The sequence below is a fragment of the Microbispora sp. H10949 genome (assembly GCF_014161435.1).
Classification (GTDB): domain Bacteria; phylum Actinomycetota; class Actinomycetes; order Streptosporangiales; family Streptosporangiaceae; genus Microbispora; species Microbispora triticiradicis.
In genome coordinates, this window is record NZ_JABBWZ010000009.1 from 1 (window position 1) to 113,245 (window position 113,245).

Sequence of the window (113,245 nt, forward strand, 5' to 3'; positions counted from 1 at the left end):
CAAACGCTGGGTGACCCGATGGAAGGCCGCCCTCAACGCCTTCGCCATCACCTTCGAAGGCCGCCTGACCCCAACCGCCCGATAGAACCAATCAAGACCGAGTTACACCGTTGATTGGACAGACCCTGGCCTTCTAGGGGCCGGCGCCGGGGCGGCGGGTCGTGGTACGGCGACGCCGGCGCCTGTTACGGCGCCGGAGCCGGTGAACCTTCGCCGGACAGCGCACTAGCTGGAAGGGGTGCGGATGCAGGCGGTGATGGGGGTGTTGTCGGCGCCGCTGGTGGTGGTGCCCTGGAGGCCGAAGGTGGTGGAGGCGTTGGGGGCCAGCGCTCCGTTGTAGCTCGCGTTCGTGATCGTGTACGGGTTGGCGAAGTCGTTGAGGCTGGCGTTCCAGACCCGGGTGATCTGCTGGCCGCCGGGGAAGGTGAGGGTGACCGTCCAACCGGTGGTCGCGGTGGTGCCGGTGTTGGTCACGACCACCTTCCCCTGGAACGCGCCGGGCCAGTCGCCGGCCGGGCTGTACACGGCCGTACAGCCCCTGGTCGGGCAGGCCGGGACGTAGACGGTGACCGGTGAGGTGAAGGCGGAGTAGTTGCCCGTCGCGTCACGCGCCCGCACCTGGAAGCGGTAGACCCCCACACCGGACTGGGTGAACGACGTGGTCGTCGTGGTGCCGGCCAGGGCGAACGTGCCGCCGGTGGCGCCGGGCGCACGCCAGATCTCGTATCCGATGACGCCCACGTTGTCCGTCGAGGCGGTCCAGATCAGCGTCACCGAGCCGCAGGTGACGGTCGCGGTCGGCGTACCTGGCGTCGTGGGCGGCTGCGGCTCCGGCGTCATCGTCGGGCAGGGGGGCAGCACGACCCGAACCGGCTCGGTGAAGGCGGAGGTGTTGCCGGCCGCGTCGCGTGCCCGCACCTCGTAAAAATACAGCCCCATGATGGGCTGGGTGTACGAGGTCGCCGAGGTCGTCCCGACCGGGACGAACGTGCCGCCGCTGTAGGGCGCGCCGTACACGTCGTAGCCGGTGACCCCCACATTGTCGGTGGAGGCGGTCCAGTTCAGCGTCACCGACAGGGGGTTGCATCCGACCGTGCTGCTCAGCCCGGTGGGAACCGTCGGCGGGGTGGTGTCGGCGAAGCGCGTGATCCGTGCGGGAGCCGTCGCCGCGAACGCGGGCGTGGTCACCACCAGCCCGGCCAGTGCGGTGAGCGCCGCGAGAACGATGGAGATGACTCGCCGTTGCATGGTGACTCCCTGGCGGCCAGGAGGCGGGGCGGGGCCTGCATACCGATCGACGCGCTACACAGACGGTAGAAGTGGGTGTCGCGGCCTGTCGCCAACGCGACCGGGCGGGTCGCGAAGATGCAGGTCGCGGATGCAACTTTCAGCCCGCCGGACCCGGACGGCACCGATCGGCGGGGCCCGCCCGTGCTGCCTGACTCGCACGACACCGGTCTGCGGGCGGCGCATCCACCGGGTGGCGAAATCCCGATCCCGGTCGAGGGTAAGCGGGCCCTGGGGGCTCCGGGGCATGCGCCGCCGCCCAAGTGCAGCACGACGATCGCCATGCAGTGGCCGGCCATCTGACGGGGTTGGGGGGCGATCGAAGGTCCGGGACTTCGTTCCTCAGCCCCGGCCCATCGGATGGCCGGGTTGCGGTAAGCGGCCGTTCCGGGGGTTATGGGTGACAGACGGGACGATCGGACAGATGAAGTAGTGCGAGTATGTCGGCAGAGTTCGCCTTTTTCGCCTACTGTTCGCCCATGCCCCTCAATCAACGAACGCGCCGCCTGCTGACGGGCCAGGTCACCCTCTCAAGGGGCACAGGTCTCGCTCTAATAGGTTTTGCCCTAGTTGTAGGCGGCTTATAGCGATCCACCTACGACTTGGTAGCGTCCGCCTCACGCTTGCCGAGGGACACGCCATGCTGAACGGGCCAGGCGTCAGCGGTTCCTTCCAGGCGGACAACGGTCTGACCGCCCTCGTCCCCGGAGAGTGCCATGGACCGATCGACGGGGCGCCCAGCATGGTCATGTGGCTTCGCTGTCCATAGCGTGCCGATTGTGGAATGCCTTGGCTGTACAGCCAAGGGGCCGGGCGAGAGCGGACTTTGGCGAACGTCTACGGACACTACATCTCCAGGTCTGAGCCGACAGAGCTTGATCGAATCGTTTCTGGTAATCCACAGCGTTCGAGTCCCCGGCGAGACTCCTATTCAGTCTTCACTCTCGTCAGAACCCGCCTGCACGTTGATGTGTCGCAGCGCAGCGCCGGACCGACGAGCATGCAGGTCGGCGTCCTGCAAAAGACCCGTGATCCTCCTCAGACGCTCACCAGCCTCGGCAAGCCGAGCCCCCGGGTCATCCCCGGTGTCATCGCTCAGGACATGCCGCTTCGGCAAGACTGCGACCTCGGCTCGCAGATGATCAGCCACGATGGCGGCCGCTTGGATCACCTTGCTCAGTAACTCTCCCGCCTCGTGTAACGCGGTCACCTCCATGGCGCGCCGTTCAATTGCGGCGTCCACGAGCTCACCGAAGCCGTTCAGGGTTTCTCCCGTCATGGGCATGATTTTGACCTATATCGGTAGCTCGCGCCGTCGGAGTAGCTCCACAGCTGTGACGCCGGGTTGCAGTCCAGGGTGATCCCGAGCCGTTCAGGGTGGATCGCGTATGCCCGTTGACACCCTCGCGCAGAAGCTTGAGTGGGAGGGCGGTGTCGGCGCGTTGATCGGGCCCGAAGTCCCGAAGGGGTCCCGGTAGCAAGGGAGCAGAATCCAACGAACCTGCCCCTGGCCAGGGGGTACTTGGGTTTGCTGGCCAGGGATACTTGGGTTTGGAGGGTGCCTGACAATCTCTGCTGCTGCGGTTCGTACTGGTTTCGGTGCGTTCGTGGAGGTGGGTGGGGGCGCTCGCTTGTTTCCATGCTCAGGCCGAGGGTCAGCTCGCGGGCTTGAGGCCCGGGCAGCCCGCGTCGATCCGGCCCGTCTCGAAGTACTTCACCACCTCGGCGGCGCACTCAGGCACCTTAGTGGTCGAGACGTGCACGTCGTCGGCCACCTTGTAGACGGTGCCACCGATGACGCGGCGGGTTTGCAGCGCCCAGTCGTAGACGGACATGTACTCGTACAGGTGCGCGGCCAGCACCAGCGATCCGCCGTTCCGCTTCAGCGTGGCCTGCCGCACCGGCAGCGGCCAGCCGGAGCACAGCGCGGTCGTGCCCCAAGAGCGGCCGGTCGCCGGAAGGCGCTTCTGGAGCCGCTGGTAGTCATGCCAGGCGGTGTCAAAACTCGGTCGGCTGCCGTCCTCGTTGCACGTGACCGCCCAGTTCATGGTCATGTTCGTCATTTCGGGCGTGCCGGGCAGAGGTGCTCTCATCTGGGCGCCGAGCAGCTCCTTGACGGTGGGCGGGGCGGTAGTGGCATTCGCCGTCCGCAGCTCGGAGAGGGCCTTGCCCGCGCGTGCCCACTCCGTCGAGTTGCGCCCGGCCAGGTTCGCGACGGCCGAGCCATCGATCGGCTGCGGCAGGTCGGTATAGGTCTTGGGATTCTTGTCGTACGTGGTGACGAGCTTCACCACCTGCTCACGCACCTGCGTGGCGGTGGTGCCCAAACCGTAGATCGCCTCACGGCGTGCCAGCCAGGTGGCCATGCGGCCGAAGTTGCGCTCGACCGCCGCCGCGCTCTCCTCGATGTGCCTGTCGAAACGGGTCCACGGCGGCGCTGGGCTGTCCAGGAAGACCCGTCCGGTGTGCATGGGGAACAGGCTCCGGTACGCAGCGCCCAGATAGGTGCCCCAGGAGAAACCGAGCAGGTTGAGCGTGCGGTCGCCCAGTGCGGTCCGTACCCGGTCCAGGTCCCTGGCCACGGTGTCGGTGGTGAGCTGCCGGAGGAAGTCCGGGTCGGAGTTCGCGCACTTCAGGTTGGCCGCGACTTGGGCGTCGTAGATCTTCCTGGCCGACTCCTTGGTCAGCGGGCCCGGCTTGTCCGGGCCTCTCGGGCCGGGCTCGCAGATGACCTTGGTGCTGTACCCGACCCCGCGGGGGTCGAAGCCGATGATGTCGTACCGCTCGTTCAGCTCGGCCATCTCATCGTTTCTGAGCGCGGCCCGCAGGATCGGGTCCAGATATCCACTGCCGCCCGGCCCTCCCGGCAGGATGGCGACAGTGCCCAGCCGGTGGTCCTCGTCCGAGGCGGCCAGCCGGGTCACAGCGATGTCGATCTTCGGCCCACCGGGGTCATCGTGGTTCAGCGGCGCGCTGACCGTCCCGCACTCCAGGCGTTTCATCAGGGTACGGAAGTTCGCGACGTGATCCTGCGTCACGCCCAGGCTCCGAATCACCTCGTCGGAGTAGGTGGGGCAGGACTTCCACGACACGCTTGGGCTGGAGACGGTGGTGGCGCCCGCCGCGGAAGGCTGCGCCCCCAGCGCCGTCAGGGCCAGCGTCAGTGCCGCCAACGATGTTCGGTTCGTCATGCGGACTATCCCTAACGCTGCGGGTGTTCAAAAGGCGTAAGGCCCAGCGCCTCCCCGACGCCGTCCGACACTGCCAAGTCATGGTCAATGCACCGAGGACAGCTACCTCGTTCAGGATGGCAGCCGCTTTGCCAGCCCTTCCAGAACGGATCGTTGTGCTCTGGGGGCACGTCACTACCCCTTCCGGCGCGTCGCGGTGCAGAACCGTGCTGCAGGACGTGCGGGGTTCGCCGGCTGTGTGAGATATCCCTCTCCCAGTGTCGTGGTGCTGGCGGTCTGGGGAGGTGACCATGTGGTGATGACCTCCTCGCCCCGCCCGCCGCACGTCGGCGGCCGACCGGATCTGACAGGCGGGACTACCGCGCCCGGCGGAGAGCCCGCCCGGGGGTACCTGCTGGACAACGCGCGCGCCGAGGCGGGCGAGCGATTCGTTTGGCTGGCCGAGCTGTTCGACGGTGTGACGCGGGGGCACTTCGATCGGCTGGGGGTCGGGGCCGGCTCGCGCTGCTGGGAGGTGGGGGCCGGTGGCCGCAGCATCCCGGAGGCGCTCGCGGCGGCCGTCGGTCCGACCGGGCACGTGCTGGCCACGGACATCGACCCGTCGTGGCTGGAGGCAGGCGACGGGTACGAGGTGCGCCGGCACGACGTCGCCGCTGATCCGCCCCCGGAGCCGGGGACGTTCGATCTGGTGCACGCCCGGCTCGTGCTGGTCCATGTACCCGACCGGGCTCGCGCGTTGGCCAACATGGCGGCGGCACTGCGGCCCGGCGGCTGGCTGCTGGTCGAGGACGCCGACACCGCTCTGCAGCCGCTGGCATGCCTGGACGACAGCGGCCCGGCGCAGCGGCGGGCCAACCGGCTGCGCGACGCGGTCCGGGAACTGCTGACGCGCCGCGGCGCGGACCTGCGTTACGGCCGGACGCTGCCGCGGGCACTGCGTGAGGCCGGCTTGGTGGATGTCGCCGCGGCGGGCTCTTTCCCGGTCGCCGGGCCGGCCTGCGACCGGCTGGAGGCGGCGACCATCCGGCACGTGCGCGGCGAGCTGCTCGCGGCCGGCCTGGCCGACGACGCCGAGATCGACGCGCACTTGGCCGCCATCCACGCGGGAGAACTCGACCTGACACTCGCGCCGCTGATCTCAGCCTGGGGACGCCGCCCAGACGGCCACCCGCCGGCACGCGGTTAGGTGCGGATCCATTCCGACCTGCCCACCGCGCTGTTCGTCGAGGAGATTCTCGGGCCGCAGGAGCAGCCCATACGTGAGACACCCTCGATGGCGGGGCTGATCGGGCACCCCGACCTCGTTCGCTTCGCTCCTACTGCTTGCAATCTGCCACTACCCGGTACTACCGTCGCGGCGAGCGGTTGCAAATCACAAGCGGGAGGGGCCACCGTGCTGAGGCAGGTCGCGGACGGTGTGCTGGTCCACGAGAGCGAGTTCCTCCAGAGCAACGCCGTTGTCGTGCAAGGCCGCACCGGAGTGCTGCTCATCGACCCCGGGGTGCAGGACCACGAACTGGCCTGCCTCGCGAACGACCTGTCCCGTTCGGGCCGGACCGTTGTGGCAGGCTTCTCGACGCATCCTCACTGGGATCACCTGCTCTGGCACGCCCAGTTCGGCACGGCCCCTCGTTACGGCACGGCCCGCTGCGCGGCCGCTGTCCGGAAGCAGCTGTCCGACCCGGATGCGAAGGCGCGCATCACCGCCCACCTGCTCCCGACGGGCATCGCCGAGCGGGTGCCGCTGGACCTGCTCGGCCAGATCACCGCCCTGCCCGCCGGGACGGCGCGGATTCCATGGGACGGCCCTCAGGTCCGGATCATCGAGCATCAAGCGCACGCACCGGGCCATGCGGCGCTTTTCGTCGAAGAACGCGGGGTTCTCGTCGCCGGCGACATGCTCTCTGACGTCCTGATTCCGATGCTCGACTTCGCCGACACCGCCGACCCGATCGAGGACTACCTCGCTGCGCTGCGGCTGCTCGACGGCGTGGCGGGCGACGTCGACGTCCTCGTCCCCGGCCACGGGTCGGTCGGCGATGAGGTACGCGCACGGATCGACCAGGATCGGGCGTACGTGCACGCCTTGCGTGACGCCCATGTTCCCGGCGACCCTCGGGTCGGCCCGTCGGCCAAGCCCGGCTGGGAGTGGGTGAGCGATGTGCACGACGGGCAAGCCGGGCGTCTCGCCAGAAGAAACAAGCGCGACGGGACGCCCGGCTAGCCGTACCGGCTACCAGGCGGTCGCGCCGCCGTCGGCCGCGTAGTTGGCGCCCGTGATGTACGCCGCCCGGTCGGAGGCGAGGAAGGCCGCCAGCTCGACGATCTCCTCCGGCCGGGCGAAGCGCTTGAGGAGCGTCTTGCGGGTTATCGCGTCCCTGGCGGCCTGGTCGTCGCCGAGATCGCGGTCACTCGCCGGGGTGAGGACCGGCCCGGGGCTGATCGCCACCGCGCGGATCCCGTGGCGCGCGCCTTCGAGCGCGAACTGCCGGGTCATGCCGATGACCCCGGCGTTCGCCGCGCTGTGCGCGACCATCGGGGGGACCTCGCCGGCGATCGTGCCGGCCATGGACGCGACGTTGATGATGACGCCGCCGCCCCGCCGGACCAGGTACGGCCAGGCGAACTTCGACACGAAGAAAGGAATGTCGAGTTCGCCGGCGATGGTCGCCCGCCAGTCCTCGACCGAGAAACCGGGCATCGGCCCGAAGCGGGGCATGGCCGCGTTGTTGTAGACGACGTCGAGCCCGCCATAGGCCGCCACGGCCTCGTCGACCAGCCGCCGCGCCTGTTCCGGATCGGTGAGGTCGACGGGCGCGACGCCCGTCATGTCGCCTCCGGCGCGACGGACGAGTTCCACCGTCTCGTTGTTGGCGTCGACCTGGATGTCGCACCCGACGACCTTCGCGCCTTCTCGCGCGAAGACCAGCGACGCGGCCCGGCCCTGACCTCCGGCGGTGCCGGTGATCAGCACCACCTTGCCGTCAAGCGTTCCCATCGAGTTCCTCCTGATCCCCGTGTTCCGTACGAACTCACCGGGCGCGCATCGGCGCGAGCGCCGTGCTCCACGCCACGACCTGGTCCAACATTGCGGTGAGCGACTGAAGCTGGAACTCGTTGGGCGTGAACACGCTGAAATCCTTGAAGTCGGTGAAGAGCGACAGCGCCACCTGGGCCCGTACGTCGGCCATCTGGAGCTCACCGGCGATCAGGCGCAGGTGTTCCACCGCACGGGTGCCGCCGACCGAGCCGTAGCTGACGAAACCGACGGCTTTGTTGTTCCACTCGCCGTACAGGAAGTCGATGGCGTTCTTCAGCGCCCCCGACGTCGAGTGGTTGTATTCCGGCGTCACCATGACGAACCCGTCGAACGAGGCGATCTTGCCGGCCCACGCGATCGTGTGCGGCTGCGTGTACTGGCCCAGCGACGGCGGCAGCGCCTCGTCGAGGTGCGGGAGTTTGTAGTCGAGCAGGTCGACGAGCTCGAACTCCGCGTCGGTCCGCTGCGCGGCGACCTGGTGCACCCAGCGGGCGACGGCCTCCCCGTTGCGGCCGGGGCGGGTGCTGCCGAGGATGATCCCGATTCTGGTCATGACGATCTCCACTTCCAGCGAGAAATACTTGCTTCGCGAAGGAAGAGTATGGGTACTTCGTTCGTGAAGCAAGTAGAATGTGACCATGACTACATCGCGGCCGGTGCGGCCGCTGACCGCCGACGAGGACGCGTTGGTCCGCGCGCTCCCCCGCCTGATCTATGCGCTGCCCCGCGCCATCGACGCCGACATGGTGCGCGAACAGCAGTTGCCGCTCATCGAGTGGACCGCCCTGATGCGGTTGTCGGAGGCGCCGCAGCGGCGGATGAGGATGGGTGAGCTCGCGGTCGCCTGCGAGCTCTCCCTGAGCGGGATGACCCGCATCGTCACCGTCCTGGAGCGGCAGGGCCTGGTCGAACGGGTCAGGTGCGACGACGACGCCCGCGGGTTCAACGCCGTCCTCACCGACGCCGGCCTCGCCCGCCTGGAACAGGCGTGGCCGAGCAACCTGGCCAGCGTGCGCCGGCACTTTCTCGACCACCTCGAAGGCGTCGATCTCGCGCGCCTCGCCAGTGCGATCCAGAACGTCGCGGGTAACGCCTGACGCGGAGCTCGGGCCGCGCCACGTGAGCACCGCGCCTGCGCACGCCGCGCCGTCATGGGCCGCTCCCGGGTTGCGGTACGGGACCGTTGACGCGGCAGAACCGCTCAGTTCGCCGTGTACGCCCTGGCCTGGATGCCGTAGAGATCGGCGTAGCGCCCGCCGAGCGCGAGGAGTTCGGCGTGCGTACCGGCCTCCATGATCCGGCCTGCGCCGAAGACCAGGATCTGGTCCGCTCCGGCGATCGTGGAGAACCGGTGCGAGACGATCACGGTGACGGCTCCCGTCCGCGCGGCCAGCTCCCGCGCGCGGACCATGTACCGCTCCAGGATGGCGCCCTCGCTCGGCGCGTCCAGCGAGGCGGTCGGCTCGTCGAGGACGAACAGCAGGGGGCCCTGACGCATCGACGCGCGCGCGAGCGCGGTCTTCTGCCATTGGCCCCCGGAGAGTTCGACGCCTCCGAAGAGCCGGCCGAGCTGCGTGTCCATCCCGTTCGGCAGGCGCCTGACGAGCCCGTCCGCGTCCGCGGCCGCAACGGCGTCGGCCAGGCGCCCGGCGGCATCGGCGTGGGGCAGGTCGCCGAGCCCGACCGTCTCGGCGAACCGGATGCGGAACCTCCCGAAGTCCTGGAAGGCCGCACTGCACCGCGACCGCCACTCCTCGGTGTCCAGGTCGGACAGATCGGTGCCGTCGACCCGGATCGTGCCGGCGTCCGGGGTGTAGAACTTGGTCAGCAGCTTCACCAGCGACGTCTTGCCGGAGCCGAACTCGCCGACGATCGCCACCACCGAACCGGCCGCGAGGTGGAAGCTCACGTCGTCCAGCACCGGGCGAACCGTGCCCGGGTAGGTGAAGGTCACGCCCTCGAAGGCGATGCCGTCGCGCAGAACAGCGGGCGCCGGCAGCCGCTGCCCGGTCTGCCGGTGCCGCGCGACGTAGTCGCGCAGCCACAGGTATGGCTCGACGTAGGTGCCGGCGTTGAGTGCGACGCCCGCCCGGACCAGCGCCGACTGGACCGAGTCGCGCAGGGCCACCGCGACGGTGAGGGTGAGCACCACGTCGCCCGCGCTCGCCCGACCGGTCGCGGCGAGACGCAAGACGAGGACGAGTCCGGCGGTGAAGCAGAGGCTGAACATGAGCCAGCCGCCCAGTCGCCATCCGGCCGAACGCAGCCGTGCCGCCGTACGGCGGACCACCGCCTCGTCCCACGCGGCTCGCTGCCGCCGGGCGAGCTCTCCGCCGACGCCGGCGACCCAGATCTCCTTGCTCGTGGCAGCCTGCGTGGCCAGCGTGAAGAGGTGCCGCTGCAGCCGGAACGACTCGGCGGTATCGGTCTCCGCCCGGGCCACGCCACGCTGACCGTGCTGGTCGAGCGCCAACGCGACCCCTGCCGCGACGAGCAGCGGCAGCAGGACAGGGCTGACCGTACCGAGCAGCAGCATGAGAAGGAGCAGGCGCAGCCCGGCGAACACGACGTCGATCACGCTCCACAGCCCGTGCGTGAGCTTCCACGACGCGTGGTCGAGCACGGTCACCCGGTCGAGGAAGTCGCTGTGCTCCAGGTGTTCGAGCGTCTCCACCGACGCCAGGAAGCGCTGGATCCTCGGTTCCAGGTGCAGCTGCGCCACGGAATCCGCGACGATCACGGACAGGTGGGTCTCCAGGCTCGGGCCGAGCACCGTCGCCGCGGCCGCGAGGGCGGCGCAGCCGGCCATGACCATGGCCTCCGTCGAGTGCCCGGCGAGAGCCTGGTCGATGACCGCGCGGGTGGACAGCGCCAGCGCGGCGGTGGTGCACGCCGAGACGAGTTTGAGGCCCAGCAGCATGACGACCTGCGGTCGGTCGGCTCGCCACGAGAGGGCGAACAACTCACCCCACAGCCGTACGGAACTCCATCGGCGCGAGCTCACGAGATCTCACCGTCCTCGGCGCAGTCGTTGTAGCCCTGCCGGAATCGCTCCGCCTGGATGTTGAACAGGTTCGCGTAGACCCCGTCGGCCGCCATCAACTGCGCGTGGCTGCCGGACTCGGTGACCCGTCCGCGGTCTATCAGCACGATCCGGTCCGCCTGCCGCACCGTGGAGAGGCGGTGCGAGATGAGCACCACGGCGGCGTCACCCCGGTACGTGGCCAACCGGTCGAAGACCTCGAACTCGGTCTGCACGTCGAGGTGGGCGGTCGGCTCGTCCAGAACCAGGACGCGCGCTCCCGTACGCATGGCGTAGAGGGCGCGGGCGAGCCCCACCTGCTGCCACTGCCCGCCTGACAGGTCCACTCCGCCCCGGCGGGTCCGGGCGAGCGGGGTGTCCCACCCCAGGGGGAGGCGGTCCACCACCGCGTCCAGCCCCGCGGCCAGGCCGGCGGCCTCCACGGCGTGGCGGTCCGGCGGGACACGCGAACTGCCCAGCGCCACGTTGTCCGCGACCGACAGGTGGTAGCGGACGAAGTCCTGGAAGACGACCGACAGATGCCGCCGCCACCTGTCGAGGCCGATGTCGCGGATGTCGGCGCCGTCATAGGTGATCCGGCCGCCGGTCGGCTCGTAGAGGCCGGCCAGGAGTTTGACGAGCGTCGACTTCCCGGCGCCGTTGAGACCGACCACCGCGAGCAGCTCCCCCGGCCGGATCTCCAGGTCCAGTCTGTCGATGACGGCGCGGTCGCTGCCGGGATAGGTGAAGCTGACCTCCTCGAACCGCACCGTGCGAGCCTGCGGCTCCGTGCCCACCCGCTGCGCCGTCCGCCCCGGCGCTCCCGCGTCCGAAGCGCCCGAAGCGCCCGAAGCGCCTGCAGCGTCGGAAGCCGCTGGGGGTACGGAGGCCGGCGGCACGTCAAGCGCCTCGCGCAGGCGGTCGGAGGCGTTGAGCGCGCTGACGGCGCCGAGCACATCCCGCGGGTCACCCCAGAAGGTGCGGTAGATCACCGCGCTCGCCGATATCGCCGCGGTGCCGGCCGCCAGCGACACACGCCCGGTCGCGGCCAGGTACGCCGCCGAGACCATCGCGGCCGCCAGCGGACCGACGACCATCGGCGCCAGCAGCCGGTGCCGGGTCAGCGATGCGCGCTGATGAGCCCAGACCGGCGCGTACTGCTCGCGCGTGTGGTGCAGCTGGCGCCGCACGACGTGCTCGCCGAGGCCGAAGATGCGCACTTCCTTCGCCGGTCCGGCGTCGAGGTTCGCGTCACTCCACACCCGGCGGCGGTGGTACTCGGTCTGACCGCCCCGCCACAGGACGAACCATCGGTCGATGTCACGACTGCTCAGCCACTGCACCGCGATCGCCGGAAGCACGAGCAGCGGGACGAGCCACCACGCGCAGACGGCGAGAACGACGGACGTACTGGCCAGCGTGAGGGCACGGCCGACCATGACCACGAGCGCGACGGCACCCGCGCCTGGGGTCCGTTCCGTCCAGTTGCGCGGATCGGCACGGGCGAGTTCGACGTGACCCTGCACGGACGGCCGTTCCAGCGCGGCGATCGTGCGGCCGGTCGAGACGCGGCGGCTCAACTCGGACCGGTAGGCACCGTCCAGCCGAAACGCCACGAGGTAGTGCAGCGGCTCCTTCGCGGAGTCGATCAGGTTGCCGACGAGCATGACCCCGACCAGCGCCGCGGCCGGGAGCGTCAGCGCGCCGAGGCCGGCGGCACCCTCGCCCAGGGCCGCCACGAGGCGGCCGACCAGGAGCCCGAGAGCCGCGGCGGCGGCCGCGGGCGACAGGCTCTCGACGATCGTGACCACCACGAGGCCCCCGACCGGCAACGGGCCGGCGGCTCGCAGCATCTTCAGCAGACGCAGGCGTACCAGCACCTGCTGCCGCGCGGACCCCCATGTCACAGGCATGTCAATCAATCCTCTCGGCGACACCGCGGGCCACGACCGAGATCCCCGACAGGGTGACTAGCCGGCCAGCTCCTCGCGGATCACTTCGACGAACGCGTCCACGTCGGCCTCGGTCGTGTCGAACGCGGTCATCCAGCGCGCCTCGCCCGGGAGGCGGCCCGAGTCGTAGAACCGCACCCTCTTACGGATGCGGTCCGCCGCCTCCCGGGGCAGGACGGCGAACACGGCGTTGGTCTGCGTCGGCTGGCTGAAGCGGAGTCCGCTGATCTCGCCGGCGGCCAGGCGCTCCTCCAGCGCCGCCCGCAGCCGCGCCGCCATCTCGTTGGCCCGGCTCGCCAGGCGCAGGTGCAGATCGCCGTCGAGCAGCGCGATGAACTGCGCGCTGACGAAACGCATCTTCGAGGCCAGTTGCATGTGCTGCTTGCGCAGGTGAGCGAGCCCGCTCACGGCCCCCGGACTGAGCACGACGACCGCCTCGCCGAAGAGCATGCCGTTCTTGGTGCCCCCGAAGCTGAGGACATCGACCCCCGCATCCGTGGTGAAATCCCGCAACGGGACACCCAGGGCGGCCGCCGCATTGGATACGCGCGCACCGTCCATGTGCACGGTCATGCCCTTGGCATGGGCGTGGTCGGCGATCTCCCGGATCTCCTCGACGCTGTACAGCGTGCCGAGTTCGGTGCTCTGAGCGATGCTCACGGCCAGGGGCTGCGCACGGTGTTCGTTGCCCCAGCCCCACGCCTCGCGGTCGATCGCCTCGACGGTGAGCTTTCCGCCGGGCGCGTCGACGGTCAGCAGCTTGAACCCGCCGACCCGTTCCGGCGCGCCGCTCTCGCTGTTGTGCAGGTGTGCGCTGTCCGCGGCGATGACGGCTCCCCATCGGGGAAGCATGCCGGTCAGAGCCGTGATGTTCGCACCCGTGCCGTTGAAGACGGGGAAGACCTCGGCCTGCTCGCCGAATTGCGCACGCATCACCTCGATCAGGTGCGCGGTGTAGACGTCCTTGCCGTAGGCCCTCTGGTGGCCTCCGTTCGCCTCCACGACGGCGGCGATCACCTCGGGGGGCACGCCCGCGCAGTTGTCGCTGGCGAATCCGCGGTCGTTCTCGTCGTGACGTCTCATGCGCGGACGGTGCCGGCGCGCGCGGCCTCGGACATGTACGCCATGACGGCCCGCGCGCACTCCAGCGACTCGGCACGGCCGGTGTCGACCTCCACGTCGTAGACGACGCCCTCGTGTACGACCTCGGCCTGCGACACCGCCATTCCGATCACCCGGTCTCCGCGTGCGATCTCCCTTTCCGCCGCGATCTCCGGGGCGCAGCGCACGCCGACCCACAGCACGTCGAGGCCTTCGAGGTACCGCCGGGTGCGCTCCTGGGAGACACCGCCCCCGAGGAACACCTCGTCGAGGATGATCCGTGCCCCGGCTTTGGCCATCGCGGCGATGCCGCGCATCCAGGCGTCCTGCAGCCGCATGAACTCGTCGCCGACGTTGACCTCGCCGTTGGGCCCGAAGGTCAGTCCGGACTCCGACTCCAGCATCGAAGGCGGCAGCCGCTCGATCAGGTCGTCGACGCCGAAGCTGATCCACGGGTCCGGCAGGATCTCCTTGAGGCGGCGCACCATCGTGGATTTACCCGCGCTGGATCCACCGTTGAGCACGATGACCTGGGTCGTCACTGGATGGGTTCGCCTTCCAAGAGAATGCGCTCCATCTTTCGTATGTGCGGGCGGTAATCGGATACAGCATAGTGCTGGGCGCGAAGATTGTCCCAGATCGCGACGTCTCCTGCCTCCCACTGGACGCGGCACTGGAATTCCGGCCGCCAGGCCAGCAGGTGCACCATGTCGAGAATGCGCCGGCTCTCCTGCTCCTCCAGGCCCTCGATGCGGATCGCGGAGGATTTGTTGGAGAACAGCACCTTCTCCCCCGAAGACGGATGCGTGAACACGAGCGGGTGCGTCTGCGGTGGATATTTCTGGCGTATCCGGCCGCGTGTCTCGTCGTCGGCGAAGGCGGAGGAATAGATCCGCATCCAGTCGTGGACCACCCGCAACTCGTCCAGTTCCGATCGCAACTCATCGGACAACGATCGGTAGGCCGCGCCCATGTCCGCCCAGCAGGTGTCGCCACCCCACGGCGGGATCTGCACCGCCCGCAGGATCAGGCGGCCCGGAGGCACCCTGCGCCAGTACAGGTCGCTGTGCCAGACGTTGAGATTCCCCGTGTGCTTCTCGTCGTGATAGATGCCGGTGATCTCCGGATATTCGTGATAGGGCTGAAACGGCGAGATCCCATGGACCACCGGATCGTCCTCGGAGATGAACGGATGCGCCTCCGGCCGGCCGATCCGCCTGGCCACTTTCGCGAAGGCGTGCCGGTCGAGGTGCTGCTGCTTGAAAACCACGACCTTGTGCCGCCGGAGCAGCTCGTCCACAAAGGCGCCGAGTTCCGGATCGGCCGGATCCAGCCGGTACCCGTCGACGGCGACGCCCAGATAGGTTCCCAACCGCCTGGTGTTCATGTCAGTCTCCCGTCACGCTGACCGAGTAGGTCGCGGCGATCTTCTTCATGTCGTTCTCCACCGCCGCGGCCGACTCGCCGAGTACGACGAACCTGCCGGCGGTGTTCCACACGTCCGAGGACCCGTCGAGCACGTCGCCCACCGCGGGGACGGCGGACCACGCCACCGAGCCGGGCAGGTCGCCGAGCCCGCGGACCTCGACGACCCGGCATCTCCGGGCCTCGTCCAGCGGCACGAACATCCATCCGGACGCCGGCAGGCCTGGGTGGCGGTGCGTCTCCGGCGGTCCCGCCAGCTCCGACGGCCCGCCGGTGCACGCCAGCACGGCCTCCCGGGGCAGGTCCACGCCGTAGCTGGTGCGGTGGTGGACCGGGACGCCGGCGCCGCCGAACCGGTTGCCGATCTCCAGGAACACGATCTCGTCGTCGGGGGTGTGGAACAGCTCCAGATGGAAGACGCTGTCGGTGAGCCCGAGGGTCCGGAGGACCGTCTCGGCGAAAGTGAACATCCGCGTCGCCAGCGCCCGGTCGTCCAGCACCACCGAGATCATCGGCTTGCGCTCGTGCTGGAACGCGAAGGCGGTGGTGACGTACCTGGACGGGCACAACCAGCGGACCACGCCGTCGCGGACGACACCGTCGAGGTGGAACACCGAGCCCTCGACGAACTCCTCGGCCTCGTACCGCTCGCCGATGCCGCCGGCCTCGGCGAGCGCGAGCAGTTCCCCGGCGCCCTCAAGAATCCGTACGCCGAGGCTCGCGGCCTGGCTCCGCGGCTTCACCACGATCCGGCCGGGCACCTGGCGGGCGAAGCGCGCGAGGTCCTCGCGGGGGGTGTCCGGACCGAGCGGCAGGAAGCGCGGCACCCGCACCCCGGCCTGGGCCAGCACCCGCTTCATCCCCACCTTGTCCCGGCACAGCCGCGCGGTCCGCGGGCTCGTGCCGCCGACGCCGAGGTGCTCGCGCAGGCGCGCCGCGGGCAGCGTGGTGTGTTCGTAGAGCCCGATGACGCCGGCGGGCGGGCCGAACTCGCCGGCCAGTTCGCGGGCGAGTTCGCAGATGCGGCCGGAGGCGCGGTCGTACGCGTCCAGGTCCCGGGAGTCCAGGTCCAGCGGTGCGATCCGCGCGAACCGGCCCGCCACCTCCGCGGGGAGGCGGGCCGCGCTCCCCCTCGACATCACCGCCGTCACGGTGTGGAGGTCGAAGTCCACCGCGTGCGCCTCGGCGGCGTGGAACCCGACGCAGATGACGTGTCCTCCGGTGGTCATGACCGCAACCTGAGCGACTCGCGCAGGTAGAGGTGCTTGGCCGTGCCACCGAGCGCGTTGACGTAGTCGACGAGTTTGCCGCTGTCGACCATCGCGGGGTGGCTTTCGTCGTAGTCCACGCACATCACCGCGCCCAGCCAGGGCTCCTGGCCCATGGCGTACACGTAGACCCTGGACGCCCCCAGCGCGTCGACTATCGCCGCCGCCTGTTCGAAGTTGCTGCCCCGCAACCGCCGCCCCGCGTCGATCCTGCGTTCCAGCCGCTCGGGGAACAGCGGCCCGTAGAGCCAGCTGACCGGGGCGCCGACGCTCTCCATCCCGATGAACACCGTGTCCACCTTGCCCACCGCCGCGGCGACCTGCGGATAGAGCTGCGGCGAGATGTTGGTGGAGTCCGCGGCGAACAGGACCCGGCTGCCGTCGAGGTCCAGCAGCCAGCCGGACTTGGTGCGGATCCTGATGTCGCCGTGCTCGCCGAGGAACGGCAGAGCGGTGATCGTCCCACCGGGCGTCTCCAGCGTTTCGAGGTCGTCCAGCTCGACGACGTCGTGGAAACCCAGCACGCGGAGTATTCGCCGCAGGTCCGGGTCGACGAGGCTCGAATGGGAGGATTTCGCGATGACCACCCGGCCCACCCGGTTCCTGATCCTCAGCAGGGTCTCGAGCAGCATGTGGTCCTGGTGGTTGTGCGTGATCAGCACGTAGTCGATGTGCTCGGGAAGGTCGTCGAAGGTGAACCGGCCCGGCGCGCCCCCCGAGTAGCCGCCGTAGCTGATCACGGGGTCGACCAGGAACGAGACACCTCGATGACGGACGTACACGCACGCGTGGCCGACGTACTCGATGACGTCGCCGGTCGGACGGACCGGCGGCTCCCCGTCCTGCTCGAAGAACGTGCGGAAGACCTCGGCGCGCTCGCCTGCCAGGCCGAGCCCGGCGACGACCCGGTCCAGCTCCTCGGTGGTGAGCCCGCCCCGGAACACCGCGTCGAGCAGCTCGGAGTCCAGCGGGACGGTGACCAGCACCTGCTCCGGGCCGTACTCCAGCACGGGGGTCGTCAGCGCGAACTCCCGGGTGTCCTGGTGGACGACGGAGAACCTGACCTGCTGGTAGCCGCTGTCGAAGTAGCGGGACGAATACAGGAGAGGTTCGATGAACCGGTAGTCCGGGGTGCGGTTGTCCCGTCCGTAGAACATCTCCACACGGCCGGCCAGCGGCTCCGGCAACCGCTGGTAGGCGTCCTCCATCGAGGCACCGGTCTGCGCGGGGAGGATCGTCTTCTCGAATTCGTCGATGGCGGCGGCGAGTTCCGTCAGCGGCGCGTACCGCTCGGCCGCGGCGTCGTACCACCGCTTGATGGCCTCGTACGAGCCGTCCCGTTCGTGGACGAACGGACCGCCTCGGAAGCGGGCCTGCTTCAGCGCCGTCCGGTGTGCCTGCGGGTTGGCCAGGTACGACTCCACCAGCGGCCGGTAGTGGTTCTGCCAGTACTTGGCGAGCGTGTGCGGCGGCAGCAGGTACGACCAGGCGTACCACCCGGCGACCGCGGGCTCCGCGATCACGTTCCCCTTCAAGGACAGCGTCATGTCAGTCTCCGCGCTCGCAGATGTAGTACTGGAACAGGTAGTCGTCGGCCCGCGCGACGGTCTGCGTCACCCGTAGCCCGGCGTCCGCCAGGTCGGCGGCGTCCACCAGAAGAGGACTGTGGCCGAGCAGGACCATCAGCCCGCCCGGCCGCAGGGTGCGGACCAGTCCCGGCAGGATCTCCCGGGCCCGGGCGGTGGAGACGACCTCGGAGTTGAGGAATCGGCTGAACAGGATGTCCACGCTGGCAGGGGCGACCGCGGGCCGCATCGCGTCCTCGTGGAACACGCGCTCGATGTGCTTGCCGGCGAAGTCGACCATCTGCCTGCTCAGATCCTGGCCGACGGTGCGGATGCGGGCCGGGTTCAGGGCCGCGAAGTCGCGCAGGAACCGGCCGGTGGAGCACGCCGGGTCGTAGGCGAGGACGTCCGCGTCCAGACAGGCGAACCGCGGCTCGAAGACCTCCCTGGTGTACCGCCGGATGTGCTGCTCGCCCAGAGCGAGAAACGCGGCGCGTTCGTCGCTGACCAGCCAGCCGTCCGGCGGGCTGGTCTTCTCGCGGCCCGGATCTCGCTGCTTGCCGAACGGATGCACGATTTCGGTCAGCGGGGTGATCAGGTCGAACGCGGTCCGGCGCGCGGCGACGTCGAGCGGCCGGAACACGACCCGCGCGTCCTCGTCGGACACCCGCACGGAGTCGACCAGCCCGACCACGTTGAACCAGTAGATCCGGCTGCAGAACACGCCCGGCATGTTCGCGTCGACGACGTAATCGGAGATGGTCTTGTAGCCCGCATACCATCCGCGGCCTTCGAGCCGGAAAAGGAAAAGCCGCTCAGGATATCCGGTCAATTTCTCCCGCAACTGGCAGCCGCCGGGGCCCTGCCATCGGGAGAAATCACCCCGCATCAGGTCGGCTCTGGCGCCGAGCTCGCGGTCGACGAAGGCCGGGTCCAACGGCTCACCCGGCTTCCAGCTCAGGTCGCGGTCCATCAGTCAATCCCTTGGGAATAGTGGAAATCGTCAGACGGTGGGCCGATCCGTGGTCCACGCCTTTCCCGTGCGCGGCCGGGACGATGTCCGGCCGTCGAAGGCCACCGGCTCAGATACGCACGATCTGGCCGGGGCGCACCGGCGTGGGCCCGGCCGCGTACGCGACACTCAGCCACTCGGGCAGCTGCTCCGTGTCCAGGAACTCCAGCGTCGCGGCCTTGGTGATGGAGCCGGCGAAATGCAGGTGCGCCGCGCCGCTCGGCACTTCGAGACGGGCGAGCAGCTCGTCGCGTTCCCTCTGGTAGGCGTCGCTCTCGACCCCCCGCTCCGCGAAATCGTGCACGTCACGCATCACTTCGCTGTAGACCACGTCGGGGATCACCGGTCCGAAGCACTCGAACATCGCCGCGTCGTGGTCGATGCCGACCATCTCCCGTTCGAGGAGGCTCACCAGGGTCCAGTGGTACTGGTCGCTCCAGCTGAACTGCTCGTGGTACCGGTAACCGTGCGCCTGCAGGTGCACGAGCAGCTCGAACTGGTCCGTCGGGGCCTTCGCGTACTTGACGCACAGGTCGTGGATGTCCCCGGCGGGTCCGATGAGTCCGCCGGTGTTGATGTACGGATACCGGCCGGCCGGCGGGCCCGGGTGCAGCGCCATGCCGACCGGGCCGAGCGGCCAGCTGTTCAGTTCGCCGCTGAAGACGACGGGCTGGTCGTACCGCTCGTAGCCGGCTTCGAGGTGCCGCTGGCCGCGGATGAAAAGGGCGTCGTACGCGTCCGTGACGACGACCAGTTCGTCGCGGGCGGCGACGCGGAGGAGCTGTTCGGCCAGCATCCGCCGCTTGTCGGCGAATTGGTACGCCGACTGTTCGGGGTGCAGGACGACGAGTTCGAGGTCGACCGCCTCGCAGGACGGATTGAGAAGGCGGACGAGAAATGGATGCGTTAAATCGGTTGCTATAGTGATTATCTTCATGATCGAGTCAACATCCTATTCGCCTTGACTGCCAATCGGGCAATTACCTACAACGGGCGGCTCGCCGCGGTGGGATCCCCGACAATTCGCACCACTTCACGGGCGGCGTCGACGCATGTGGATATCTTTCCGGAGAACACGGACGTCACCCGCTCGTTGATTCTGTGGACCAGCGTCGGTCTGGCGTCGGTGTCCTCGACGTGCGGGAGCACCGCCCGGATCGTGAACAGCGATCCCATGTGATCGGCCTCCTCGATTCCGACGAGGAACTCGGACGCGCCGGCCACGAAGAGGGGGAAGTTGGTCGGCGACGGGTTGCGCCGCAGCCCGTTGTCGACCAGGCCGATCAACGGCTCGGGTACCAGCGGCAGCAGACCGACCGTCGAAGCGTGGATGGCGTGCGCGACGTTGCCGAAGAGGAACGTGTCGGTGCCCGCGATGGGGTCGATGCACATGAACGGCCCGTCGAGGATGATCAGGCTGGTGTCCCGGTACTCCGGCGGCAGCTTGACCACCGGCTTCTCGCAGACCTCGAACTTGTACTGCATGGCACGGCCGGGGATCGTGGTCTCGATGTGGTTGAGCGCGGCGTACGTCGCCAGCACCACGTGGTCGAAATCCTCCAGGTCGGACAGCTCGACCGGAGCTCTCAGCCGCACCTCGACCAGACTCCGCCGGAGTTTGCGCCAGCACAGCCCCCTGAGCCGTTCGACGTCGATGCCGGATTCCTCGACCCGCAAGGAGATCTCGACGGATTCGCGGCGCAGGAAGGGAGGGTACTGCTCGTAATACTCCAGGCCCATGTGGTCCAGGAAGCCCAGGAACGTCTCCGCGTCGACCAGGCTCTTCTCCCGCGCGATCGCCACGTACCGCCGGCACGACGACACGACGCTCTCCGGGAACTCGGTGGCGAAGGACCCGACGCCGTCCAGCACCGAGCGTGCCGTGTCGATGCTGCGCGGATAGTGGTAGCCGCGATGCAGGCGCCGCTGATTGGTGCTGCTGGCACCCAGCAGCAGGTCGCTGTTGCGTTCGAACAACACGACGTCGTAGCCTGCGCGGTCAAGATGGAGAGCCGACGTGACGCCGAAGATGCCACCACCGACGACCGCGACTCGTGCACCGGCCTGCACCGTCCACCTCCTGGGCTGATCCTCGTGAATGCGCGGTTGTGCAACGCCCGCTCCTGCTCCTGCCGTCGATCGACCGTCCGCGGCGGTCGGCGGTGCCGCGGACTCCGTGCCTTCGCCTGACGACGGACGCGCCTGACGACGCGCCCGAAGACGACGCGTCTATCGATGGACGCGCCTCGCGCTCGACTCCGCCTCGTGGACCGCGTCCGCCACCGCCGCCTGCTCGGCGGCCGTGATGCCGGGAAACATGGGCAGGGACAGACACTCCCGGGCCAGTGCCTCGGTGACGGCCAGCCGCCGGCTGTGGTCCGCCGGCGCATAGGGGCGCATCGGCGGCAGCAGGTGGACGGGAGTCGGATAGTGCACCGCCGTGGCGATTCCCCGAGCCCGCAGCGCCGCACGCATCCTCGTGCGATCGGCGCCGGAGACGACGTAGAGGTGGTACGCGTGCTCGACGCCGGTGGCCTCGGTGGGCAGATCCAGGTGTGACCGCGCCAGGAGCCGGCCGTACCGGGCCGCCGCCTCGCGCCGCGCCCGGACGCACCCGTCCAGGTGGCGGAGCCTCACCCGCAGCACAGCGGCCTGTACGGCGTCGAGGCGCCAGTTGTACCCCACGCGCACGTGGTCGTCCCGGTCGGCGCGCCGGCCGTGGTCGCGCAGCTCCCTTATCCGGTCGGCGATGTCGGCACGGTCGGTGGTCACCGCGCCCGCGTCGCCCACCGCCCCGAGGTTCTTGGACGGGTAGAAGCTGAACGTCGTGGCGTCGGCCAGGGATCCGACCCGCCGGCCGTGGTACGACGCGCCATGCGCCTGGGCCGCGTCGCAGATGACGGTCAACCCGTGCCGCCGGGCCACCTCCGTGATCGGGCCGATGTCCGACGGCTGGCCGTACAGGTCCACGGCCACGATGGCCCGGGTCCGGGAGGTGACGGCGGGCTCCACCGCGTCGACCCGCATGGTCCGGTGCCGGGGATCGATGTCGACGAACACGGGCACGGCGCCGACGTGGACGATGGCGGCGGTGGTCGCCACGAAGGTGGCGGACACCGTGATGACCTCGTCACCGGGGCCGACCCCGAACGCGAGCAACGCCGCCTGCAACGCGGTCGTACCCGAACTGACGCCGACGCAGTGACCGGCGCCGCAGTATCGCGCGAACTCCCGCTCGAAGGCCGCGACCTCGGGGCCCGAGATGTACCTGCCGTCTTCCAGCACCTCGCGCACGCGGGACCAGACCTCGTCCCGTGGCATCGACCGAGCCAGATCGTTGAACGGAACCTTCATCTGACTCCCGCCACCCCCGGTCCCCCTGGTACCACGATCGTCAGCAGCGCCCGCGGCGGAACGCGCACGGAGATCCCGGACTCGGCCGGGCGAGCCGTGTGCGTCCGGTCCAGCGAGTGGGAGGAATCGGTGAGGTAGGCGGCAGCGCCCGCCCACGACGCGTACGGGCCGGCTGAGACGTCCACGTCGAAGGGCTCGTGGCCGTCGTTGAGCAGCTCGACGACGCGGGACGAGTCGGGGTTCTCGAAGGCGGACACCTTGACGGCGCCATCGCTGACGTGGGCGGAGACCCGCCTGGCGCCCGGACGGATGAACCTGCTGAACGCGGCCACCGCCCCTAGCCGCTTGGAGACGTGGAACCGCTCCCCGTCGATGCGGATCAACGCGCGGGTGTCGGCGTCCGGTGACGCTCCGAACCAGTAGATGTAGGCGCTGACGTCGGCCATCGTCAGGCAGTCGTGGATGTTCCGGGCGACGGCGATGCCGTCGGTCGGGTCGCCGCTGTCCCACCGCGCGTTCCAGCCGTCGCCCAGGACGTCCGGGGACCACTCGGTCATCCAGTTCGGCCGCCGCGTCGGCAACGGGCTGCGCGCCATGCGTTCGTGCTCGTTGGCCCGGCTGCCGTACTGATGGGCGCCGTGGATGGCCACGCTGGCGGCGGCCAGCGGGTCGGCCTCGATCGCGGCGGTGAACTCCGCCTGGAAGTTCCAGCCGAGCGAGTCGCAGCAGACGACGTTGAGCGGCAGCCCCTGGCCCTCGACAGCACGACCCACGACCTTGGCGAGGTCGACCATCTGCTCCGTGTTCAGCTGCATGGTGGCGTACGGCCTGGCGATCTCCGGTTCGTTGGCGAAGCCGAGGTCGGTGATCCGGATCCCCTCACTGGCATAGAACCGGACATACTGCAGGAGGTAGTCGGCGTAGCATTCGCGCCAGTCATCGCCCGCCGGCAGGACCCCCGGCAGGCCACGCAGGGTGCCGCCGTCGGCGTCCGAACCGTTGTCCTTCATGTATCCCGGGGCGCTCCACGCGGAGGCGTAGAACCGGCTGACCCCGTACGCCTGCGCCTGCTTGGCGAGCCACACCTGCCCGCTGTCGTCACCGTCCCAGACGTACCGCGGCGGCGCCGCCGGACCGCCTGGATCCGCGGGCTGGATGGACCTGTGGTTGGGATAGACGCCGTCCGCGGAGGAACCGATGCACAGTCGCAGAATGCTGAGGCCGGCCCCGGTCGCCGGGCTGAGGAGCAGGTCGAGCACTTCCTGACGGGAGGACTTGGGCAACTCCCGGATGACGGCGGCTCGCTGGAAAGCCTGGCAGAAACCGAAGCCGTGAATCTCCTGATGCTTTGTGCCGAAATCTACCCTCGCCTCGAGGGACAATTCATCACCTCCGTCTTCCACAGCCCCGGCCGGGAATCGGCGCCTCACAGGCTGAAGAAGATCATCGAGTTGTAGTCTTCCCAGTGCAACGCGTTGATGCCGAGGCTCTCCCGAAGTGCCGTCAATCCGGCGAAACCCACATCCGGCAGTGCGCGTGCCGCGGTGAAGCACGGAATCCCCTGCTCCGCCAGCCAGCGGCACAGCACGATGCTCTCCTCGCCCCAGCCCCACTCGTCGGGCCACTTGACGATGTCATGCACGCTCACCTCGGCCCGCGGAAACCGCGGCAGAATCTCCGCCAGATACCATTCCGCGAACTGCGCGGAATGATCCGAATCCAGAAACAGATAGTCGGCCGACTCGGGCAACGCCGCCGTCGACTCGCGAACGTCCCCCTGGTGGAAGTGCCAGCGATCCGCCGCGAGATCCGCCGGGACGTTCCGGACGCTGTCGTCGACCAGATCGTAGGAGTGCAACCGGCCCGTCCCGTTGTCGGCGAGCGCCCGCAGTATCCACGAGGTCGACCAGCCGCTGCCGCTGGAGATCTCGACGACGTTCTCCGGGCGCGACTGCCGGATGCGCAGGTACGTCAGCTCCGCCTCGATGTCGCAGACCTGCGGATCCAAACCCTTGGACACCCAATTCGCGTACAGCAGCCGCTGATGCTCTCTGGCCTCTTTCAAATCACGCTCGAAGCGGTGGTAAAGGTCCCGGCTGCGCTCCAGTTCACCATCCGGAAAAGAGACCTTCGCCCATATCTCCTGCTGGTACTCACGGGTGATGTTATGCACGGTCTGCCCCCAATATGAAGATCGAACGGGAAATACGTGACATGGACGGCACCCTGGATCGAACAGCGGCAGGAACCTTCACCGGTCCAGGTGAACGCATATCCGATCAAAATGTCAATCCGGCGGTGCGTCATGACGGCGAAGTCGGAGCCTCGGAATTCGCCGGGCTTGTTTGGTCCGGCCATGCGATTGATACTGGTCCCGATATGCGGCGGGCACGGCCACGAGCGGAACCGCCGCCGGCCGGACTCCTGGACAGGAGGCGGCCGGCGCCGGGTCACCCTGGACGCGTTCCACGCCCGGCGCGGCCATGCCCGCCGCCTCGGGCAGAGCGTTCAACTGGCAACAGCTTTCGGTTGAACGCCGAAAGTTTCGGACTATCAGGCGCCCGGCGCGCTCGACTCCAACTGCTCCGCGAACTGCATCCAGGAGTCGGCGACCTGGCGTGCGTAGTCGGCGACGGCGTGTGCGCAGTGCTTGGGCACCGCCTCGACCTTGTCCTCCCACTCGAGAATGCCGATTCCGAGGCTGGACAACCGGCGCAGCAGGACGCGACCGGAATCGGTGTACCGAAGAGAGGGGTCTTTCATCAGCATCTTCAGGATGTCCGACGCCTCATGAGCCGCACGCCTGCCCTGGGCCCGGCGCCGCGCCGGCGACGACGTGCCACGGGACACGTCCTGCGCCGCCGCTTCCTCCTGGACCGGCGACCCGGCCGGTGGCTCCTCGCACTCGCCGCCCAGGGCGGCCGGCGCGGGGTCCTCTCCGCTCATGAGGCGTCTGCGCACGTCGAACGCGGTGCCAACGGAGATTCCCGCCTCTTTCGCCACCCGCCTGATCGAGGCGTCCGGATCCGCGCGCAGGATCTCACCGGCCAGGATGCGTCCCTCGGTCCCGTCGAGTGGTCTCAGTCTGCCGTCCCGTCCGATCCTGCCCCGCGTTTCGGGGATCCGGTCCGCGAGACGTGCCCGGATCGCGGACACCGTCTTGGTGGCGATGCCGGTCGCCCGCGCGATGGCGCGGTCCGACCACTGCGGATGGGAGCAGACGATGCGTTCGGCAGCGGCTTGACGGTCGGCCCGGGTGAGCGGCAGACCGTGCTTGATGTTCGCCGCCACCGCCAGGACGAACAGGTCGTGGCCCTCCCCGTCCTCGACGAACCGCACTTCGATGGTCTCGGAGCCCCGCAGCACGGCCGCCTGGAGCCGGTGCATACCGTCGATCACCCGCATGCTCGGCCGGTGGACGATGATCGGGGGGAATTCAGCCTCGGATTCAGCGAGCATACGCGTGTGTTCGGCGCTTTCTCCGGCTAATCTGGGTGAATCGGCCGGGAGAAGCGCGGAGATGGGAACCACGAAGGTCGAACAAGCGTCGGAAAGAAGATTCCGGGCCAAGGCGCTCTGTTTCTGCTGGGCTTCCTGTTTTTTAGTGACCACGAGCAGATATACCCCCGCGCAAGACGTGATACTGTCTTTGCATGCCCGCATGAGCGATATGGAGATTTCCCATATTGATCATGCCGCGTCGAAAGCGTAATAAGATCGTTGACCATCCGTCAAGTGACCTGTTTGACGAAGGGGAGAGCGGTTTCATCGCCTCCCGCCGCCACCGTGCGTACGAGAGGCCCCCGGTCGGGCCCTGCGGGCGTCCACAGAGCTTCCCGGTCCTCCGCCGAAGAATTACGCTGGCCTCACGGCCGCGCGGCGCTGCCAGGTGATGCGGGCCGGAGACACGATCGGACGCGTCCTCGTCTCGTCAGTCCGCAGGGCGGGCGCCGTGGTCGACCAGTGCCCAGCGATCACTGATGACCTGGGCGGAGGACGCGGCGGTGAGAGCGCCGAGTTCGGGTTTGAACAAGGGCAGGGCGTCCATCGCCGGCTCCCAGGTGGCGAGCGCCTCGTCCTGCGGAACCTCGATGCGCACCCCCCGTTCGAGGTCGCGCAGGGTTCGCAGAACCAGCCGGATGCCGAGCGGGGCGAGCAGTTCCCGCCACAGGTACTGCGCATCGACGCCCGGCGGCACCAGAACGTGCTCCTGAGCCGCGATGGGGCCGGCATCCGTCCGTTCCGTGAGGTGGTAGACCGTGCCACCGCTCACCCGGTCGCCGTCCCGTATGGTCCACCTGATCGCGTCCCTGCCTCTGTGCAGCGGCAGGAGGCTCGGGTGGTACCCGAGACTGGCCACCCTCGCCCGGGCCCGGGTCGCCCGCCCGATGAACGCGTGCGAATGCGCGGCGAGAACGACGTCCGTGTGCTCCGGAATCTGATGCGCACGGAGTAATGCGGCCGGGACCCACGGAACACGCCGGGGACACGCCCAGGAGCGCAGCCTGTCCCAGGCCAGGGGGTTGTCCTCGTCCCCGTGGCGCGCCTTCAGGGGCGGCGAGGAGACACCGACGATCTGATGCCGATCGGCCTGAAGCGCCTCCGCCATCGCGGTGGCGAACCCTCCCTGCCCGGAAAGGAAGATATTCACGACTCCACCTCCTGCATGACCTGTCACCGAAGAGCTAGGGACGCCGATCGCTTCCTGACGCACATCCGATTCCCGCTTGGACCCGCGCGACGACGTCCTCCAGTACGCCGGATCCGAGAAACCCCTCTTTGTGCTGGACCCGAGCCAGACCATGGCCCGGGGTGCGGTCCACGTAGAATTTCAGGTCGTCATACGTGCGCGCGCTTCTTGTGGGCACCCACTGCCATTCCGTACCCTCCGGACGGAAAAGCGTGGTGTCCGACACGATGACGCGTGGGACCCTGCGCCGCTTGAGTTCCGCGTTGAATCCGGTCAGCTCGCTGGCGTCGAAGCGGCCGGAACTCTCCAGAACCTGTCGCCGGCGGCGCAGGCCGGGCGGTCCGTCGCTCTCCAGTGCGGCCACGTCGACGATGAGCGGTTTGATCTCCACGAACGGCCCCGGCGCGGCGCGGAACGTCCTGTGCGTGTACGGATAGTGGAGCACCACCTGGCTTCCGGCCCACGGCGCCAGCGCCCGGGCGACCGACGCCAGGACCTCGTCGAAGGTCAGGCCGTCCCGGAGCGCGAATTGGCGGGTCCGCGCCCCGGCGATCAGTGGGATCCCGCGGATCCCGGGTGTCGCCACCTCGCCCAGCGCCTTCTCGACCGCATCGAGGTCGGCGCGCGGCAGGTCGTCGAAGCGCCGATGGTATTCCGGCGTCTCAGAGAAGCCTCCGGAGGACATCACGGTCCGGTGGCCGAAGTAACCGCGTATCCCGGCGAAGAGTTCCGCCGCGTCCCGTGCGTCGGTGGAGAGATGATTCAGCTTGCAGAAGAGCAGGGACTTTCCGCCCTCGACGAGCTGGAGCCAGACACGCAGCACCTCGTTGAGGGCCAGCGGATGCGCATTGTGATAGGACGTCGCAGCTTCCGCGATCAGGTCCGGATCGTCCGGCAAAGGGTGCCGGCCGACCTCGAACCCTGTCGTCACCGATTCCTCGGGGATATCCAGTGCATACGCGAGGGCGCGGGTGACACCCGTTCGCCTGATCATGGCGAGGAATTCGAACCGCAGCGCCATGGGATCGCCCCGGACATCACCCAGGTAAGCCGCGCGATGATTGATATCGCATTCGAGGTTCAACTGAGAGGAAAATCGGTGAATCTCCCGAAGGGTGGGAGGCGCACCGCCGCGCAGGGCGTATTCCACTGGCCTTCCCTCATTCTCCAGCCGGACAACTTCACGTGACACTAGGCAGCCGGTTTCGGAGCTGTCAACGCACGCGGGATCCCCGTCGTTCAGCTCTTACGCGTATCGGCCGATCCTGCTACGTTTTCAACACCGCCATGTGAACAATGTTGGAGGCCGGCCCACCCGCGCTTCCGCCTCCACTTCACCCCGACCGGCTCCTCCTGGCTGAACCTGGTCACCGCCCTTCTGCACGTGAAGTGACCAAATTCCTGTGGTCCTGCCGAAAGGCCGAGGCCCGAATACGCATCGATTCAACGGCGACGGCCGGCTCAGGTTGCGGCTCGAACAGGGAGCTTCCGAGGCCACTCAATCTCTCGGATCACCGGACACACATGTGAAAGGCTTGCCAAGTAGATGTTGCGCATGTCTGAGATCATCGAGCAAGCGCTGTGCCGCCATCCTGGCCTTCCTGCTCTGACCAGCGGGAACGTGACCTACGACTACACGGATCTGCACCTGCTGTCCCAGCGCGTCATCGCCCGGTTGAGCCGCAGCGCCCGGCCGGGACAGCGGGCCGTCATCGTGGGAGACCACAGCCTCGCCAGCGTCGTCTGGGCGATCGCCACATTGAGATCCGGGCTGATATACACACCGGTTCATGCTCTTTCCCCCGTCGACCGGCTCAGCCAGGAGATCCGCTGCGCCAAGCCGGCCGTCGTCGTGTGCTTCGACGAGGAGCTCGCCGGCACCCTGCGCCGGCTGACCGACGCCGAGGTGATCGTCGCGGGTCCGCTGGAGCGGATCGCGGCCGACGCGCCTGAGGCGCCCACACTTGAGGACACCCGGGAACCGATCGCCTACTCGATCTTCACCTCGGGCTCCACCGGAGAACCGAAACTGGTCGACGTCGGTCACCGCGGGCTCGAACCGCTCTGCCGGGCCCAGACCGCGGCGTTCGGCCTGCGCCCCGGTCTGCGGGTCCTCCAGTTCTCCTCTCTCGCGTTCGACGCCTCGATCTCGGAACTGGTGGCCACGCTCTACGCGGGGGCCACGATCGTCGTCCCCGACCGTACGGATCGCTCCTGGCTGGGCGCGGTGAACGACTGCCTGCTCGCGCGCCAGTGCGACCTCGCCACGCTGCCCCCTTCGGTGTACGCCAGACTGGCCCCCGAGGCCGTCCGCACGCTCTCCACCGTCGTCTTCGCCGGCGAGGCGCTGACCGAGCCGGAGTGCGAAAGGGCGCTCAAGCACGCCAGGGTGTTGAACGCCTACGGCCCCACCGAGGGGACCGTGTGCTTCTCCATCGCCGAAGTGATCGAGCACGTCGGTGACATCGGTACCCCGATCGACGGGTACGGCCTGCGGATCTTCGACGCGGAGACCGGGCGGTACGCCGATTCCGGCACGGGAGAGCTCGTCATCGTCGGTCCAGGCGTGGCCCTCGGCTACCACGGGGACGGCGAAGCGACGGCGAGCCGGTTCCGCACCATCGACGACGCTCCCGCGTACCACACCGGAGACCTCGTCTCCTACGCGAACGGGCGGCTTTCCTACATCGGCCGTACGGACGACCAGATCAAACGTCTGGGTCACCGGGTCAACCTGACCGGCCTCGAGACCCGTTTCTCCCAGGGACTCGGCTTCCGTGTCGCGGTACTCGTCGCGGGCGGGCGCCTCGTCCTCGCCCATGTCGACGGACCCGGCGAAGCGGAGATCATGGCGCGTCTGCGCCGGCTCGCGCCCATGTGGGAGCTCCCCGATCTCGTCGTGCGGCTTGACGCCATGCCTCTGACGGTGGGTGGAAAGGCAGACAAGAACGCCATAACCTGCTTGATCGGTGACGAGCACGGCCGGAGGCTCTCCCCGGACGTGGTCACCGAACCGGATGTGACCGACTTCGATCGGGTCCGAGGGATCGCCGAAGAGCTGCTCGGACAGGCACTCGATCCCGACGCGTCCGTCTACGACGCGGGCGGCGGGTCTCTGACGCTCGTCTCCCTTCAGGTGCGGCTTGGCGAGTACTACGGCGAGGAGGTCGTTCAGGCGGCGTTGGAAGCGCTTGACTACGACTTCACCGTCAACGGTTTCGTCGCGGCGCTCAACGGAGGCCGGGATCCGGGGAGCGGCACCGTCGCGTCCGTGGTGCGTGCCGCCGAGAAGGAGCTCGACGCCTGGCACGTGGCGTTGGTCACGCGCCGGGCCGGAGCGGAGGGCGATCGGCGACGCGTACTGATCACCGGCGCGTCCGGTTTCGTGGGCGGACGTGTGCTCGACCGCGCGCTCGATGTCTTCGACCACGTCTACGTCGCCACCACCGGCGTTCCGGAAGCGCTGCCGGCGGTACACGCCAAGCGGTGGGGGCGCGGAAGCGAGGACTACCGGACCGTCGACGTCGTCACGTTCGAGGAGCTCGGAAGAGCGGCGGAGAACGGAGAACTCGACTTCGGCGCGGTCATCCACTGCGGATACGAGGTCAACCACCTCCTTCCGCTGGAACGGCAGGTCGCGACGAACGTCGCCGCGACGAAGCGGGTGGCCCTCGCGGCGTCCTCCGCGGGGGCCGGCAAGTTCGCGTTCCTCTCCGCCGCTTCGAGCGGAGCGCAGTTCGGCCCCGTGACCGTGGAGCGTGTCGCGGCGGTCCCCGAGCCGTATTCGCAGTCGAAACTGCTGTGCGAGATGTATCTGGACGAGCTGACCAGGGCAGGTTGCGCGGTCGACGTGCACCGGATGTCGCTGGTGTACGGCCACGGCCCCCAGGAAGGGGGCTTCCTCCGCAACGACAAGTACTTCCAGCTCCTCCGGCACTCGCGGAAGATCGGCGCGTTGCCCCGGCTCGTCGGCGGCCTGCCGGTCTGTGATGTCCGGACCGTGGTCGACAGGGTCGTCACCGGACTCGCGCACCCGGAACCGACGAAACAGATCATCGTCGATGACATCTACGACCTTGAGCGACTGGCCCACGCGATCGGCATCGGCGCCGCCGACGTGCTGGAGTTCGATCAGTGGTGCGAGGCCGTGAGCGCCGCCGGCGTGTCGGACCCGCGGTGGCTCGCCGCGATCCGCGCGGCCGGGCCGAATCTCGGCCCGATCGACGGGCCGCACACCCTTACGAAGGGATCCCTCCTCGAAGAACTGATGCGCGTGCACGGGAACGGAGAGCACGTGCTCATCCGAGACTGAACCTCCGGGGGGCTCCCCCTCAGCAGGGCCACGGCACGGCTGGGGTCGGACCGCTCGGGCACGATGACGGTCCGCCGCCGCTCGGCGGCGGCCAGGTCCACGCGTCGCACGGCTCGTCGATCACCCGGGTACCAGAGCGCGGTCAGCCGCCGCCCATGCCGAGCGCGGTCAGCAGCACCAGGACCACGGTGACCACTGCCAGCAGGCCGTGTCCGGCCACGATCACGACCGGGAAGTGCCGCTCGGCCGGTCCCGCCGTACCGGTGGCGCCGGGCCCGCCGGCCACCGCCGTACGGGAGCGGTAGGCGGGGATCCACCGGGCGAACATCGCGAAGCCCAGCAGCGCGACCGGCACCAGCAGGACCAGCGCGACCCACGCCAGAGCGTCGATGCCGGCGAACAGGTACACGATCCACACCACCAGCCCGGCGGCGGCCAGCGCGAAGTGGCCGAAGATCAGCCCTGGTGAGAAGCGGCTGGTACGCCGGCCGCCTCTGGCGATCCAGACGCCCAGCATCACGAAGCCGCCCACTGCGGTGAGCAGCCAGGTGACGAGTGCCGCGATAGCCATGATGAGTTCTCCTCCTGTGATGGTGGATGAGGGTCAGCGCCGGAAACCGCCGGCCTGGGTGACCTCGTCGGCAACCCGTACGCCGTAGCGGTAGGCGAGCTTGCCGCCCAGGTAGCCGGAGATCGCGAGCAGCGCCAGGCCGCCCGCCGAGAGCAGCAGCGGGCCGAGCTCGACCGGGCCCGCCGCCTCGCCGGCCCGGCGCCAGAGGAAACCGGCGGCGTACGCGGCGGTGATCACGAGGTTCAGGCCCATGTGGAGCAGACCCGTGCGGAACGCCGGCGTGCCGGCCGGGATGGCGAACAGGTCGAGGAAGCCGACCGACGCCGCGGCCAGCGCGCCGAGCACGCCGATGGCGATCAGCCACTTCGAGCCCTCGGCGAGGAAGCCCGGATCGGGCGCGAACCTGGAGGCGAGGTCGAAGACCATGCTCGCCACCCAAGCCCCGATGGGCACCGTGACCAGCATCGGATGGAACGGATGACCATACGGCCCGGCCAGGACCGGGCTGACCGGTCGTTTCGCCTCGTGCAGTGCTCCATCGGCCATCGTCGACCTCCGCATGCGTCCGCTAGTTACGCCAACAAATGTTGGTCTTATTCGCTCCGGTGGTCAAGGGACTCCGCGAACTGAAGGGCTTGAGGTTTTCCGACCGCAGTCGCGGGCGTTATCGTGACCGGGTGACGACCGATCCCGCGATCACGGCGGTGGCCGCGCTCGACGACGTGCTGCGCCGGGGCATGTACGCCTACATCCGCAGGGCGCGCCGCCCGGTGACCCGTGACGAGGCCGCCGCCTCGGTCGGGATCTCCCGCAAGCTGGCCGCCTTCCACCTGGACAAACTGGTGGACGCCGGGCTGCTGCGCGCCCGTTACGAGCCGGTGGGCGGCATCCGCAAGGTCGGCCGCACGCCGAAGGTCTACGAGCCGGCCGAGACCGACATCCGCGTCACGATCCCCGAACGGCGGCACGAGGTGCTGGCCGGCATCCTCATGGATGCCGTCCTCGCCGAGGGCGAAGGCGAGAGCGCCCGTCAGTCGGCGGTCCGGGTGGCCGGCCGGCGCGGCGAAGAGCTCGGCGCCTCGGAACGCGCCCGGGCCAAGCCCGGCAGGCTCGGCGCGGAACGCGCCCTCACGCTGCTCGAAGCCCTGCTGTCGCGGCACGGCTTCGAGCCCAGCCGGGAATCCTCCACCTGCGTACGGCTGCGCAACTGCCCGTTCCATCCGCTCGCGGCGCGGGCCCCCGAACTGGTCTGCGGGATCAACCACGCCTTCCTCGACGGCGTGCTCACCGGCCTGGAGGCCGCGAAGGTGCAGGCCGTTCTGGTGCCCCGGCCGGGAGAGTGCTGCGTCGAACTGCGCTCCTCCCCCCAGGGCGACCGGCCCTGACCGGCACGGCCGCCGTACCGTCGCCGTAGGCGCCTGTCTCCGCGCCCGGCAAGGCAGTGCCCGGCCCACCCTGCCTTCGCCCCGGCTCCCATGAGCGAGTTCAATGAACGGCATGCAGCGAATGACTGGACTGCTGGTCGGCGCGGTCTTCGGCGCGGTCTTCGTGATCGTGAACGCGCACGACCCGCTACATCCCGTGGCCGGGACTCTTCTGAAGGCCGCCGCCTGCCTGGGAGCCGCTGGTGTTGTGGCGATGTGGTTCGTCTCGGTCCGGAGGAATCGTCCCGCCGAAGGACCGCGGCGGAACATGTTCGGCCGCGGCTACGCGATCGTCGTCGCCGCCGAGGCGATCCTGCTCTTCGGCGGGATTCGGGTGCTCGCGTCATGGGGGCGCCCCGCGGAGACCAACGTGGCCTGGGTGGCCCTGGTCGTAGGCCTTCACTTCATCGTGCTCGCGCCGATCTGGAAGGAGTGGGGCATCGCCGCGCCCGGTACCCTCCTCACCGTGCTGGGCGTCGCCGGTCTTGTCCTGGCCTCGACGGCCGCCGTCGGATGGGTCCCTTTCGTCAGCGGTGTGCTGTCCGGAGTGGTGCTTCTGAGTGGCAGTGTCGCCCTCGGCTGGCGTGATGCGACAGGGCGAACGGCCTGAGCAGCAGGTGCGTCAGCCATTGTGCCTGGTCAGGGCGATCAAGGGGAATCACGGAGAATGCTGATCAGACAAGCCCACGCGTCCGACTGGCCTGCCATTTGGCCCTTCTTCCACCGCATCGTGGCCGCGGGGGAAACCTTCACTTATCCCGTGGATTTGGGGAGGGAGGAGGGGCGCGACTGGTGGCTGTTGCCCGAGCCGAACCGCACGGTGGTCGCCGTGGACGACTCCGGCACGATTCTGGGCACGGCCAAGATGAACCGCAACCACATGGGCAACGCCGGACACATCGCCAGTGCCAGTTTCATGGTCGACCCGGCTCACGAGGGGCGGGGAGTGGGCCGTGCGCTCGGCGAGTACGCGGTGGATTGGGCGCGGGCGGCCGGCTTCCGGGCCATGCAGTTCAACGCGGTCGTGGAGACCAACGTGCGCGCGGTGGGACTGTACCGTTCGCTCGGATTCGAGGTGCTGGGCACCTTGCCGGAGGGTTTCCGCCACCCCGTGCGCGGCTACGTGGGTCTGCACATCATGCACCGCGCCCTGTGAGTCCGCCCCCATCACGACGTCGCAGGTCGTGACCGGGCCTCGGAACGTCCCTGTGGAGCGGGTCAGGCCGAGAGGGCGGTGGCGCGGCCGAGGAACAGGTCGCGCTCGCGTGCGTTCCGGGTCAGCTCGGCGGCGCGGCGGAACTCGGCGGCCGCCTCCTCGGACCGGCCGAGCCTGGCCAGCAGATCCCCGCGTACGGCGGGCAGGTGCGCGTACTCGCGCAGGGCGTGCTCGTCCCTGAGGCCGTCGGCGATCTCCAGCCCGCGCGCGGGCCCGTACGCCATGCCGACCGCGACCGCCCGGTTCAGCTCGACGACGGGTGACGGGGTGAGGTGGGCCAGCAGCCGGTAGAGGGCGGCGATGCGTTCCCAGTCGGTGGCCTGCGGGGTGAGCGCGCGGGCGTGGCACGCGGCGATGGCCGCCTGCAGCCCGTACGGCCCGAGCGTGCCCAGTTCCTCGGCGCGGCGCAGCGCCTCCAGGCCGCGGCGCACCAGGAGCCGGTCCCAGCGGCCCCGGTCCTGGTCGAGCAGGAGGACGGGCGCGCCGTCGGGGGCGGTTCTGGCCGGAATGCGCGACGCCTGAAGTTCCATGAGCGCGAGCAGGCCGTGCACCTCGGGTTCGGCGGGCATCAGGCCGGCCAGGACACGCCCGAGGCGCATGGCCTCCTGGCACAGCGACGGGCGGATCCAGTCGTCGCCGGAGGTCGCGGCGTACCCCTCGTTGAAGATCAGGTAGACGACCTCCAGGAGGGAGGCCAGCCGCGCCGGGAGCTCGGCGGGCGGCGGCAGCTCGATCGGGATCTTCTTGTCGGCGAGCGTGCGCTTCGCGCGGGAGATGCGCTGCCCGACCGTGGGCTCGGGCACGAGGAAGGCGCGGGCGATCTCGGCGGTGGACAGGCCGCCGAGCAGGCGGAGGGTGAGCGCGAGCCGGCCTTCGGCGGGGAGCGCTGGATGGCAGGCGGTGAAGATCAGGCGGAGCAGGTCGTCGCCGATGTGGTCGTCGAGGGCGTCGTCGAGCTCGGCTTCCGCCGACTCCTGGCGGAGCTCCATGTCCCGGCCGATCTCCCGCAGCTTGCGCTGGTAGATGTCGCGACGGCGGAACCGGTCGAGGGCCCGGTGCTTCGCGGTGAGCGTCAGCCAGGCCCCCGGATTGTCCGGCACTCCCTTACGGGGCCACTCTTCGAGCGCGGCCACCAGCGCGTCCTGCGCCAGCTCCTCGGCCAGCTCGATGTCGTTCACCATGCGGGCCAGGGCGGCGATGACGCGGGCGGACTCGATCCGCCACACCGCCTCCACCGCCCGGTGCGGATCAGGTGACGTCATGCGTCCTGCATACCGCATCCGGCCGCGGAGCGACGTCCGCGGCCGGGTACGGAGACAGGTGCGGGGACAGGGACAGTTCAGGCGGGTGCGGCGAAGTCCTCGGGCCCGAACAGCCGCAGCACGTCCGCCTCGCCCTCCCATCCAGGCCACAGGTCGCGGTGCAGCTTCAGGAAGCGGGTGGCCCATTCCACGGCCTCCTCCTTGCTCCGCACCTCGTACAGCGCGTAGCTGATCAGCTCCTTGGCCTCGGCGAACGGCCCGTCGCTGACGACCAGCCGGCCGCCGGCGACCTCGACTCTCGCCCCCTCGGCGCTGCCCGCCAGGCCGCTGGTGTCGAGCAGGGTCCCGGCCTCGGTGGCCTCCTGGCCGAGTTTGACGATGGCCTCCATGAGGTCGGCCGGCGGCGGCCCGTCGGGCTGGGCGGCGACCTTGAGGGTGACCAGGTATCGCATCGTGAACTGCCTTTCTCTAGAAAATTGAGGGTGGAAGGTCAGGCGGCTTCGCGGGACAGGTCCAGCGACACCAGCGACAGCCAGGTCCAGACCGCCACGATGCCGGCGACGAACATCAGGTTCGTCCAGGCGGCGCCGCCGCCGGCCGCGATGCCGGCGAACGAGCCGAGGAACAGGATGCCCGTGACACGGGAGTGCAGGGCGCTGCCGCCGCGACCCTCACGGGCCTGCCGCGAGGCGACGACGTGGCAGGCCGCCGCCATGCACAGGAACCCGACGCCCCCGACCGCCATGTGCAGGGTCCCCGAGAGGGTGACGGCTCCCGGCCCCTCCGGGGTGCCGGCGGGGAAGCCCATGGCGGGGTCGGCGGGGAAGATCGCCGCGCCGATCATGCTCGCGCCGAAGACGCCGACCAGGATCGGCGCCCACCGGGCTGCCCGTCCGGGCGCCAGGGCGCGGCGCAGGCCGACGGCGGCGGCGATCGTGGCCAGGCCGGTGAGGACGAAGTTGGCCGTCTGGATCCAGCCGAGATCGCCGTTGGCGAGGTAGCTCCACGGATGGCGGGCCAGGTCGAATCCCTCCCGGGTGAGCGCCTGGGCCATGGCGACGGTCACGTACGAAGGACCGGCGACGACGCCGCAGCCGAGGAGCAGGCGCTGGGCGGAGACCGGCCGGGAGAAGGCGATCTGGGTCATGGTGGTCGTCACCTCGTGTCGGCGGGGCCGGCCCGTCCGGCCCTCTGGACACGCTGCGAACGAGCCGGGCCGGTTTCGACACGCGTCCAGAAGATTTTTCAAGATTTTTCCTGACCCGCGCTCACGGCGCGGATCGGGCTTTCTCCGCGGCCCTTCCGGCATCCCTGGATCGGGCCGTTCTCGCGGCCCTTCAGGCAGCACTGTCCCGTGTTCCGGCCGGGACGTCACACTTGCCCCCCGCCGGTCCTCTCAAGAGTCATGACCGTTCCCGTACGCGTACAGTGGGCGAGCCGTCGTCCGACGGCTCGTCGCCACGAATGAGCCTTCGATGCCGACCGCCTATGTCGTCACCGCTCTGGTGACCATCGCCTTCAACACGTTCTCCGGGGTCGCGGCCATGACCCGGCTCGCGCCGATCATGCGTACCCTCGGCCCCGCGCTCGCCCGAGCCGGCGTTCCGGAGTCGTGGCTGGTCTGGCCGATCGGCGCGCTCAAGGCCCTGGGCGCGCTGGGACTCGCGCTCGGGCTGCTCGGCGTGCCCCTCGTCGGCACGGCCGCCGCCGCGGGCCTCGTCCTCTACTTCGTCTGCGCCCTCTACACCCATCTGCGCGTCCGCGACTTCTCCCCCCAGTTCTTCCTGGCGGTCGTGTTCCTCGTCCTGGCGGTCGCCACACTGGCGCTCGATCCCGCCCTCGTGCTGCACCTGTCCCGGCGAGGAGTCGCATGATGGGCGAAACCCCCGCGGCCGAGGCGTTCGCCGGCCACCGCGAGTTGCTGTTCTCCATCGTTTACAACATGCTCGGCACGGTCGGCGACACCGAGGACGTGCTCCAGGAGACCTGGCTGGCGTGGGCGGCACGGGACGTGACCGGCATCGCCAACCCCCGGGCGTACCTGGTGCGGGTCGCGGTCAACCAGGCCCTCGCCCACCAGAGCGCGTTGCGCCGGCGCAAGGAGACCTACCTGGGCCCGTGGCTGCCGGAACCGCTGGTCACCGGTCCCGACGCCGCCGAGCCCGCCGTACGCGGGGAGTCGGTGTCGATCGCGCTGCTGGTGGTCCTGGAGACTCTAACCCCGCTGGAGCGGGCCGTGTTCGTCCTGCACGAGGTGTTCGCCTACCGGCACACCGAGATCGCCGCCATGCTCGATCGCGGCCCGGCCGCGATCCGGCAGATCGCCCACCGGGCGCGCGAGCACGTGCAGGCGCGGCGCCCGCGCGCCCGGGTCGACCGGCGTACGCACCGGGAGGTGACCGAGCGCTTCGTCGCGGCGGCGTTCGGCGGTGACCTGCCCGCGCTGATGGAGATGCTCGCGCCCGACGTCGTCCTGTGGCCCGACGGCGGCGGCAGGTCGGCGGTGGGCGGGCCGCGGCCGGTCCGCGGCCGCGACAAGGTCGCCCGGGTGGTCGTGGCCAACGCGCGCGGCGGCGTGGACGTCCGGTATCACCAGGTCAACGGCGACCCCTCGGTGGTGGTCTTCGCCGAGGACGCGCCCCTCGCGGTGATGGTGCTCGATCTCGAAGCCGGCGGGGAGCAGGTGCGCGACATCTACGTGGTCAGCAACCCCGACAAGCTCGGATCCGTCCCCGGCCACGCCGCCGAGGGAGGCTCGGAACCCCCCTCGCGACGCTCCTGACGGTTCTCCAGCACCAGGGATCACTCGTTTCGAGATGAGCCACGACAGCCCCTTCGTGCTCTCGATAGAGTTGGAGCTCTGCTCGCCCCTCCACGAAAGGCCAGAGATCACCAGTGGCTGATTCGTTCGTTCACCTGCATGTTCACACCGAGTACTCCATGCTGGACGGAGCGGCGAAGATCGGCAAGCTGGCCCAGCGGGCGGCAGAGCTGGGCATGCCCGCGATCGCGATGAGCGACCACGGCAACATGTTCGGCGCCTACGAGTTCCAGTCGAAGATGAAGTCGGCCGGGGTCAAGCCGATCATCGGCATCGAGGGGTACGTCAGCCCCGAATCCCGCCACTACAAGCAGCCGGTGTTCTGGGGAGAGCCCCACCAGCGCAAGTCCGACGAGCGCACCGGCCTCGGCGGTGACGTGTCGGCCAGCGGCACCTATCTGCACAAGACGATGTGGGCGGTCAACGCCCAGGGTCTGCGGAACCTGTTCAGGATCTCGTCGCTGGCCTCCCTCGAAGGCCACATGAAGAAGTACCCCCGCATGGACGACGACCTGTTCGAGCAGTACCACGAGGGGATCGTCGCCACCACGGGCTGCCCGTCCGGCGCGGTGCAGACGCGGCTCCGGCTCGGGCAGTACGACAAGGCACTGGAACACGCCGCCAAGTACCAGGAGATCTTCGGGCGGGACAACTACTTCCTGGAGATCATGGACCACGGGGGGATCCCGATCGAGACGGGGGTCCGCGAGGACCTGCTGCGGATCGGCAAGACCCTCGGCATCCCGCCCCTGGTCACCAACGACTCCCACTACGTCACCGAGGACCAGTCCAAGGCCCACGACGCGCTGCTCTGCGTCGGCACGAACTCCCTGCTCAGCGATCCCAGCCGGTTCCGCTTCTCCGGCAACGGCTACTACGTGCGCACCGCCGAGGAGATGTGGGCGCTCGACCCGGGCTCCGACCTGTGGGCCGAGGGCTGCAAGAACACGCTGCTGATCGCCGAGCGGGTCGAGCCGTACGACGAGGTGTTCGCCCACCGCGACCTCGCGGCCAAGTTCCCGGTCCCCGAAGGGGAGACCGAGATGAGCTGGCTGCGCAAGGAGGCGCACAGCGGCGCGGTGCGACGCTACGGCGACCCCGTGCCGGCCGAGGTGCTGGAGCGCATCGAGTACGAGCTCGGCGTCATCGAGGGCATGGGCTTTCCCGGCTACTTCCTCGTCGTCGCGGACATCTGCCGCTACGCCCGGGAGAGCGGCATCTGGCTCGGCCCGGGCCGAGGATCGGCCACCGGGTCGATGGTGGCCTACGTCACCGGGATCACCGAGCTCGACCCCATCGAGCACTCCCTGCTGTTCGAGCGGTTCCTGAACCCCGAACGCATCTCCATGCCCGACGTCGACCTCGACTTCGACGAGCGTAGGCGCGGTGACATGATCCGTTATGTCACGGAGAAGTATGGCGAGGACAACGTCTCGCTGATCATCACGTACATGACGATCAAATCGAAGGCGGCGGTCAAGGACGCGGCTCGCGTCCTGGGCTACCCCTTCCCGGTGGGCGAGAAGATCACCAAGGCGTTCCCGCCGGCCGTCATGGGCAAGGAGATCCCGCTCACCGGCATCTTCGACGAGAAGCACCCCCGGTTCGCCGAGGCGACCGAGCTGCGGAAGCTCTACGAGGAAGACTCCGACGTCAAGCAGGTCATCGACACCGCGCTCGGCCTCGAAGGACTGACCCGGGGCACCGGCGTCCACGCGGCGGGCGTCATCCTGTCGTCGCAGCCGCTGATCGACGTCATGCCGATCTTCATGCGCCCGGACGACGGCGCCCGCATCACCGGCTTCGACGGGCCCAGCTCCGAGTCCATGGGCGCCCTGAAGATGGACTTCCTGGGCCTGCGGAACCTGACCGTCATCGGCGACGCGGTGCAGAACGTGAAGGACAACCGCGGCCTCGACCTGGACATGCTCAGCCTCGCGCTGGACGACAAGAAGACCTACGAGCTGCTGGCGCGCGGCGACACGCTCGGCGTGTTCCAGCTCGACAGCTCGATGATGCGGGACCTCACCAAGCTGATCGCCCCGACCCGGTTCGAGGACATCTCGTCCATCCTGGCCCTGGGCCGCCCCGGCCCGATGGGGGCGAACGCGCACGTCAACTACGCGCTGCGCAAGGCCGGGCAGCAGGAGATCACCCCGATCCACCCCTCGCTCAAGGAAGTGCTCGACCCGATCCTCGGCACCACCTACCACCTGGTGGTCTACCAGGAGCAGGTCATGGCCATCGCCCAGCAGTTGGCCGGCTACACCCTCGGTGGCGCCGACATCCTGCGCCGGGCGATGGGCAAGAAGAAGAAGGAGGAGATGGACAAGCAATGGGCCACCTTCTCCTCCGGCATGGTCGCCAAGGGCTACACCGAGGAAGCGGCGAAGGCCGTCTGGGACGTGCTGGAGCCGTTCAGCTCCTACGGCTTCAACAAGTCCCACACCGCCGGCTACGGACTCGTCTCCTACTGGACGGCCTACCTCAAGGCCAACTACCCGGCCGAGTACATGGCCGCCCTGCTGACCTCGGTCGGCACGAACAAGGACCGCATGGCGCTCTACCTGGCCGAGTGCCGCCGGATGAAGCTCAAGGTCCTGCCGCCCGACGTCAACGAGTCGGGCCTGCGCTTCTCCGCCGTCGGGGAGGACGTCCGCTTCGGACTGGGCGCGATCCAGAACGTCGGGGAGAACGCCATCAAGGGCATCATCTCCGCGCGCCGCGAGAAGGGCGCCTACACCGACTTCAACGACTTCCTGACCAAGGTCCCCCAGGTCGTCTGCAACAAGCGCACCATTGAATCCCTGATCAAAGCCGGAGCGTTCGACGGCCTTGGGCACACCCGCCAGGGGCTGATCCAGATCCACGACCAGGCCGTGGACGCCGTGATCGACGTCAAGCGCAAGGAGGCCCTCGGCCAGGACTCGCTGTTCGGCGCGTTCGACGACGACAGCGGGGCGGGCAGCGTCTTCCACATCTCCGTTCCCGAAGGGGAATGGGACAAGAAGACGAAGCTGTCCTTCGAACGGGAGATGCTCGGCCTCTACGTCTCCGATCACCCGCTCAACGGCGCCGAACGCATCCTCGAACGCAACCGGGACCTGACCATCGCCCAGGTGCTGGACGGCCAGGCCGGGGCGGGGAACGTCCGCATCGCCGGCATCATCTCCGGCGTCGACAAGAAGGTCACCAAGAAGGGCGACGTCTGGGCCATCCTCAAGATCGAGGACCACGACGGCTCCATCGAGGTGCCCTGCTTCCCGCAGACCTACCAGCTGTACGGCACCAACCTCGCCCCCGACCTGGTCGTCGCCGTCACCGGCCGGATCCGCTCACGCGGCGACGGCGACGAGGCGACCATCTCCTTCAACGCCACCGACATCACGTTCCTCGACATCTCCGGCATCCAGGACGACGGCCGCGAACCCATCGTGATCGCCCTCCGCGAGGAGCGCGTCAACAGGGAGCTCGTCCACGAGCTCAAGCGGATCCTGACCGTCCACCCCGGCGAGACCCCCGTCCGGCTGCGTGTGGAGCGGCTCAACCGGAAGATCAACGTCGTGGAGCTGCCCGACTACGCGGTGAACATCAACAACGGGGCGTTCGCCGGCGACATCAAGGTCCTCCTGGGGGCGAACGCGCTCGTCGTGCCCTGACCGGAATTTCCCGTACGGTCCCCCGGCCGTATGCTGTCCGGCTTGTGAAGGGTGGACTGCTGGTCGCGGGGACCACGTCGGATGCCGGGAAGAGCGTGGTCACCGCCGGGATCTGCCGGTGGCTGGCCCGGCGGGGCGTGCGGGTCGCGCCGTTCAAGGCGCAGAACATGTCGCTCAACTCCTACGTGACCGCCGACGGCGCGGAGATCGGGCGGGCGCAGGCCGTGCAGGCGGCCGCCTGCGGGCTGGAGCCGACGGCCGACATGAACCCGATCCTGCTCAAGCCGGGCAGCGATCGGCGTAGCCAGGTCGTCGTACGCGGCCGGCCCGTCGCCGACGTGGACGCCATGGAGTACGGGGCCCGGCGGGACGAGCTGCGGGCCGTCGCCGTCGAGTCGTACCGGCGGCTGGCCCGCGAGTTCGACGTGGTGGTCTGCGAAGGCGCGGGCTCTCCGGCCGAGATCAACCTCCGGGCCGGGGACATCGCGAACATGGGCCTGGCCCGGGCGGCCGGGCTGCCGGTGGTCGTGGTCGGAGACATCGACCGCGGCGGGGTCTTCGCGCACATGTACGGCACGGTCGCGCTGCTGGACGCCGCCGACCAGGCGCACATCTCGGGCTTCATCGTGAACAAGTTCCGGGGCGCGCGAGAGCTGCTCGCGCCCGGGCTGGACATGATCGAGGGACTGACCGGGCGCCGCGTCTACGGCGTGCTGCCCTGGCTCGACGGGCTCTGGATGGACGTCGAGGACTCCCTGTCGCTCGACACCCGGCCGCTCGACACCCGGCCACGGGGCGCGGCGGCGGCCGGTGGTGCGCTGCGGGTGACGGTCGTGCGGTATCCGCGGATCTCGAACTTCACCGACGTGGACGCGCTGGCCGCCGAGCCGGGGGTCGTGGTCACGTTCGCCACGTCCCCGGCCGAGTGCGCGGAGGCCGACCTGCTGGTCCTGCCCGGTTCGCGGGCCACCGTGAGCGACCTCGCCTGGTTGCGGGAGACCGGGATCGCCGATGTCGTCGCCGGGAGAACGGGACCGGTGCTCGGCGTCTGCGGGGGCTACCAGATGCTCGCCCGTACCATCACCGACCAGGTCGAGTCGGGCGCCGGCACGGTCGCCGGGCTGGGACTGCTCCCGGCCGACGTCGTGTTCGCCGCCGAGAAGACGCTCGGGCGGCCGAGCGGCGAGGCGTACGGGCATCCCGTGGAGGCGTACGAGATCCACCACGGGATCGTGACGCGCGACGCGGGCGAGGAGTTCCTCGACGGCTGCCGGGTGGGGAACGTGTGGGGCACCACCTGGCACGGAGCGCTGGAGAACGACGGGTTCCGGCGGGCGTTCCTCGGTGAGGTGGCGCGGGCGGCGGGACGCGAGTTCCACGCCGGCCCCGGCGTCTCCTTCGCGGCGCTGCGGGAGGCACGGCTGGACGCGCTCGGGGACCTCGTCGAGCGGAACGTCGACACCGCCGCGTTGCTCGCGCTCATCGCGGGCGGGCCGCCCTCAGGACTCCGGGTCCTGCCGCCCGGCGCGGCCTGAGGTTGTTGACGCTGATTGTCCGGAACGGGTACCGTCCGGAAGGTTTCGCGGTGACCAAGGGAAATCCGGTGAGATGCCGGTGCGGTCGCGCCACTGTATCCGGGGCATGGACCCCGGGAGCCAGGTCGCTTGGCCACCGTGACCTCGTCTGCCGGGACGCGTCATCCCTGAGGAGGCCCTTGTGAGCGACCTTCGCCCCGTCGAGCACCAGCCGCGCGGCTGAGCCGTGCTGTTCATCCGTCAGGCGGGTACGCCCGGTGCCCGGCGTGCCTGCTTCCCCATGCCCGAGGAACCCGATCCGTCGGGACTCGCCCAGGCCACGGCACAGGCCGCCGTGCTGGGCGTGCCCGGCGACGCGCTCGTCTTCGCCGCGCCGTGGGCCGCCGCCGTGGCGACCGCCCGGGCCGCGTCGGGCCGGGAACCCGTCGTGGCCGGCGCGCTCGCCGAGGCCGATTACGGGGCCTGGGCGGGCCGGCCGTTCGCGGAGGTGGCCGCGGCGGACCCCGCGGGGCTCGGCGCGTGGCTGACCGACCCTTGGGCGGTCCCCCATGGCGGGGAGAGCCTCGCCGGCATGGGCGAACGGGTGGCCGCGTGGATGGAGTCGCTCCGCGCGGACGCCGCCCGTGTGGTCGCCGTCTGCGACGCCGGGCCCATCCGGGCCGCGCTCGCGCACGCGCTCGGCCTGACCGCGACACGGGCCGCGGCCTTCGACGTCGCGCCGTTGTCCCACACCGGACTGGCCGCCGGGAACGGCGGCTGGCGGATCACGTACGTCAACCGGAAGGCCGCACCGTGAACCCTGCCTATCCCTTCAGCGCCGTCGTCGGGCTCGACGACCTGAAGCTGGCGCTGGTGCTGAACGCGGTCTCGCCCCGGGCCGGCGGCGTCCTGGTACGCGGGGAGAAGGGCACCGCGAAGTCCACCATCGTCCGCGCGCTGGCCGCGCAGTTGCCCCCGGTCGCCGTGGTGGCGGGGTGCCGGTTCCACTGCGATCCGGCGGCGCCCGATCCGGGGTGTCCCGACGGGCCGCACGAGCCGGACGCCGCGTGGGTCCGGCGGCCAGCGTCGCTCGTGGAGCTTCCGGTGGGAGCCTCGGAGGATCGGCTGGCCGGGTCGCTGGACCTGGAGCGAGCGCTGACCGAAGGGGTCAAGGCCTTCGAACCCGGCCTGCTCGCGGCGGCCCATCGGGGCGTCCTGTACGTGGACGAGGTGAACCTCCTGCACGACCATCTGGTGGACCTGCTGCTCGACGCGGCGGCGCTCGGGGTCTGCTACGTGGAGCGCGAGACCGTCTCGGTACGGCATGCCGCGCGGTTCCTGCTCGTCGGAACCATGAATCCGGAGGAAGGGGAGCTCCGCCCGCAGTTGCTCGACCGGTTCGGGCTGACCGTCGAGGTGCGGGCGACCCGGGAGCCCGGCGAACGGGCGGAGGTCGTCCGGCGGCGGTTCGCGTTTGACGCCGATCCCGAGGGGTTCGCGGCTCGATGGGCTCCGGAGGAGGCCGCGCTCGCCGGGCGGATCGCGCGGGCCCGGGCCGCCCTTCCGGCGGTACGGCTGCCCGACGCTCGGCTACGGCAGATCACGGCCGTCTGCGCGGGTTTCGAGGTGGACGGTCTGCGGGCCGATCTCGTCACCGCTCATGCCGCTGTGGCGCACGCCGCCTGGCAGGGGCGGGACGTGGTGACCCGGGAGGACGTCCGGGTGGCGGCCCGGCTGGCGTTGCCGCACCGCCGTCGCCGCGATCCGTTCGACGCGCCCGGCCTGGACGAACGGCTTCTCGACGACCTGCTGGACCAGACCGAGCCCGACGGCCCCGACGACCCGGATGACCCGGAGGACCGTGAGTGGCCCGGGCGGCCGGAGGGCCCCGACGGCCCCGGCGGCCCCGGCGGCCCCGGCGGCCCTCCAGCCGATGGTTCACAGTCCGATGGTTCGCAGTCTGATGATTCACGGTCCGACGGCCCCGCCGCCCCATCTCCTGAAATTTCGGGAGAAGGTGGTGGTGCCGCGTCCGACGCTTCTCCCGGTGACGGGGAACCCGCCTCTCGGTCCGAAGCCGCGCAAGGCTCCGCCCCGGAAAACGTGGCGGCGGTGGGGACCCCGTTCCGCGTACCCGTCCTCAGGGTCGCCGGAGTGGGCGAGGGCGCGGCGGGCCGGCGGTCCAGTGGCCGGGGACGCCATGGCCGCACGATCGGCGCACGGCTCCCCGGCGGCGCCGGTCCCCGTGCGATCGATCTCCCCGCCACCCTCCTGGCGGCCGCCCCCCGTCAGGTCCTCCGGGGCCGACGCGGTCCCGGCCTGATCCTCAGGCGGGACGACCTCCGCGAGCCCGTCCGCGAGGGCCGCGAAGGCAACCTCGTGCTGTTCGTCGTCGACGCCAGCGGCTCGATGGGGGCGCGCAGGCGGATGACGGCCGTCAAGACGGCCGTGCTGAGCCTGCTGCTGGACGCCTACCAGCGCAGGGACAAGGTGGGTCTGGTCGTCTTCCGCGGCCGGGGCGCGACCGTGGCGCTCCCCCCGACCTCCTCGGTGGAGGCGGGCGCGGCCCGGCTCCGCGCGCTCCCGACGGGGGGACGCACCCCCCTGGCCGAGGGGCTCGCGACGGCGGCGGAGGTGCTCCGCGTGGAACGGATGCGTGACCCGGACCGCCGCCCCCTCCTGGTCGTCGTGACGGACGGCCGCGCGACCTCCGGCGGGGACGTGACCCGCGCGGCCACCGCGCTCGCGGGGGTGACCTCGGTCGTCGTCGACTGCGAGAGCGGGCCGGTCCGCCTGGGCCTGGCGGGCGCGCTGGCCCTCCGGCTGGGCGCACGGGTGCTCCCGCTGGAGTCGCTGAGCGATCTCGTGTCCACGCGAAGGAAGGCGGGCTGAGATGCCGCAGGGCAAGCCGGAGAACGTCCCGGACGACGGGCTGACCACCCGGCAGCGCCGGACGAGGCCGCTGCTCATGGTGCACACGGGGCCGGGCAAGGGGAAGTCGACGGCCGCGTTCGGGATGGCGTTGCGCGCCTGGAACCAGGGATGGCCGATCGGGGTGTTCCAGTTCGTGAAGTCGGCCAAATGGCGGGTCGGCGAGGAACGCGCGCTGACCGTGCTGGGCGCGAGCGGCGAGGGCGGCACCGTCGCCTGGCACAAGATGGGCGAGGGCTGGTCGTGGATCCAGCGGCCGGGCACCGAGGCCGACCACGCCGCCGACGCCCGCGAGGGCTGGGAGCAGATCAAACGCGACCTCGCGGCCGAGACGTACCGGTTCTACGTGCTGGACGAGTTCACCTATCCGCTCAAGTGGGGGTGGATCGACCTCGACGACGTGATCTCGGCGCTGGCCGGACGCCCGGGGGCCCAGCACGTCGTCGTCACCGGACGCGACGCGCCCGCCCGGCTGGTGGAGGCCGCGGACCTCGTGACGGAGATGGGCAAGGTCCGCCATCCCATGGACGCCGGGCAGAAGGGCCAGAAGGGCATCGAGTGGTGACCGGCGTCCCGCGACTGGTGGTCGCGGCCCCGGCCTCGGGGAGCGGCAAGACGACCGTGGCCACGGGCCTGATGGCGGCGCTCGCGGCGCGCGGACTGCGCGTCGCGCCGTTCAAGGTGGGGCCCGACTACATCGACCCGGGCTACCACACGCTCGCCTCCGGGCGGCCCGGGCGCAACCTCGACCCGTGGCTGACCGGCGAGGAGCGGGTGACGCCGCTGTTCCTGCACGGCTCCGCGGGCTGCGACATCGCGGTCGTCGAAGGCGTGATGGGGCTGTTCGACGGGCGCGGCGACGGCGACTTCGCCTCGACCGCGCACGTGGCGCGGCTGCTGGGTGCCCCCGTGGTGCTCGTCGTGGACGCGGGCAGGCAGAGCAGGTCGGTGGCGGCGCTGGTCCACGGCTTCGCGACGTTCGACTCGCGGGTGCGGGTGGCGGGCGTGGTGCTGAACCGCCTCGGGTCGGCGCGGCACGAGGAGCTGTGCCGGGCGGCGCTGGAGGAGACCGGGGTTCCGGTGCTGGGGGCGGTCCACCGTGACGACGACGTGGTGACGCCGTCCCGCCATCTCGGGCTGGTCCCGGCGGCCGAGCGGCTGCCCGCCGCCGTGACGGCGGTGGACCGGCTCGGCGCGCTCGTGGCGGGCTCGTGCGACCTGGACGGTCTCGTACGGCTCGCCGGGACCGCGGCGCCGCTCACCGGCGAGCCGTGGGACCCGTCGGACGGCCGGGAGCCCGGGGCGCGGCGGGTGGTGGCGGTCGCGGGCGGCGCCGCGTTCACGTTCGGGTACGCCGAGCACGCCGAGATGCTCACCGCCGCCGGAGCGCAGGTCGCGGTGTTCGACCCGGTACGCGACGAGTCCCTGCCCGAGGGCGCCTCCGCGCTGGTCGTGGGGGGCGGCTTCCCCGAGATGTACGCGGCCGAGCTGTCGGCCAACGAGCCCCTGCGCGCCGAGGTCGCCGCGTTCCCGGGCGCGGTGGCGGCCGAGTGCGCGGGGCTGCTCTACCTGTGCGAGGAGCTGGACGGCCGCCCCATGTGCGGCCGGGTGCCGGGCGTCGCGCACATGACCGGCCGGCTGGCGCTGGGCTACCGCGACGCGGTGGCCGTGCGCGACACGCTGCTGACCCGGCAGGGCGAGCGGTTCAGGGGCCACGAGTTCCACCGCACCACGGTCACCGGCGGCGGGCAGCCGGTCTTCCGGTGGCGTGGCGGCGCCGACGGGGCCGGCGACGCCCGGCTCACCGCGTCGTACCTGCACCTGCACTGGGCGGGCGCCCCGCAACTCGCCCGCCGGCTGCTCGCCTACGCGGAGCCCTCCTCAAGGTCGCCCTCGATCGCGAGATAGGCGTCGCGCAGCCCGGCGAGCACCTCCGGGTCCGGGTGCTCCCACATGCGCCGCTCGGCGGCCTCCAGCAGGCGCTGCGCGATGCCGTGCAGCGCCCACGGGTTCGACTTGGCCATGAAGTCGCGGTTGACCGGGTCGAGCACGTACGTCGAGGCGAGCGTGTCGTACATCCAGTCGGCGACGACGCCGGTCGTGGCGTCGTAGCCGAACAGGTAGTCCACGGTCGCCGCCAGCTCGAACGCGCCCTTGTAACCGTGGCGGCGCATGGCGGCGAGCCAGTTGGGGTTGACGACCCGGGCGCGGAAGATCCGCGCGGTCTCCTCCGACAGGGTCCGGGTGCGGACGGCGTCGGGGCGGGTGCTGTCGCCCACGTACGCGGCGGGCGCGCGGCCCGTCAGCGCGCGTACGGTCGCGATCATGCCGCCGTGGTACTGGAAGTAGTCGTCGGAGTCGGCGATGTCGTGTTCGCGGGTGTCCACGTTCTTGGCGGCGACGGCGATGCGGCGGTAGGCGTTCTCCATGTCCTCGCGGGCGGGCGCGCCGTCGAGGTCGCGGCCGTAGGCGTAGCCGCCCCAGACGGCGTACACCTCGGCGAGGTCGGCGTCGTCACGCCAGTTGCCGCTGTCGATGAGCGGCAGCAGGCCCGCGCCGTACGCGCCGGGACGCGACCCGAACACGCGCAGCGTCGCACGCCTGGCGTCGCCGTGCGCGGCCCGGTCGGCGTCCACGTGGGCGCGCACGTAGTTGTCCTCGGGGCTCTCGCCGAGCCCGGCGACGAGCCGGACGGCGTCGTCGAGCATCGCCACCACGTGCGGGAACGCGTCCCGGAAGAACCCGCTGATGCGCACCGTCACGTCCACGCGCGGGCGGCCCAGCTCGTCCAGGGGCACGGGTTCGAGCGTGGTGACGCGCCGCGACGCCTCGTCCCAGACGGGCCGCACGCCGAGCAGGGCGAGCACCTCGGCGATGTCGTCGCCGGCGGTGCGCATGGCGCTGGTCCCCCACACCGACAGCCCGACCGAGCGCGGCCACTCGCCCGTCTCCACGCGGTAGCGGGCGAGCAGCGAGTCGGCCATGGCCTGCCCGGTCTCCCAGGCGAGGCGGCTCGGCACGGCACGCGGGTCGACGGAGTAGAAGTTGCGGCCGGTCGGCAGCACGTTGATCAGCCCGCGCAGCGGCGACCCCGACGGCCCGGCGGGGACGTAGCCCCCGGCGAGCGCGTGCAGCACGTGGTCGAGTTCGTCGGTGGTACGCGCGAGCCGCGGCACCACCTCGGTCGCCGCGAACGTCAGCACCCGCCCGACCTCCGGGTCATCCGTGACGTCGGCGACGGCGGCCGGGTCCCAGCCGAGCCGCTCCATGGCGGTGACGAGGGCGCGGGCCTCGGCCTCGACGCGGTCCACGGACGCGGTCGCGGCGCTGCCGTCCTCGGTCAGGCCGAGCGCCTCGCGCAGGCCGGGCAGGGTCTCGCGGCCCGCCCACATCTGGCGGGCGCGCAGCATGGCCAGCACCAGGTTCACCCGGGCCTCACCGGCCGGGGCCGCGCCGAGGACGTGCAGGCCGTCGCGGATCTGGGCGTCCTTGACCTCGCACAGCCAGCCGTCCACGTGCAGGATGAAGTCGTCGAACTCGGCGTCGTGCGGGCGCTCGGACAGGCCGAGGTCGTGGTCGAGGCGGGCGGCCTGGATGAGGGTCCAGATCTGGGCGCGGATCGCGGGCAGCTTCGCCGGGTCCATGGCCGCGATCGTCGCGTGCTCGTCGAGCAGCTGCTCAAGGCGGGCGATGTCGCCGTACGTCTCGGCCCTCGCCATCGGCGGCACCAGGTGGTCCACGAGAACCGCGTGCGCGCGGCGCTTGGCCTGGGTGCCCTCGCCGGGGTCGTTCACCAGGAACGGATAGACCAGCGGCAGGTCGCCGATCGCCGCGTCGGTGCCGCAGCTGGCCGACATGCCCGCCGACTTGCCGGGCAGCCACTCCAGGTTGCCGTGCTTGCCGACGTGGACCATGGCGTGCGCGCCGAATTCGGCCGACAACCACCGGTAGGCCGCCAGGTAGTGGTGGCTCGGCGGCAGGTCGGGGTTGTGGTAGATCGCGATCGGGTTCTCCCCGAAGCCGCGTGGAGGCTGGACCATCACCACGACGTTGCCCGACCGCAGCGCGGCGAGCACGATGTCGCCCTCGTGGACGAACAGCTCGCCGGGCGGCGCGCCCCAGTGGCGTTCCATGTCGGCGCGCAGGCCGGCGGGGAGGGTGTCGTACCAGGCGCGGTAGGCGGCGGCGGGGATGCGCACCGGGTTGGCGGCGAGCTGTTCCTCGGTGAGCCAGTCCTGGTCCTGGCCGCCCGCGGCGATCAGGGCGTGGATCAGCGCGTCGCCGTCCTGCTCGGCCTGGCCCGGGAAGCCGCCGCCGAGGTCGTAGCCCTCCTCGGCCAGCCGGGCCAGCAGCCCGACCGTGCTGGCCGGGGTGTCCAGGCCGACGGCGTTGCCGACCCGGGAGTTCTTCGTCGGGTACGCCGACAGCATCACGACGAGCCTCTTGTCCGCCGGGGGCACGTGGCGCAGCAGCCCGTGGCGTACGGCGATGCCCGCGACCCGGGCCGCGCGTTCGGGGTCGGCGACGTAGACGGTCAGGCCGTCGTCGTCGATCTCCTTGAACGAGAACGGCACCGTGATGATCCGCCCGTCGAACTCGGGGATCGCGACCTGCGAGGCGGCGTCCAGCGGGGACAGCCCGTCGTCGTTGTCCTCCCACTCGGCGCGGCTCGTCGTCAGGCACAGGCCCTGCAGGATCGGCACGTCGAGTGCGGCGAGCGCGCCGACGTCCCAGGCCGCGTCGTCGCCGCCGGCCGACGCCGTCGCGGGCCGTGCCCCGCCCGCCGCGAGCACGGTCACCACCAGGGCGTCCGCGCCGCCCAGCACGTCGAGCAGATCCGGCTCCGCGGTGCGCAGCGAGGAGCAGAAGACCGGCAGCGCCCGGCCGCCCGCGTCCTCGATCGCGTCGCAGAGGGCGGCGACGAAGCCCGTGTTGCCCGCCATGTGGTGCGCCCGGTAGTAGAGCACCCCGATCACCGGCCCGTCGCCGGGGCGGCCCTCGCGTTCGAGGACCCCCCAGCTCGGTGTGGGCGCCGGGCCCGCGAAGCCGCGCCCGGTCAGCAGGACCGTGTCCGACAGGAACGCGTGCAGCTCGGCCAGGTTGGCGGGCCCTCCGTACGCGAGGTAGGCGTGGGCCTCGGCGCAGACGCCGCCGCTCACCGTGGACAGCTCCATGAGTTCGGCGTCCGGGGCCTGCTCGCCGCCGAGGACGACCACCGGGCACGGCCCCGCGAGCAGCGCGTCCAGCCCGTCCTCCCAGGCACGCCGGCCGCCGAGCAGCCGGACGACCACGAGGCCGGCGCCCTCGACCAGCGCGGGCAGGTCGTCCACGGTCAGCCGCGCCGGGTTGCCCAGCCGGTACGCGGCCCCACTCGCGCGGGCGCTCAACAGGTCGGTGTCCGACGTGGACAACAGGACGACGACGGGCTGCGCGGCGGACGCGTCTGTGCGCACGGCAAGGTCCTCCCTCGGGGTCCTCGCCCCGGGTCGTGGCGGCGCGACGGCAGGAGTCTCCTGGCTCCCGGATCGACGCTCACCCCGGCCTTCCCGTCTTCCGACAGTGGCCGTGTGGTGGGGTTCGCTCCCCGGTCACAGTGGCGGGACCGCGCCGGATTCACACCGGCTTCCTCCGCTTGCCATCGCTCACCGCAGACCCTACGTGACGGAGGTCGTGTCAGAAAACTGGCGTTAGCATCCTGTTCGTGGTCATGGGTGGCTTTTCTGGGCGCGCCGCCCAGGACGCGTGTCCCGGCGCGCTCCAGGTGCACGCGGCGGCGGACGGGGCGCTGGCCCGCGTCCGCGTGCCCGGCGGCGGGCTGGCCGCCGGCGCCCTGCGCGAACTGGCCGCCTGCGCCCGCGAGCTGGGCGCCGGGGTCGTCGAACTGACGTCACGGGCCAACGTGCAGGTGCGCGGGCTGGCCGACCCACCGGCGTTCGCCGCGCGGATGGCCGCCGCCGGACTGCTGCCGTCCGCGACCCACGAGCGCGTGCGCAACATCGTCGCCTCGCCGCTCAGCGGCCGTTCGGCGACGGCCCTCCTGGACGTGCGGCCCCTGGTGGCGGACCTCGACGCGGCCCTGTGCGGCCGCGCCGCCCTGGCTCAGCTGCCCGGCCGGTTCCTGTTCGCGCTCGACGACGGAACGGGTGACGTCCTCGGGCTCGGGGCGGACGTGACCCTCGCCGCGCACCCCGTCTCCCAGCCCGGCGGCGGCCTGACCCTGCTGCTCGCGGGGGAGCCGGTCGGGTCGGTGACCGCCGACGACGCCGTCTCCGTCGCGCTCGCCGCGGCCGAGGAGTTCCAGGAGGTGCGCGGGGACGCCTGGCGGGTGGCCGAACTCCCCGGCGGACCCGCGACGATCGCCGCCCGCCTCCCCGGCCGGCTCCCCCGTCGGCTCGCTGTCCTGCCCCCCGTGCCGGTGACGCCCGCCACGCCGCGCAGGGGCGGCCCGTCCGCGCAGGTGGACGGCCGGGTGGCGCTCGACGTGATCGTCCCCCTCGGCAGGCTGACCGCCGGCCAGGCCGGCCTGCTCGCCGATCTGGCCGCCGGTGAGGTGCGGCTGACGCCGTGGCGTACGGTCGTGCTGCCCGACCTCGCGCCCGAGGCGGTCGGGCCGGTGACCGAGGCGCTCGCCGGGGCGGGGCTGGTGATCGACCCCGCCTCGCCGTACGCCAGACTGTCGGCCTGCACCGGGCGGCCCGGCTGCGGGAAGGCGCTGGCCGACGTCCAGGCGGACGCGGTGCGCTGGGCGGAGTCCGGCGTGCCCGAACCACCGGTTGTCGGGCCGCCGGGTCTCCGGCCACCGGGTGCCGAACCGCTCGACGCCGGCCTGATCCACTGGGCGGGCTGCGAACGCCGCTGCGGCCGCCCGAGGGGCCGGGTCACCGACGTGGTCGCCACGACCGGCGGCTACGACGTCCGCCGTTGACCGTCCGTCCAGTCCGTCCAGTCCGTGCATCCACCGCCCGCTCCATCCACCGTCCGCCATCCACGAACAGAGGTGTCCGTGCCCGAGCACGACTACGTCCGCGACGGAGCGGAGATCTACCGGCGGTCGTTCGCGACCATCAGGGCCGAGGCCGACCTGTCAGGGCTGCCCGCCGACGTCGCCCGGGTCGCGGTCCGCATGATCCATGCGTGCGGCATGACCGACCTCGTCGGCGACCTCGGCTACTCCCCCGGCGTGGTCGAGAAGGCGCGCACCGCGCTGCTGGCGGGTGCGCCCGTGCTGTGCGACGCGCGGATGGTCGCCTCCGGCATCACCAGGAAGCGCCTGCCCGCCGGCAACGAGGTCGTCTGCACGCTCGGCGACCCCCGCGTGCCCGCCCTCGCGGAGCGGCTCGGCACCACCCGCAGCGCCGCCGCGCTCGACCTGTGGCTCGACCGACTCGACGGCGCGGTCGTGGCCGTCGGCAACGCCCCGACCGCGCTGTTCCGGCTGCTCGAACTGGTCGCCGGAGGCGCGGGACGGCCCGCCGCCGTGCTGGGCGTCCCGGTCGGCTTCATCGGCGCGGCCGAGTCCAAGCGCGCCCTCGCGGCGTCCGGCCTGGAGTTTCTGGTTGTCCACGGCCGCCGGGGCGGCAGTGCCATGACGGCGGCGGCGGTCAACGCCATCGCCTGCGAGCAGGAGTGACGAGACGTGACAGGAACGCTCTACGGCGTCGGCCTCGGCCCCGGCGACCCCGAACTGATGACCGTGAAGGCCGCTCGCCTGATCGGCGAGGCCGACGTGATCGCCTACCACGCGGCGCGGCACGGCCGCAGCATCGCCCGGTCGATCGCGGCCCACCACATGCGCGACGGGCAGATCGAGGAGCTCCTGCAGTATCCGCTGACGACGGAGACGACCGACCACCCCGGCGGCTACCAGGGCGCGCTCGACGACTTCTACGCCGGCTGCGCCGACCGCCTCGCCGCGCACCTGGACGCCGGGCGCGACGTCGTCGTGCTGTGCGAGGGAGACCCCCTCTTCTACGGGTCGTACATGCACATGCACAAGCGGCTCGCGCACCGCTACCCGGCCGAGGTCGTCCCCGGGGTCACCTCGATCGCGGGGGCGTCCGCCGTGCTGGGCCGCCCGCTGGTCGAACGCGACGAGACGCTGACGGTCCTGCCCGGGACGCTGCCCGCCGCCGTGCTGGCCGAGAAGCTGCGCGGCACGGACTCGGCGGCGGTGCTCAAGCTGGGCCGCACGTTCGAGAAAGTGCGCGACGCGCTGGCCGAGGCGGGCCGCCTCGACGAGGCCTGGTACGTCGAACGCGCCACCACCGACGCCCAGCGTGTGGCCCCGCTCAAGGACGTCGACCCGGGGCAGGTGCCGTACTTCTCGCTGGCGCTGATCCCCAGCCCGGCGCAGCTCACGTTCGTGCCGGAGCCCGCCGGACGCACCGGTGCAGGCGAGGTCGCGGTCGTCGGCCTCGGCCCCGCCGGGCGGCCCTGGCTGACCCCGGAGGCCCAGGAGGTCCTCGCCGAGGCCACCGACCTGGTCGGGTATGGCCCCTACGTCGACCGGGTCGCGCCCAACCCCCGCCAGACCCGGCACCGTACCGACAACCGCGTCGAGGCCGAGCGCGCCCGTCACGCGCTCGACCTGGCCCTCGCCGGGGCGCGGGTCGCGGTCGTGTCGTCGGGCGACCCGGGCGTGTTCGCGATGGCCAGCGCGGTGCTGGAGGCCGCCGCCGACCCGCGTTACGCGGACGTCCCGGTGCGGGTGGTGCCCGGCCTGACCGCCGCGCAGGCCGTGGCCGGCCGGGCGGGCGCGCCGCTCGGCCACGACTACTGCGTGCTGTCGCTGTCGGACCAGCTCAAGCCGTGGGAGGTGGTCGCCGGGCGGATCTCCGCCGCCGCCCGCGCCGACCTCGTCCTCGCGATCTACAACCCGGCGTCGAAGACCCGCACCTGGCAGGTCGCCGCGGCCCGCGACCTGCTGCTCGAACACCGCGATCCGGGCACGCCCGTGGTGGTGGGCCGCGACGTCGGCGGCGAGCGGGAGTCGGTCGTGATCACCACTCTGGGCGAGCTCGACCCGGCCGCGATCGACATGCGCTGCCTGCTGATCGTCGGCTCGTCCACCACCCGCGTCGTCGAACGCGGGGACGGGGCGGTCGTCTTCACCCCGCGCCGCTATCCCGCGTGATCGCGTACCCAGGTGACGGCGTCGGCGACGTCCGTCACCCGGGTGACGCCGCCGGGCGTCGCGGGCCGGTCCACCATGACGACCGGCAGCCCCGCCTCGCGCGCCGCGACCAGCTTGGCGCGGGTCTGCTCCCCGCCGCTGTCCTTGGTGACCAGCACGTCGAGCCGGTGCTCGCCGATCAGGGCGCGCTCTCCCGCCACCGTGTACGGCCCCCGGGCGAGGATCACGTGGACGTTCGGGGGAACGGGCGGCTCCGGCGGGTCGACCGACCTCGCCAGGAACCACAGCCCGGTCAGCGGCGCGAACACCGGCAGGCTGCGGCGGCCCGTCGTCAGGAACACACGGCTCCCGAGACCGGGCAGCGCGTCCGCCGCCGCCCGGAGCGACGGCACCCGCAGCCAGACGTCCTCCGGGCCCTCCGACCAGCCGGGACGCCGCAACCCGAGCAGCGGCGTCCCGGTCGCCGCGCACGCGTGCGCCGCCGACTCGCTCATCCGCTGGGCGAACGGATGCGTGGCGTCCACCACGACCCGCGGACCGTGCTCGGCGATCCACCGGGCGAGCCCGTCCGGGCCGCCGAAGCCGCCCGACCTGACCTCGCCCACCGGCAGCCGGGGATCGGCGACCCGGCCGGCCAGCGACGACACCACCCGCAGGCCCGGCAGCGGCGCCAGCTCGGCGGCCAGCGCCCGTGCCTCGGCCGTGCCGCCGAGGATCAGGACGAGCACGCGCGGTCCCGCGCGGCCGAGTAGAGGTGGCTGTCGGGGAACTCGTGCGCCGTCAGCGCCCGCCCCACCACGATCACGGCGGTCCGCCTGATCCCCGCCGCGACCACCTGGTCGGCGATGTCGCCCAGGGTGCCCCTGATGATCTCCTCGTCGTCCCGGCTGGCCCGGGCGACCACCGCCACCGGGCAGTCCGCGCCGTACGCGGGCAGCAGGTCGGCCACGACGGCGGCGATCCGCTGCACGGCCAGGTGCAGCACCATCGTGGCGCGGCTCGCCGACAGCGTCGCGAGTTCCTCGCCGGGCGGCATCGGGGTGGCCCGCGCCGACGTCCTGGTCAGGATGATCGTCTGGCTCACCCCCGGAACCGTCAGCTCCCGCCCCAGGGCCGCGGCGGCGGCCGCGAAGGCGGGCACCCCCGGGATCACCTCGTACGGCACGCCGTGCGCGTCGAGCCTGCGCATCTGCTCGGCGACCGCGCTGAAGACCGACGGGTCGCCGGAGTGCAGCCGCGCCACATCGTGCCCCGCCTCGTGCGCCGCCGTCATCTCGGCGACGATCTCGTCCAGGGTGAGGTTCGCGGTGTCCACGAGCCGCGCGTCCGGCGGGCAGTCGGCGAGCAGGTCGCGCGGCACGAGCGACCCGGCGTACAGGCAGACCGGGGCCGCCTGAAGGGCCCGCAGCCCACGCACCGTGATGAGGTCGGCCGCGCCGGGCCCCGCACCGATGAATCGAACCGTCACTGCTCGCGCTCCTTCCGCGCCGTCCAGATGGTCACCGGCATCAGGGGACGCCACCCGGTGAAGCCGCCCACCGGCGAGGCGCGCTGCACCGACAACCGCACGAGGTCCCCGCCGAGCCGGGCGTGCCACTGGGCGAGAACCGCCTCCGACTCCACGGTGACGGCGTTCGCCACCAGCCTGCCGCCCGGGGCGAGGGCGTCCCAGCAGGTCTCGACCACACCGGCCCCCGTCACGCCGCCGCCCACGAAGACGGCCGCCGGGGCGGGCAGCCCGCCGAGCGCGTCCGGGGCGGCTCCGGTGACGACCCGCAGGCGCGGCACGCCCAGCGCGTCCGCGTTGTGCCTGACGCGGTCCGCGCGGACGGGGTCGCGCTCGACGGCGACGGCCCGGCACGACGGATGCGCGCGCAGCCACTCGACGGCCACGCTCCCGGAACCCGCGCCCACGTCCCAGAGCAGCTCGCCCGGCAGGGGCGCCAGCTTGGCCAGGGTGACCGCCCTCACCTCCTGCTTGGTGAGCTGCCCGTCCGACTCGTACGCCTCGTCCGGCAGCCCAGGCACCCACCCCAGCGGCACCGCCGACGGGACGTCTGTGCAGGCCACCGCCACGACGTTCAGCGCGGGCGACGTCTCGCCGGCCGGCCAGCCCGCGGCCGTGCCGTCGCGGCGGGACTCGGTCGCCGCGCCGAGATCGCCGAACACGGTGACGCGGCTCGCGCCGTACCCCCGCTCGGTCAGCAGGGCGGCGACCAGCGCGGGCGTGTCCGCGCCCGCGCTGAGGACGAGGACGCGACGGCCCGGCGCGAGCGCCGCGGTCAGCGCGGCGAGCGGCCGTCCGACCAGGCTGACGGTCTCGACCTCCTCGGCGGCCCAGCCGAGCCGCGCGCAGGCCAGGGTGGCCGACGACACGTGCGGCAGCACCCGCAGCCGGTCCGGCCCGAGCAGCCGGGCGAGCGTCGCGCCGACGCCGAAGAACATGGGGTCGCCGCTGGCGAGCACCGCGACCGCGCGTCCCGCATGCGCGTCGAGCAGCCCCAGCAGCCCCGCGACCAGCGGCGACGGGTACGGCGCCCGCTCGCAGGCCACCGACGCCGGCAGCAGGGCGAGCTGCCTGGCCGACCCGACCACGACGTCCGCGGCGACCAGTTCGGCGCGCGCCGCGTCGGTGAGACCGGCCCAGCCGTCCGCGCCGATCCCGACGACCGACACGGGCCTCATCGGGGGGGCTTCCTGAGCAGGTAGGTGTCCATGACCCAGCCGTGCGCCTCGCGCGCCTCCGCCCTGAGCCGCCGGATCTCGCCGGCGACCTCGCGCACCGGCCCGGCGACGAGGATCTCGTCCTCGGTCCCGACGTACGCGCCCCAGTAGACGTCGGCGTCGGCGGCCTCCGGCAGGTCCGCGAACGCGCAGCCCGCGTCGAGCATCACCACGATGTCGCCGGCGGCCTCGACGTCTGCGGGCAGGCGGCGGCCGGTCGTGATGTGCAGCGGCCTGGCGACCCTGGTCAGGCTGACGCGGTGCCGCGCGGCCAGCGCCGACACGCTGCTGATCCCCGGGATCACTTCATAGTCGAACGGCTCTCCGCCCCTGGCCAGGACGTCCTCGACGATCGCGATCGTGCTGTCGTACAGGGCGGGGTCGCCCCAGACGAGGAACGCGCCGACGCCGTCCTCCGGCACCTCCTCGGCGATGAGCCGGGCGTAGACGTCGGCCCGGCGGGCCCGCCAGTCGGCCACCGCCTCCACGTACGCGCCGCTCGTGCGGTCACGCTCCGGGTCGCGCGCCTCGACCGTCCGGTACGGCTCCCGCGCGTGGGCCGCGATCAGCTCGCGCCGCAGCCGCACCAGGCCGTCCTTCACGGCTCCCTTGTCGAGCAGGAAGAACACGTCGGTCTCCGCGATGGCCGCGGCGGCCTGGAAGGTCAGGTGGGCGGGGTCCCCGGCGCCGATGCCGATGATCAGGACTCGCTTCATAGGTCACGAGTATGGACCCCGGCTTGACGTACTTATGCGGACGGTGCACGCTCAAGGCGACAAAAGAAGACAGAGGCGACGGTGCGCAGGAACCTGGTGTGAATCCAGGACGGTCCCGCCACTGTGACCGGGGAGTGTCTCCCGCTCGTCACCACGGCCGCGACGGCTGGAAGGTTCGGGCGACACGATGACCCGGGAGTCAGGACACTGACCCGTTGTCCTCCATCACCGGGGCGAGCGACCCCGTGAGGAGAATCACATGGCTCAGCCGGCCGTCCCCGTCTCCCGGCCCCTGCCGGTCACCATCCCCGTACGCGAGATCCTGCCCTGGGCGGTCTTCGCCGCCGTGGCCGGGCTCATCCTGCTCTACTTCGTCGGCGCGGAGCAGGGCGCCACCCACCTCATCAGCGGGCACACCGTGCACGAGTTCGTGCACGACGGCCGGCACCTCCTCGGCTTCCCCTGCCACTGAGGCCCGCCCGATGCCCACCATGCGCTCCCTGCTGGTGCGCGGCATGCTCGTCGGCCTCGCCGCCGCGCTGCTCGCGTACGTCGTCGCCTGGTTCGCCGGAGAACCCCAGGTCGCCGCCGCCATCTCCATCGAGGAGGCCAGGGCGGCGGCCGGCGGAGAGGCCGCCGAACCGGAACTCGTCAGCCGGACCGTCCAGGAGACCGCCGGCCTGCTGACCGCCCTGCTCGTCTACGGCGCCGCCCTCGGCGGCTTCTACTCCATCGCGTACGCCTTCGCCCACGGCCGCCTCGGCGCTCTCGGCGCCCGCGCCACGGCGCTCACCGTCGCCGCCGCCGGCTTCGTCGTCGTGTACGTGACCCCCATCCTGAAGTACCCGGCCAATCCCCCGGCCGTCGGCAACCCCGATTCGATCGGCCGCCGGACCGCGCTGTACTTCGCGATGATCCTCGTCGCCCTCCTGGCGGCGGCGGTCGCCGCGTACGCGGGCCGTTCCCTGTCGTCCCGCCTGGGCACCTGGAACGCAGCCCTGTCGGGCATCGTCGTCTACGCCGTCCTCGTCGGTGTCGCGTACGCCGTGATGCCTCCGATCGAAGAGGTTCCCGACGACTTCTCCGCCAACACGCTGTGGTGGTTCAGAGTGGCGTCGTTCGGCATCCAGTTCGTCCTGTGGGGAGCCATCGGCCTCCTGTTCGGCGGCCTGACCGAACGCTCCCTGCGCCAGGGAACCCCCCGGGAGGCCGGGCTCCGGCCCGCCGCGACGCGCTGAACCGGGTCGGGACCACCCGCTCCGCGTGAAGCGGGTGCGTCACAGGTGGAGCGCGTCGGGGGCGTCGTCCTCGACGAGGAAGCCCCCGGACTGGTGGTGCCAGAGCCGGGCGTAGGACCCCTGGGCCTGGAGCAGCTCGCCGTGGGTGCCCTGCTCGACGACGCGTCCCCGGTCGAGCACGACCAGGCGGTCCATGCGGACGACGGTGCTGAGCCGGTGCGCCACCACGAGTGCCGTACGGTCCTGCATCAGGCGCCACAGGGCCTCCTGGATGAGGATCTCGCTCTCGGAGTCCAGGGCACTGGTCGCCTCGTCCAGCAGCAGGACGGGGGCGTCGCGCAGAATGGCGCGCGCGAGCGCGATGCGCTGCCGCTGGCCGCCGGAGAGCTTGACGCCGCGCTCGCCGATCAGGGTGTCGAAGCCGTGCGGCAGAGACTCGACGAACTCCGTGACGTGGGCCGCCCGCGCGGCCCGGAGGATCTCGGCGTCGGTCGCGCCCGGCCGGGCGAACGCGAGGTTCTCCCGTACGGACCGGTGGAACATGGCGGGTTCCTGCGGGACGTAGGCGATGAGGCCCCGCAGGTCGGCCTGCCTCAGCCGGGCGATGTCCTGACCGCCGATCAGGATCCTGCCTCCGTCCACGTCCATGAGACGCAGCAGCAACCGGGTGAGGGTGCTCTTGCCGCCGCCGGACCGCCCGACCAGCCCGATCTTGGTGCCGCCGGGGATGTCCAGGTTCAGGCCGTCGAACAGCGGCGCACCGCCGGCGTACCCGAATCGCACCCGCTCGAAGCGGACGCTCGCGTCGGCCGGGCGCAGGGGCTGCGGGTCGGCCGGGTCCACCACGGTCGGCGGCGTGAGGAGCAGCTCGGTGAACTGGGCGGCTTCGGTGAGCGTGCTCTCCATACGCCGGTACACCTGGTTGAACTCGAACATGATGTTGATCGCGTTCGTGTAGTAGGTGAACGTCACGACGATGGCCTCCACACCGAGGCCGCCGCGGAGCGCCGCGGCGAGGAGCAGGCCCGCGGCACTGGTGAGCACCGACAACGGGGCGACGACCATGTCCACCCTGAGGTTGTTGTAGTCCCAGGACCGGATGGACAGCCGGCGCTGCTCGGCGATCCTGGCCCTGTGCTCGACGGCCTCGCGTGTCTCGGCGGCGAACGCGCGGACCGTCTCCATGTTGGCCAGCACGTCGGCGACGTGACCCGACACCAGCACCTTGGCCGCCTCACGCGCGTCGACCAGGGCCTGCCGGTGGCGGATGAGCGGAGCGACGAGAACACCGGTGACGACGATGAGACCCACGAGGACGAGCACCAGCAGCGGGTCGTACCGCCACAGCACCACCGAGGCGAAGGCCAGGGGCACCACCTTCGCCATGATCGAGAACGTGAGGGTGTCCATGAACTCCTCGAACCTGGAGGAGAATCCGAGCACCCTCTTGGTCAGCGAACCGGCGAAGTTGTCGTGGAAGAACGCGACGTCCTTGGCCAGCAGCTCGTCCATGCCCAGCACGCCGAGTCGCTCGATGCCCCGGCCGTCGGCGCGGTTCAGGAAGTGCATCCCCGCCCGCCAGAACGCCTCACCCGTCAGAAGCAACGCGGCGAAGCCGAGCACGTAGGGCAGCAGCGCGTCGAAGGAGCCGTCCCGGCCGCCGGAGAGGTGCCCCACAAGGCCCGCCACCGCCAGCGGCGCCAGATAGAACAGGCAGATGTTCCCGATCGCCGGCAGCACCAGCGCGGGAGCCGCGATCGGCCACTGCCGCTTCAGCTCGCCGCAGTAGTACCGCAATGCCAGCAAAAGCGCCGATCTCCGCGCGGATTTATCATTTTCGGCCTCGTCCACCGTCCCGAGCACAGCCATCAGCCCTCCCGAATGCCGATATCGCCCTGGCCATGCTCCCGCAGCCCGTACGGGAGGAGCGAACGATTTTTCGCCGCCCGGCGAATAGGACCGAGGGGTGAACCTCACGCAGATGACCGAAATATTCATTAAGGGAGTTATCAGCTGCGACCTTTCCTTACGGCGGCCGGAGGCGTGCGCGGACGACACGAGATCAGCCTCGGCCGTCACATGGTCCTGAGCTCTGCTCAGCTGATCCCGGATCCGGCCACGCCCGGTGTGGCCCGACGTCTGCCCGGCATCGGGCCATGCCGGCCGGTTCCCGAGCACCCCGAACCGTACGCCGGAACAGCGGAGAGCCGCCCCCGGTGGTGCAAGGGGCGGCTCGGTCTTCCGGCTTCCGGATCCGCTGTGGCCGGTCTGCCTTTGCCTGACTTACCGGTATCCGGCCTTACCGGTATCCGGCGGCGACGATGTTCGCCTGCACCGCGTCCTCGGTGGCGTTCGTCGGGTATCCGGAGGTCATCACGCCCTCGTAGAAGGTGCCGGCGGCGCCGTGGCTGTTGTCACCCCCGATGCCGAGGATGATGGCCCCTTCCTTCTTCATCGGGTTGTAGCCCGAGACGTTGGGGCGCTTGCCGTCGTAGAAGGTGCCGAGGCCGCCCGACTGCGCGTTGCCGCCGCGGATGGCCCAGTGGTTCGGCTCGCCCTTGATGATTGCGGTCAGGTAGCGGTGGCTGATGGTGGGGTCGCCCGCGTTGTACTTCTGGTTGACGCCGGAGAACAGGCCGTTCTCCAGGTCGGCCATGATCCACGGGCCGTTGCCGGCGCCGTAGCCCCAGACCTTGATGTTGCCGAAGTAGATGGCCTCCATCGTGCCGTTGCCGTTGTCACGGCTGTTGGTCTCGGCGTTGCCGTAGTCGAAGCAGCAGCCGCCGTTGTAGTGGGTGCCGTCGAAGATGGCGTACATGCCCTCCGGCTGGTCGCCCTTGGCGACGCCGTTGGTGGCGTTGTTGCGGTAACCCACACCGGGATCCACGTAGACGCCGTACGCCTTGCTGCCGTAGACCGTGGTCGGCGCCTTGGTCGCGGTGGCGAGGTTGTCGTACCCGCCGGGAGCCGGGCCCGAGAAGCCGCCGGGAGGCGCCTGGGTGAGGCGGTTGTTGCGCCCGGACTGGTCGTAGATGATCGTGATGAGGCAGGTCGTGTTCGCGCAGAACGAGTCCTGCGCGGCGGCGTTCGCGGCGCCGCCCGCGCTCAGCACGCCGATGTCCCGGGTGGTGTTGTCCGAGGAGCGGCGCACCTGGTAGAGCGGGCCGTTGTAACTGCCGTACAGGGCGCGGGTCGTGCTGTGCGCCGCGACGCAGGGCGTGCCGCCGGCGGCGTAGATGTCACACGGCCGCGTGCCACCCGGCGGCGGCGAGGGGGTGGACGAGGGCGTCCGCGAAGGAGACGCCGAAGGGGACGCCGAGGGCGAGCCGCCGGGGGACGGGGAGGTGACGCCGCCGGTGCAGGTCACGCCGTTGAGGGCGAAGCTCGCCGGCTTCGGGTTCGAGCCGCTGAAGCTTCCGTTGAACCCGAACTCGGTGCTCCCGCCGCTGGGGATGGCGCCGTTGTACGAGACGTTGGTGACCGTGACCTGGGAGCCCGACTGGGTGTAGCTGCCGTTCCACAGCTGGGTGATGGTCTGCCCGGCGGGGAACGCCCAGGTCAGCCTCCATCCGTCGATCGGGTCGCCGAGATTGTTAACGTTAACACTTGCGTTGAAGCCGCCCGGCCATTCGCTGGCCACCGTGTAGGTGACCTGACATCCGGCCGCGGCCGCCGAGGCCGCGTGGGTTCCCGCCATACCGGCGCCGGCCACCAGAAGGGCGGCGACGGCGACGACTGAGAGTTTCAGGCGCCGACGTAATGAGCTGACGTTTCGCACAGATGTTTCCCATTCTCCGAGATGTGCGTTCTCCGTGGCGTCATCGCCGCGGACGATCAACCCACCTGTTGGGAGTCAGTCCATATCCGATTTTCTGTTAGCGCTAACATTTTTCGGCCGATCACGGATGCGGCTCCGTTCGTGGTGGTGGTGTGCTGCTGAGCCAATCCCGGCGCGGGGCATCAGTCAATCAGGCGGAACCCGGCCGCGTCCTCCGCGCGGCCGCCGACCCTTTTGAAGTGGAACGATGAACCGCGGTGAGGGCCGGCGGTTCACATCCACGCTGAAAGTTTCAGTCCTCCGACCATTCATGGGCTTAGAAGAGCCGTGAGTCAAAAAGGTCATAACAATGATGACCGGTTATCGGACCTTTCGCAACCACCGGGTTGCGGTCGATCGCGATACAGGGTCGCGAGCACAGCCGGCCGCCACTGCCGGAATCGAGATCGGGCCTGACCCTCCGAACCGGAGCGAAGTGTCAGGGCCGAGCGAGGAACTCCGCCGTCGTCGTCGTGAACCGGTGGGCGTCGTCGAGCCAGGGGAAGTGTCCCGCTCCCGGCTGCACGACGAACTCGGCGTGCGGGAACAGCGCCGCGAACGCGGCGACGACGTCCGGCGGCGTGTTGAGGTCGACCTCTCCGGCGAGCAGCAGCACCGGCGCGGTGAACGCGCCCAGCGCGGCGCGGGTGGCCGGTGGGTCGAACGCGCCCGGGGCGCCGAAGGCCGCCGCGGCCTCCTCGTTCCGCCCGCCCTCCTGGGCCGCCTGATGGTCCCGGGCGGCGGCGTCCCAGCGTCCGTAGAAGAAGGGGTCGATGCGCTTCCAGTCGTCGTCGGCGGCGTCACCGGCGACGATCGCCTCGAGAGCCGCGAACGCGGCATCGAACCACGGCTCGTCCCGGCGCAGCCGGGCGGTCGCGAGGCGCGACTCCCCCGTGGCCTCGATGCCGACCGCCCTGGTGCTCGGAGTGATCAGGGCGAGCCGGCGTACCCGGCCGGGGTGCCGGGCGGCGTACAGCGTCGCGAGGTTCGCGCCGGCGCAGTGCGCGAGCAGGTCGATCCGGTCGAGGCCGAGATGTTCGCGCAGCGCCTCGACGTCGCCGACGAGCCGGTCGCAGCGGTAGGAGGACACGTCCTCGGGTGTCGCGGACCGGCCGGCGCCCCGGGGATCGAGCATGAGCAGCCGCCGGTGCGCCGCCAGGCCGCCGAGGTCGCCGAGGTAGTCCGCGCTCTGCATCGGGCCGCCGGGCAGGCAGATCACGGGGTCGCCCGCTCCGGACACGTGGCAGGCCAGAGTCGTTCCGTCATGGGCGGAGTACGTCTGAAGCATGCCCGGAAGCCTGTCAGCGGCGTTTCGGCGCGGGCAACGGATTAACCGCCGATGGGTGCGCGACCCCGCATCCCGGCACGAGCCCCCCGGGACACCGCGTACGCGGTCACGGCCGGCGGTTCTCGCCCGGGGTGACGACGTCGGCGCCTCGCCGCCCCAGCAGTTCGGTCAGCCGCTCGGCGTTGCGCTGGGCGTTGTCGGCGCAGCAGTTGTTGTGCAGCACGTGCGTGGTCACCGCCTGGCCGGCCAGACCCGCGATCCGGTCCGCCCAGCTCCGGAGTTCCTCCTCCGAGTAGAGGTAGCCGAACCGCTCCTCGATGACGCGGCTCGTCCACTTGTCCGAGTGACCGTGCAGGCGGACGACGGCGAGGTCGGAGGTGGTCGCGAGCACGGGCGGGATCGACGACGGATGCCCCTGCGGCATGTCCACCCCGACGTACGGCAGGTCGTTGTCCGCCAGGAAGCCGAGGGTCTCGTCCTGGGCGGCGGGGTCCATCCACGCCCTGTTGCGGAACTCGACGCACACCCGCATCGGCAGGCAGCGGTCCCGGCATTCGAGGATGTAGCGGCGGTTGGCGCTGCCGGGCGGGAACCACTGGGGGAACTGGAACAGCACCGCGCCCAGCTTTCCCGCCTCGTGCAACGGCTCCAGCGCGGAGAGGAAGCGCCGCCACACCTCCTCGACGGCCTCGGTGGGAAGGTCACGCGCGTAGAGCGTGCCCTTGGGCTCCCCCAGCGCGGCCCGCAGGTCCTTGTACAGCGCCGAGGGCCGGGTCGGATGCCCGGTGAGCAGCGAGAACGCCTTGACGTTGAAGGTGAAGTCCTTCGGCGTGCGGTCCCGCCACAGCTCGGCCGTACGCCGGGCCGGCGGGTTGTAGTAGGTGGCGTCCACCTCGACCAGGGGGAACCGGCCGGCGTAGTAACCGAGCCGGGTCTCGGGGGTGGACGCCTCGGGGGGATACCAGCCGGACGCGAGCAGCGACTTGTCCGTCCAGGAGGCCGTACCGATCAGGATCTTGCCCATCCCCCGACCGTAGGCCCCCGCGCGCCGTCGTGGGCGCCGCTCCGGCCGGACAGGCGTCTGCCGAGGCGCTGGCCCGGGGCCTCCACGAGGCGGTACGTCACGTGGCCGAGCGCCACCGTGGCGAGGAAGAACAGCGGCAGGTTCGGCGCGATCCGCAGCAGCAGCGGGTGCAGCAGGTAGAGGGAGAAGCTGATCACCCCGAGGTGGGTGAGCCACCGGGGGAACGCCCGGCCCCGCAGCGCGAAGGCGGCCAGGAAACAGGCCGCCGCGAGCACGATCGCCACCGTGTGCGTGGGGTCGTCCTCGGCGATCACCGCGCAGGCCAGGACGGCCGACAGGACCGCCGCGGCCGTGCGCCACCGGATCGCCCCGCGCTCGGCCCGGTACACCGCCGTCCCGGCGAACATCATCGCCGCGATAACCAGCCCCTGGCCGGCGCCGCCCCGGCTGCCCAGCACGACCAGCGCCAGACCGAGGAGGCCCCCGATCACCGCCGCGGCCCTGCGGACGACGCCGTACGGGCCCGCGGACGCCACGACGGCGAGCACGACGGCGACGGCGAGGACCAGAGCGGCGGCGCCCGCGCGGCCGTTGATCGTCGCGCGCGGCAGCAGCAGGCCGAGGGGCACCGCCGCGAGCGCCAGGACGACGGCGATCGGCGCCGGACGGTGCGCCTGCCGAACGGCGAACAGCCCGGCGACCATCAGGTAGAACGCCATCTCGTAGGAGAGCGTCCACATCACGCCGATCACGGCGGGCAGGCCGAGCAGTTCCTGCAGCATCGTGAGGTTGCCGAGGGCGACGAGCGCGAGCGGACGCCGGTCCAGGCCGGGCGACGGCACGAACGCGCCGGCGTACGCGAGGAGCAGCGCGAGGGCGAGCGCGGCGAGCAGCAGGGGCAGCAGCCGGAAGGCCCGGCCGGTCCAGAAGGCCCGCAGGTCACCGCGCCGTTCCAGGGATGCCGGGATGATGTATCCGCTGACCAGGAAGAAAGCGAAGACGCCCCAGGTGCCGACGTCGACCTTCCCGTCCACTCCCGCCCAGAACTCCGGGACGAAGGTCCAGGCACCGTGGTGCAGGGCCACGCCCAGCGCGGCGACCCCGCGCAGCGCGTCCAGCCAGGCCAGCCGGGAGGGATTCGCCGCCATTCAGGTGACTTTATCCCGCCTTGCTCACGCTGAAGTCGTCGAACGAGACGGTGACCACGTTGCCTCCGGCCTCGGGGACGCGAGCGAGGACCCCCGCCTGGCTGTGCGGGCCCGGCGGCAGCGGATGGGCGTCCTCGGCGTCGAGAACGCGGGTGCCGTCGATCCAGAACGTCAGGTGGGAGCCCCGGCAGGAGGCCTGGAGGCGCACCGCGCGCCCGGCGCTCGGCGGGGCCGCCTTCACCGGCGGCACGACGTCGAGGCTCGTGCCCTCGGACCGCCGCACGACGCGGGCGGTGCCGTCGAGGCCGAGCAGGAACGCGTAGCCGCTGGGAACGTCCTCGTCCCATCGGCACACGAGCCCGAGGCCGCCCTGCCCGGAGTCCTCCCGCGGTTCGGCCGTCACGCCGACCAGCACGTCGCGTCCGGCCGCCGCGTCGTTCTTGGCGGGCACGGGCGACAGCGCGACGTTGTGGGGATCGGTGCTGTCGGCGCGGACCGTGTAGACGCCGCGCTCGATCTCGTAGCCGCGCGTCGTGCGCTGGTCGCCGGCCGCGTCGGGGTCGAAGGTGTAGCCGTCCCAGTTGCCCCGATCGCCGAAGTCGTCGCCGTAGAGCAGGCTCCCGCCCCGGGGACCCGCCTCGCCGCCGCGGGACGCGTACAGGAGGACTCCGCCCGCGACGAGCACGGCCGTCACCCCCGCCGCGAGGCCGAGGAGCCACCGCCGCCGCGACGGCGGGTTCCCGGTGTCCGCGCCCGCCGGGATCCCGGCGCCGCCGGAGACGACCGTACGGGCCGGGTCGCCCGGTGCTGTGGTGAACGGTGCCGTGGTGGAAGGTGCCGTGGCGGTGGGTGCTGTGGCCACCGTGGGGGCGTCGTCGCCGGTGAGGGAGCGCAGCAGGGCGGAGGCGGCGGGCCGGGCGGCGGGATCCTTCGCCAGGCACGCCTCCAGCAGCGGCCGGAGGTCGGCGGGCACGCCGGACAGGTCGGGCTCGCGGGCCGAGATGGCCATCAGGATGGCCGGGACGGTCGGCCCGGCGAAGGGCAGGCGCCCGGTCGCGGCGTACGCGATCGTCACGGCCCAGCTGAAGACGTCGGAGGCGGGACCGGGCCGCTGCCCGGCGAGCTGCTCGGGGGCGATGAAGGCGGGCGTGCCCGCCATGCCGCCGCCGGTGACGGTGTGGTCGGCGGCGCTCGCGATGCCGAAGTCGATGACCACCGGCCCCTCCGGGCCGAGGATCACGTTGCCGGGCTTGAAGTCGCGGTGCACGATCCCGGCCCGGTGGATCGCGGCGAGGGACGTCAGCGTGGCGACGGCGAGGCGGTGCAGCCCGCTGCCCGTACGCGGGCCGTCCTCGGCGACCGCCGTCGCCAGCGAGGGCCCGGGAATGTACTCGGTGACGATGTACGGCCGCCCGTGGTGGGACCCGGCGTCGAGCACGCGGGCCGTGCAGAAGAGGGCGAGCCCGCGCGCCGTCTCCGCCTCCCGGAGGAAGCGGCGGCGGCTCGTGGCGTCCGCGGCCTCCCTGGCGTGCAGCAGCTTGATCGCGACCTGGCCGCCCGAGGCGTCCCGCGCGAGGTAGACCGCGCCCTGGCCGCCCTCGCCGAGCACGCCGACGAGGCGGTGGTCGCCGATCCGCTCGGGGTCACCGGGGTCGAGGGGGCGTCGCGGCCCGGCGGGACCCGTCACGACCGGCGGTCGCAGGTGGTCCGTTCCGGCCGTTCCCGCATTCGTCCCGCTCCCTCGCGATGCCGTCGATATGTCGATGGAACAGGCCGGATCCTGTCATATCCGGAGGTGGCCCGGCAGCGAAATCACGCCCCGGCGTACGGACGGCAGGGGATGTGCCTGTGCCACGACGGGTCCCGCAGGTCACGGGCGAGCGGGACGGGGGCGGACCTCGCAGTCCGGCAGGCCCGCCAGCACGGCGGCGAGTTGCCGGGCGTTGGTCTGCGCGTAGTCGCGGTAGCAGTTGTTCATGAGCACGTGCGTGGTGGTCGCCTCCGCGCCCAGGTCGCGCAGCCTCGGCGCCCACCGCCGCAACTCCTCCAGCGAGTAGTGGTAGCCGAAGCGCTCGTGGACGTCGTGGCTGGTCCACCTGTCGCTGTGCCCGTGGAAGCGCACGACCTCCAGGTCGGAGGTGGCCGCGACGACCGGCGGGACCGAGTCCGGGTAGCCCTGCGGCATGTCCACGCACACGTACGGCAGCCCGTACGACCGGAGGAAGTCGAGGGTCTCGGCCCGGTTCTCCTCGCTCATCCAGGTGTGGTTGCGGAACTCCACGGAGATCCGCAGCGGTTCGCAGCGCCGCCTGCACTCCAGGATGTACCGCTTGTTCGCCCGGCCGATCGGGAACCACCGGGGGAACTGGAAGAGCACCGCCCCGAGCTTGCCCGCCTCCAGCAGCGGCAGCAGGGCAGCGCGGAACCGTTCCCAGACCTGCTCGACGATCCGGGGATCGAGGTCGCGGGTGTACAGGTTCTTGCCCGTGCCGCTCGGCCGCAGGTCCTTCGGCAGCGCGCCCGGCCGGGTCGGATGCCGCGTGAGCAGGGAGAACGCCTTGACGTCGAAGACGAACCCCGGGGGCGTGCGCTCGGCCCACAGCCGTACGGTGGCCTCGGCGGGCGGCGCGTAGTAGGTCGAGTCGACCTCCACCAGCGGGAACTCGCCCGCGTAGTGGCGCAGGCGCTCCTCGGGTGTGGTGACGCCGGGCGGGTACCACCCGGACTCCAGCAGCGTCTTGTCCGTCCACGACGCCGTGCCGACCAGGATCTCTCCCATATCTCACGATAAGTCAGGAGAGGTGCGTTGGTTGTGACGCGTGAAGCGTGCGTGGGTCTATGATGTTGGAAAATAAAGCGGCCCCGGCGTGCGGTGGTCGCCGGCCGAAGCTCACCGGAGGTGGCCGATGCTGTCGACCTGGGCCCTGGAGACGTTCGGCCCGCGCGCCGAGCAGATCCGCCGCGGCGTGGCCGAGGCGCTGGCGGTCGCCCTGGAGAACGCCCGGGACGCCCAGCAGACGGCGCGGACCCGGCATCTGCATCCGTTCGGCTTCACGCTGATGTCGCGCAAGTTCGAGGCGCTCGCCCGCGCGTTCGCGGACATGGCGGACGTCGATATCGTCAAGCCGCAGGGCTCCCAGCACGAGCTCGTCGTCCTCGGCGGCAACCTGCTCTTCCCCTTCCGCTACGCGAAGGACCGGTCGGTCAGCGTCGTCAACGCCCGGATCGGCGACGGCAGGCCGTCCGGACTGGTCCAGGCGTTGTTCACCCGGTTCGGCCCGCGGCCCTGGACCGAGCAGCTGACACTGGGCGGCGCCGAGACCGGCATGCCCGAGCCGGTCACCCCGGCCGCCCGGGCTCTGACGCAGCTGCCCGAGGGCACCCGCCTGGTGCTCATCGCGTACGCGTGCAACGCCGGGGCCGGACTGCTCGACGCGTGGTGGGGCGAGGCCGAGCTGCTCGACCGCACCGGCAACCTGCGCTGGCACCACTACGAGGCGATCCCGCTCGCCGGAGCCGCCCTCACGGGAACCCTGCCCACACAGGCCCTGCCGATCGAGACCCTGCCGATCGAGGCGTCCGTCTTCTCCGGGGGCACGATGCCCGCTCCCGAGATGAACCCCCGGTCGCCGTACGAGCGCGCGGCGGCCCTGCCGCCGGTCAGCGAGGCGCCGGCGGAGGCGCCGGACGTCGCCGATGAAGGACGATAGGCCACTCCGGCTGGTCGGAAGTCCGGTCGAGGGGCAGGCCCGAAGGATGGCCGAGGGGCCGGTCGAGGGACCGGACGCGCGGCCGGGCGGGGAGCCGGGCGATGACGCGCCCTCCCGCGAACCCAGCCCGCAGGCGGTGGCGGACGCCTTCGACGGGACCCGGCTCACGCAGGCCAGACGGCTCGCCGCGCTGACCAAGAAAGAGGTCGCCGAGCGCGTCGGCGTGTCGCCCGCCGCGGTCGGCCAGTACGAGGCCGGGGTCACCCGGCCGCGGCCCGACCTGGTGCCGCTCCTCGCCGAGGTGCTCGCGGTCCCCTCGGCGTTCTTCCTGCCGGGCCGCCCGCACGGCAAGCTCGACGGCTCGATGGCGCACTTCCGCAGCCTGCGCTCCACCCGGGCCTACCAGCGGGCCAAGGCCGTCGCCTTCGTCGAGCAGGTCTGGGAGCTGACGTACGCGCTGGAGAAGCGGGTGCGGCTCCCCTTCGTCGACCTGCCGGGCTTCGCCGGGGGCGAGGTCGACTCCGGCACCGCCCTGCCCCGCGATCCGGTGGGCGCGGCCCGCGCGCTGCGGGCCCACTGGGGCCTCGGCGCCGGGCCGGTCAGTCACCTGGTGCGGCACATGGAGTCGCGGGGGATCGTCGTCGTCTTCCCCCGGGCCGACGAGGACGCGGTCACGGTCGACGCCTTCTCCACCTCCAGCCTGCCCCGGCCCATCGTCGTCCTGACGCCCAACCGCTTCGACGACGTCTACCGGCACCGCTTCACCGCCGCCCACGAGCTGGGCCACCTGGTCCTGCACGGCGACGCGGCGGCCGGGGACAGCCAGCAGGAACGCGAGGCCGACTCCTTCGCCGCCGAGTTCCTCACGCCGCGCGACAGCGTCGGGCCGAGCCTGCCCGCCCGCGCCGACCTGCGGCGGCTGGCCGAGTTGCGCCGCGTCTGGGGCGTGTCGGTCGACTCGCTGCTGTACCGGTGCCGGGAGGTCGGCCTGCTGTCCGACTCGGCGGCCGGCCGGGCCTGGCAGCGGCTCGCCGCGCTGCGCGACCAGCCCGGCTTCGCGGCGGAGCCGGTGTCGGGCTACCCCGGCGAGCAGCCCGTGCTGCTCGCCCGGGCCTTCGAGATGGCGGCGGCCGAGACCCGGCTGACCGTGCCCGCGCTGGCGCGGGAGCTCGCCTGGCCGCCGGCGCGGGTGCGTGAGCTCATCGGCCTCCCCGGTCACCGTCCGGAGCTGAAACTGGTCTTCTGACCAGCGGCGACCGCTCCGCCGGCCGCCGCAGCAACGCCGCCCCGAGAGCGCCGAGCAGCGCCGTCGCGGCGAGGACCAGCATGGTCTCCCGGAAACCCGTGAGCGCGGATCCGGTGGCCGCGCCACGGGTGGTGAGGAGCGTCACCAGCAGCGCGATCCCGAACGATCCGGCCAGCCGCTGCACGACGCTGAACAGCGTGTTCGCGTCCGGGACGCGCTCGGGCGGCAGCCCGCCCAGCAGCGAGACGACCAGGGGCTGGCTCGTGAACCCGATCGCCAGGCCGCGCCCGCACAGCAGGAGCGTGGTCAGCCAGACCGGCGTGCCGGCCGAGAGCAGCGCCATGAGACCGGTCGTGACCGCGAGGAACAGCATGCCGGCCACGACCACGAACCGCACCGAGAAGCGCTCGGCCATCCTGGTGCCCGCCGCGGCCGACACTCCCATCGCCAGCCCCTGCGGCAGGAGCGCGAGCCCGGTGACGAGGCCGCTGTGGTGCTGGATCGTCTGGAGATAGAGCGGCGCGAGGAACAGCACGGCGAACAGCACGACGCTCGACACCGCGCAGAGGGCGAGCGTGAGCGCCCGTACGGGGTCCCGGGCCAGGTCGAGCGCCAGGGCGGCCTGCGGCCGGTGGCGCGCCCACAGCACGTAGGCGGCCAGGAGCGCCAGGCCGGCCGGCCAGGAGGGGGTGGCCCACCCGTGCGCCGCCGCCCGCTCCACTCCGTAGGTCGTCAGGCCGAGCCCGGCCGCCAGCAGGACCAGCCCGGGCAGGTCCGGCCGTACGGCGCGGTCGCCCCTCGCTCCGAGGCCGGCCCGGCGGGCCGCCAGCGCGCCGGGCAGGGCGAGCAGCCCGACCGGCAGGTTGACCAGGAAGATGGAGCGCCAGCCGTACGCGCCGATCAGCAGGCCGCCCAGGGAGACGCCCAGCGCGGGCGCGGCGAAGAACGCGAGTCCGGCGGCGAGCGGCACCTTGCCGCCCGCCCCCTCGGCGGCGCCTCCCCTGCCGATCAGCAGGCCGATCGCCAGCGGAATGAGGGGCGCCCCGGCGAGGCCCTGCACGACCCGGAAGCAGATCAGCATGCCGGCGTCGGCGCCGAGCGCGCACGCGGCGGAGGAGACCGTGAACAGGGCCAGGCTCCCGGCGTACGTCGGCACCATGCCGAAGCGCCTGGCCAGGTACGACGTGGCGGCCAGGCCGATCGCCAGGGCGAGCAGGTAGCCGCTCACCGCCCACTGGACGACCTCCAGCGGGCGGCCCAGCTCGTGGACCAGATCCGGCACCGCGAGGTTGACCACCGACGAGTCGATCATCGAGAGCACCGGCCCCGCGACGAGGCCGGCCGACATGAGGCGGGAGGGCGTCGCGCCCGCGGCGTCCGTCACCCCGTCTCCTCCAGCACCGCCTCCAGCTCGGTCAGCCAGAGCAGTTCCAGCCGGAGCCGTTCGACGGTGAAGGCGAGGACGCGCTCACCCCAGGGCGCGTGCGCGGCGGCGGCGGCCAGTTCCTCCTGCAGGGCCAGCTCGTGCTCGACGCGCTCCCGCCTGACCTCGACGATCCTGCGCCGGTCGGCGGCGGGCAGCAGGTCGAACAGCCCGACCCTGACCTGGAACTCCTCGTCCTTCGTCAGCACCTGGGGATCGGCCGTGCGCAGCAGCGCCAGCAGACGTTCACGCCCCTTGCCGGTGATCCGGTAGACGGTCCGCTGCGGACGGCCGGGCGCCACCTCTTCGGCGATCTTCTCGATCTCCCCGCGCTGCTCGAAGCGGCGCAGCGCGGGATAGAGCGTGTTGTTGTTGAGAAGACCGCCCGTCAGGCGCTCCATGTACTTCTTGATCTCGTAGCCGTGCTTCGGCGCGGTGAGCAGGCCGCGCAGGATCATTATGTCGGAGTACACCCGTCCAACATAACCTAGGTTAAGTTAACCCACCACTCCTTCGTGCCGGGCAGCGGGTCAGGCGACAGCCTGGCTCTGCACCACCTGGTCCTTCAGCGGGGCGAGGGCTCCGGCGATGGCGCCGATCGTCTCCCCGTCCACCCCGCACGACTCCAGCGCGCCGGCCAGGTGGACGACCACCTGGTCGAACTCCTCGGCGGTGATGCCGAGCCCGGCGTGCGCCACGTCCATCGACTTGCCCCGGTACTCCTGCGGGCCGCCGAGCGCCGCGGCGACGAAGCTGCGCTGGTGCGCCTTCAGCTTGTCCATGTCGACGTCCGCGAAGTATCCCCGCAGCATCGGATCGGCGACGACCCGCCGGTAGAACTCGTCGACCACGGCCGAGACCGCGGCCGACCCGCCGATCTGATCGAAGATGGACGGCATACCGATTTCCTCCCGCGTCTGTGTGACCTCCTCGCCGAGGATCGACACGGAAGGTTACAGCGCGATTACCATCCGGAAATACGTGCGTAGCGGCCCGCTCACGCGGTCGACACGTTCGACCCGGAACGGTGCCCGCACCCCCGAGTGCGGGCACCGTCGTCCCGGAAGGCCGGCAGAAGGACGGCACCCCGAAGGACCGGTGCCGTCCGGAAGAGCCGGTGCCGCCCGGAAGGGTCAGCGCCCTCCCGCGCTCTGGAGCGCGTCACGGATCGCGGCGTAGGCGGGCTTCGGCTGGAGGTTCTCGTCGTACGGCAGCGCCGCGCCCTCACCCTGGAAGACGGCGGGGATCCAGGAGTACTTGTCGGTGTAGTCCCAGACGGTGATGCCGACGCAGCGGCGGACGGCGAGGCAGGCCTTGGTGACCCTGGCGTACCAGTCGGCCTGGGTGGCGAGCTTGGTCGCGTCGGCCGGCAGGTACATGCGGATGTCCAGTTCGGTGACGGCCACGTCCAGGCCGAGGTCCGCGAAGCGCCGCAGGTTCTGCTGGAGCGTCTCCGGATAGCCGTACTGCAGCGCGAGGTGTCCCTGGAAGCCGACGCCGTCGATCGGCACGTGCTGGGCCTTGAGCGACTTCACGAGGTTGTAGTAGGCGTCGCTCTTCGGCCCGATCGCCTCGATGTTGTAGTCGTTCAGGTAGAGCTTCGCGTGCGGGTCGGCCTGGTGCGCCCAGCGCAGCGCGTCGGCGATGTATCCGGGACCGAGCGTCCGGTAGAAGATCGTGTCGCGGTAGGTGCCGTCCTCGTTGAACGCCTCGTTGACGACGTCCCACGAGTAGACCTTGCCCTTGTAGTAGCGGGCCACGGTCGTGATGTGCTTCTTGAGGATCGCCCGGAGCTGGTCGGCGGTGAAGGTGCCGTTGTTCAGCCAGTCGGGCAGCTGGTTGTGCCAGACCAGGGTGTGCGCCCGGAACGACATGTGGTGCCTGCGGGCGAAGTCGAGCACCTGGTCGCCCTGGGTGAAGTCGAACACGCCCTGCTGCGGCTCGGTGGCGTACCACTTCAGCGCGTTGCCCGCCGTCGTGGAGTTGAACTCGCTGCCGAGGATGCCGAGGTACGCCGTGTCGGAGAACTCGGGGTTGTCGGTGGCCGAGCCGAAGTAGCGGTGGGTGTCCGCGGCCAGCCGGCCCAGCGTCTTGTCGCCGTGCCGGTCGGGTGCGGCGGAGGCCGGCGTCGCCGCGATCGCGGTGACGAGCCCGGCGGCGGCCAGTGCGGCGGCGAGTCTGTGCGACATGAGGAAGGTCCTCCGGTGGGGGTACGTGGGCGGACGTCCAGATCCACGAGCGAGGCCGTCCGAAACGTTTCGGAATGTTTCCCTAACTTTCTGGTGACGTACCCTACGAATCCTTCACTCGTCGGTCAATACGAAGTGACAAATCCCGTTTCGAACAGCGAGAATGACGTTGGACGACTTGACAGACGTCCGAAAGTTTCAGCTCCGCGCCCTTTTCAGGGGTAAGGGTGCGGAAAGGGAAGGGGAGGGCCGGATCGTCCCGGCCCTCCCCTTCGTACGACCCGGTCAGGGTTCCAGGCTCTCCGGGATGGAGTCGGAGCGGCCCGCCGGGCGCTCGGTGCGGCCCCGGGCGTCGTAGATCTTCACCCAGTGGACGCCGGGCAGCCGCTTGAGCGTGGGCATGATCTCGTCGGCGACGGTGAACGCCGACCCGCCACTGCCGACGGCGCCGGTGAGCCGTACGTGGGCGACCCCGCCGCGGACGACCACGGACCGGAAGCCGGTGGCCCCCGAGGCGACGAAGCGCAGCCCGGCGGCGTACTCCGCCCGGGTCGGCCCGGCGAACAGCCGCTGGAGCGCGCCACGGGCGGTGGCGGGCGCCACCACCGGCCGCCGCACCGCCCTGGTGTACGGCTCCCGCCCCGCGTGATAGCGGCGGGAGTCGAGGAAGTGGACGCCGACCGGCACGGTGCGGTGCGGCGTCCTGATGTCCACGACCACCCGGCTCGGACGGGTGAGCGTGTAGACGCGGTAGGGGGCCTTACGCGCCAGGCCGATGCCGAACGAGAGCACCGCCTCGAAGTCGCCCGCTCTGACGACCTGGAGAACCCCGGGCAGCGCGAAGGTCTCACGGGCGGGACCGTGGGTGGAGGCCCCGCTCCCGTCGTGGCCGACCGCGCGCTCGAAGCGCAGGGCGAGGATCGCGTCGCCGGCCACCGGGATGGTGGCGCCCGATCCGTCGGCGATCAGCCGGGGCACGTAGCCGGCGCTCCGCCGCGCCGGGAGCGGGCCGCGGAACTCGAAGACGACCCGGTCCAGGCCGGGGTGGTGCGAGGCGCGCACGCCGACCAGGGTCGCGACGGGCGCGGCGGCCCGTAGCGCGGAGGCCGGGGCCGCGGAGGCCGGCGCGGCGGCCGCCGGGACCGCCGGCAGGACCGCCAGTGTGAGGGCGCTCACCAGCGACGTGGCCGAGGCCGCGAGCGAGCGCATGGGAGGCAGAAACATGAGGGCTCCTCTGCCGGGTTCCTTTCGCGGGAGTGGGGGACCCGCACGGGCCGGACCGTTCCAACGGCCCGGCTCCTAACTGGAGTATCTCCATATCGCCACGGCCTTCGGCGTGACAGACGTGTCACTTTCGGCCGCACTTTTCTACCCGGTCGACGAGAAGGCCGGCGCCGATCCTGCGTACGCGGAAAAGGGAGCGCCGCCGGAGGGACGTCTCTCCGGCGGCGCTCCTTATTCGGGGGGTGTCAGGCGTGGTGGTGTCGTCAGGCGTTGGTGCAGGCGGTGCCGTTCAGCGTGAAGCCGGTCGGGTTGCCGTTCGAGCCGCTCCAGGTGCCCTGGAAGCCGAACGAGATGCTGCCGCCCGCGCCGACCGAGCCGTTGTACGACAGGTTCTTCGCGGTGACCGAGGACCCGTTCTGGGTCACGGTGGCGTTCCAGGCACTGGTGATCTTCTGGCCGTTCGGGAAGTTGAAGCCCACGGTCCAGTTGTTCACCGCGCTGGAGGGGGTGACGGTGACGTCGGCGGTGAAGCCGCCCTGCCACTCGTTCTTCGTGTACTTCACCTTGCAGCCGCCGCCGTTGCCCGGGTTGCTCGGCGACGTCGTCGGCGTCGAACTCGGCGTCGAGCTCGGGATGGTGCCGCCGATGCTGTAGGAGAAGTTGTTGACGGCGAGGCCGGCGCCGCCCACCCAGGGCTCGAATCCGGCCTGGACGCTGGTGAGGTACCACGACCGCTGGCCGTAGCCCCGGTTCACGGTGTCGTCGTAGAAGTCGCGCACCGCGAAGCTGATCGAGTTCGTCGGCGAGGTCCGCACGTAGGAGATGACGTTCCAGCCGATGTTGCCGAACCAGACGTCCCAGGTGGCGCCGGCGATGTTGGCGGTGCCGACGCGGGATCCGACGGGCTGCACCGACCCGGTGTGGTTGAGCCACACCATGATCTCGGCGCCGGTGTTCTGGCCGTCCCGGCGGGGCGTGGGGTCGAACCAGATGTCGTACGCCGCGTCGTAGATCCCGGAGCCCGGGTAGCTCATGCTGACGCTGGTCTGCACCGTGTTGAACTGGCTGTTGCTCGCCTGGAGAGGCAGGCCGCTGTTCGTGGAGCAGTTGGCGTAGTGGCAGCCGGCGTAGATGGCCGGATAGGCCGCAGGGGTGCCGCCCGTGTTGTTGTGCTGCGCCTGCGTCACCGTGAAGCCGGTGTTCGTGACGTTGATGCACTGCGTGGCGCTGCTGCCCCACACGTTGTTGATGACGACGTACTTCCCGTTCTGGACGGTGGTACTGCCGTACTTGTCGCAGATCACCGTGTCTGCGTGCGCCGCCTGACCGACGACGAGCGACGCGGCGACGGAGCCGAGCATGGCGAGGCTCGCCGTGATCATTCGCATCTTCATGACCCGGACCATAGACACTTGACCATGGACCGCAACATGAGTTGATTTGGTCGACAAACTGGACGAAACCGCAACCAGCCACAACGCCGTGACGGTAGGTGAAACTTTCACCTACACCTCTGCCACTTTGTCTGTCAATGCACCACCCGCGTACGGCGGCCCGAGGCGAGGCGCAGCCGCACCAGCGTCGGGAGACGGCGCAGCCCGAGGGTGGTGCGCAGGCCGGGGACGGCCTCCTCGTGCAGCCGGGTGACCAGCGCCCCGAGGTCGGCCGGTGCGACGGCGGAGACCCCGAGATCGAGGTGCGGGTCGTCGGAGGGGCCGCGCAGCACGGCGTGCGCCCTGCGCACGTCCGGGTACGCGCTGACCTGCTCGGCCAGGGCCGCGCTCGCCGGGTAGGCGTCGACCTCCGTCACGCCGGAGGCCCCCGACTCCAGTCGCAGCCGCCTCGGCCGGTCGACCCGGAGCAGCGCGAGCAGCCAGGCCAGCCCGACGAGCGCGAGCACCACACCGGCCGCCGCCACCACCGGCCAGAACCAGGGGGTGGTCGCCGCGAAGGACGTGGTCCCCGCGTCGAGCACGGGCCGCCGCGCGGCGTCGCCGCCGAAGGCCCCGAGCGCCCGCGCCAGCGCCAGGCCGCCCGCGGCCAGCAGGACCAGCCCGAACAGCGTGAGACCCGCCCTGTTGCCCTTGGACGGCTTCGTCGTCATGCCCTGCCTCCTCTTCGTCCTTTGGTTCCGGTGGCCTACGTGGGGCCGTGGACCCGGACCCGCAGGGACACCGGGTGAGCGGGGGCGAGCCGGGCGATCTCCTGCTCCGCCACCGCGCGGACGCGCTCGCGGAGGATGGCGGTGTCGCGCAGGTCGGTCCGGACGGTCACGTCCGCGTGCCATCCGCGCACCCGTGCGCCCGCCGCCCGCACGCCGTCCACACGGCCGGCCGCCCCGCCGAGCACCCGCGCGAGCGCGCGGCGCGGCACGCCGACCACCAGGTCCGGATCGGCCGTACGCAGCGCGACCAGCCGTCCCCGCCCGGGCACGGCCGCGATCAGCACCAGCACCAGCCCGATCAGGGCCAGCGCGGCGGCCACCGCGAGCGCCCGGTCGTCGTTCCACGCCGTGGTCCTCGCCCACCCGGCCACCTGCTCGTACGGCACGACCCTGACGGGACGCCCGAGCGCCGCGGAGATCACCTCGACGGCGGTCAGCACCCCGATCGCGAGCAGTGCGAGCGCGGCGACCGCGGCTGGCAGGCCCCGGCCGGGCCGGAAGGCCCGTTCGGCTCCCGCGCCGTCGAACCCCCGCACCGGCACGAAGAGCGGGGTCTTCTCAGACCGGCCTCCGCCTTCGTTCATCCCCACTCCTCTGCTCGGGCACGAGCCCGACGACCTCGATGTCCACGTTCTCCACGGTGACGCCGGTGAGCTCGCGGACGCGCCGCCGGACCCGCTCGCGGATCTCGCCGGCCACCCGCGGCACCGGCGACGGGTAGCGGACGGTGACGTCGCAGCGGACCGCCGCGACCATCCCGCTCAGGGACGCCGACACGTGCGGCGGCTCCGTCACGTGCTCCTCCTCGCCCACCACCCGCTCGACGATCTTCGTGAGCGCGCGCTCCGAGATCGTCGTCGTGCCGCGCTCGGCCGGGAGGCTCACTGCCGTCTCGGGTGCATCTGAGGCATGCGTACGCCGCCTTCGAGCACCATGCCGACGAAGAACCCGACGATGCCGAGGACCAGGACGATGAGGAACGCGTTGAGGCCGCCGAAGGCCCCGACCACCCCCAGCACCGTGCCGAACAGCAGCCCCGCGAGGGCCCAGACCGGATACCCTTCCATGATCATTACTTCCTTCCGTCGGATGTGACCAGGTCGGCGATCGCGACGTCCATCCTGCGGCCCGCCGCGAGGTCGCCGATGGCGTCGCGGATCAGTTCGGCGACCTCGGGGAGCGGCCTGCCGTACCGGGCGACGACGTGCACCTCGATCACGTCGTCCCGTACGGCGACGCCCGGGACGAGGTCGCCGGGGAGATAGGTCGCCACCGCGCCGAACGGCCCCCTCGACAGGCCGGCGACGTCGGGGCAGGACAGCACGCGTTCGGCGATCCGCCGGGCCGGCGCCAGAGGTACGGCGGCCTCCCGGTCGCCGTCCTCCCGGCTCGCGACCGCGTCACCCTGACCGGCGCTCACTGGACCCGCGGTTCCCCGTCGGCGGGCGCCGACGACTCCTGCCGGGGGAGATGGACGTCGTCGACGGCGACGTTCACCTCGGTGACCTCCAGCCCGCACATGCGCTCCACGGCGCGGATCACGTTGCCCCGTACGGCCTGCGCGAGGTCGGGGATCGCGACGCCGTACTCGACGACGAGATGGATGTCGGCGGCCGCCTGCCGCTCGCCCACTTCGACCGACACCCCTTTGGTGACGCCGTCCTCCGCGCCGAGCACGCCCTTGATGGCCCCGAACGCGCGGACCCCGCCGGCGCCGAACTCGTGGACGCCTTCGATCTCACGGGCGGCCATCCCGGCGATCTTGGCGACCACCTCGTCCGCGATGGTGGTGCGCCCGCGCTCGGTCATCAGGCTGGAGCCGCCCTGGCCTCCGTGCGGTCGGACGGGGGCCTGCTCCGCGGTCGCGGACGACGTTCTGGTCTCGGTCATGTGACTCCCCCGCTTCGCGCGCGCGGCAGATACGGCCGCTTCCCGCCGATTCACGGCCGTAATACCCGATTCGCGCACAGTAATCGTGCGAGGTGAGGCGAGGTTACGCCATCGGAAAGTCTCGAACACACCAAGACCACGGAGCTGGCCACAGCTCCGGGCATGGCCGTGGCCCATGCCCTAAGAGAGGGGTTATGGCATCCCAAAACTGTCCGCTATGTCCTCGATTGAGTTTTTGTGTCACCTTCTAGGGCATTCATACCGTTCGATTGGATCGCAGCGCCGCGCGGCGAGACGGGCGACACGACCGGCATCGGCGCTCCGGGCCGGCCAGTAGGAGGCGCGATCATGAAAGACGGATTGAAGGTGGCGCTGGCCGTCATCGCGGGCTACTACCTGGGGCGGCATCACAAGCTGCGCTTCGCGCTGGTGCTCGCCCTGGCCATCCTCGCCGCCCGCCTGCGCGGAGAGGGAGCCGCCGGCGCCCTCCTTGAGCAGGTGCCCAAGATCCTCGGCGGGGCCGCCCCCGACCTCAGCAAGATCACCGAACGGGTCCGCGGCGATCTGGTGGACATCGGCAAGGCCGCGGCCAGGCGCGCCACCAGCCGGCAGATCGACACGCTCAGCGACAAGCTGCACGAACGCGCGGAGGCGCTCCGGCAGCCCCGGGGGCGCGGCCGGGCCGCGGAGGAAGAGGAAGAGGAGCGCCCGGAGGAGCCCCGCCGCAGGCCGGGGCGGGGGCGGGCGCGACGGGCCGAACCCGAGCCCGAAGAGGCCTACGAGGAGGAAGAGGAGTACGAGGAGGAGCCGTACGAGGAAGAGGAAGAGGAGCCCGAGCCCGAGCCTGAGGAGAGGCCCAGGCCCCGAGCCCGGTCCGCCCGGCCCGTGACACGGACCCGGAGGTGAGCCCATGACCGAGGAGACACGGGAGCGGGCACGGGAATCGGAGGAGACCGCGCTCCCCACCCAGCGCCTGGGCCAGGAGGTCCAGAACCTGCTGACAGCCGCGGCGGAACGCGCGCTGTCCGGTGTGGCCGGGAGGGTCGACCGGGTGGCCGGCCGTCTCACCGACTACGTGGAGCAGGGCGGCACCGGCCTGTTCGACGCGGTCACCGGGAGGCAGCGGAACGGCGGTCCCGGAGCGCTCGGCAACCTGACCGGCAGGCTGACCGGCGGCGAGGGTGGCCGGGGGCTGCTGCGGTCGCTCTCCGACCGCCTCGGCGCCACGGGCGGAGGCGGCCTGCTCGGCACCCTCACGGAGGCACTGACCGAGGGCGGCGGCGGTGGCGGCGGTGGCAGCCACCCCGTACGCGCCGCCCTGTTCGCCTACGGCAAGGAGAAGATCAAGGGCCTGTTCGGCGGCGGAGGCAAGGGCAAGGGAGGCAAGGGCAAGAAGCTGAAGCTCACCAACATCGTCGAGTCGCTCGACATCGGCGCGCCCCTCCGCGTGGTCTACAACCAGTGGACGCAGTTCGAGGACTGGCCGGGCTTCATGAAGAAGGTCGAGACGGTCGAGCAGAAGTCCGACGAGAAGCTCGCGTGGAAGGCCCAGGTCTGGTGGTCGCACCGCACATGGGAGTCGACCATCGTCGAGCAGGTCCCGGACAGCAGGATCGTCTGGCGGTCGCAGGGACCCAAGGGCTGGCCGGACGGCTCGGTCACCTTCCACGAGGTAACACCCGAGATGACCCGGGTCCTGCTGGTGATCGAGTACAACCCGCAGGGCCTGTTCGAGCGCATCGGGAACCTGTGGCGGGCCCAGGGCCGCCGGGTCCGGCTGGAGTTCAAGCACTTCAGGCGGCACGTCATGACCAACACCCTGCTGCACGCCGACGAGATCGAGGGCTGGCGGGGCGAGATCCGCGACAGCAAGGTCGTCAAGGACCACGAGACGGCCCTCCGGGAGGAGCGCGAGCAGGAGGAGGGCGAGGAGGCTCCCGAAGCGGCCGGCGAGGCGGCGGAGGAGGCCCCCGAAGAAGGCGCGGAAGAGGCGGCGGAAGAGGGCGCCGAGGAGGAGCCCGAAGAGGAAGAGGCTCCCGAGGAACTCGAAGAGGAAGAAGAAGAGGGCGAGGAGGAGGAGCCCGAAGAGGAGGAGCCCGAGGAGCCCGAAGAGGCCGAGGAGGAGCGCGAACGCGCACCGGCCCGCGCCGAGGCGGGCGGAAGGGCCAGGGCCCGGGTGGTCGCGCGGAGGCGCGCGCCGGAGCGGGAACCGGAGGAACGGGAACCCGAGGAACGGCGGACCGCCACCCGGACACGCGGCGCCCGGACCGCCGAACCCGAGCGGCGGGGCGTCCGGACGCCCGCACGGCGGCGTGCGGAGGGCGCCGGGACGGCCGAGCGCGGCGAAGGCGAGCAGACGCGCGGGGGCGAGGAGGCCGGCGAGCCCGAGCAGCCGGCGCGGCGCCCGGTCCGGCGCCGCCGGCCCCCCGAATGAGCGACGCGGGAGAGTCACGCGGGTCGGTGACGCGCGGGACACCGTGACCAGGGCAGGACACAAGGAAAGGAGGGAACGCCCATGACGGTAGCCGTTCCACCGGCGGGTGGCGGCGGATTGCCGGGCCGGTCATCGGGATCCGGCCTGGCGGACGTCATCGACACGATCTTGGACAAGGGCCTCGTGATCGACGCCTACGTGCGGGTGTCACTGGTCGGGATCGAGATCCTGACGATCGACGTGCGGGTCGTCGTCGCGAGCGTCGACACCTACCTCCGCTTCGCGGAGGCGGTCAACCGGCTCGACATCGCGGCACAGCAGAAGGGGCTGCCCGACCTCCTGTCGGAGGCCCCGCGGAGCATCGCCCGCGGCAAGTCCAAGGGCATCGCGCAGGGCGTGCTGGAGGCGGCCGGGGAGAAGCTGCAGGACCTCATGACGAACTACGGGGAGGAACCCGCCCCGCGGGCCCGCCGCCGGCGACGGGAGGAGGACTGAGATGACCCGCGCCATCAGGGAATCCGGGCCCGGCGACCAGGCCGAGGCCCGTCCGGACGTCGCGTGCTACGTCTACGGCATCCTCCCCGAGGACGTCGAGATGACCGAGGACGCCCTCGGAGTCGGCGATCCCCCGGCCAAGGTCCGGATCGTCCGGCACGGCGAGATCGCCGCGCTGGTGAGCGACGTCGACGTGGACCGCCCGCTCGGCCGGGCGCAGGACCTCGTGGCCCACGAGCGGCTCCTCGACGACGTCGCCGCCGAGGTCCCCGTGCTCCCCCTGCGGTTCGGCGCCGTGATGACCACGCCGGAGGCGGTCGTGGAGGAACTGCTGACCCCGCACCACGACTCGTTCGCGGCGGCGCTCAAGCAGATCGAGGGCCGCTCACAGTTCGTCCTCAAGGCGCGGTACGCCGAGCAGCCGGTGCTGATCGAGGTGCTGTCGGAGAACGCCGAGGCCAGACAGCTGCGTGACCGGATCAGGCAGCTGCCGGAAGAGGTGACGCGGAGCGAACGGATGCGGCTCGGCGAGCTGATCACGCACATCATCGCCGCCAAGCGGGAGGCCGACACGCAGGCGGTCGTCGAGCGGTTCGAACCCGTCACCGCCGGAGCGGTCGTACGGGAGCCCAGTCACGAACGCGACGCCGCGCACGTGGCGTTCCTCGTGGAGAACGACCGCTGGGACGACTTCGAGCGGGCCGTCGAGGAGTTGCGTGCCGACTGGGGCGCCCGGGTCGAGGTCCGCCTGCTCGGACCGATGGCGCCGTACGACTTCGTCGTCAGCTGATTCGTCACCATCCGAAGGGAGGCCGCCGTGGGACTGATCAGTCTGCTGTTCACCTGGCCGCTCGCCCCTGTGCACGGAGTCATCCGGCTGGGCGAGCTGATCCAGCAGCAGGTCGAGCACGAGCTGAAGGACCCGGCGGCGGTGCGGCGGCGGCTGGAGGCCGTCGAGGAGGCCAGGCGCTCGGGACAGATCTCCGAAGAGGAGGAGGCCCAGGCCGTGGAGGAGATCCTGCGCCTCATGAGCGGGACGCGGAGAGGGTGACGTCCCGTGCCTCCGCGGCGCAGAGACCGCTTCGACGAGGACACCGGCGAGGAGGAGCCGCGCCGGCGGCGCCCGTTGAACGCGGCCTCGGCCGGTCGGCTCGGCCTGCGGTACATCGCCGACCTGACGGCCAAGGACACCGAGGGGATCACGCTGGTGGAACCCCTGGAGGACGGCTGGGTGGTCGACGTCGAGGTCGTCGAGGACCGCAGGATCCCGTCCTCCAGCGACATGCTGTCGACCTACGAGGTGCAGGTCGACGACGACGGCGACCTCCTGTCCTACCGCCGCACCCGGACCTACCGGCGCGGCACGGGCGCGTTCGGCGGTGGCGCATGACCGATCCCCGCTCGCGTCCCGTGCTGCGGGAGTCGTACGCGCCGCCGTCCCCCATGTCCCGGGAGTCGGCCAACCTGGGCGACATCCTGGAGCGGGTGCTCGACCGGGGCATCGTCATCGCGGGCGACATCCGGGTGAACCTGCTGGACATCGAGCTGCTGACGATCAAACTGCGGCTGGTCATCGCCTCGGTGGACACCGCCCGGGAGATCGGCATCGACTGGTGGGAACGCGACCCGTGGCTCAGCGGCAAGGACCGGGAACTGGTCGAGGAGAACCGCCGCCTCCGCGAACGCCTCACCGCGGTCGAGGAGCGCCTGCTCGCCTGGGAGGACCGGGTGGAGCTGGAACCGGGCGAGAGCCGGTACGAGCGCCCCGGCGACCAGGCGGACGCCGCGTCCGCCGGAACCCGCAGTGGACCCGGAACTTACCGGGCACCCGGAACCGCCGCGGGCGCCGCCCGCCGGCCCGCGCGCCCGCGCGGCACGGAGCGCGACCGTGACTGACCACGCTCCCGCCGGCGTGACCCGGCCACCACCGCCCAGCCCGGCCGACGCGCCGCGCGCCGGCAGCGGGTTCAGGCCCGGACAGGGCGTCTACCTGTACGCGGTGACGCCCGGCGAGGCGCCGTACGCGGGCGAACCGCACGGCGGTCTCCCCGGCGGCACACGCGGTGACCTGCGGGGTGTGGGGGGTGGTGCGGTGCGGCCGGTCGCCCGGGGCGGTCTCGTGGCCTGTGTCAGCGACGTGCCGCTCGACCAGTTCGGCGAGGAGCCGCTGCGGCGGCACCTGGAGGATCTCGACTGGGTCGAGGATGTCGCCCGCGCCCATCACGCGGTCGTCGAGACCCTGGCCGCGGCCGGACCGACCGCTCCCGTGCGCCTCGTGACCGTCTACACCGGCGACGACCAGGTGCGTGACCTGCTCGACCGGCGGCACGACGACTTCGCCGAGATCCTCGCCCGCGTGGCGGGCCGCCGGGAGTGGGGCGTCAAGGCGTACCTGCGCCGCGAGACGGCCCGGCCCGCGGCCACTCCCCCGGAGGAGCCGTCCGCACCGTCTCCGGCCCGCGCCCCGGCCGAACCCGAGGGAGGCGGTCCCGGGGCGGCGTACCTCCGCCGCCGCAAGGAGAGCCTGCGGGGCCGGGAGGACCTGTGGCGCGCGGCCGCCGAACGGGCCGAAGAGCTGCACGCCGCGCTGGGGCGGCTCGCCGTGGCGAGCCGCCGCCACCGGCCGCAGGATCCCCGGCTGTCCGGAAGGAGCGAGTCGATGCTGTTGAACGGCGCCTATCTCGTGGACCCGGCACGCGAGGAGGAGTTCGCCGCCGTGGTCGCCGCCCACAGCGACAGGTTCCTGGACGCCGAGATCACCGGCCCGTGGGCGCCGTACTCCTTCACCATGATCGACCTTGGGCCGGATCAGGACGGCGGCGTCCGGTGACCCCGGACGGCCTGCCGCGGTTCGCGCCGGAGCGGTCGCCGGGCAGGGTTCTCGCCGCCGAGGGCCGCCTGCCGCCCGAGCGGGTGGCGCTCGTCGACATCCTCGACCGGCTCCTCGCCGGCGGCGTGGTGATCACCGGTGACATCGTGCTGTCGATCGCCGACATCGACCTCGTCCGCATCTCCCTGCGGGCGCTGCTCGGCTCCGTACGCGGCACCGAACCCTTCGATCCACTCGGTCAGCCGTACGCCGAGCGGGAGGCCGGCCGCCTCGGGACGGAGAGACGGGAGGGAGAAGATGACCGCTACGGGTGGTGAGGCCGGGGAGAACCCGTGGAACGCCTTCGCCGACAGCCCGGCGAACGGCCCGGTGCAGAGCTCGTCGCAGGGCCCGTCGATCGGCCCCGCAGACGGCCTGGGGAACGGCCCGTCGCGAGGGCCGTCGGACGACCCGGCGGACGCCGCGGGCCCGTGGCGGATGGGCGCCGTGCCCGGGACGGCCGCCGGGGAGTGGAGCCGGAACCCGCGCACCGGGCCGGACACCTGGCGTCTCAACACCGATCCCGAGGCGGTGCGGCGTGACCTGAGCCGGCTCGTGCTGACGCTCGTCGAGCTGATCCGCCAGCTCGTGGAGCGGCAGTGCGTGCGGCGGATGGACCAGGGCGACCTGTCCGACGAGCAGATCGAGACGCTTGGCCTGACCCTGATGCGCCTGGAGGAGGCGATGACCGAGCTGTGCGAGCGGTTCGGCCTGTCCCTCTCCGACCTCAACCTCGATCTCGGTCCCCTCGGCACGCTGCTGCCCACGGACACCCCGTGAGCATCCGTACGTGTACGACCAGGTCGAAGGGGTACGCGGACGAGACCGGGGGTCGGAGGGAGCCGTCATGAGGATCGTCGGCCGGGACGAGGTCAGGGCCCTGCTGGAGTCGCCGTCGCCCGACGCGACGCTCGTGCTGGTCGGCGGACGGTGCGAGATCGTGCCCGAGGCGCGGGCCGAGGGCCTGGTGATCGTCAGCAGTCGCGACCTCCGGATCCAGACGGGGGACGGCCCGGTCGACGACCGGCGGGTCGACGAACTGGCCGACCGCCTCGACACGCTGGCCCGCGAACTGGGGGGCTGACGGCCCGCCGGGGCGACCGGCATGCCCGGGGGGAGCACCTGCGGAAACACGTGGGCGGAAAGCACGTGGGGGGAAGCACGTGGGGGAATACGTTGGGGAGTGGTTCGACGCGTCCGCGTACGGGCGGGCGATCGCGGACATCTACGACGAAACGGCGCAGCGGCTGCCCGTCGAGCCCGTGATCGAGACGATCTCCCGGCTGGCCGGGCGAGGTCCGGTGCTGGAGTTCGGCATCGGCACCGGCAGGCTGGCGCTCCCCCTCGCCGCCCGGGGCATCCCCGTGGCGGGCGTCGACGGCTCCCCCGAAATGGTGAAGATCCTGCGGGCCAAGCCCGGTGGCGACAACGTCCCGGTGACCGTGGGCGATTTCTCCGAGGCACGGGTCGAGGGCGTCTTCTCGCTCGTCCTGCTGGCCGTCAACACCGTCTTCGCGCTGCCCTCCCAGGACGCGCAGGTGCGGTGCTTCCGCAACGCGGCGGCCCATCTGCGGCCCGGCGGCCGGTTCGTGGTCGAGGCGTGGGTGCCCGACCCGGCGGCGTTCCGCGACCGGACGTCGCTGCGCCTGCTGTCGGTCGCCGAGGAGGAGGTCGTCGTCGAGGCCGCCCGCCTCTGCCCGGCCGAGCAGCTCATGCACACCACGAAGCTGCGGATGACCGCTGACGGCCTGCGGCTGCTGCCGGCCAACCACCGCTACGCCTGGCCGTGCGAGCTGGATCTCATGGCCCGGCTGGCCGGGATGGAGCGCGAGCGGCGCTGGGCCGACTGGTCGGGCACGCCGTTCACCGACGACAGCCGCGCCCACGTGTCCGTCTACCGCGTCCTGGAGGGCTGAATGCTCCTGCCCGCGCCACGAGGCCCGATCACCGACCGACTCCGCGGCGAACTGGCCCGCCCGCCCCACCTGTTCGACCCGCCGCCCGACGAGGCGTACGGCGACGAGGAGGACCTCCACCTCGCGCTGTTCGTGTGTTACGAGCTGCACTACCAGGGCTTCGACGGCGTCGACGACCGCTGGGAGTGGCACCCGTCGGTGCTGGCGCTGCGGGAACGCCTGGAGAGGTGCTTCGAGGCCGAGCTGGCCCGGCTCGTGCCCCGCCCGCCCGCTCCCGCCCCGGAGGAGGTGCCCCGGGCCCTGGCGGCCCTGGTCGCCGCCGACCAGGGCCCCTCGCTCTCGGCGTACCTGCGGACCCGGGCCGACCTCGGCCGGTTCGCCGAGTTCGTGGTCCACCGGTCCGTCTACCAGCTCAAGGAGGCCGACCCGCACACGTGGGGCATCCCTCGCCTGCTCGGCCGGTCGAAGGCGGCACTGGTCGAGATCCAGGCCGACGAGTACGGCGGGGGCGTCCCGGAGCGCATGCACGCCGAAATGTTCCGCGCGACCATGCGGGCGCTCGGGCTCGACGACTCCTACGGCGCCTACCTGGACAGTGTTCCCGGCGCGACGCTCGCGGTCAGCAACGTCATGTCGCTGTTCGGGTTGCACCGCCGCCACCGGGGCGCGCTCCTCGGGCACCTCGCGGCGTTCGAGATGACGTCGTCGACCCCGAACCGCCGCTACAGCCAGGGCCTGCGGCGGCTGGGCGGCGACGCCGCGGCGCGCCGCTACTTCGAGGAGCACGTGCAGGCCGACGCCGTGCACGAGCAGATCGCCGCGCACGACATGTGCGGCGCGTTCGCCGCCGAGCATCCCGGCCTGACCGGGGACATCCTGTTCGGCGCGGCCTGCGCGCTCGCCCTCGACCGGATCTTCGCCGAGCGTCTGCTGGGCCGGTGGCGGGCCGGGCGGTCCTCCCTCCTGCGGCCACTCGCGAGCCTGCCCGGGGCCCGGCCCGGAAGGCCGCCGCAGGACCTCCTCGGAAGCCCGCTCGGGACCCCGTTGCGAAGCCCGCCCCCGCAGCGGCGCGCGCAGTCACAGGCCGGGCGCCCGGCGCCGCGGCCGCCCGAGCCCGAGCCCGAGGCCGAGCCGGTACCGGCGCCCCCGATCGACTACGTGCTGCCGCTCCGCTGGCAGGACGACAGCGACCTGGCGGAACTGACCGGCTATCTCCGCCGGTTGTCCCGGCACGCGCGGATCGTCGTCGTCGACGGCTCACCGTCGCCGTTGTTCGAGCGGCACGCCCGGCTGTGGCGGGAGATCGCCGAGCACCTGCGGCCCGACGACGACGTCGACGTGGCCAACGGCAAGGTGGCGGGAGTGCTCACCGGCATGCGCAGAGCCCGGAACGAGCACGTGATCATCGCCGACGACGACGTGCGCTACGAGATCGCCGCGCTCGGCCGGGTCAGCGCCCTGCTGAAGAACGCCGACCTGGTCCGCCCCCAGAACCACTTCCACCCGCTCCCCTGGCACGCCCGCTGGGACAGCGCCCGCACCCTGCTCAACCGCGGCCTCGGCGCCGACTATCCCGGGACCTTCGGCGTACGCCGTTCGTTCTTCGCCCGGATGGGCGGCTACGACGGGGACGTGCTGTTCGAGAATCTGGAGCTCATCCGGACCGTCCGGGCCCACGGCGGCCGGGAGGTGTGCCCGCTCGACCTGTACGTCCGGCGCCTGCCGCCCGGCACCCGGCGGTTCTGGTCCCAGCGCGTCCGGCAGGCGTACGACGACCTCGCGCAGCCCGCGCGGATGGCGGTCTTCCTGGCCGTGCTGCCCGCCGTGGGCGCGGCATTGTGGCGACGGCGCCCGGCACTGGTGGCGGCGGGTGCGGCGGCGGTCGCCGGCCTGGCGGAGATCGGACGCCGCCGAGCCGGGGGCCGCCGTGTCTTCCCCGCCACGACCCCCCTGTTCGCTCCGGTGTGGGTGCTCGAACGTGCCACCTGCAGTTGGGCGGCGCTCACGGCCAGGGTCCTGTTCGGCGGCGTCCCCTACGCCGGGCGGCGCCTGCGGGTCGCCGCGCACTCGACCCGGCGGCTGCGTCACCGGGCGACCGGGCCGGGCCCTCCACACGCGTCCCCGTGAAGACCGGGACGCACGGCGGATCGGGCACCCGCCCGTCTCCAGACAAAGACGCGCTCATCCTTCGCGCGATGCGATGCGGAGCAGGCACCGGTCAGGCGGACGGGGCGTGGAGTCCATGCTCTACGCCGGCCGATCGCGGCCGCTCACCCTTCGCGCACTGCGATGCGATGCGATGCGGGACAGGCGGGCCGGTCAGGCGGGCGGGTCGGGCTCGCTCGACGCGCGGAACCCGACCGCCTTGTGCGAGCCGTCGCAGAACGGCTTGGCCGAGGAACGGCCGCAGCGGCACAACGCCACCGTCGCCCTGCCCGGATCGATGCGCCGCCCGTCCTGCGTGGTGAGCGTGAACGGCCCGCGGACCAGCAGCGGGCCGTCCTCGCACGGCGTCACCGTGACCACCGCCGCCGTGACCTGCTCGTCTGCCCGATGCTCCATAGGGGCAGCGTGCCCGGCACGGCGACGGCGTAACACACGGGCGCGCCCGGTCCGGTCAGTCGGCTCGCGCGCACACCACCGAAGGGCTGAAGGCCCAGCACCCGGACCGTTCGTCGACCGAACCGGCCTGGACGAACGCGGGCGCCCCGTCGAACGCGGCCCGGGGAGCGGTGAACACGCCGGGCACGCCGGAGGGACTGGCAACCGAGTTCTTCCCACCCGGCGGGGCGAACGCCCACTGCGGCATCGCCGGGCTGTCCGCCTGTCCGCCCGGTGCGGTCCCCAGGGGGAACCCGGACGTACGGCTCCGCCAGGGGGCCAGGCTCCAGCAGCCGGCGGCGTGGCCGTGACCACACCCGTCCTCCCGCGAGTGGGAGGCGAGCGGCGGCAGCGGCAGGTAGCCGGGGATCGCCAACGGCGCCTGCGGCTGTCGCGCGCCGCCCGCCTGCGGCGGCACCGCCGCGGACCCGCCCGCCGGCAGCGGAATCGTGCCCGTCGGACTGTCCGGGGGCAGTGCCGGTTCGGCCGTGGGAAGCGCCGGCGAGGCGGTGGTCACGCTCGGCTTTGGCAGCGGTTGCGACCCCTTGGGCGGCTTAGCAGGCTTGCTCTCGGACTTGCCGCCGGCCTTCGGGGGGTGCGCCGCCTTGGGCGGCTTGGCCGGCTTGCCTTTGGATTTGTCGTCGGACTTGTCGTCAGATTTCGACTTCTCGTCGGACTTGTCCTTCGGCTTGTCCTTGTCCTTGTCCTTGTCCTTGTCCTTGTCCTTCGGCGCGTCCTTGTCCTTCGGCGCCGGCGTGGGCGACGCCTCCGCACTCGGTGTGGCGCTCGGCGTGGCGCTCGGTGCCGTGCTCGCTCCGGAGGACGGGGCAGGCGTAGCACTCACGGTGGTGTCCGGAGCCGGAGTCGCCGTCGCGGTCGTCTCGGTGTGCGGAGCCGCGGTGTCCTGACCGGTCGGAACGGGCGACGCCGTCGCCGTGGGAGCGCCGCTCGCGGTGGGCGCGGGCTGCCCGGATCCGGACGGCGAGGGCGAGGGCGCCGCCGGCCCAGGTGAGGACGCCGCACCGGGGTCCGGCTGGGACTTGTGCCGGCCGGTCGCCTCGGGCGCCGGCCGCTTCCGATGGGTGGTGCCGGTCGCCCCGGAATCACCCCTGCGCCCGTGCTCCTTCCGGCTGGTGCCGCTTCCACCCGCCGAACGTCCCGAGGAACCGTGCCCGCCGGAAGCACTGTGTCCGCCCGAGGCACTGTGTCCACCGGAAGAGCTGTGTCCACCGGAAGAGCTGTGCCCGCCGGACGCGCGGTGGTCGGACGTACGGTCCCCGCCGGATCCGCCGTGCGTGGGAGCGCGGTCGGCGGGGTCTCCGCCGGACCCACGGCCCGACGTGTGCCTGGAAGTGTCGGCGGCCTCACGCGTGCCGTCGTCGGACCGGTCCGACGACCGGTCGGAGCCACCGGAGGAATGGCTGGACGCGCCGTCCCCACCGGACGAGCCGGCGGAGGGGCGGGAGCCTCCGGAACCGGAGTCGCTCCCGGAGTCCGCGTTGCGTGCCATCCGAGCCCGCGGCTGTGCGGGCTCGGCTTCGCGACCGGCGCGGGGGGCGGAATCGGCGCGCGGCGCCGCCTCACGCGAACCGCCGTCCGATCCACTCGCGGACGCCCTGTCACGTGAACCGCCGCCCGCATCGGCCGCGGAGGCTGCGCGGGCGCCGGACGCGCCGTCGTCGTTCCGGTCGGCGGAGTCGTCCACCTGTCCGGCGTCGGCGAGGTCGAGAGGGACGGATCCGTCCGACGAGGAGCCGTGGCCGGGTTCCGCCACGGCTGTCCAGGGTTGCGCGGCGACGGCGCCGGCCGTGGCGGAGACCGCGGCCAGGAGCAGGCCGGAGACCAGTTTGGCGCGTCGAGGAGAAATTCGGGGGGGCATGAGGCTCAACCTCGATCTAGGGGGTGGGCCGGGGATCGACGAGGGACTTCCAGCCCGCCGCGGCGAACTCGGGCGTCCCCGGGAGAGCTGCTGCGGGCACGGACGGAGGCGTGGGGTCGGGGATGTTCACCCAGTCGCCCTTGTTCGTGCCACGCATGTCGGGCGCCCACGCCATGAGCAGGCTCATCGCGTACGGGCTGGAGTAGACGGGGCCGTTGCCGCCGGCGCCCGTGGTCGCCGTCACCTTGACCAGGACCGACACCTGCACCTGGTCGTCGGAGCGGACGTTCCACTGCACGCCGATCGTCTGGGTTCGCAGGGCCGCCCCTGCGGGGAGGTCGCCCTCGACGGGAAGGCCGAGGGTCTCGCGCCACCCGCGTACGGCCTCGCGCGCGCCGTCGCGCGCCGCCTTCTGCTGGTCCGGCGGCGCGTACAGCGCGGCGGCCTGCTCGGCCTGCCCTACGTCGAGCGTCCAGGCGGCCTCCAGGGCGGCCGCCGCGGCGGAGGCCGCACCGAGCTCGGTCCGGGGGAAGCCGACCGGATAGCCTCCGTCGCCCTCGTGATCGCTGGGCATCGCCAGGGCGACGGCCGGGGCGACCGCCCGGACCGGCGGAGCGGGCGGTTCGGAGTCCCGGGTCTGCAGCACGATCACCGCCACGGCGACGACGGTGACGACCCCCGCGATCACGACGATCAGATGCCGGGGGTCCCACCGTCGCGGTGGTCCGAGATCCCAGTCGAGCTCCGGCTCGGGGTAGATCTGTCCCACTAGTGGCCCCGGTCCGGCCGCTGCCCGAACGCCTGCCCCGCCGCGGCGGCCAGCCGCAGGTACGCGCCGCGGGTGGTGGGCCGCAGCCGGGTCAGGTCGACCTCCGCGCCCTCCTTGAGGTGCGGGTCGAACGGCACCCGCACCACCGTGCGGCACCGGCCGGAGAAGTGGCGTTCGAGGAGGTCCACGTCGACGTGCGACTTGGGTTCGACCGCGTTCAGCACCACGATGGCGTTCTTGACCAGGTGCCCGTGGCCGTGGGCGGTGAGCCAGTCGAGGGTCGCCGCCGCCGAGCTCGCTCCGTCCACCGCCACCATGGTGACCAGCACGATCTGGTCGGCGAGCTCCAGCGTCGCCCCCATCGCGCCGTGCAGGAGCCCGGTGCCGCAGTCGGTGATGCAGATCGAGTAGTAGCGCTCGATCAGGTTGGCGACCGTGCGGTAGTCCTCCGCGTTGAACGCCTCGCTCACCGCCGGGTCGGTGTCGGAGGCGAGGACCTCCAGGCGGGCGGACGACTGGGAGGTGAACGCGCGGGCGTCGGCGTACCGGACGATGTGCGGCGCCTCGGCCAGCAGTGTCCTTATCGTCGCCGCGGTCTCCGACTTGACCTTGATGCCGAGCGTGCCCCGGTCCGGGTTGGCGTCGATCGCGATCACCCGGTCGCCACGCAGGGAGGCGAGCGTGTTGCCCAGCGCCGCCGTCGTCGTGGTCTTCCCCACGCCGCCCTTGAGACTCATCACCGCGATCCGGTGGTGCCCACTGGCCACGGGAGTCTGCGCCTGCGCGATCAGCGTGCGGCGCTCCAGCTCCGCCGCCGACTCCGACGGGTTGATCTTCCCGCCCGAGAGCTGGTAGACGAGCCGCCGCCAGCCGCCGGTGGGTTCGACACGGCGGTTGATCAGCAGGTGTTCGGCCGTGAGGGGCACGCTGTCCGGAAACTGCTCGGCGGATGTCGGCGCCGAGGTGCGGATCTCGGTCATGGTCGGGTCCTTTCACCGAGGACGTGGGGGAACGGGGAGGCGGTCAGCAGATGCTCCATCGCACTTGTCAACAGGTGCTCCATTGCACTGTGGCGGTGCGTTCGCCCTTCGGCCCGTGCAGAACGAGCGGCGTCGTCGTCGGCGCGGGGACCCCGCACCAGTAGCGGACTCGCTGCGCGCGAAGGGTGAGCACGGCGGTGTGCCGGGGCTTGAGCGTTCCACTGGACGGCACGACCGACAGGCCGGGAGCCGTTATCCGCCATTTCACCGATTTACCGGCGGTCGTCGAGAGAGAGATCGTGCCTCTGCCGAAGGCGTCGAGCGTGATGACGTTCGGCGCCTGGATGCCCCACGCACCCATCAGCACGGCGGCCGGGGAGGCCGGGGTGTCCCCGGGCGAGGCGGTCGCGGTCGCCTCCGGTCCGCCGGAGGCTCCGCCCGTCGCGCCATTGGTGGTGCCGTCGTTCGTGGTGCCGTCGGTTTCCGTGCCGCCGGTTTCCGTGCCGTCCGTTCCCGCCGCCCCGTCCGTCGAGGCGCCGGCGCCGCCCGCGCCCGCTCCGGCAGCCGGGGTGTCCACCGGGATACTCGCGGGGGCGCTCGCCGTCCCCGCGCCGAGCGGGGCGCCCGCTCCGGCCGCGCCGGGACCGGCCGTCGTCTGTGTGATCCCCGCGCTCCTGGGCTGTGGAGCCGGGGCGAAGAGGTTGATCCCGGCCACCGTCCCGGCCGCTCCCGCGACCATGACGATGATGATCCGTACGGCGGTCGCGCGCAGCAGCGTGACGACCCGCGCCAGCATCGCGACGATCCTGATCTGGACGCCGGGCGACGGGCGCGCGGAGCGCTCCAGGTCTTCCGCCGGGGCCGGGTCCAGGGCCCGATCCAGAGCCGGGACGAGGGCCTCGGTCTCGGGCGTGTCGGCGTGTGCCTCCCTGGCCCTGATCTGCGAAAGCAGGGCGTCGTACAGGGGGGTGTCCTGGCCCGGTGGTGTGCCGGGCCCACCCCGCGAGCCCGGCGCCGCGGTGGTTCCGGGAGAGCCGGCGTGCTCGGACGTCCCGGACCGTGAACCGCCCGGCGGCCGTCCCGCACCCGGCGGCCGGGATGGCCGTGACGTGCCTCGGGGCCGCACGAGGCTCGGCTGTGTGTCCTCCTGCGAGAAGGGCCGCACCGGTCGCTCCGGTGCCGCCTCGGCGCCCCGCTCCGGCCGGGAGTCACGCCGGGTGCCGGGCTTCGGGTCACGCTTCGGGTCACGCCGCGAGCCGGGCTTCGGGTCGCCCTGGGAGGCGCGCTTCGGATCGGGCCGGGAGTCACGGCCGTGCTCCGGCTCGCCGTCCGGGGTGGCCGGGGACGCCGGGGCCCGCGGCGGAACCGTCCGGGACGCCGCGGGGGCGACGGGGGCGGGGGCCGTCCCCACCGGCGCGGTGAGCGGCAGCCCGAAGGACAAGGGAGGACGGCGCGCCGACGACGGCGCCTCGCCGGACGCGGGCCGGTCCGGCGCCGAGTCGTCGGGCCCGGGCTGGTCGGGTACGTCCTGGCCGGGCGCCGGCCGAGCCGGCGCGGGCCGGGCGGGCAGGGCGGGGACGGGCGACCTCCGGACGGGCACGACCGGGGCGGAGGCGATCGGGGCCGGCGTGATCGGGGCCGGCGTGATCGGGGCCGGCGTGATCGGTGCGGGGGCGGGGCGGTTCAGGGCGTCGAGGAGCCGCTGCCGTGTCTCGGAGGTGAGGTCGGCCATCGGCGGACGGGAGAGCACCTGCGGAACGGTGTATCGGATGTTGATGGGCCGTTTGCAGACCACACAGGTCACGATGTGCGTGAGCAGAGCCGTGCGAGCGGCGCCGAAGTCGGCCGCCTCGCTGTTCTCGTCCGGGAAGACGGCGGCAGCCAGGGGGCCGAGCTCCGGGCAGATGGGACGGCCCCTGGCCAGCCCGTCCAGCCCGCTCACCAGGATCTCCACCACGTCCTGGGTGCGCGCGACGAGCCGGCCGGCCTCCTTCGAGGGCAGGGCGAGCACGTGCACGAGATCGCGTAACCCGAGTTCGTGGCGGTAGAGCAGGCGCAGCGTCTCGGCGCCCAGAGGGTCCGCCAGCCGCCACGCGCGCCTCACCGCGCGGAGGTCCGGCCCTCCCGAGCCCGCACCCGGCAGGAACCCCCGCCCCGGTCCGGTGGCGCACTCCCTGCGCAGCGCGGACAGCAGCCAGGCGCGGTCTGTCACGTTCCCGGGCCGCTCGCGGGCGGCGCACGACCGCAACGCGGCGGTCACCGCCGTGAGCGTGGCGGAGGGCTCAAGGTGATAGGACGCGTAGTCCACGAGGTGGGCGCCGTGCTCGTCCACCCATGCCATCCCCCGGCCGGGGTCGAGCGTCACATCCCCGGCGGGCGGGCTCATGCGCACCGGTTCAGGTGGAGGACGGCGACTGCGTCATGTTCGGCCAGAGCATCACCGCGGCCAAGGCGCCCCACTTGCGCGGCGGGAAAATCCGATGCATACCGATACATAGAACGAGATCTTAGACTGACTCGGATGTGTTGGGAAGGAAAAGAACCCGAGAAATCCTCAGTTGAGGATAAGCCGCAAATAACACTGATATGGCCATCCGAAAGGGGCCCAGAAGAGACGCCCGTTATCAACTCCCAGCCTGTCTGGAGAGGTCGCGACACGTCTCCCCTTCCCCTCAGCGAGACCCGGATGACCTGCACGTACCTTCCCATTCTGCACGCGCGTACGCACGTGCCGGGACGGGTTTCCACCGCCGTCCGCCATCCGTCATCCGATCGCCACATCCGATGTGAATAACCTTCATATTTCCGGGGAATAACCTGCCTTTCATGCTTTCTCGGTATTAGGGCGCTTGCCCACAGTGACTCCACCCGGCGCCGCCCGCCCCGGTCGCCCGGAACAGCCCCCCGAAGGCCATGGAAACGCGATCTCCGCGATTTCCCGGCACAAGGCCGCCCGGCGTTTGTCAATCTAGGTTGACAACCGCATCGCGTCAGCCTACGTTGACGCCATGCTTGATCGGCTGCTGCTCGGCTGCGGGCTGGTCGTGGGCCCCCTCTTCACCGTCGCGTACCTCGTGGAAGGCGCCACGCGCGCCGGCTACAGATCGCTACGCCATCCCGTCAGCTCCCTCGCCATCGGCGATCGCGGATGGACCCAGACCACCAATTTCTTCGTCGGAGGCCTGCTCTGCCTGGCCTTCGCCGTCGGCCTCTGGCGTGCCGGCCCCTCACACTGGGGCGCGCTGCTGGTCGGCGTGTGGGCGATCGGCCTGCTCTGTGCGGGGTTCTTCCGTACGGATCCGGTGAGCGGCTTTCCTCCGGGAACTCCCGACCTGCCCCAGCCCAACACCCGGCAGGGAGTCCTCCACGATCTCTTCTCCCTGGCCGGGTTCGTGGCACTGGCCGCGGCCTGCTTCGTGTTCGCCTGGTCGGGCACGCGTGGGTGGGCGATCTATTCGGCCGCGAGCGGTGTGCTCTTCGCGGTGACGATGGTGCTGGCGAGCGCCGCCTTCGCCCAGAAGGAGGGCCTGGTCGATCTGGGCGGACTGATCCAGCGCGTCTCGGTCACCATCGGCTGGGCCTGGCTCGCGGTTCTCTCCGTACGCACGCTGGGCGGCTGATCGTCGCGATCTTCACGATCCCCGCGGTTTCCGCCGGCGCGCCGCAACCACCGGCGCCGGGGACCACGAAGAGAGGAGCGTGGAGGCCGTCGTCGTGCTGTTCAACCGGGATCTGCGGGTCCACGACCACCCCGCGCTGGCGGAGGCCTGCGCGTCGGCCGGGCACGTCGTGCCGCTGTTCGTGCTCGACCCCGCGATCGAGGCCCGGCACCGCCGCGACTTCCTCCACGCCTGCCTGCACGACCTGCGGTCGTCTCTCCGGGCGCTCGGCGGAAACCTCGTCGTACGCCACGGCGACCCGGTCGCCCAGGCCGTACGCCTGGCCCAGGAGACGGGCGCGTCGGCGATCTGGGCGAGTGAGGACGTCAGTTCGCTGGCCCGGCGGCGCGAACGGCGCCTGGCGGCGGAGTGCGAGACCCACCGGCTGGAGTTCCGGCTCTTCCCCGGAGTGACCGTGGTGCCCCCCGGCGCGCTGACCCCGGGCTCGTCCGGGTCGAACCACTATCGGGTGTTCTCGCCGTACTGGCGGGCCTGGTCGGGCACGGCCCACAGGCCGGTGCTCGGCGCACCCCACCGGCTGCGCCTGCCGCCGGGCGTCGAACCCGGAGAGCTGCCCGCGCTGCCCCCCGAGCCGTACGGGATCGTGCGGGGCGGGGAGAGCGAGGGACGGCGCCGGCTCGACCACTGGGTGCGCCACGGGCTGGCCTCCTACGCGGCGGACCGCGACCGGATGGCGGGCCGCACCTCGATGCTCAGCGCCTATCTCCACTTCGGCTGCGTGTCGCCTTCGGAGGTCGTCGAGCGCGCGTGCGAGCGGCCGGGCGGCGAGGAGTACGTCCGGCAGTTGTGCTGGCGCGACTTCCACTACCAGGTCGTCAACGACTTCCCCGAGATGGGCCGGCGCGACTACCGCGACAGGGACGTGGAGTGGCGGCGCGACGAGGACGCGAAGGCGGCCTGGCGGGAGGGCGTGACGGGCGTCCCGATCGTCGACGCGGGGATGCGGCAGCTGCGCGCCGAGGGGTGGATGCACAACCGGGTGCGGCTCATCACCGGTTCCTACCTCACCAAGCGGCTCGGGATCGACTGGCGTGCGGGCCTGGCGCACTTCGGCGAGTGGCTCGTGGACGGCGACATGGCGAACAACTCCGGCAACTGGCAGTGGGTGGCGGGGACGGGCAACGACACCCGGCCCTACCGCACGCTCAACCCCCTGCGGCAGGCGAAGAAGTTCGACCCCGAGGGCGAGTACGTGCGGCGGTACGTCCCCGAGCTGGCGTCCCTTCCGGACGACCTGGTCCAGGAGCCGTGGAAGGTCCGCGGCGGCGTGCCGGGCTACCCCGCCTCTCCGCTGGGCGGCGAGCTCACGGCCTGACCGGCGGCGGCTCAGAAGACCAGGACGAGCTTGCCGGTGGTGTGACCGGACTCGATCAGCCGGTGCGCCCGCGCCGCCTCCTCGACCGGAACGGCCTCCTGGATCCGCACCCGCAGCTCACCCTTCTCCCACAGGGCGACGAGCCCGGCGAGCCGCGCCGCGGAGCGCTCGGTGCTCAGCCGCTGGACGCCGAACCGGTCGGCGGCCGGCTGGTAGGCGATCGTGCCCACGCGTGTGCGGTCGGCCACGAGCTCCACCGAGACCTCCAGGGCCTCCACGGTCCCGGCCGCGTCGAGCGCGGCGTCCACTCCGCCCGGGGCCACGGCGCGCACCCTCCCGGCCAGCCCGTCTCCGTACGCCACCGGGATCACGCCGAGCTCCCGCAGGTAGGCGTGGTTGCGCTCGCTCGCGGTGCCGACCACCGTCGCCCCGGCCGCCCTGGCGAGCTGCACGGCGAACGTGCCGACCCCGCCGGCCGCCGCGTGCACGAGCAGGGTGTCGCCCGCGCCGACGCGCAGCACCTCGGGGCCCCCGTAGGCGGAGAACACGACCGTCCTGCTCATGAACGTCTCCTCGTCATGGCCGCGAGCTGCCCGACGACCCACTCGCGGTACTCCTTCGACAACGGATCGGCGCCGACGATCCCCTCGACCACCCGCGGCAGCGCGATGGGCGCGAAGGTCAGGGCGTAGGCGACCAGCAGGACGAACTCGGCGTCCAGCTCATCGGTGATCTCTCCCTCCTCCTGCCGCCCGCGGGTCCGCTCGACGGCCTCGCGCAGCCGGGCGCGCTGCGCCGCCGCCCACTCGTCGTCGCTCTCCCCGGCCGGACCGTCGCCCGTGCCGGCCGGGCTGTCGCCGAGGGCCTGCCAGATCATCAGTCGCGACCAGTCCGGGTTGTCCAGGGTCGCGGCGAGATGGGCGGCCACGCTCTCGGCGTACGTCGCGCCGGGCGGCGTCACGCTCTCCTGGGCGCGCGCCCACCTGCGGCGCAGCTCTTCGACGAGCCCCTGCTTGCCGCCGAAGTAGTACGAGATGAGCTGCTGGTTGACCCCGGCCCGCTCCGCTATGGAGGCCGTGCGGGCCCCCGCGTACCCCTTCGCGCCGAACTCCTCGACCGCCGCCCGCAGGATGCGCTCCCGGGTCCGTTCGGCCGCCTGCCCGCGCTCCTGAGGTGCGCGCCGTGCTGAAGACATGCGTCTCACCCTAGCCATTCAATCGATTGAGTGACAACTGTCAATCAAACACATGATTAGATGTCGGCATGAGCTTCACAGAGCGCGAGATCGAGTACCTCCACGGTCAGCGGATCGGCCGGCTGGCCACGCTCCAGCCGGACGGGACGCTCCAGGTGAGCCCGGTCGGGTTCCGCTACAACCCCGGGCTCCGGACCATCGACATCGCCGGGCGCGACATGGCGGCGAGCCGCAAGTTCCGCAACGTCCTGGCCAACGGCAGGGTCGCGTTCGTCGTGGACGACGTCCCGTCCGTCGACCCCTGGCGGGTGCGCTGCCTGGAGATACGCGGGTACGGCGAGGCCCTGGCCGAGCCGGCCGACTCGGCGGCGCCCCTCCCCGGCCCGATCATCCGCGTCCACCCGCGGCGCGTCATCAGCTTCGGCGTCGACCCCGGCAACCCGGCGTCCGGCGCTCGCGACGTCCCCTCACACTGACCGGCGGTGGACGTCGTCCACGCGCTCGGTGAACCCCCGGCGGTCGAGGTGCTCCAGCAGGGGCACGGCCACCCGGCGGCTGGTGCCGAGCGCGCTTCTGGCCTGGCTGACCGTGAACGGCTGCGGCAGCCGGGCCAGCACCGCCGCCGCCCGGGCGTCGGCGCCCGGTGCGAGGACCACCCCGTCGGCCACCCGGAGCAGCGCCCCGGCGCGTACGGCGGCGGCGATCTCGCGCGGCCCCAGGCCCAGCTCGGCCAGCCGCCCGGCCTCCGGCGCCTGGAAGGGCGCCGAGGAGAGGCCGGCCAGCAGGGTCCTCACCGCCCCGGCGACGGGAGCCGGCAGCCCCGCCTCCCCGGTCCCCGTCCGGCCGGTCGTGATCCGGCCGTCCGCCACGGTCAGCGGGGGCCGTACGAGGGCCGTCACGAGCCTGCGGTCGGGCAGGCCCAGCTCGTGGCGGGCGGCCTCCAGCGGCATCGCGGGCTCCAGCGGATGCGCCTCCGCGTGGCGCCGCACGACCTCGGGCAGCCGGGCGAGCAGACCGGTCCAGTAGCCGGGATCGGCGTGCCAGTCCCCGGTCACCGGCCGGCCCGGCGGCGGGCTGCCCATCGCGACCAGTTCTCTCCCGCGCAGCAGCAGATGCGTACGCAGGAGGGACGCGGCGTCGGCGGAGGCCTCCGCGAGCGCCTTCGCCCGCTCCCGGGCCGCACCCCGCCGCCGCAGCTCCGGCGGCCGTACGTCGAGGACCGTCGCCCGCGCCAGCACGCGAAGCTCGCCCTGTCCGCGGCCGGGGTCGCGCAGCAGCAGCGTGTCGCCCACGTGCAGCGGAAGCGGCCGGGCCAGGCGCAGCCGCGCCGCCTCCGGGCCGAGCGGCCGGACCTCGCACGGCACCGACGCGGACCCGATGTGGACGGTGAGCCGGCCCGGCAGCGGCCCCCGCGCGCCCTCGGCCATCGTCACGCGCACGTCGGCCAGGCCGGTCGCCGTCCAGGCGCCGGGCGTGACGAGCGCGTGCCCGCGTTCCGCGGCGACCCGCCCACGCAGGTTGAGCGCCACCCTCGCCACCCCGGTGACCGACTCGGCCTGCTCCTTCAGCGACTCCAGACCGCGCACCCGCACCGGCTCGCCGTCCAGTTCCAGCTCGTCGCCGACCTCCACGCGACCGGCGGGCAACGTGCCGGTCACGACGGTGCCGCTGCCGCGCACGCTGAACGCGCGGTCGATCCACAGCCGCACCGGCGCCTCCGGATCGGGCGCGGGCAGCGCCGCCACCAGCCGGTCGAGGGCGGCGCGCAGCGCGTCCAGGCCCTCGCCGGTGCGCCCGCTCACCGCCAGCGTCTCCACCGCTCCGCCCGCCGGTCCCGTACGGAGACCGGCCTCGGTGAGACGGTCGCCCGCGTCCTTCGCCGCCGGGCCGGGGTCGGCGAGGTCCGCGCGGGTCACGACGAGCAGGCCGTGCCGTACGCCGAGGGTGCGCAGCGCGACCAGGTGCTCCTCCGACTGGGGCATCCACCCCTCGTCGGCGGCGACGACGAACATCACGGCGGGCACCGGGCCGACCCCGGCGAGCATCGTGCCGAGGAACCTCTCGTGGCCGGGCACGTCGACGAACGCGACCCGCTCTCCCGAGGGCAGCGACGTCCAGGCGTACCCGAGCTCGATCGTGAGTCGGCGCCGCCGCTCCTCGGCCAGACGGTCGGGCTCCATTCCGGTCAGCGCCCGCACCAGCGTCGACTTCCCGTGGTCGACGTGCCCCGCCGTGGCCACGACGTGCATTCACCCCTCCTTCGTCAGGCGGGCGGCGGCCGCGCCCAGGCCACCGGGCCGTCCTCGCATCAGCGCGCCGCCCTGAGCACGGCGTCGAGCACAGCGTCGATCACCTCGGCGTCCCGTTCCGGCGGCACGGCGCGCGGGTCGAGCAGCAGCCGCCCCCCTTCGACCCGCCCCACCACCGGAGGCTCGCCCTGCCGCAGCGGCACGGCGAGCCGTTCCGGCAGGCTCACCGCCACGCTCGGCAGCCGCACTCCGGGAGCGCCGCCCCCGCCCACGGTCGCCTCGGCCGGCACCACGCCGGCGTCCACGCCCGCCTGGCACACCGCCTTGGCCAGCGCCTCGGCCCGCTCGCGCAGCACGAGGGGATCGGCGTGAAGGGCCTGCCGTACGGGTGTCCCAGGCCCGCGCAACGTCGCCTCCAGCGCGGCCAGCGTCAGCTTGTCCACCCGCAGCGCGCGGGCGAGCGGATGCCGCCTGAGCCGTTCGACGAGGTCGCGGCGGCCGAGCAGCAGGCCCGCCTGCGGGCCGCCGAGCAGCTTGTCGCCGCTCGCCGTGACCAGGTCGGCGCCGGCCCGCAGCACGCTCGCCGCGTCGGGCTCCTCGGGCAGCAGCGGATCGCGTTCCAGCAGGCCGGAGCCGATGTCCACGACCACCGGCACGCCCAGCCCGGTCAGCTCCTCCACCTCCACGGAGCCGGTGAAGCCCTCGACCCGGAAGTTCGACGGGTGGACCTTGAGCACGAACCCGGTCTGCGGGCCGACCGCCTCCCGGTAGTCGGCCAGGCCGGTGCGATTGGTCGTGCCCACCTCACGCAGCCGCGCGCCGGTGGAGACGAGCAGGTCGGGGATGCGGAAGCCGTCGCCGATCTCCACCAGCTCTCCGCGGCTGATCACGATCTCCCGCCCGGCGGCGAGCGCGGTCGCGGCCAGGACCAGGGCCGCGGCGTTGTTGTTGACCACGTGCACGTGCTCGGCGTCGGGCACGGCACGGGCGAGCGCCTCGGCCGCGCCGCGTCCCCGGCGGGCCCGCGCTCCGGTGACGAGGTCGAACTCGACGTCGGTCGCCCCCGCCGCCACCGTCACCGCCTCGACCGCCGCGGCCGACAGCGGAGCCCGGCCCAGGTTCGTGTGGAGCAGCACGCCCGTCATGTTGAGGACCGGGCGAAGGCTCGTCGCGTGCCTCGGCAGCGCCGCCAGCGCCGCCCCGGCGACGTCCTCCGGCTCGATCTCGCCCTGGCGCACCCGCTGCTGCGCCCGTACGACCGCGTCCTTGACCACCTGACGGCCGAGCCGACCGGCCGCCTCGGCCAGCCGGGGGTCCGCCAGCACGGTGTCCGTACGCGGCACCCGCCTCCGTGGATCCACACTTCAACCTACTGCGCTCACCCGCACGGGCCGGCTGGAACCCCCGGTCCCGCTCTTCTCCCCGTACGGGCGGTAACGGCGGAGTCGTCGTCCGCGAGATCCTGTTGACCGACTCGGGAGGGAGGCCCATGGGCATGCGGGACCACGCCGGCGCCGAATCCGGCCGGGAGCCGGCGGACCTGGCCGGGGCGCCGTCCGGACGCGGCGTGCTCGAAGGGGCGTTCCACCTGCTCGACGTGCTGGCGGCGGCCGAGGAGGGAGCCGGTCTCTCGGAACTCGCCCGCGACGCCGGCCTGCCGAAGGCGACCACCTACCGGCTGCTCCGGCAGCTCGCGGCCCTCGGCGCGGTGCAACGACATGGGCAGCGTTACTTCGTGGGCCGGCGGCTCGCCCGCCTGGCCGACGCCTGGCAGCCCGACCCGCGACTGCAGGCCGCCGCCCGCGAACCCGTACGCCTGCTGTCCGCGCTGACCACGACCGTCGCGTTCCTCACCGTGCTGGAAGAGGACCGGGTCAGGGTCGTCACGGCGACACGGGGAGACATCACGGAGGTGCCGCCGGTCCTGCCGGGCTCCGAACTGGCCGAGGCGACCGCCGCGGGCCGGGTGCTGCTCATGCACAGGCCGGACGACGACGACGCGCCCGCGGGGTTCACTCCGGCCGAGTGGCGGCGGTCCCGGACGTCCTTCCGGCGGTCGGGCGCCATCGCCGTCGATCACCAGGACGTCCTTCCCGGGATCTGCTGCGTGGCCGTACCGGTGCGGCGGCCGGACGGCGAGGTCGTCGCGTCGGTGAGCGCGCTCACGATACGGCCGGCGGTGCCGGCGGGGCTCTCCGAACTCGTGCTGCGCGCGTCGAGGGAGATCACCCGCAACCTCGGCCGCATCGACGCTCGGTCCGCTGAGTGAACCGCGCTGTTCCCTCCGCCGGGCCGCCCGGCCGACACTGCATCGAGCCGGCACCACGTACGGCCGGCCCGGTCGGGGGCCGGGGTGCGGGTGCCGGGACGAACCGGCGCACCGGCCCCCGTACGGACACGTCCGCGTGCCGGGAACCGTAAGGGGGAATCCGCGACATGGCCGCTGAGACGACCCGGCTGACCATCCGGATCACCGGGGCAGGCGCTCAGGGGGACGCCCAGGGAAACGCGGACCCCCGTGAACTGGAGGACCTGACGGCGCGGCTCCGGGCGGAGCTGCTGGAGATCGACGTGCTGGCGGCCGAGAACGAGGCGGGGGCGCCACCGCCACCCGGAGCCAGGGCCGTCCTGTCGTTCTCCCTCGGCGGCCTGGTGGTCTCCCTCGCGGGAACCGAGCTGCTCGCCGCGGTCGTGAACGCGGTGACGGCCTGGCTGACCCGGAACCAGCACCGTTCCGCGAAGCTGACGATCGACGGCGACGCGATCGAGCTGACCGGTGTGCCGTCCGGCGAGCAACGCCGGCTGACCGATCTGTGGGTGCGGCGGCACGAGGGCGTACGGCAGGGGGACGCCGGAGCCCCCGCCGCCAGGCGGACCGCCCTCATCGTGGCCGGAGACGAGTACCGCGACCCCGGGCTGCGCCGGTTGCGCGCACCGGCGCGCGACGCCGAGGCGCTGGCCCGCGTGCTCGGCGATCCCGCGATCGGCGGCTTCCAGGTCAGGACGCTGCTCAACGAGCCCACGCACGTGGTCAGCGAGATGGTCGAGGAGTTCTTCGCCGACCGCGCCCCGGACGACGTGCTGCTGCTGCACTTCTCGTGCCACGGCGTGAAGGACGACAACGGAGAGCTGTACTTCGCCACGCCCAGCACGAAGCTGAACCGCCTGGGGGCGACCGCGGTCTCGGCCGAGTTCGTCAACCGCAGGATGAGCCGCAGCCGGTCGAGGCGCATGATCCTGCTGCTCGACTGCTGTTACGCGGGAGCGTGGGCACGGGGCGCGCTGCCCCGCGCCGGCACAGGCGTACACGTGGAGGAGCAGTTCGGCGGCCGCGGCCGCGTGGTGATCACCGCGTCGAACGCGATGGAGTACGCCTTCGACGGCACCGAACTCGCCGACACGCAGGAGCAGGCGCCGTCGGTGTTCACCCGTGCACTCGTGGAAGGACTGGAGTCGGGGGACGCCGACCACGACCAGGACGGCTACGTCGGCATCGACGAGTTGTACGACTACGTCTACGACAAGGTCCGGAGGACGACACCTGGTCAGACCCCGGGGAAGTGGGCGTTCGACCTGCAGGGCGATCTCTACGTCGCGCGGCGCGCCCGCCCGGTCACCGTGCCCTCCCCCCTGCCGGCGGAGCTTCAGGCGGTCATCGACAACTCCATCCCCAGGGTTCGCGCCGGGGCGGTCGAGGAGTTGCGGTGCCTGCTGCGGAGCAGGCACGAGGGTCTCGCCCTGGCGGCACGCCTGACCCTGGAGGAACTCGCCGACGACGACAGCCGCATGGTGTCCAAGGCCGCCGCCGAGGCCCTCACCACCGCCAGGAAACCCCGACCGGCACCGGCATCCGCACACCCCGCACCCGCAGCCGCCCCGGCACCGCAGCCCCCGCCTTCCGCCCCAGCCTCGGCACCGCAGTCCGCCGCGTCCACACCGACATCGCTATCGGCGTCCGCGCCTACCGCGCCGACGTCGGCCTCCACAGGCCCCACCCCCGCATCCTCCTCGCCGGCCTCGGCAGCACGATCCGCGTCCCCAGCGTCGGCGTCGGTAGCGGCGTCCGCGCCTCCCGCACAGGTATCGGAGGAACAGCCCGCGCCCCCGGCACCGAAATCGGCATCACAGTCGGCGCCATCCGCACCGGCATCGGCGACCGTGGTCAAGCCGCCGTCCTCGGACCCGGCCGCGTCATCTGTCTCCGAGGCGGAGACACCGGAGCCGCCCAACCCGTCCGGCGGTGTGACCGGCCCCGGGAACCGTCTCCTCCGAGCCTTCCGGCCGCCCGGCCGAGCCTTCGATCTTCGAACGCTCGCCCTCCCCGCGGCCTTCCTGCTGGCGAGCGCGCCGCTCTCCTGGCTGACCCCGGTCGCCGTGATCTGGCAATGGCTACTGGTGGCCGCCGCGCTCGGGACGGGCCTGCTTCCTTCGGACGGACATGCCCGGGAGATCGCCCGTGGGCTCGCCGCCGGTCTCGGCGCGGTCATGCTGGGTCTGCTGGCGTTTTTCGCGGCCGAGTTCGGCAGCGGCTGGAGCATGTGGATCGCGGCGGCGGGAACCCTGCTCATCCTCGTGGTCGTAATGCTGGAGGACGCGCCGGAAAGGGCGCGGTGGTCATGGTCAGGGGACCGCGCCGTCAGCCTGGTCGCCGTGGCGGTGGTCGTGGCCCACTTCGTCTCTCCCGAACGCATCACTCGCGGCGCCGGAGAGACGCCGCAGTGGTGGGGAGCGATGGTGGTGTCGGCCGTCTGCCTCTGCCTGTTCGTCGTCCGCCTGATCGAGCAGCGACGCGACACCCGCGCCCTCCTCGCATTCGTCCTCGGCGCCGCCGCGACCGTGCTCGTGGTGCTGGATCTCGGCAGGGCCGAGGTGCTCCGCGTCTACCTGCCCACTCTGCTCGTCATGCTGCTACTCGGCATCCGCCCGGCGAGCGGGCGACCGGAGTTCCTCGCCGCCGCCAGGCTCTCCCTCGTCGCGGGCGTCCTCCAGGGAGTCGCCGACCGAGGTATGGCGAACCGCGACTTCTCGCCCTTCATCATCCCCTACACGATGGGTCATCTGATCCTCCAGCTCGTCGCGGCCCTCCTGGTCGCGATCGCCGCCTACACGGCGGGGAGAACCCGCTCACCGCACGACTACTGAAGGCGCCGCCTCACCAGGGCACCGCGAAGAAGACCCCCGCGCGTTGCGCGATCAGGATTCTTCGCCGAACAGATCCGCGACCGAGGTCGCGGTGACGGCCCGCCGCGCCCACTCGTCAAGGCGCTCCAGATTCGTGCATTCCATGATGAAGGCGCGGTCATCCTCGGATACGGGGATGTCTCGAACTTCCAGGATGGTCAGCACCGCCCTTGCCTCGCCCTCCGCACGGCCTTCCTCTAGGCCCTCCTCTCGGCCTCTGCCGTAGTGTTGCCGGGCGAAAGGGCTGTAGACCGGCCAGGTAGTGGACTCCATCATCTCCTCCATCACACGTCGGGCGACCTCGGAAGCCAAGCGGTATGCGTATTCATAGTATTGCGGAGCGTGATCGTCCGGGAGGTACTCAAGCGCGGAGATGAATGCCCTGACCACGGAGATGTCGTCACCATGGCTCATGACTGACAATGCGGCCAACTCCGGATGCTCTGCCGCCTGTGCGACTTTGGTGACTGGCGGAATCTCGGCCGGGCCGATCACCCCGCACTTCAGCTGGAAACCGGGCAGGCTGGTGTCGATGGGCTCCGCCGCCCAGTCAGCCGTCCGCCTGTCCGGGCAGATCACCAGCACCGTGACCGGGCAGTTCACCTGTAGCCACAACGCGGCTGCGTACCGGGGCAGCGCCACCCGTTTGGCAGCGTCCTGCCGCTGCTGGATCTCCACGACAATCGCATGTACCGGGTGATGCCGAGGACCTACCGTTACCACGGTGTCCGGGTGCAGATCGATGGACGGGCGGTCGTTGAGCTCGTTGCTCACCACGTGCACTGGCAGGTCTTCCGGCACAGGGATGCGCAGAGCCTGGCACATCTCCAGGGCGAATTGTGGCCTGTTGCGGAACAGCAGATTGAGCGTGTCATGCTGGGGGGACGGCATGGCACCCAACGTTACACCACTATCACCCTGAGTGATTGATGATTCGCCACGTAGGCGAGCGGAGGTGGACGGGAATCGAACCCGCCAGGCCGAGGACCTCGGCCTCGTCGGTTTTGAAGACCGCGGGGGCCACCAGGCACCCACACACCTCCAGGCAGAAACCTAGCCGGAACGGGGTAGGGACCCGGCGGTGCCCCCACGGCGGCGGCGCGGCGTACGTGAACGACGACCCGGACGGGGGCGGCATGACCGAGACGACGGAACGGGCCGGGTTGCGGCTGACCCAGCAGGCGCACGGGGGCGGCTGCGCCTGCAAGATCCCCCCGGGTGAGCTGGAGAGCATCGTGGCCGGGCTCGTGGCCCCGGATCCGTCGGCGTACGCCAACGAGTTGCTGATCGGCCTGGACGACGGCGACGACGCGGCCGTGGTCAGGATCGAGGGGGGCAGGGCGGTCGTCGCCACCGCCGACTTCTTCACCCCGGTCGTGGACGATCCGTACGACTGGGGGCGCATCGCGGCGACCAACGCGCTCTCCGACGTGTACGCCGTGGGCGGTGAACCGGTCGTGGCGGTGAACCTCCTGGGCTGGCCGAGAGAGACCCTGTCCATGGACCTCGCCCGGGAGGTGCTGCGCGGCGGCCTCGACGTGGCGCGGGCGGCGGCCTGCCACGTCGCGGGCGGGCACAGCGTGGACGACCCCGAGCCCAAGTACGGCATGGCGGTCACCGGCCTGGCCGACCCCGAGCGGCTGCTGCGCATCGACGCGGGCCGGGCGGGAACCCCGATCTCCCTGACCAAGCCGCTCGGCGTGGGCGTGCTCAACACCAGGCACAAGGCGACGGGCGAGGTGTTCCCGCAGGCGATCGAGGTGATGACGACGCTCAACCGGGACGCCTCACGGGCGGCGCTGGCCGCCGGGGCCCGCTGCGCGACCGACGTGACCGGCTTCGGGCTGCTCGGCCACCTCTACAAGCTGGCCAGGGCGAGCGGCGTCACGGCGGTGGTCGACGTGGCGGCCGTGCCCTACCTGGAGGGCGCGCGGCAGGCCGTACGCGACGGCTTCGTCAGCGGCGGCACCCGCCGCAACCTCGACTGGGTGCGCCCGCATCTCGACCCGGGCGGCCTCGGCGAGGAGGACCTGCTCCTGCTCGCCGACGCCCAGACCTCGGGCGGCCTCCTGGTCGCCGGCGAGGTCCCCGGCGCGCCGATCGTCGGCGAACTCGTCCCGGCCGAGGCCGCCGCGATCCGGCTCGTCTGACACGGACGACGCCCGGGACGGCGGTGAGGTGGTAGACCCGGGACATGCGACCTGAGGCGGGCGAGGTGCTGCATTTCTCCGAGGACCCCGATATCACCCGATTCGTTCCACATGTGGCGGCCACGGCGCGGCAGCCGGAGGCGTACGTCTGGGCGGTGACGGCCGAGCGCTGCCCCGACTACTGGTTCCCCCGCCAGTGCCCGCGGGCCATGGCGTGGACGACGCCCGACTCCACGGACGCCGATCGCGACCGGATCATCGGGCCGGGCTGTGGCGAGCGGGTCCATGTCGTCGAATACGGCTGGCTGGAGGCCTTCCTGACCGTCCGCCTGTATGCCTACCGCTTCCCCGCGGAGAAGTTCGTGCCGTTCGGCGAGCCGGTGCCGAACGCGGTGGTGGCGACCGAGCCCGTCGAACCCCTCGGGCCGCCCGAACCCGTCGGCGACCTGCTGCGGCTGCACGAGGAGGCCGGCATCCAGCTCAGGCTGCTGAACGACCTCTGGCCGTTCTGGGACGCGGTGACCGCGAGTTCCCTGGGCTGGAGCGGCATCCGCCTCCGCAACGCCCGCCGCCGGCGCTCACAGCCATTCGTCGATCACGGCGACGAGAATCGCGGTTCCGTGGCGCACGGCGCGTGACCTCGCGGAGTCAGCGGGGTTTACCAAGTGACCACAGGGATGCCGCCATGAGGAGAGCGGTCAGCCCGCTCTTCGAGCTGTCCGACCGCGCGACCCGCGCCGAGCCGTCACCGGCGCAGGGTGACCGGCACTGGCTGGTGCTGTGACCGGCATCGGGCCGGGTGGTCGTCAGGCGCGTTCGCGACGGTGCGCGCGCACCGCAAGATCACCCAGCGGGTACGCCGCAGACCTCCCGGACAACGGGAAGACCGCACGCAGCCTCGCGCCCGGGCTGTGCGGGACCACCTGGAGGGTCCCCCCGTGAGCCCGCGCGATATCCCGGGCGATCGGCAGCCCCAACCCTGAGCCTCCCGTGTCCCGGGTGCGGGCGTGGTCCAGGCGGGTGAAACGGTCGAAGACGATGGCGCGGTGTTCCGGGGGGATACCGGGGCCGTCGTCCACGACGTCGAGGACGGCGTGGTCGCCCGGAGCGGTGAGGGTGACGTGGACTGACGTGGAGGCGTGGCGGACCGCGTTGTCGACGAGGTTCGCGACGAGGCGGCGGAGTTGGTCGGCGGAGCCGTTGAGGAGCAGGTCGGGGGTGAGGTCGAGGTACACGTGGACGTCCGGACGAGGGCGTTTGCGGACGGCCTCCTCGGCGACGACCTGGGCCAGGTCCAGTTCCTCGGCCCGCGACAGGGGTTCGCCGGCGTCGAGCCGGGCCAGCAGGAGGAGATCAGTGGAAAGGGACTGGAGGCGTGCGACGTCGTCCAGTGCCGCAGTCGCCAGCGGCTTCTCGGCGGGCCGGGCCAGCTCCAGCCGGGTTCGCAGGATCGCCAGTGGGCTGCGGAGTTCGTGTGCGGCGTCGGCGACGAACTGCCGCTGCGCGGCGACGGAGGTCTGCAGCCGGTCGAGGGTCGCGTTGACGGTCCGGGCCAGTGCCGCGATCTCGTCTCGGGTGTCCGGCTCCGGCACGCGTTCGTGCAGGCCGTGCGCGGTGATGTCGGCGACCTTCGCCCTGATCGCGGAGACCGGGCGTAGCACTCGGCCGACCGCCAGCCAGGTGAACAGCGCGACCACCGCGAGGAGCGCCGGAACCCCCGGGATCAGCAGGTTCCTCAGCGTGGTCATCGCCGCCAGGGCGGGTGCCTTGGAAGCTTTTCCGAAGACGGTGACCGGGCCGTCCTCGGTCTCGAACGTCCGTCTGACCACGAGAACGGCCGCATCGGGCACCGGAAGGCCGTCGTCTTCGCCGTGGGCGGCCGAGCCCGGCAGCGGTCCCTTCCCGTCCGGCGGCACCGCTCCCTTTTCAAGCGATGGCACCATTCCCTTTTCGTCCCCCGCGTGACCCGGCCCCGACTCCG

General features: G+C 71.7%; 103 protein-coding genes, 1 tRNA gene and 3 riboswitches (1 of these 107 cut by a window edge). Of the genes, 42 read left to right on the forward strand and 62 right to left on the reverse strand.

What is annotated here, in order from left to right; translation table 11 throughout:
- Positions 1-225: 225 nt before the first annotated feature.
- From HHX40_RS23060 to HHX40_RS23070, 3 genes are all read right to left on the reverse strand, one after another.
- The gene (locus HHX40_RS23060) at positions 226-1,248 is read right to left on the reverse strand and encodes a cellulose binding domain-containing protein (protein ID WP_182882287.1); all 1,023 of its coding nucleotides are present in this window, start codon (positions 1,246-1,248) and stop codon (positions 226-228) included.
- 970 nt (positions 1,249-2,218) lie between these two features.
- Positions 2,219-2,566, reverse strand: coding sequence for a hypothetical protein (locus HHX40_RS23065; RefSeq protein WP_182882288.1), 348 nt, complete (start codon positions 2,564-2,566; stop codon positions 2,219-2,221).
- Positions 2,567-2,942: 376 nt separating this feature from the next.
- Positions 2,943-4,478: an alpha/beta fold hydrolase gene (locus tag HHX40_RS23070; RefSeq protein WP_182882289.1), complete on the reverse strand. Its 1,536-nt coding sequence runs from the start codon at positions 4,476-4,478 to the stop codon at positions 2,943-2,945.
- Positions 4,479-4,776: 298 nt separating this feature from the next.
- Between HHX40_RS23070 and HHX40_RS23075 the strand changes: the two genes are divergently transcribed.
- Both HHX40_RS23075 and HHX40_RS23080 read left to right on the forward strand, forming a co-directional pair.
- Complete coding sequence (locus tag HHX40_RS23075) at positions 4,777-5,664, forward strand: methyltransferase domain-containing protein (protein ID WP_182882290.1); 888 nt, start codon at positions 4,777-4,779, stop codon at positions 5,662-5,664.
- Positions 5,665-6,702: an MBL fold metallo-hydrolase gene (locus HHX40_RS23080; RefSeq protein ID WP_310738238.1), complete on the forward strand. Its 1,038-nt coding sequence runs from the start codon at positions 5,665-5,667 to the stop codon at positions 6,700-6,702.
- Positions 6,703-6,711: 9 nt separating this feature from the next.
- Here HHX40_RS23080 and HHX40_RS23085 read toward each other — a convergent pair whose 3' ends face one another.
- Positions 6,712-7,476 carry an SDR family NAD(P)-dependent oxidoreductase gene (locus tag HHX40_RS23085; protein ID WP_182882291.1) on the reverse strand — a complete coding sequence of 255 codons (765 nt, stop codon included), beginning with the start codon at positions 7,474-7,476 and terminating at the stop codon, positions 6,712-6,714.
- A 34-nt stretch (positions 7,477-7,510) separates the two neighbouring features.
- Positions 7,511-8,071: an NADPH-dependent FMN reductase gene (locus HHX40_RS23090; protein WP_182875033.1), complete on the reverse strand. Its 561-nt coding sequence runs from the start codon at positions 8,069-8,071 to the stop codon at positions 7,511-7,513.
- Positions 8,072-8,156: 85 nt separating this feature from the next.
- On the opposite strand from HHX40_RS23090, the gene HHX40_RS23095 reads away from it, so the two are divergent.
- Positions 8,157-8,615, forward strand: coding sequence for a MarR family winged helix-turn-helix transcriptional regulator (locus HHX40_RS23095; protein WP_182882292.1), 459 nt, complete (start codon positions 8,157-8,159; stop codon positions 8,613-8,615).
- 104 nt (positions 8,616-8,719) lie between these two features.
- Here the strand turns inward: HHX40_RS23095 and HHX40_RS23100 are convergent, their stop codons facing one another.
- The 16 genes from HHX40_RS23100 to HHX40_RS23175 all read right to left on the reverse strand — a co-directional run bounded on the left by HHX40_RS23100 (position 8,720) and on the right by HHX40_RS23175 (position 28,057).
- A complete protein-coding gene (locus tag HHX40_RS23100; protein ID WP_310738239.1) occupies positions 8,720-10,522 on the reverse strand; it encodes an ABC transporter ATP-binding protein in 1,803 nt (600 codons plus the stop codon).
- Positions 10,519-12,453: an ABC transporter ATP-binding protein gene (locus HHX40_RS23105; RefSeq protein WP_182882293.1), complete on the reverse strand. Its 1,935-nt coding sequence runs from the start codon at positions 12,451-12,453 to the stop codon at positions 10,519-10,521. The genes HHX40_RS23100 and HHX40_RS23105 overlap by 4 nt, the downstream gene beginning before the upstream one ends.
- A gap of 57 nt (positions 12,454-12,510) precedes the next feature.
- Positions 12,511-13,575: a threonine aldolase family protein gene (locus tag HHX40_RS23110; RefSeq protein ID WP_182882294.1), complete on the reverse strand. Its 1,065-nt coding sequence runs from the start codon at positions 13,573-13,575 to the stop codon at positions 12,511-12,513.
- Positions 13,572-14,135, reverse strand: coding sequence for a chloramphenicol phosphotransferase CPT (gene cpt / locus HHX40_RS23115; protein WP_182882295.1), 564 nt, complete (start codon positions 14,133-14,135; stop codon positions 13,572-13,574). The genes HHX40_RS23110 and cpt overlap by 4 nt, the downstream gene beginning before the upstream one ends.
- On the reverse strand, positions 14,132-14,980 hold the full coding sequence (locus tag HHX40_RS23120; protein ID WP_182882296.1) for a TauD/TfdA dioxygenase family protein: 849 nt from the start codon (positions 14,978-14,980) through the stop codon (positions 14,132-14,134). Before HHX40_RS23120 ends, cpt begins: the two co-directional genes overlap by 4 nt.
- Position 14,981: 1 nt before the next feature.
- Positions 14,982-16,247, reverse strand: coding sequence for an ATP-grasp domain-containing protein (locus HHX40_RS23125; protein WP_182882297.1), 1,266 nt, complete (start codon positions 16,245-16,247; stop codon positions 14,982-14,984).
- On the reverse strand, positions 16,244-17,833 hold the full coding sequence (locus tag HHX40_RS23130; RefSeq protein WP_182882298.1) for an MBL fold metallo-hydrolase: 1,590 nt from the start codon (positions 17,831-17,833) through the stop codon (positions 16,244-16,246). The genes HHX40_RS23125 and HHX40_RS23130 overlap by 4 nt, the downstream gene beginning before the upstream one ends.
- A 1-nt stretch (position 17,834) precedes the next feature.
- Positions 17,835-18,824 (reverse strand): class I SAM-dependent methyltransferase, encoded by a 990-nt coding sequence (locus tag HHX40_RS23135; protein WP_182875040.1) that lies wholly within the window; start codon positions 18,822-18,824, stop codon positions 17,835-17,837.
- 109 nt (positions 18,825-18,933) lie between these two features.
- On the reverse strand, positions 18,934-19,800 hold the full coding sequence (locus HHX40_RS23140) for a glycosyltransferase domain-containing protein (RefSeq protein ID WP_182882299.1): 867 nt from the start codon (positions 19,798-19,800) through the stop codon (positions 18,934-18,936).
- A gap of 47 nt (positions 19,801-19,847) precedes the next feature.
- Positions 19,848-20,933 (reverse strand): FAD-dependent oxidoreductase, encoded by a 1,086-nt coding sequence (locus HHX40_RS23145; RefSeq protein WP_182882300.1) that lies wholly within the window; start codon positions 20,931-20,933, stop codon positions 19,848-19,850.
- Between the two features lie 159 nt (positions 20,934-21,092).
- The gene (locus tag HHX40_RS23150; RefSeq protein ID WP_182882301.1) at positions 21,093-22,217 is read right to left on the reverse strand and encodes a DegT/DnrJ/EryC1/StrS family aminotransferase; all 1,125 of its coding nucleotides are present in this window, start codon (positions 22,215-22,217) and stop codon (positions 21,093-21,095) included.
- A complete protein-coding gene (locus HHX40_RS23155) occupies positions 22,214-23,647 on the reverse strand; it encodes a glycoside hydrolase family 30 protein (protein WP_310738240.1) in 1,434 nt (477 codons plus the stop codon). The genes HHX40_RS23150 and HHX40_RS23155 overlap by 4 nt, the downstream gene beginning before the upstream one ends.
- Positions 23,644-24,390 (reverse strand): class I SAM-dependent methyltransferase, encoded by a 747-nt coding sequence (locus HHX40_RS23160; protein WP_182882303.1) that lies wholly within the window; start codon positions 24,388-24,390, stop codon positions 23,644-23,646. The genes HHX40_RS23155 and HHX40_RS23160 overlap by 4 nt, the downstream gene beginning before the upstream one ends.
- Positions 24,391-24,770: 380 nt before the next feature.
- On the reverse strand, positions 24,771-25,880 hold the full coding sequence (locus HHX40_RS23165; RefSeq protein ID WP_182882304.1) for a ParB/RepB/Spo0J family partition protein: 1,110 nt from the start codon (positions 25,878-25,880) through the stop codon (positions 24,771-24,773).
- Between the two features lie 268 nt (positions 25,881-26,148).
- Entirely contained in the window at positions 26,149-26,868 is a 720-nt protein-coding gene (locus tag HHX40_RS23170) for a formyltransferase family protein (protein ID WP_208759071.1), read from the reverse strand.
- Positions 26,869-26,902: 34 nt separating this feature from the next.
- Entirely contained in the window at positions 26,903-28,057 is a 1,155-nt protein-coding gene (locus tag HHX40_RS23175) for a hypothetical protein (RefSeq protein ID WP_182882305.1), read from the reverse strand.
- A 405-nt stretch (positions 28,058-28,462) separates the two neighbouring features.
- Here HHX40_RS23175 and HHX40_RS23180 point away from each other — a divergent pair, with 405 nt between their 5' ends.
- A complete protein-coding gene (locus tag HHX40_RS23180) occupies positions 28,463-31,219 on the forward strand; it encodes an AMP-binding protein (protein ID WP_182882306.1) in 2,757 nt (918 codons plus the stop codon).
- A gap of 142 nt (positions 31,220-31,361) precedes the next feature.
- Here the strand turns inward: HHX40_RS23180 and HHX40_RS23185 are convergent, their stop codons facing one another.
- Both HHX40_RS23185 and HHX40_RS23190 read right to left on the reverse strand, forming a co-directional pair.
- The gene (locus tag HHX40_RS23185; protein ID WP_182875048.1) at positions 31,362-31,790 is read right to left on the reverse strand and encodes a hypothetical protein; all 429 of its coding nucleotides are present in this window, start codon (positions 31,788-31,790) and stop codon (positions 31,362-31,364) included.
- 33 nt (positions 31,791-31,823) lie between these two features.
- A complete protein-coding gene (locus tag HHX40_RS23190) occupies positions 31,824-32,336 on the reverse strand; it encodes a DUF2231 domain-containing protein (protein WP_182882307.1) in 513 nt (170 codons plus the stop codon).
- A 131-nt stretch (positions 32,337-32,467) separates the two neighbouring features.
- Here HHX40_RS23190 and HHX40_RS23195 point away from each other — a divergent pair, with 131 nt between their 5' ends.
- From HHX40_RS23195 to HHX40_RS23205, 3 genes are all read left to right on the forward strand, one after another.
- Entirely contained in the window at positions 32,468-33,175 is a 708-nt protein-coding gene (locus tag HHX40_RS23195) for a helix-turn-helix transcriptional regulator (protein ID WP_220499487.1), read from the forward strand.
- A gap of 103 nt (positions 33,176-33,278) precedes the next feature.
- A complete protein-coding gene (locus tag HHX40_RS23200; RefSeq protein ID WP_220499488.1) occupies positions 33,279-33,824 on the forward strand; it encodes a hypothetical protein in 546 nt (181 codons plus the stop codon).
- Between the two features lie 57 nt (positions 33,825-33,881).
- A complete protein-coding gene (locus tag HHX40_RS23205; protein ID WP_182882309.1) occupies positions 33,882-34,370 on the forward strand; it encodes a GNAT family N-acetyltransferase in 489 nt (162 codons plus the stop codon).
- A gap of 62 nt (positions 34,371-34,432) precedes the next feature.
- On the opposite strand, the gene HHX40_RS23210 is transcribed toward HHX40_RS23205, so the two are convergent.
- The 3 genes from HHX40_RS23210 to HHX40_RS23220 all read right to left on the reverse strand — a co-directional run bounded on the left by HHX40_RS23210 (position 34,433) and on the right by HHX40_RS23220 (position 36,839).
- On the reverse strand, positions 34,433-35,692 hold the full coding sequence (locus tag HHX40_RS23210; RefSeq protein ID WP_182882310.1) for an RNA polymerase sigma factor: 1,260 nt from the start codon (positions 35,690-35,692) through the stop codon (positions 34,433-34,435).
- A gap of 77 nt (positions 35,693-35,769) precedes the next feature.
- Positions 35,770-36,144, reverse strand: coding sequence for a YciI family protein (locus HHX40_RS23215; RefSeq protein WP_182875052.1), 375 nt, complete (start codon positions 36,142-36,144; stop codon positions 35,770-35,772).
- A gap of 38 nt (positions 36,145-36,182) precedes the next feature.
- Positions 36,183-36,839, reverse strand: a complete 657-nt coding sequence (locus tag HHX40_RS23220) for a DUF998 domain-containing protein (protein ID WP_182882311.1) — start codon at positions 36,837-36,839, stop codon at positions 36,183-36,185.
- A 328-nt stretch (positions 36,840-37,167) separates the two neighbouring features.
- Here HHX40_RS23220 and HHX40_RS23225 point away from each other — a divergent pair, with 328 nt between their 5' ends.
- The 8 genes from HHX40_RS23225 to HHX40_RS23255 all read left to right on the forward strand — a co-directional run bounded on the left by HHX40_RS23225 (position 37,168) and on the right by HHX40_RS23255 (position 48,525).
- A complete protein-coding gene (locus HHX40_RS23225) occupies positions 37,168-37,566 on the forward strand; it encodes a DoxX family protein (protein WP_182882312.1) in 399 nt (132 codons plus the stop codon).
- On the forward strand, positions 37,563-38,474 hold the full coding sequence (gene sigJ, locus HHX40_RS23230; RefSeq protein WP_182882313.1) for an RNA polymerase sigma factor SigJ: 912 nt from the start codon (positions 37,563-37,565) through the stop codon (positions 38,472-38,474). The genes HHX40_RS23225 and sigJ overlap by 4 nt, the downstream gene beginning before the upstream one ends.
- Positions 38,475-38,587: 113 nt before the next feature.
- The gene (gene dnaE / locus HHX40_RS23235; RefSeq protein ID WP_182882314.1) at positions 38,588-42,172 is read left to right on the forward strand and encodes a DNA polymerase III subunit alpha; all 3,585 of its coding nucleotides are present in this window, start codon (positions 38,588-38,590) and stop codon (positions 42,170-42,172) included.
- Positions 42,173-42,216: 44 nt separating this feature from the next.
- Positions 42,217-43,707, forward strand: a complete 1,491-nt coding sequence (locus HHX40_RS23240; protein WP_182882315.1) for a cobyric acid synthase — start codon at positions 42,217-42,219, stop codon at positions 43,705-43,707.
- A gap of 32 nt (positions 43,708-43,739) precedes the next feature.
- A riboswitch (adenosylcobalamin (AdoCbl) riboswitch) is annotated at positions 43,740-43,887 on the forward strand.
- A gap of 100 nt (positions 43,888-43,987) precedes the next feature.
- The gene (locus HHX40_RS23245; RefSeq protein ID WP_182882316.1) at positions 43,988-44,503 is read left to right on the forward strand and encodes a histidine phosphatase family protein; all 516 of its coding nucleotides are present in this window, start codon (positions 43,988-43,990) and stop codon (positions 44,501-44,503) included.
- Positions 44,500-46,578, forward strand: coding sequence for a VWA domain-containing protein (locus HHX40_RS23250; protein WP_182882317.1), 2,079 nt, complete (start codon positions 44,500-44,502; stop codon positions 46,576-46,578). The genes HHX40_RS23245 and HHX40_RS23250 overlap by 4 nt, the downstream gene beginning before the upstream one ends.
- A gap of 1 nt (position 46,579) precedes the next feature.
- Positions 46,580-47,182, forward strand: a complete 603-nt coding sequence (gene cobO, locus HHX40_RS35985; protein ID WP_220499489.1) for a cob(I)yrinic acid a,c-diamide adenosyltransferase — start codon at positions 46,580-46,582, stop codon at positions 47,180-47,182.
- 14 nt (positions 47,183-47,196) lie between these two features.
- Complete coding sequence (locus HHX40_RS23255) at positions 47,197-48,525, forward strand: cobyrinate a,c-diamide synthase (protein WP_220499523.1); 1,329 nt, start codon at positions 47,197-47,199, stop codon at positions 48,523-48,525.
- On the opposite strand, the gene cobN is transcribed toward HHX40_RS23255, so the two are convergent.
- On the reverse strand, positions 48,483-52,070 hold the full coding sequence (cobN, locus tag HHX40_RS23260; RefSeq protein WP_182882319.1) for a cobaltochelatase subunit CobN: 3,588 nt from the start codon (positions 52,068-52,070) through the stop codon (positions 48,483-48,485). The two genes, HHX40_RS23255 and cobN, sit on opposite strands and share 43 nt — an antisense overlap.
- A 53-nt stretch (positions 52,071-52,123) precedes the next feature.
- Positions 52,124-52,246, reverse strand: a riboswitch (cobalamin riboswitch).
- Between the two features lie 78 nt (positions 52,247-52,324).
- On the opposite strand from cobN, the gene cobG reads away from it, so the two are divergent.
- From cobG to HHX40_RS23275, 3 genes are all read left to right on the forward strand, one after another.
- Complete coding sequence (gene cobG, locus HHX40_RS23265) at positions 52,325-53,542, forward strand: precorrin-3B synthase (RefSeq protein WP_182882320.1); 1,218 nt, start codon at positions 52,325-52,327, stop codon at positions 53,540-53,542.
- A gap of 78 nt (positions 53,543-53,620) precedes the next feature.
- Complete coding sequence (locus tag HHX40_RS23270) at positions 53,621-54,247, forward strand: precorrin-8X methylmutase (RefSeq protein ID WP_182882321.1); 627 nt, start codon at positions 53,621-53,623, stop codon at positions 54,245-54,247.
- Between the two features lie 6 nt (positions 54,248-54,253).
- Positions 54,254-55,750 (forward strand): precorrin-2 C(20)-methyltransferase, encoded by a 1,497-nt coding sequence (locus tag HHX40_RS23275; protein WP_182882322.1) that lies wholly within the window; start codon positions 54,254-54,256, stop codon positions 55,748-55,750.
- On the opposite strand, the gene HHX40_RS23280 is transcribed toward HHX40_RS23275, so the two are convergent.
- Genes HHX40_RS23280 through cobF form a run of 4 tightly spaced genes read right to left on the reverse strand, consistent with a single transcriptional unit; the run spans position 55,738 to position 59,190 of the window.
- Positions 55,738-56,478, reverse strand: a complete 741-nt coding sequence (locus tag HHX40_RS23280) for a cobalt-precorrin-6A reductase (protein WP_111698203.1) — start codon at positions 56,476-56,478, stop codon at positions 55,738-55,740. The genes HHX40_RS23275 and HHX40_RS23280 overlap by 13 nt on opposite strands.
- Entirely contained in the window at positions 56,466-57,218 is a 753-nt protein-coding gene (cobM, locus tag HHX40_RS23285) for a precorrin-4 C(11)-methyltransferase (RefSeq protein WP_182882323.1), read from the reverse strand. Before cobM ends, HHX40_RS23280 begins: the two co-directional genes overlap by 13 nt.
- Positions 57,215-58,435 (reverse strand): precorrin-6y C5,15-methyltransferase (decarboxylating) subunit CbiE, encoded by a 1,221-nt coding sequence (gene cbiE / locus HHX40_RS23290; RefSeq protein WP_182882324.1) that lies wholly within the window; start codon positions 58,433-58,435, stop codon positions 57,215-57,217. The genes cobM and cbiE overlap by 4 nt, the downstream gene beginning before the upstream one ends.
- Positions 58,432-59,190 carry a precorrin-6A synthase (deacetylating) gene (cobF, locus tag HHX40_RS23295; protein ID WP_182882325.1) on the reverse strand — a complete coding sequence of 253 codons (759 nt, stop codon included), beginning with the start codon at positions 59,188-59,190 and terminating at the stop codon, positions 58,432-58,434. The genes cbiE and cobF overlap by 4 nt, the downstream gene beginning before the upstream one ends.
- Positions 59,191-59,214: 24 nt before the next feature.
- Positions 59,215-59,421: riboswitch (cobalamin riboswitch) on the forward strand.
- A 28-nt stretch (positions 59,422-59,449) separates the two neighbouring features.
- Between cobF and HHX40_RS23300 the strand changes: the two genes are divergently transcribed.
- On the forward strand, positions 59,450-59,662 hold the full coding sequence (locus HHX40_RS23300; protein ID WP_111698211.1) for a CbtB domain-containing protein: 213 nt from the start codon (positions 59,450-59,452) through the stop codon (positions 59,660-59,662).
- Between the two features lie 10 nt (positions 59,663-59,672).
- Positions 59,673-60,428, forward strand: a complete 756-nt coding sequence (locus HHX40_RS23305; RefSeq protein WP_182882326.1) for a CbtA family protein — start codon at positions 59,673-59,675, stop codon at positions 60,426-60,428.
- Between the two features lie 39 nt (positions 60,429-60,467).
- Here HHX40_RS23305 and HHX40_RS23310 read toward each other — a convergent pair whose 3' ends face one another.
- From HHX40_RS23310 to HHX40_RS23340, 7 genes are all read right to left on the reverse strand, one after another.
- Positions 60,468-62,234 carry an ABC transporter ATP-binding protein gene (locus HHX40_RS23310; protein ID WP_259403879.1) on the reverse strand — a complete coding sequence of 589 codons (1,767 nt, stop codon included), beginning with the start codon at positions 62,232-62,234 and terminating at the stop codon, positions 60,468-60,470.
- Between the two features lie 493 nt (positions 62,235-62,727).
- The gene (locus tag HHX40_RS23315) at positions 62,728-64,125 is read right to left on the reverse strand and encodes an arabinofuranosidase catalytic domain-containing protein (protein ID WP_220499490.1); all 1,398 of its coding nucleotides are present in this window, start codon (positions 64,123-64,125) and stop codon (positions 62,728-62,730) included.
- Between the two features lie 559 nt (positions 64,126-64,684).
- On the reverse strand, positions 64,685-65,533 hold the full coding sequence (locus HHX40_RS23320) for an alpha/beta fold hydrolase (RefSeq protein ID WP_182882329.1): 849 nt from the start codon (positions 65,531-65,533) through the stop codon (positions 64,685-64,687).
- 106 nt (positions 65,534-65,639) lie between these two features.
- Complete coding sequence (locus tag HHX40_RS23325; RefSeq protein ID WP_182882330.1) at positions 65,640-66,557, reverse strand: DUF72 domain-containing protein; 918 nt, start codon at positions 66,555-66,557, stop codon at positions 65,640-65,642.
- Positions 66,542-67,705, reverse strand: a complete 1,164-nt coding sequence (locus HHX40_RS23330; protein ID WP_182882331.1) for an acyltransferase family protein — start codon at positions 67,703-67,705, stop codon at positions 66,542-66,544. The genes HHX40_RS23325 and HHX40_RS23330 overlap by 16 nt, the downstream gene beginning before the upstream one ends.
- 10 nt (positions 67,706-67,715) lie before the next feature.
- Complete coding sequence (locus tag HHX40_RS23335) at positions 67,716-69,392, reverse strand: serine/threonine-protein kinase (RefSeq protein WP_182882332.1); 1,677 nt, start codon at positions 69,390-69,392, stop codon at positions 67,716-67,718.
- Between the two features lie 183 nt (positions 69,393-69,575).
- The gene (locus HHX40_RS23340) at positions 69,576-70,484 is read right to left on the reverse strand and encodes a DUF72 domain-containing protein (RefSeq protein ID WP_182882333.1); all 909 of its coding nucleotides are present in this window, start codon (positions 70,482-70,484) and stop codon (positions 69,576-69,578) included.
- 127 nt (positions 70,485-70,611) lie between these two features.
- On the opposite strand from HHX40_RS23340, the gene HHX40_RS23345 reads away from it, so the two are divergent.
- Together HHX40_RS23345 and HHX40_RS23350 are read left to right on the forward strand one after the other, a co-directional pair.
- Positions 70,612-71,415, forward strand: coding sequence for a hypothetical protein (locus HHX40_RS23345; RefSeq protein ID WP_182882334.1), 804 nt, complete (start codon positions 70,612-70,614; stop codon positions 71,413-71,415).
- 46 nt (positions 71,416-71,461) lie between these two features.
- On the forward strand, positions 71,462-72,661 hold the full coding sequence (locus HHX40_RS23350; RefSeq protein ID WP_182882335.1) for a helix-turn-helix domain-containing protein: 1,200 nt from the start codon (positions 71,462-71,464) through the stop codon (positions 72,659-72,661).
- Here the strand turns inward: HHX40_RS23350 and HHX40_RS23355 are convergent.
- From HHX40_RS23355 to HHX40_RS23410, 12 genes are all read right to left on the reverse strand, one after another.
- Positions 72,615-74,045, reverse strand: a complete 1,431-nt coding sequence (locus HHX40_RS23355; protein WP_182882336.1) for a DHA2 family efflux MFS transporter permease subunit — start codon at positions 74,043-74,045, stop codon at positions 72,615-72,617. The genes HHX40_RS23350 and HHX40_RS23355 overlap by 47 nt on opposite strands.
- Positions 74,042-74,557 (reverse strand): PadR family transcriptional regulator, encoded by a 516-nt coding sequence (locus tag HHX40_RS23360; RefSeq protein WP_182882337.1) that lies wholly within the window; start codon positions 74,555-74,557, stop codon positions 74,042-74,044. Before HHX40_RS23360 ends, HHX40_RS23355 begins: the two co-directional genes overlap by 4 nt.
- A gap of 57 nt (positions 74,558-74,614) precedes the next feature.
- Positions 74,615-74,983, reverse strand: a complete 369-nt coding sequence (locus tag HHX40_RS23365) for a group I truncated hemoglobin (RefSeq protein WP_182882338.1) — start codon at positions 74,981-74,983, stop codon at positions 74,615-74,617.
- Positions 74,984-75,217: 234 nt separating this feature from the next.
- Positions 75,218-76,273, reverse strand: a complete 1,056-nt coding sequence (locus tag HHX40_RS23370; RefSeq protein WP_182882339.1) for an endo-1,4-beta-xylanase — start codon at positions 76,271-76,273, stop codon at positions 75,218-75,220.
- Positions 76,274-76,558: 285 nt separating this feature from the next.
- On the reverse strand, positions 76,559-77,497 hold the full coding sequence (locus tag HHX40_RS23375; protein ID WP_182882340.1) for a GerMN domain-containing protein: 939 nt from the start codon (positions 77,495-77,497) through the stop codon (positions 76,559-76,561).
- Positions 77,498-77,760: 263 nt separating this feature from the next.
- Positions 77,761-78,891, reverse strand: coding sequence for a GH12 family glycosyl hydrolase domain-containing protein (locus tag HHX40_RS23380; RefSeq protein ID WP_220499491.1), 1,131 nt, complete (start codon positions 78,889-78,891; stop codon positions 77,761-77,763).
- A gap of 134 nt (positions 78,892-79,025) precedes the next feature.
- On the reverse strand, positions 79,026-79,601 hold the full coding sequence (locus HHX40_RS23385; RefSeq protein ID WP_182882341.1) for an alkaline shock response membrane anchor protein AmaP: 576 nt from the start codon (positions 79,599-79,601) through the stop codon (positions 79,026-79,028).
- A 35-nt stretch (positions 79,602-79,636) separates the two neighbouring features.
- Complete coding sequence (locus HHX40_RS23390; RefSeq protein ID WP_182882342.1) at positions 79,637-80,245, reverse strand: DUF6286 domain-containing protein; 609 nt, start codon at positions 80,243-80,245, stop codon at positions 79,637-79,639.
- On the reverse strand, positions 80,220-80,546 hold the full coding sequence (locus tag HHX40_RS23395; RefSeq protein ID WP_182882343.1) for an Asp23/Gls24 family envelope stress response protein: 327 nt from the start codon (positions 80,544-80,546) through the stop codon (positions 80,220-80,222). Before HHX40_RS23395 ends, HHX40_RS23390 begins: the two co-directional genes overlap by 26 nt.
- On the reverse strand, positions 80,543-80,728 hold the full coding sequence (locus HHX40_RS23400; RefSeq protein WP_117410211.1) for a hypothetical protein: 186 nt from the start codon (positions 80,726-80,728) through the stop codon (positions 80,543-80,545). The genes HHX40_RS23395 and HHX40_RS23400 overlap by 4 nt, the downstream gene beginning before the upstream one ends.
- Before the next feature lie 5 nt (positions 80,729-80,733).
- Positions 80,734-81,081 carry a hypothetical protein gene (locus HHX40_RS23405; protein ID WP_310738241.1) on the reverse strand — a complete coding sequence of 116 codons (348 nt, stop codon included), beginning with the start codon at positions 81,079-81,081 and terminating at the stop codon, positions 80,734-80,736.
- Entirely contained in the window at positions 81,078-81,551 is a 474-nt protein-coding gene (locus HHX40_RS23410; protein WP_182882344.1) for an Asp23/Gls24 family envelope stress response protein, read from the reverse strand. The genes HHX40_RS23405 and HHX40_RS23410 overlap by 4 nt, the downstream gene beginning before the upstream one ends.
- A gap of 348 nt (positions 81,552-81,899) precedes the next feature.
- On the opposite strand from HHX40_RS23410, the gene HHX40_RS23415 reads away from it, so the two are divergent.
- The 13 genes from HHX40_RS23415 to HHX40_RS37055 all read left to right on the forward strand — a co-directional run bounded on the left by HHX40_RS23415 (position 81,900) and on the right by HHX40_RS37055 (position 91,392).
- On the forward strand, positions 81,900-82,457 hold the full coding sequence (locus HHX40_RS23415) for a hypothetical protein (RefSeq protein ID WP_182882345.1): 558 nt from the start codon (positions 81,900-81,902) through the stop codon (positions 82,455-82,457).
- A gap of 4 nt (positions 82,458-82,461) precedes the next feature.
- Positions 82,462-83,985 carry an SRPBCC family protein gene (locus HHX40_RS23420; protein WP_182882346.1) on the forward strand — a complete coding sequence of 508 codons (1,524 nt, stop codon included), beginning with the start codon at positions 82,462-82,464 and terminating at the stop codon, positions 83,983-83,985.
- 81 nt (positions 83,986-84,066) lie between these two features.
- The gene (gene gvpJ, locus HHX40_RS23425; RefSeq protein WP_182882347.1) at positions 84,067-84,480 is read left to right on the forward strand and encodes a gas vesicle protein GvpJ; all 414 of its coding nucleotides are present in this window, start codon (positions 84,067-84,069) and stop codon (positions 84,478-84,480) included.
- A gap of 1 nt (position 84,481) precedes the next feature.
- Positions 84,482-85,270: a GvpL/GvpF family gas vesicle protein gene (locus HHX40_RS23430; RefSeq protein WP_182882348.1), complete on the forward strand. Its 789-nt coding sequence runs from the start codon at positions 84,482-84,484 to the stop codon at positions 85,268-85,270.
- A 27-nt stretch (positions 85,271-85,297) separates the two neighbouring features.
- Positions 85,298-85,531, forward strand: a complete 234-nt coding sequence (locus tag HHX40_RS23435; protein WP_117409907.1) for a gas vesicle protein GvpG — start codon at positions 85,298-85,300, stop codon at positions 85,529-85,531.
- Positions 85,532-85,537: 6 nt separating this feature from the next.
- Positions 85,538-85,870: a gas vesicle protein GvpO gene (gvpO, locus tag HHX40_RS23440; protein WP_182882349.1), complete on the forward strand. Its 333-nt coding sequence runs from the start codon at positions 85,538-85,540 to the stop codon at positions 85,868-85,870.
- Positions 85,867-86,376 (forward strand): gas vesicle protein, encoded by a 510-nt coding sequence (locus HHX40_RS37050; RefSeq protein ID WP_259403880.1) that lies wholly within the window; start codon positions 85,867-85,869, stop codon positions 86,374-86,376. The genes gvpO and HHX40_RS37050 overlap by 4 nt, the downstream gene beginning before the upstream one ends.
- Entirely contained in the window at positions 86,369-87,310 is a 942-nt protein-coding gene (locus HHX40_RS23450) for a GvpL/GvpF family gas vesicle protein (protein ID WP_310738242.1), read from the forward strand. Before HHX40_RS37050 ends, HHX40_RS23450 begins: the two co-directional genes overlap by 8 nt.
- Positions 87,307-87,627, forward strand: a complete 321-nt coding sequence (locus HHX40_RS23455) for a gas vesicle protein (protein ID WP_310738243.1) — start codon at positions 87,307-87,309, stop codon at positions 87,625-87,627. Before HHX40_RS23450 ends, HHX40_RS23455 begins: the two co-directional genes overlap by 4 nt.
- The gene (locus HHX40_RS23460) at positions 87,608-88,129 is read left to right on the forward strand and encodes a gas vesicle protein K (RefSeq protein WP_259403881.1); all 522 of its coding nucleotides are present in this window, start codon (positions 87,608-87,610) and stop codon (positions 88,127-88,129) included. The genes HHX40_RS23455 and HHX40_RS23460 overlap by 20 nt, the downstream gene beginning before the upstream one ends.
- Positions 88,130-88,196: 67 nt before the next feature.
- Entirely contained in the window at positions 88,197-88,433 is a 237-nt protein-coding gene (locus HHX40_RS23465; protein ID WP_182875089.1) for a hypothetical protein, read from the forward strand.
- Positions 88,434-88,512: 79 nt separating this feature from the next.
- Positions 88,513-89,265 carry a class I SAM-dependent DNA methyltransferase gene (locus tag HHX40_RS23470; protein WP_182882350.1) on the forward strand — a complete coding sequence of 251 codons (753 nt, stop codon included), beginning with the start codon at positions 88,513-88,515 and terminating at the stop codon, positions 89,263-89,265.
- Positions 89,266-91,392 (forward strand): iron-containing redox enzyme family protein, encoded by a 2,127-nt coding sequence (locus HHX40_RS37055; protein WP_259403882.1) that lies wholly within the window; start codon positions 89,266-89,268, stop codon positions 91,390-91,392. It begins immediately after the preceding gene.
- Positions 91,393-91,584: 192 nt separating this feature from the next.
- Here HHX40_RS37055 and HHX40_RS23485 read toward each other — a convergent pair whose 3' ends face one another.
- The 5 genes from HHX40_RS23485 to HHX40_RS23505 form a co-directional block, all read right to left on the reverse strand.
- On the reverse strand, positions 91,585-91,827 hold the full coding sequence (locus HHX40_RS23485) for a CDGSH iron-sulfur domain-containing protein (protein WP_138461552.1): 243 nt from the start codon (positions 91,825-91,827) through the stop codon (positions 91,585-91,587).
- Between the two features lie 55 nt (positions 91,828-91,882).
- A complete protein-coding gene (locus HHX40_RS23490; RefSeq protein ID WP_182882351.1) occupies positions 91,883-92,710 on the reverse strand; it encodes a hypothetical protein in 828 nt (275 codons plus the stop codon).
- Positions 92,711-93,761: 1,051 nt separating this feature from the next.
- Positions 93,762-94,514: a hypothetical protein gene (locus HHX40_RS23495; RefSeq protein WP_182882352.1), complete on the reverse strand. Its 753-nt coding sequence runs from the start codon at positions 94,512-94,514 to the stop codon at positions 93,762-93,764.
- Entirely contained in the window at positions 94,514-95,494 is a 981-nt protein-coding gene (locus HHX40_RS23500; RefSeq protein WP_117409899.1) for a MinD/ParA family ATP-binding protein, read from the reverse strand. Before HHX40_RS23500 ends, HHX40_RS23495 begins: the two co-directional genes overlap by 1 nt.
- Positions 95,495-95,561: 67 nt before the next feature.
- Positions 95,562-97,880 carry a hypothetical protein gene (locus HHX40_RS23505; protein WP_182882353.1) on the reverse strand — a complete coding sequence of 773 codons (2,319 nt, stop codon included), beginning with the start codon at positions 97,878-97,880 and terminating at the stop codon, positions 95,562-95,564.
- Between the two features lie 622 nt (positions 97,881-98,502).
- Here HHX40_RS23505 and HHX40_RS23510 point away from each other — a divergent pair.
- The gene (locus HHX40_RS23510; RefSeq protein ID WP_182882354.1) at positions 98,503-99,114 is read left to right on the forward strand and encodes a DUF998 domain-containing protein; all 612 of its coding nucleotides are present in this window, start codon (positions 98,503-98,505) and stop codon (positions 99,112-99,114) included.
- Positions 99,115-99,193: 79 nt separating this feature from the next.
- Positions 99,194-100,489 carry a cryptochrome/photolyase family protein gene (locus HHX40_RS23515; RefSeq protein ID WP_182882355.1) on the forward strand — a complete coding sequence of 432 codons (1,296 nt, stop codon included), beginning with the start codon at positions 99,194-99,196 and terminating at the stop codon, positions 100,487-100,489.
- Positions 100,490-100,500: 11 nt separating this feature from the next.
- Here HHX40_RS23515 and HHX40_RS23520 read toward each other — a convergent pair whose 3' ends face one another.
- Both HHX40_RS23520 and HHX40_RS23525 read right to left on the reverse strand, forming a co-directional pair.
- Entirely contained in the window at positions 100,501-101,052 is a 552-nt protein-coding gene (locus HHX40_RS23520) for a zinc-binding dehydrogenase (protein ID WP_182882356.1), read from the reverse strand.
- Positions 101,049-101,684, reverse strand: a complete 636-nt coding sequence (locus tag HHX40_RS23525; protein ID WP_259403883.1) for a TetR/AcrR family transcriptional regulator — start codon at positions 101,682-101,684, stop codon at positions 101,049-101,051. The genes HHX40_RS23520 and HHX40_RS23525 overlap by 4 nt, the downstream gene beginning before the upstream one ends.
- A 68-nt stretch (positions 101,685-101,752) precedes the next feature.
- Between HHX40_RS23525 and HHX40_RS23530 the strand changes: the two genes are divergently transcribed.
- Positions 101,753-102,160 (forward strand): PPOX class F420-dependent oxidoreductase, encoded by a 408-nt coding sequence (locus HHX40_RS23530; protein WP_138461541.1) that lies wholly within the window; start codon positions 101,753-101,755, stop codon positions 102,158-102,160.
- On the opposite strand, the gene HHX40_RS23535 is transcribed toward HHX40_RS23530, so the two are convergent.
- Positions 102,152-103,933 (reverse strand): selenocysteine-specific translation elongation factor, encoded by a 1,782-nt coding sequence (locus tag HHX40_RS23535; protein ID WP_182882358.1) that lies wholly within the window; start codon positions 103,931-103,933, stop codon positions 102,152-102,154. The two genes, HHX40_RS23530 and HHX40_RS23535, sit on opposite strands and share 9 nt — an antisense overlap.
- A 59-nt stretch (positions 103,934-103,992) precedes the next feature.
- The gene (gene selA / locus HHX40_RS23540; protein ID WP_182882359.1) at positions 103,993-105,294 is read right to left on the reverse strand and encodes an L-seryl-tRNA(Sec) selenium transferase; all 1,302 of its coding nucleotides are present in this window, start codon (positions 105,292-105,294) and stop codon (positions 103,993-103,995) included.
- A 128-nt stretch (positions 105,295-105,422) separates the two neighbouring features.
- On the opposite strand from selA, the gene HHX40_RS23545 reads away from it, so the two are divergent.
- A complete protein-coding gene (locus tag HHX40_RS23545) occupies positions 105,423-106,202 on the forward strand; it encodes an IclR family transcriptional regulator (RefSeq protein WP_182875101.1) in 780 nt (259 codons plus the stop codon).
- A 167-nt stretch (positions 106,203-106,369) separates the two neighbouring features.
- Positions 106,370-109,075: a caspase family protein gene (locus HHX40_RS23550; RefSeq protein ID WP_182882361.1), complete on the forward strand. Its 2,706-nt coding sequence runs from the start codon at positions 106,370-106,372 to the stop codon at positions 109,073-109,075.
- Positions 109,076-109,126: 51 nt separating this feature from the next.
- Here the strand turns inward: HHX40_RS23550 and HHX40_RS23555 are convergent, their stop codons facing one another.
- Positions 109,127-110,005 carry a hypothetical protein gene (locus HHX40_RS23555; RefSeq protein WP_259403884.1) on the reverse strand — a complete coding sequence of 293 codons (879 nt, stop codon included), beginning with the start codon at positions 110,003-110,005 and terminating at the stop codon, positions 109,127-109,129.
- Between the two features lie 59 nt (positions 110,006-110,064).
- Positions 110,065-110,157 (reverse strand) — tRNA-Sec (locus HHX40_RS23560).
- Positions 110,158-110,250: 93 nt separating this feature from the next.
- Here HHX40_RS23560 and selD point away from each other — a divergent pair.
- Together selD and HHX40_RS23570 are read left to right on the forward strand one after the other, a co-directional pair.
- The gene (gene selD, locus HHX40_RS23565) at positions 110,251-111,264 is read left to right on the forward strand and encodes a selenide, water dikinase SelD (protein WP_182882362.1); all 1,014 of its coding nucleotides are present in this window, start codon (positions 110,251-110,253) and stop codon (positions 111,262-111,264) included.
- A gap of 44 nt (positions 111,265-111,308) precedes the next feature.
- Complete coding sequence (locus tag HHX40_RS23570; protein WP_182882363.1) at positions 111,309-111,902, forward strand: DUF6886 family protein; 594 nt, start codon at positions 111,309-111,311, stop codon at positions 111,900-111,902.
- Positions 111,903-112,070: 168 nt separating this feature from the next.
- Here HHX40_RS23570 and HHX40_RS23575 read toward each other — a convergent pair whose 3' ends face one another.
- On the reverse strand, positions 112,071-113,245 hold the 3' portion of the coding sequence (locus tag HHX40_RS23575) for a sensor histidine kinase (protein WP_182882364.1). 163 nt of this gene lie beyond the right edge of the window; the window shows 1,175 of its 1,338 coding nt (coding positions 164-1,338); its start codon lies off the right edge, out of view — the gene reads right to left on this strand; its stop codon occupies positions 112,071-112,073.

Excerpts from the sequence above, each read along its gene's own strand:
- HHX40_RS23180 (WP_182882306.1), top strand. The coding sequence starts at position 28,463 with ATGTCTGAGATCATCGAGCAAGCGCTGTGCCGCCATCCTGGCCTTCCT.
- HHX40_RS23530 (WP_138461541.1), top strand. The coding sequence starts at position 101,753 with ATGAGCTTCACAGAGCGCGAGATCGAGTACCTCCACGGTCAGCGGATC.
- HHX40_RS23085 (WP_182882291.1), bottom strand. The coding sequence starts at position 7,476 with ATGGGAACGCTTGACGGCAAGGTGGTGCTGATCACCGGCACCGCCGGA.
- gvpJ (WP_182882347.1), top strand. The coding sequence starts at position 84,067 with ATGACGGTAGCCGTTCCACCGGCGGGTGGCGGCGGATTGCCGGGCCGG.
- HHX40_RS23075 (WP_182882290.1), top strand. The coding sequence starts at position 4,777 with ATGACCTCCTCGCCCCGCCCGCCGCACGTCGGCGGCCGACCGGATCTG.
- HHX40_RS23065 (WP_182882288.1), bottom strand. The coding sequence starts at position 2,566 with ATGACGGGAGAAACCCTGAACGGCTTCGGTGAGCTCGTGGACGCCGCA.
- HHX40_RS23535 (WP_182882358.1), bottom strand. The coding sequence starts at position 103,933 with ATGCACGTCGTGGCCACGGCGGGGCACGTCGACCACGGGAAGTCGACG.
- HHX40_RS23550 (WP_182882361.1), top strand. The coding sequence starts at position 106,370 with ATGGCCGCTGAGACGACCCGGCTGACCATCCGGATCACCGGGGCAGGC.
- HHX40_RS23410 (WP_182882344.1), bottom strand. The coding sequence starts at position 81,551 with ATGACCGAGACCAGAACGTCGTCCGCGACCGCGGAGCAGGCCCCCGTC.
- HHX40_RS23315 (WP_220499490.1), bottom strand. The coding sequence starts at position 64,125 with ATGGCGGGAACCCACGCGGCCTCGGCGGCCGCGGCCGGATGTCAGGTC.
- HHX40_RS23485 (WP_138461552.1), bottom strand. The coding sequence starts at position 91,827 with ATGGAGCATCGGGCAGACGAGCAGGTCACGGCGGCGGTGGTCACGGTG.
- HHX40_RS23385 (WP_182882341.1), bottom strand. The coding sequence starts at position 79,601 with ATGACGACGAAGCCGTCCAAGGGCAACAGGGCGGGTCTCACGCTGTTC.
- HHX40_RS23555 (WP_259403884.1), bottom strand. The coding sequence starts at position 110,005 with ATGCCGTCCCCCCAGCATGACACGCTCAATCTGCTGTTCCGCAACAGG.
- cbiE (WP_182882324.1), bottom strand. The coding sequence starts at position 58,435 with ATGAGGCCCGTGTCGGTCGTCGGGATCGGCGCGGACGGCTGGGCCGGT.
- HHX40_RS23140 (WP_182882299.1), bottom strand. The coding sequence starts at position 19,800 with ATGAAGATAATCACTATAGCAACCGATTTAACGCATCCATTTCTCGTC.
- HHX40_RS23135 (WP_182875040.1), bottom strand. The coding sequence starts at position 18,824 with ATGGACCGCGACCTGAGCTGGAAGCCGGGTGAGCCGTTGGACCCGGCC.
- HHX40_RS23320 (WP_182882329.1), bottom strand. The coding sequence starts at position 65,533 with ATGCTTCAGACGTACTCCGCCCATGACGGAACGACTCTGGCCTGCCAC.
- HHX40_RS23330 (WP_182882331.1), bottom strand. The coding sequence starts at position 67,705 with ATGGCGGCGAATCCCTCCCGGCTGGCCTGGCTGGACGCGCTGCGCGGG.
- HHX40_RS23300 (WP_111698211.1), top strand. The coding sequence starts at position 59,450 with ATGGCTCAGCCGGCCGTCCCCGTCTCCCGGCCCCTGCCGGTCACCATC.
- HHX40_RS23500 (WP_117409899.1), bottom strand. The coding sequence starts at position 95,494 with ATGACCGAGATCCGCACCTCGGCGCCGACATCCGCCGAGCAGTTTCCG.
- HHX40_RS23465 (WP_182875089.1), top strand. The coding sequence starts at position 88,197 with ATGAGGATCGTCGGCCGGGACGAGGTCAGGGCCCTGCTGGAGTCGCCG.
- HHX40_RS23185 (WP_182875048.1), bottom strand. The coding sequence starts at position 31,790 with ATGGCTATCGCGGCACTCGTCACCTGGCTGCTCACCGCAGTGGGCGGC.
- selD (WP_182882362.1), top strand. The coding sequence starts at position 110,251 with ATGACCGAGACGACGGAACGGGCCGGGTTGCGGCTGACCCAGCAGGCG.
- HHX40_RS23070 (WP_182882289.1), bottom strand. The coding sequence starts at position 4,478 with ATGACGAACCGAACATCGTTGGCGGCACTGACGCTGGCCCTGACGGCG.
- HHX40_RS23520 (WP_182882356.1), bottom strand. The coding sequence starts at position 101,052 with ATGAGCAGGACGGTCGTGTTCTCCGCCTACGGGGGCCCCGAGGTGCTG.
- HHX40_RS23165 (WP_182882304.1), bottom strand. The coding sequence starts at position 25,880 with ATGCGGGCATGCAAAGACAGTATCACGTCTTGCGCGGGGGTATATCTG.
- sigJ (WP_182882313.1), top strand. The coding sequence starts at position 37,563 with ATGATGGGCGAAACCCCCGCGGCCGAGGCGTTCGCCGGCCACCGCGAG.
- HHX40_RS23510 (WP_182882354.1), top strand. The coding sequence starts at position 98,503 with ATGCTTGATCGGCTGCTGCTCGGCTGCGGGCTGGTCGTGGGCCCCCTC.
- HHX40_RS23390 (WP_182882342.1), bottom strand. The coding sequence starts at position 80,245 with ATGAACGAAGGCGGAGGCCGGTCTGAGAAGACCCCGCTCTTCGTGCCG.
- HHX40_RS23350 (WP_182882335.1), top strand. The coding sequence starts at position 71,462 with ATGGCCGAGGGGCCGGTCGAGGGACCGGACGCGCGGCCGGGCGGGGAG.
- HHX40_RS23220 (WP_182882311.1), bottom strand. The coding sequence starts at position 36,839 with ATGACCCAGATCGCCTTCTCCCGGCCGGTCTCCGCCCAGCGCCTGCTC.
- HHX40_RS23525 (WP_259403883.1), bottom strand. The coding sequence starts at position 101,684 with ATGTCTTCAGCACGGCGCGCACCTCAGGAGCGCGGGCAGGCGGCCGAA.
- HHX40_RS23345 (WP_182882334.1), top strand. The coding sequence starts at position 70,612 with ATGCTGTCGACCTGGGCCCTGGAGACGTTCGGCCCGCGCGCCGAGCAG.
- HHX40_RS23375 (WP_182882340.1), bottom strand. The coding sequence starts at position 77,497 with ATGTTTCTGCCTCCCATGCGCTCGCTCGCGGCCTCGGCCACGTCGCTG.
- HHX40_RS23125 (WP_182882297.1), bottom strand. The coding sequence starts at position 16,247 with ATGACCACCGGAGGACACGTCATCTGCGTCGGGTTCCACGCCGCCGAG.
- HHX40_RS23505 (WP_182882353.1), bottom strand. The coding sequence starts at position 97,880 with ATGAGCCCGCCCGCCGGGGATGTGACGCTCGACCCCGGCCGGGGGATG.
- HHX40_RS23340 (WP_182882333.1), bottom strand. The coding sequence starts at position 70,484 with ATGGGAGAGATCCTGGTCGGCACGGCGTCGTGGACGGACAAGACGCTG.
- HHX40_RS23420 (WP_182882346.1), top strand. The coding sequence starts at position 82,462 with ATGACCGAGGAGACACGGGAGCGGGCACGGGAATCGGAGGAGACCGCG.
- HHX40_RS23325 (WP_182882330.1), bottom strand. The coding sequence starts at position 66,557 with ATGGGCAAGATCCTGATCGGTACGGCCTCCTGGACGGACAAGTCGCTG.
- HHX40_RS23370 (WP_182882339.1), bottom strand. The coding sequence starts at position 76,273 with ATGTCGCACAGACTCGCCGCCGCACTGGCCGCCGCCGGGCTCGTCACC.
- HHX40_RS23060 (WP_182882287.1), bottom strand. The coding sequence starts at position 1,248 with ATGCAACGGCGAGTCATCTCCATCGTTCTCGCGGCGCTCACCGCACTG.
- HHX40_RS23110 (WP_182882294.1), bottom strand. The coding sequence starts at position 13,575 with ATGAGACGTCACGACGAGAACGACCGCGGATTCGCCAGCGACAACTGC.
- HHX40_RS23190 (WP_182882307.1), bottom strand. The coding sequence starts at position 32,336 with ATGGCCGATGGAGCACTGCACGAGGCGAAACGACCGGTCAGCCCGGTC.
- cobO (WP_220499489.1), top strand. The coding sequence starts at position 46,580 with ATGCCGCAGGGCAAGCCGGAGAACGTCCCGGACGACGGGCTGACCACC.
- HHX40_RS23380 (WP_220499491.1), bottom strand. The coding sequence starts at position 78,891 with ATGAAGATGCGAATGATCACGGCGAGCCTCGCCATGCTCGGCTCCGTC.
- HHX40_RS23150 (WP_182882301.1), bottom strand. The coding sequence starts at position 22,217 with ATGAAGGTTCCGTTCAACGATCTGGCTCGGTCGATGCCACGGGACGAG.
- HHX40_RS23570 (WP_182882363.1), top strand. The coding sequence starts at position 111,309 with ATGCGACCTGAGGCGGGCGAGGTGCTGCATTTCTCCGAGGACCCCGAT.
- HHX40_RS23215 (WP_182875052.1), bottom strand. The coding sequence starts at position 36,144 with ATGCGATACCTGGTCACCCTCAAGGTCGCCGCCCAGCCCGACGGGCCG.
- HHX40_RS23090 (WP_182875033.1), bottom strand. The coding sequence starts at position 8,071 with ATGACCAGAATCGGGATCATCCTCGGCAGCACCCGCCCCGGCCGCAAC.
- HHX40_RS23460 (WP_259403881.1), top strand. The coding sequence starts at position 87,608 with ATGACCGCTACGGGTGGTGAGGCCGGGGAGAACCCGTGGAACGCCTTC.
- HHX40_RS23545 (WP_182875101.1), top strand. The coding sequence starts at position 105,423 with ATGGGCATGCGGGACCACGCCGGCGCCGAATCCGGCCGGGAGCCGGCG.
- HHX40_RS23305 (WP_182882326.1), top strand. The coding sequence starts at position 59,673 with ATGCCCACCATGCGCTCCCTGCTGGTGCGCGGCATGCTCGTCGGCCTC.
- HHX40_RS23430 (WP_182882348.1), top strand. The coding sequence starts at position 84,482 with ATGACCCGCGCCATCAGGGAATCCGGGCCCGGCGACCAGGCCGAGGCC.
- HHX40_RS23245 (WP_182882316.1), top strand. The coding sequence starts at position 43,988 with ATGCCCGAGGAACCCGATCCGTCGGGACTCGCCCAGGCCACGGCACAG.
- HHX40_RS23210 (WP_182882310.1), bottom strand. The coding sequence starts at position 35,692 with ATGACGTCACCTGATCCGCACCGGGCGGTGGAGGCGGTGTGGCGGATC.
- HHX40_RS23365 (WP_182882338.1), bottom strand. The coding sequence starts at position 74,983 with ATGCCGTCCATCTTCGATCAGATCGGCGGGTCGGCCGCGGTCTCGGCC.
- cobG (WP_182882320.1), top strand. The coding sequence starts at position 52,325 with ATGGGTGGCTTTTCTGGGCGCGCCGCCCAGGACGCGTGTCCCGGCGCG.
- HHX40_RS23120 (WP_182882296.1), bottom strand. The coding sequence starts at position 14,980 with ATGAACACCAGGCGGTTGGGAACCTATCTGGGCGTCGCCGTCGACGGG.
- HHX40_RS23105 (WP_182882293.1), bottom strand. The coding sequence starts at position 12,453 with ATGCCTGTGACATGGGGGTCCGCGCGGCAGCAGGTGCTGGTACGCCTG.
- HHX40_RS23415 (WP_182882345.1), top strand. The coding sequence starts at position 81,900 with ATGAAAGACGGATTGAAGGTGGCGCTGGCCGTCATCGCGGGCTACTAC.
- cobF (WP_182882325.1), bottom strand. The coding sequence starts at position 59,190 with ATGAAGCGAGTCCTGATCATCGGCATCGGCGCCGGGGACCCCGCCCAC.
- HHX40_RS23225 (WP_182882312.1), top strand. The coding sequence starts at position 37,168 with ATGCCGACCGCCTATGTCGTCACCGCTCTGGTGACCATCGCCTTCAAC.
- HHX40_RS37055 (WP_259403882.1), top strand. The coding sequence starts at position 89,266 with ATGCTCCTGCCCGCGCCACGAGGCCCGATCACCGACCGACTCCGCGGC.
- HHX40_RS23205 (WP_182882309.1), top strand. The coding sequence starts at position 33,882 with ATGCTGATCAGACAAGCCCACGCGTCCGACTGGCCTGCCATTTGGCCC.
- HHX40_RS23095 (WP_182882292.1), top strand. The coding sequence starts at position 8,157 with ATGACTACATCGCGGCCGGTGCGGCCGCTGACCGCCGACGAGGACGCG.
- HHX40_RS23400 (WP_117410211.1), bottom strand. The coding sequence starts at position 80,728 with ATGGAAGGGTATCCGGTCTGGGCCCTCGCGGGGCTGCTGTTCGGCACG.
- HHX40_RS37050 (WP_259403880.1), top strand. The coding sequence starts at position 85,867 with ATGACCGATCCCCGCTCGCGTCCCGTGCTGCGGGAGTCGTACGCGCCG.
- HHX40_RS23130 (WP_182882298.1), bottom strand. The coding sequence starts at position 17,833 with ATGACGCTGTCCTTGAAGGGGAACGTGATCGCGGAGCCCGCGGTCGCC.
- HHX40_RS23200 (WP_220499488.1), top strand. The coding sequence starts at position 33,279 with ATGAACGGCATGCAGCGAATGACTGGACTGCTGGTCGGCGCGGTCTTC.